At 65.9% G+C, this 112,276-nt stretch carries 105 protein-coding genes, 2 tRNA genes, 1 pseudogene and 1 riboswitch (1 of these 109 cut by a window edge); of the genes and pseudogenes, 59 read left to right on the top strand and 49 right to left on the bottom strand.

Annotation, left to right across the window (positions count from 1 at the left end; translation table 11 throughout):
* Positions 1–744 carry the 5' portion of a galactose oxidase-like domain-containing protein gene (locus WAQ08_RS11505; RefSeq protein WP_422191715.1) on the bottom strand. Its footprint begins 756 nt before the window's first position, so 744 of the gene's 1,500 nt are visible here — the first part of the coding sequence; it begins with the start codon at positions 742–744; its stop codon lies off the left edge, out of view.
* Positions 745–910: 166 nt separating this feature from the next.
* On the opposite strand from WAQ08_RS11505, the gene WAQ08_RS11500 reads away from it, so the two are divergent.
* Together WAQ08_RS11500 and WAQ08_RS11495 are read left to right on the top strand one after the other, a co-directional pair.
* Positions 911–1,552 carry a YbhB/YbcL family Raf kinase inhibitor-like protein gene (locus WAQ08_RS11500; RefSeq protein ID WP_422191714.1) on the top strand — a complete coding sequence of 214 codons (642 nt, stop codon included), beginning with the start codon at positions 911–913 and terminating at the stop codon, positions 1,550–1,552.
* On the top strand, positions 1,552–1,929 hold the full coding sequence (locus WAQ08_RS11495) for a RidA family protein (protein WP_422191713.1): 378 nt from the start codon (positions 1,552–1,554) through the stop codon (positions 1,927–1,929). Before WAQ08_RS11500 ends, WAQ08_RS11495 begins: the two co-directional genes overlap by 1 nt.
* 14 nt (positions 1,930–1,943) lie before the next feature.
* On the opposite strand, the pseudogene WAQ08_RS11490 reads toward WAQ08_RS11495, so the two are convergent.
* From WAQ08_RS11490 to WAQ08_RS11480, 3 genes and pseudogenes are all read right to left on the bottom strand, one after another.
* A pseudogene (locus WAQ08_RS11490) lies at positions 1,944–2,081 on the bottom strand (peroxidase); the annotation flags it as partial.
* Positions 2,074–3,363 carry an O-acetylhomoserine aminocarboxypropyltransferase/cysteine synthase family protein gene (locus WAQ08_RS11485; protein WP_422191712.1) on the bottom strand — a complete coding sequence of 430 codons (1,290 nt, stop codon included), beginning with the start codon at positions 3,361–3,363 and terminating at the stop codon, positions 2,074–2,076. The pseudogene WAQ08_RS11490 and the gene WAQ08_RS11485, both read right to left, overlap by 8 nt.
* Before the next feature lie 133 nt (positions 3,364–3,496).
* Positions 3,497–4,321, bottom strand: coding sequence for a dienelactone hydrolase family protein (locus tag WAQ08_RS11480; RefSeq protein WP_422191711.1), 825 nt, complete (start codon positions 4,319–4,321; stop codon positions 3,497–3,499).
* 159 nt (positions 4,322–4,480) lie between these two features.
* Here WAQ08_RS11480 and WAQ08_RS11475 point away from each other — a divergent pair, with 159 nt between their 5' ends.
* Entirely contained in the window at positions 4,481–5,740 is a 1,260-nt protein-coding gene (locus WAQ08_RS11475) for a cystathionine gamma-synthase family protein (protein WP_422191710.1), read from the top strand.
* Between the two features lie 36 nt (positions 5,741–5,776).
* Here WAQ08_RS11475 and WAQ08_RS11470 read toward each other — a convergent pair whose 3' ends face one another.
* Entirely contained in the window at positions 5,777–6,679 is a 903-nt protein-coding gene (locus WAQ08_RS11470) for an AEC family transporter (RefSeq protein ID WP_422191709.1), read from the bottom strand.
* 176 nt (positions 6,680–6,855) lie between these two features.
* Here WAQ08_RS11470 and WAQ08_RS11465 point away from each other — a divergent pair, with 176 nt between their 5' ends.
* Both WAQ08_RS11465 and xerD read left to right on the top strand, forming a co-directional pair.
* Positions 6,856–7,485: a chalcone isomerase family protein gene (locus WAQ08_RS11465; protein ID WP_422191708.1), complete on the top strand. Its 630-nt coding sequence runs from the start codon at positions 6,856–6,858 to the stop codon at positions 7,483–7,485.
* Positions 7,486–7,492: 7 nt separating this feature from the next.
* Positions 7,493–8,359: a site-specific tyrosine recombinase XerD gene (gene xerD / locus WAQ08_RS11460; RefSeq protein WP_422191707.1), complete on the top strand. Its 867-nt coding sequence runs from the start codon at positions 7,493–7,495 to the stop codon at positions 8,357–8,359.
* Between the two features lie 23 nt (positions 8,360–8,382).
* Here xerD and WAQ08_RS11455 read toward each other — a convergent pair whose 3' ends face one another.
* Both WAQ08_RS11455 and WAQ08_RS11450 read right to left on the bottom strand, forming a co-directional pair.
* Positions 8,383–9,258 (bottom strand): ferritin-like domain-containing protein, encoded by an 876-nt coding sequence (locus tag WAQ08_RS11455; RefSeq protein ID WP_422191706.1) that lies wholly within the window; start codon positions 9,256–9,258, stop codon positions 8,383–8,385.
* A gap of 16 nt (positions 9,259–9,274) precedes the next feature.
* The gene (locus WAQ08_RS11450) at positions 9,275–10,117 is read right to left on the bottom strand and encodes an undecaprenyl-diphosphate phosphatase (RefSeq protein WP_422191705.1); all 843 of its coding nucleotides are present in this window, start codon (positions 10,115–10,117) and stop codon (positions 9,275–9,277) included.
* A gap of 196 nt (positions 10,118–10,313) precedes the next feature.
* Here WAQ08_RS11450 and WAQ08_RS11445 point away from each other — a divergent pair, with 196 nt between their 5' ends.
* The 5 genes from WAQ08_RS11445 to WAQ08_RS11425 are packed head-to-tail and all read left to right on the top strand — an operon-like array spanning position 10,314 to position 14,123.
* On the top strand, positions 10,314–11,888 hold the full coding sequence (locus WAQ08_RS11445) for a protein adenylyltransferase SelO (RefSeq protein ID WP_422191704.1): 1,575 nt from the start codon (positions 10,314–10,316) through the stop codon (positions 11,886–11,888).
* A complete protein-coding gene (gene msrB, locus WAQ08_RS11440; RefSeq protein WP_422191703.1) occupies positions 11,885–12,286 on the top strand; it encodes a peptide-methionine (R)-S-oxide reductase MsrB in 402 nt (133 codons plus the stop codon). Before WAQ08_RS11445 ends, msrB begins: the two co-directional genes overlap by 4 nt.
* Before the next feature lie 34 nt (positions 12,287–12,320).
* Positions 12,321–12,977, top strand: coding sequence for a septation protein A (locus tag WAQ08_RS11435; RefSeq protein WP_422191702.1), 657 nt, complete (start codon positions 12,321–12,323; stop codon positions 12,975–12,977).
* Entirely contained in the window at positions 12,974–13,264 is a 291-nt protein-coding gene (locus WAQ08_RS11430; RefSeq protein WP_422191701.1) for a BolA family protein, read from the top strand. Before WAQ08_RS11435 ends, WAQ08_RS11430 begins: the two co-directional genes overlap by 4 nt.
* Positions 13,265–13,322: 58 nt before the next feature.
* On the top strand, positions 13,323–14,123 hold the full coding sequence (locus WAQ08_RS11425) for a peptidylprolyl isomerase (protein ID WP_422191700.1): 801 nt from the start codon (positions 13,323–13,325) through the stop codon (positions 14,121–14,123).
* A gap of 3 nt (positions 14,124–14,126) precedes the next feature.
* Here WAQ08_RS11425 and WAQ08_RS11420 read toward each other — a convergent pair whose 3' ends face one another.
* Complete coding sequence (locus WAQ08_RS11420) at positions 14,127–17,261, bottom strand: proline dehydrogenase family protein (RefSeq protein WP_422191699.1); 3,135 nt, start codon at positions 17,259–17,261, stop codon at positions 14,127–14,129.
* A gap of 124 nt (positions 17,262–17,385) precedes the next feature.
* Positions 17,386–18,099 carry a tRNA (guanosine(46)-N7)-methyltransferase TrmB gene (trmB, locus tag WAQ08_RS11415; RefSeq protein WP_422191698.1) on the bottom strand — a complete coding sequence of 238 codons (714 nt, stop codon included), beginning with the start codon at positions 18,097–18,099 and terminating at the stop codon, positions 17,386–17,388.
* Positions 18,100–18,364: 265 nt separating this feature from the next.
* Between trmB and WAQ08_RS11410 the strand changes: the two genes are divergently transcribed.
* From WAQ08_RS11410 to WAQ08_RS11400, 3 genes are all read left to right on the top strand, one after another.
* Positions 18,365–19,096, top strand: coding sequence for a hypothetical protein (locus WAQ08_RS11410; RefSeq protein ID WP_422191697.1), 732 nt, complete (start codon positions 18,365–18,367; stop codon positions 19,094–19,096).
* 238 nt (positions 19,097–19,334) lie between these two features.
* Complete coding sequence (locus WAQ08_RS11405) at positions 19,335–20,096, top strand: PEP-CTERM sorting domain-containing protein (RefSeq protein WP_422191696.1); 762 nt, start codon at positions 19,335–19,337, stop codon at positions 20,094–20,096.
* 46 nt (positions 20,097–20,142) lie between these two features.
* Positions 20,143–20,216 (top strand) — tRNA-Gly (locus tag WAQ08_RS11400).
* Positions 20,217–20,296: 80 nt separating this feature from the next.
* Here WAQ08_RS11400 and WAQ08_RS11395 read toward each other — a convergent pair.
* Positions 20,297–21,226 carry an aspartyl/asparaginyl beta-hydroxylase domain-containing protein gene (locus WAQ08_RS11395; RefSeq protein ID WP_422191695.1) on the bottom strand — a complete coding sequence of 310 codons (930 nt, stop codon included), beginning with the start codon at positions 21,224–21,226 and terminating at the stop codon, positions 20,297–20,299.
* A gap of 181 nt (positions 21,227–21,407) precedes the next feature.
* Here WAQ08_RS11395 and alaS point away from each other — a divergent pair, with 181 nt between their 5' ends.
* The 8 genes from alaS (at position 21,408) to dut (ending at position 30,890) form a co-directional block, all read left to right on the top strand.
* Complete coding sequence (gene alaS, locus WAQ08_RS11390; RefSeq protein WP_422191694.1) at positions 21,408–24,035, top strand: alanine--tRNA ligase; 2,628 nt, start codon at positions 21,408–21,410, stop codon at positions 24,033–24,035.
* A gap of 217 nt (positions 24,036–24,252) precedes the next feature.
* Positions 24,253–25,155, top strand: a complete 903-nt coding sequence (locus WAQ08_RS11385; RefSeq protein WP_422191693.1) for a metal-dependent hydrolase — start codon at positions 24,253–24,255, stop codon at positions 25,153–25,155.
* 158 nt (positions 25,156–25,313) lie between these two features.
* Positions 25,314–26,219, top strand: a complete 906-nt coding sequence (locus WAQ08_RS11380) for a metal-dependent hydrolase (RefSeq protein WP_422191692.1) — start codon at positions 25,314–25,316, stop codon at positions 26,217–26,219.
* Between the two features lie 188 nt (positions 26,220–26,407).
* Positions 26,408–27,292, top strand: coding sequence for a metal-dependent hydrolase (locus WAQ08_RS11375; protein WP_422191691.1), 885 nt, complete (start codon positions 26,408–26,410; stop codon positions 27,290–27,292).
* Positions 27,293–27,410: 118 nt separating this feature from the next.
* Positions 27,411–28,475 carry an AraC family transcriptional regulator ligand-binding domain-containing protein gene (locus WAQ08_RS11370; protein ID WP_422191690.1) on the top strand — a complete coding sequence of 355 codons (1,065 nt, stop codon included), beginning with the start codon at positions 27,411–27,413 and terminating at the stop codon, positions 28,473–28,475.
* A 4-nt stretch (positions 28,476–28,479) separates the two neighbouring features.
* Complete coding sequence (locus WAQ08_RS11365; RefSeq protein ID WP_422191689.1) at positions 28,480–29,118, top strand: carbonic anhydrase; 639 nt, start codon at positions 28,480–28,482, stop codon at positions 29,116–29,118.
* A 17-nt stretch (positions 29,119–29,135) separates the two neighbouring features.
* A complete protein-coding gene (gene coaBC / locus WAQ08_RS11360) occupies positions 29,136–30,380 on the top strand; it encodes a bifunctional phosphopantothenoylcysteine decarboxylase/phosphopantothenate--cysteine ligase CoaBC (protein ID WP_422191688.1) in 1,245 nt (414 codons plus the stop codon).
* Between the two features lie 51 nt (positions 30,381–30,431).
* Positions 30,432–30,890 carry a dUTP diphosphatase gene (gene dut, locus WAQ08_RS11355; RefSeq protein ID WP_422191687.1) on the top strand — a complete coding sequence of 153 codons (459 nt, stop codon included), beginning with the start codon at positions 30,432–30,434 and terminating at the stop codon, positions 30,888–30,890.
* A gap of 30 nt (positions 30,891–30,920) precedes the next feature.
* Here dut and WAQ08_RS11350 read toward each other — a convergent pair whose 3' ends face one another.
* Positions 30,921–31,472 (bottom strand): FKBP-type peptidyl-prolyl cis-trans isomerase, encoded by a 552-nt coding sequence (locus WAQ08_RS11350; protein WP_422191686.1) that lies wholly within the window; start codon positions 31,470–31,472, stop codon positions 30,921–30,923.
* A 119-nt stretch (positions 31,473–31,591) separates the two neighbouring features.
* On the opposite strand from WAQ08_RS11350, the gene WAQ08_RS11345 reads away from it, so the two are divergent.
* From WAQ08_RS11345 to WAQ08_RS11335, 3 genes are all read left to right on the top strand, one after another.
* Positions 31,592–32,752, top strand: a complete 1,161-nt coding sequence (locus WAQ08_RS11345; RefSeq protein WP_422191775.1) for a JmjC domain-containing protein — start codon at positions 31,592–31,594, stop codon at positions 32,750–32,752.
* A gap of 43 nt (positions 32,753–32,795) precedes the next feature.
* Positions 32,796–33,314 carry a hypothetical protein gene (locus tag WAQ08_RS11340; RefSeq protein ID WP_422191685.1) on the top strand — a complete coding sequence of 173 codons (519 nt, stop codon included), beginning with the start codon at positions 32,796–32,798 and terminating at the stop codon, positions 33,312–33,314.
* Positions 33,315–33,473: 159 nt separating this feature from the next.
* On the top strand, positions 33,474–33,725 hold the full coding sequence (locus WAQ08_RS11335) for a hypothetical protein (RefSeq protein ID WP_422191684.1): 252 nt from the start codon (positions 33,474–33,476) through the stop codon (positions 33,723–33,725).
* Between the two features lie 203 nt (positions 33,726–33,928).
* Here WAQ08_RS11335 and bamC read toward each other — a convergent pair whose 3' ends face one another.
* From bamC to fliE, 6 genes are all read right to left on the bottom strand, one after another.
* Complete coding sequence (bamC, locus tag WAQ08_RS11330) at positions 33,929–35,083, bottom strand: outer membrane protein assembly factor BamC (protein ID WP_422191683.1); 1,155 nt, start codon at positions 35,081–35,083, stop codon at positions 33,929–33,931.
* Positions 35,084–35,160: 77 nt separating this feature from the next.
* Positions 35,161–36,042 (bottom strand): 4-hydroxy-tetrahydrodipicolinate synthase, encoded by an 882-nt coding sequence (gene dapA / locus WAQ08_RS11325; protein WP_422191682.1) that lies wholly within the window; start codon positions 36,040–36,042, stop codon positions 35,161–35,163.
* Between the two features lie 26 nt (positions 36,043–36,068).
* Entirely contained in the window at positions 36,069–36,881 is an 813-nt protein-coding gene (locus WAQ08_RS11320; protein WP_422191681.1) for an SDR family oxidoreductase, read from the bottom strand.
* Between the two features lie 100 nt (positions 36,882–36,981).
* Positions 36,982–37,113 (bottom strand): hypothetical protein, encoded by a 132-nt coding sequence (locus tag WAQ08_RS11315; protein WP_422191680.1) that lies wholly within the window; start codon positions 37,111–37,113, stop codon positions 36,982–36,984.
* A gap of 37 nt (positions 37,114–37,150) precedes the next feature.
* Complete coding sequence (locus WAQ08_RS11310; RefSeq protein ID WP_422191679.1) at positions 37,151–38,437, bottom strand: MFS transporter; 1,287 nt, start codon at positions 38,435–38,437, stop codon at positions 37,151–37,153.
* 93 nt (positions 38,438–38,530) lie between these two features.
* The gene (gene fliE, locus WAQ08_RS11305) at positions 38,531–38,884 is read right to left on the bottom strand and encodes a flagellar hook-basal body complex protein FliE (protein ID WP_422191678.1); all 354 of its coding nucleotides are present in this window, start codon (positions 38,882–38,884) and stop codon (positions 38,531–38,533) included.
* A 214-nt stretch (positions 38,885–39,098) separates the two neighbouring features.
* On the opposite strand from fliE, the gene fliF reads away from it, so the two are divergent.
* The 13 genes from fliF to fliR all read left to right on the top strand — a co-directional run bounded on the left by fliF (position 39,099) and on the right by fliR (position 50,723).
* Positions 39,099–40,820, top strand: a complete 1,722-nt coding sequence (fliF, locus tag WAQ08_RS11300; protein ID WP_422191677.1) for a flagellar basal-body MS-ring/collar protein FliF — start codon at positions 39,099–39,101, stop codon at positions 40,818–40,820.
* Positions 40,821–40,829: 9 nt separating this feature from the next.
* Complete coding sequence (gene fliG, locus WAQ08_RS11295; RefSeq protein WP_422191676.1) at positions 40,830–41,825, top strand: flagellar motor switch protein FliG; 996 nt, start codon at positions 40,830–40,832, stop codon at positions 41,823–41,825.
* A complete protein-coding gene (locus tag WAQ08_RS11290) occupies positions 41,812–42,762 on the top strand; it encodes a FliH/SctL family protein (RefSeq protein ID WP_422191675.1) in 951 nt (316 codons plus the stop codon). The genes fliG and WAQ08_RS11290 overlap by 14 nt, the downstream gene beginning before the upstream one ends.
* Positions 42,759–44,189: a flagellar protein export ATPase FliI gene (gene fliI, locus WAQ08_RS11285; RefSeq protein WP_422191674.1), complete on the top strand. Its 1,431-nt coding sequence runs from the start codon at positions 42,759–42,761 to the stop codon at positions 44,187–44,189. Before WAQ08_RS11290 ends, fliI begins: the two co-directional genes overlap by 4 nt.
* A 40-nt stretch (positions 44,190–44,229) precedes the next feature.
* Positions 44,230–44,712 carry a flagellar export protein FliJ gene (fliJ, locus tag WAQ08_RS11280; protein WP_422191673.1) on the top strand — a complete coding sequence of 161 codons (483 nt, stop codon included), beginning with the start codon at positions 44,230–44,232 and terminating at the stop codon, positions 44,710–44,712.
* Positions 44,713–44,762: 50 nt separating this feature from the next.
* Positions 44,763–46,199 (top strand): flagellar hook-length control protein FliK, encoded by a 1,437-nt coding sequence (locus WAQ08_RS11275; RefSeq protein WP_422191672.1) that lies wholly within the window; start codon positions 44,763–44,765, stop codon positions 46,197–46,199.
* Between the two features lie 115 nt (positions 46,200–46,314).
* Positions 46,315–46,938: a flagellar basal body-associated FliL family protein gene (locus WAQ08_RS11270; RefSeq protein ID WP_422191671.1), complete on the top strand. Its 624-nt coding sequence runs from the start codon at positions 46,315–46,317 to the stop codon at positions 46,936–46,938.
* A gap of 30 nt (positions 46,939–46,968) precedes the next feature.
* Entirely contained in the window at positions 46,969–47,976 is a 1,008-nt protein-coding gene (gene fliM, locus WAQ08_RS11265; protein WP_422191670.1) for a flagellar motor switch protein FliM, read from the top strand.
* Entirely contained in the window at positions 47,969–48,424 is a 456-nt protein-coding gene (gene fliN, locus WAQ08_RS11260; protein WP_422191669.1) for a flagellar motor switch protein FliN, read from the top strand. The genes fliM and fliN overlap by 8 nt, the downstream gene beginning before the upstream one ends.
* A gap of 16 nt (positions 48,425–48,440) precedes the next feature.
* The gene (locus tag WAQ08_RS11255) at positions 48,441–48,824 is read left to right on the top strand and encodes a FliO/MopB family protein (RefSeq protein ID WP_422191668.1); all 384 of its coding nucleotides are present in this window, start codon (positions 48,441–48,443) and stop codon (positions 48,822–48,824) included.
* A gap of 37 nt (positions 48,825–48,861) precedes the next feature.
* A complete protein-coding gene (gene fliP, locus WAQ08_RS11250) occupies positions 48,862–49,668 on the top strand; it encodes a flagellar type III secretion system pore protein FliP (RefSeq protein ID WP_422191667.1) in 807 nt (268 codons plus the stop codon).
* A 13-nt stretch (positions 49,669–49,681) separates the two neighbouring features.
* On the top strand, positions 49,682–49,951 hold the full coding sequence (gene fliQ / locus WAQ08_RS11245; protein WP_422191666.1) for a flagellar biosynthesis protein FliQ: 270 nt from the start codon (positions 49,682–49,684) through the stop codon (positions 49,949–49,951).
* A gap of 10 nt (positions 49,952–49,961) precedes the next feature.
* Complete coding sequence (gene fliR, locus WAQ08_RS11240) at positions 49,962–50,723, top strand: flagellar biosynthetic protein FliR (protein WP_422191665.1); 762 nt, start codon at positions 49,962–49,964, stop codon at positions 50,721–50,723.
* Positions 50,724–50,824: 101 nt separating this feature from the next.
* Here the strand turns inward: fliR and WAQ08_RS11235 are convergent, their stop codons facing one another.
* Positions 50,825–51,451 carry an FxDxF family PEP-CTERM protein gene (locus WAQ08_RS11235; protein WP_422191664.1) on the bottom strand — a complete coding sequence of 209 codons (627 nt, stop codon included), beginning with the start codon at positions 51,449–51,451 and terminating at the stop codon, positions 50,825–50,827.
* Positions 51,452–51,570: 119 nt separating this feature from the next.
* Between WAQ08_RS11235 and WAQ08_RS11230 the strand changes: the two genes are divergently transcribed.
* Positions 51,571–53,556, top strand: a complete 1,986-nt coding sequence (locus tag WAQ08_RS11230; protein WP_422191663.1) for a DNA topoisomerase IV subunit B — start codon at positions 51,571–51,573, stop codon at positions 53,554–53,556.
* A gap of 122 nt (positions 53,557–53,678) precedes the next feature.
* Positions 53,679–54,128 carry an OsmC family protein gene (locus WAQ08_RS11225; protein ID WP_422191662.1) on the top strand — a complete coding sequence of 150 codons (450 nt, stop codon included), beginning with the start codon at positions 53,679–53,681 and terminating at the stop codon, positions 54,126–54,128.
* 1 nt (position 54,129) lies between these two features.
* Here the strand turns inward: WAQ08_RS11225 and WAQ08_RS11220 are convergent, their stop codons facing one another.
* Both WAQ08_RS11220 and WAQ08_RS11215 read right to left on the bottom strand, forming a co-directional pair.
* The gene (locus WAQ08_RS11220) at positions 54,130–54,252 is read right to left on the bottom strand and encodes a hypothetical protein (RefSeq protein WP_422191661.1); all 123 of its coding nucleotides are present in this window, start codon (positions 54,250–54,252) and stop codon (positions 54,130–54,132) included.
* The gene (locus tag WAQ08_RS11215; protein WP_422191660.1) at positions 54,249–54,944 is read right to left on the bottom strand and encodes a TonB-dependent receptor domain-containing protein; all 696 of its coding nucleotides are present in this window, start codon (positions 54,942–54,944) and stop codon (positions 54,249–54,251) included. The genes WAQ08_RS11220 and WAQ08_RS11215 overlap by 4 nt, the downstream gene beginning before the upstream one ends.
* A gap of 512 nt (positions 54,945–55,456) precedes the next feature.
* On the opposite strand from WAQ08_RS11215, the gene WAQ08_RS11210 reads away from it, so the two are divergent.
* The 3 genes from WAQ08_RS11210 (at position 55,457) to WAQ08_RS11200 (ending at position 59,261) form a co-directional block, all read left to right on the top strand.
* Positions 55,457–55,600: a hypothetical protein gene (locus WAQ08_RS11210; protein ID WP_422191659.1), complete on the top strand. Its 144-nt coding sequence runs from the start codon at positions 55,457–55,459 to the stop codon at positions 55,598–55,600.
* Positions 55,601–55,751: 151 nt separating this feature from the next.
* The gene (parC, locus tag WAQ08_RS11205) at positions 55,752–58,082 is read left to right on the top strand and encodes a DNA topoisomerase IV subunit A (RefSeq protein WP_422191658.1); all 2,331 of its coding nucleotides are present in this window, start codon (positions 55,752–55,754) and stop codon (positions 58,080–58,082) included.
* Between the two features lie 192 nt (positions 58,083–58,274).
* A complete protein-coding gene (locus WAQ08_RS11200; RefSeq protein WP_422191657.1) occupies positions 58,275–59,261 on the top strand; it encodes a hypothetical protein in 987 nt (328 codons plus the stop codon).
* Between the two features lie 6 nt (positions 59,262–59,267).
* Here the strand turns inward: WAQ08_RS11200 and WAQ08_RS11195 are convergent, their stop codons facing one another.
* The 3 genes from WAQ08_RS11195 to WAQ08_RS11185 all read right to left on the bottom strand — a co-directional run bounded on the left by WAQ08_RS11195 (position 59,268) and on the right by WAQ08_RS11185 (position 63,355).
* Positions 59,268–60,734, bottom strand: a complete 1,467-nt coding sequence (locus WAQ08_RS11195; protein WP_422191656.1) for a protein kinase domain-containing protein — start codon at positions 60,732–60,734, stop codon at positions 59,268–59,270.
* Positions 60,724–61,467, bottom strand: coding sequence for a metallophosphoesterase family protein (locus WAQ08_RS11190; protein WP_422191655.1), 744 nt, complete (start codon positions 61,465–61,467; stop codon positions 60,724–60,726). The genes WAQ08_RS11195 and WAQ08_RS11190 overlap by 11 nt, the downstream gene beginning before the upstream one ends.
* A 70-nt stretch (positions 61,468–61,537) precedes the next feature.
* Positions 61,538–63,355, bottom strand: coding sequence for a methyl-accepting chemotaxis protein (locus tag WAQ08_RS11185; protein ID WP_422191654.1), 1,818 nt, complete (start codon positions 63,353–63,355; stop codon positions 61,538–61,540).
* Between the two features lie 72 nt (positions 63,356–63,427).
* Between WAQ08_RS11185 and WAQ08_RS11180 the strand changes: the two genes are divergently transcribed.
* Together WAQ08_RS11180 and WAQ08_RS11175 are read left to right on the top strand one after the other, a co-directional pair.
* Positions 63,428–63,883 carry an H-NS histone family protein gene (locus tag WAQ08_RS11180; RefSeq protein ID WP_422191653.1) on the top strand — a complete coding sequence of 152 codons (456 nt, stop codon included), beginning with the start codon at positions 63,428–63,430 and terminating at the stop codon, positions 63,881–63,883.
* 145 nt (positions 63,884–64,028) lie between these two features.
* A complete protein-coding gene (locus WAQ08_RS11175; protein ID WP_422191652.1) occupies positions 64,029–64,862 on the top strand; it encodes a hypothetical protein in 834 nt (277 codons plus the stop codon).
* 10 nt (positions 64,863–64,872) lie between these two features.
* Here WAQ08_RS11175 and WAQ08_RS11170 read toward each other — a convergent pair whose 3' ends face one another.
* Together WAQ08_RS11170 and WAQ08_RS11165 are read right to left on the bottom strand one after the other, a co-directional pair.
* Entirely contained in the window at positions 64,873–65,235 is a 363-nt protein-coding gene (locus tag WAQ08_RS11170; RefSeq protein ID WP_422191780.1) for a hypothetical protein, read from the bottom strand.
* A 24-nt stretch (positions 65,236–65,259) separates the two neighbouring features.
* Positions 65,260–65,334, bottom strand: a tRNA-Arg gene (locus tag WAQ08_RS11165).
* Positions 65,335–65,488: 154 nt separating this feature from the next.
* On the opposite strand from WAQ08_RS11165, the gene WAQ08_RS11160 reads away from it, so the two are divergent.
* Complete coding sequence (locus tag WAQ08_RS11160; RefSeq protein ID WP_422191651.1) at positions 65,489–65,653, top strand: hypothetical protein; 165 nt, start codon at positions 65,489–65,491, stop codon at positions 65,651–65,653.
* 15 nt (positions 65,654–65,668) lie between these two features.
* Here WAQ08_RS11160 and WAQ08_RS11155 read toward each other — a convergent pair whose 3' ends face one another.
* From WAQ08_RS11155 to ureA, 8 genes are all read right to left on the bottom strand, one after another.
* Entirely contained in the window at positions 65,669–66,811 is a 1,143-nt protein-coding gene (locus tag WAQ08_RS11155; protein ID WP_422191650.1) for a metallophosphoesterase, read from the bottom strand.
* 60 nt (positions 66,812–66,871) lie between these two features.
* Complete coding sequence (gene ureG / locus WAQ08_RS11150; protein ID WP_422191649.1) at positions 66,872–67,522, bottom strand: urease accessory protein UreG; 651 nt, start codon at positions 67,520–67,522, stop codon at positions 66,872–66,874.
* Positions 67,519–68,337, bottom strand: a complete 819-nt coding sequence (locus tag WAQ08_RS11145; RefSeq protein WP_422191648.1) for an urease accessory protein UreF — start codon at positions 68,335–68,337, stop codon at positions 67,519–67,521. Before WAQ08_RS11145 ends, ureG begins: the two co-directional genes overlap by 4 nt.
* A 17-nt stretch (positions 68,338–68,354) precedes the next feature.
* Positions 68,355–69,056, bottom strand: a complete 702-nt coding sequence (gene ureE / locus WAQ08_RS11140) for an urease accessory protein UreE (protein WP_422191647.1) — start codon at positions 69,054–69,056, stop codon at positions 68,355–68,357.
* A 56-nt stretch (positions 69,057–69,112) separates the two neighbouring features.
* Complete coding sequence (gene ureC / locus WAQ08_RS11135) at positions 69,113–70,840, bottom strand: urease subunit alpha (protein ID WP_422191646.1); 1,728 nt, start codon at positions 70,838–70,840, stop codon at positions 69,113–69,115.
* A 48-nt stretch (positions 70,841–70,888) separates the two neighbouring features.
* On the bottom strand, positions 70,889–71,194 hold the full coding sequence (locus WAQ08_RS11130; protein ID WP_422191645.1) for an urease subunit beta: 306 nt from the start codon (positions 71,192–71,194) through the stop codon (positions 70,889–70,891).
* A 21-nt stretch (positions 71,195–71,215) separates the two neighbouring features.
* Positions 71,216–71,884 carry a HupE/UreJ family protein gene (locus WAQ08_RS11125; protein WP_422191644.1) on the bottom strand — a complete coding sequence of 223 codons (669 nt, stop codon included), beginning with the start codon at positions 71,882–71,884 and terminating at the stop codon, positions 71,216–71,218.
* Between the two features lie 104 nt (positions 71,885–71,988).
* Positions 71,989–72,291, bottom strand: coding sequence for an urease subunit gamma (gene ureA, locus WAQ08_RS11120; protein ID WP_422191643.1), 303 nt, complete (start codon positions 72,289–72,291; stop codon positions 71,989–71,991).
* Between the two features lie 72 nt (positions 72,292–72,363).
* Here ureA and WAQ08_RS11115 point away from each other — a divergent pair, with 72 nt between their 5' ends.
* From WAQ08_RS11115 to WAQ08_RS11105, 3 genes are all read left to right on the top strand, one after another.
* Positions 72,364–76,026, top strand: a complete 3,663-nt coding sequence (locus WAQ08_RS11115; protein ID WP_422191642.1) for an ATP-binding protein — start codon at positions 72,364–72,366, stop codon at positions 76,024–76,026.
* Positions 76,027–76,081: 55 nt separating this feature from the next.
* Positions 76,082–77,041, top strand: a complete 960-nt coding sequence (locus WAQ08_RS11110; protein WP_422191641.1) for a response regulator — start codon at positions 76,082–76,084, stop codon at positions 77,039–77,041.
* Positions 77,042–77,110: 69 nt separating this feature from the next.
* Positions 77,111–77,833 (top strand): glycosyltransferase, encoded by a 723-nt coding sequence (locus WAQ08_RS11105; RefSeq protein ID WP_422191640.1) that lies wholly within the window; start codon positions 77,111–77,113, stop codon positions 77,831–77,833.
* A 9-nt stretch (positions 77,834–77,842) separates the two neighbouring features.
* Here WAQ08_RS11105 and WAQ08_RS11100 read toward each other — a convergent pair whose 3' ends face one another.
* The 3 genes from WAQ08_RS11100 to WAQ08_RS11090 are packed head-to-tail and all read right to left on the bottom strand — an operon-like array spanning position 77,843 to position 80,270.
* A complete protein-coding gene (locus tag WAQ08_RS11100) occupies positions 77,843–78,361 on the bottom strand; it encodes an NUDIX domain-containing protein (RefSeq protein WP_422191639.1) in 519 nt (172 codons plus the stop codon).
* A 30-nt stretch (positions 78,362–78,391) separates the two neighbouring features.
* A complete protein-coding gene (locus WAQ08_RS11095; protein ID WP_422191638.1) occupies positions 78,392–79,147 on the bottom strand; it encodes a fused MFS/spermidine synthase in 756 nt (251 codons plus the stop codon).
* 46 nt (positions 79,148–79,193) lie between these two features.
* Positions 79,194–80,270, bottom strand: coding sequence for a DUF1989 domain-containing protein (locus WAQ08_RS11090; protein WP_422191637.1), 1,077 nt, complete (start codon positions 80,268–80,270; stop codon positions 79,194–79,196).
* Between the two features lie 220 nt (positions 80,271–80,490).
* Here WAQ08_RS11090 and WAQ08_RS11085 point away from each other — a divergent pair, with 220 nt between their 5' ends.
* The 7 genes from WAQ08_RS11085 (at position 80,491) to urtE (ending at position 88,273) form a co-directional block, all read left to right on the top strand.
* Positions 80,491–81,237 carry a GntR family transcriptional regulator gene (locus tag WAQ08_RS11085; RefSeq protein WP_422191636.1) on the top strand — a complete coding sequence of 249 codons (747 nt, stop codon included), beginning with the start codon at positions 80,491–80,493 and terminating at the stop codon, positions 81,235–81,237.
* Between the two features lie 51 nt (positions 81,238–81,288).
* Positions 81,289–81,987: a BMP family ABC transporter substrate-binding protein gene (locus tag WAQ08_RS11080; protein ID WP_422191635.1), complete on the top strand. Its 699-nt coding sequence runs from the start codon at positions 81,289–81,291 to the stop codon at positions 81,985–81,987.
* A 178-nt stretch (positions 81,988–82,165) separates the two neighbouring features.
* Positions 82,166–83,440, top strand: coding sequence for an urea ABC transporter substrate-binding protein (urtA, locus tag WAQ08_RS11075; RefSeq protein WP_422191634.1), 1,275 nt, complete (start codon positions 82,166–82,168; stop codon positions 83,438–83,440).
* Between the two features lie 294 nt (positions 83,441–83,734).
* Positions 83,735–85,309 carry an urea ABC transporter permease subunit UrtB gene (gene urtB / locus WAQ08_RS11070; RefSeq protein WP_422191774.1) on the top strand — a complete coding sequence of 525 codons (1,575 nt, stop codon included), beginning with the start codon at positions 83,735–83,737 and terminating at the stop codon, positions 85,307–85,309.
* A gap of 127 nt (positions 85,310–85,436) precedes the next feature.
* Positions 85,437–86,579, top strand: a complete 1,143-nt coding sequence (urtC, locus tag WAQ08_RS11065; RefSeq protein WP_422191633.1) for an urea ABC transporter permease subunit UrtC — start codon at positions 85,437–85,439, stop codon at positions 86,577–86,579.
* On the top strand, positions 86,576–87,472 hold the full coding sequence (gene urtD / locus WAQ08_RS11060) for an urea ABC transporter ATP-binding protein UrtD (RefSeq protein ID WP_422191632.1): 897 nt from the start codon (positions 86,576–86,578) through the stop codon (positions 87,470–87,472). The genes urtC and urtD overlap by 4 nt, the downstream gene beginning before the upstream one ends.
* 96 nt (positions 87,473–87,568) lie before the next feature.
* The gene (gene urtE / locus WAQ08_RS11055) at positions 87,569–88,273 is read left to right on the top strand and encodes an urea ABC transporter ATP-binding subunit UrtE (RefSeq protein ID WP_422191631.1); all 705 of its coding nucleotides are present in this window, start codon (positions 87,569–87,571) and stop codon (positions 88,271–88,273) included.
* 36 nt (positions 88,274–88,309) lie between these two features.
* On the opposite strand, the gene WAQ08_RS11050 is transcribed toward urtE, so the two are convergent.
* Entirely contained in the window at positions 88,310–88,948 is a 639-nt protein-coding gene (locus WAQ08_RS11050) for a lamin tail domain-containing protein (protein ID WP_422191630.1), read from the bottom strand.
* A gap of 45 nt (positions 88,949–88,993) precedes the next feature.
* On the bottom strand, positions 88,994–89,881 hold the full coding sequence (locus WAQ08_RS11045; protein WP_422191629.1) for an SdiA-regulated domain-containing protein: 888 nt from the start codon (positions 89,879–89,881) through the stop codon (positions 88,994–88,996).
* A 202-nt stretch (positions 89,882–90,083) separates the two neighbouring features.
* On the opposite strand from WAQ08_RS11045, the gene WAQ08_RS11040 reads away from it, so the two are divergent.
* The 4 genes from WAQ08_RS11040 (at position 90,084) to WAQ08_RS11025 (ending at position 99,215) form a co-directional block, all read left to right on the top strand.
* On the top strand, positions 90,084–90,437 hold the full coding sequence (locus WAQ08_RS11040) for an FKBP-type peptidyl-prolyl cis-trans isomerase (protein ID WP_422191628.1): 354 nt from the start codon (positions 90,084–90,086) through the stop codon (positions 90,435–90,437).
* Positions 90,438–90,459: 22 nt separating this feature from the next.
* Complete coding sequence (locus WAQ08_RS11035) at positions 90,460–90,891, top strand: DUF1841 family protein (protein WP_422191627.1); 432 nt, start codon at positions 90,460–90,462, stop codon at positions 90,889–90,891.
* Positions 90,892–91,150: 259 nt separating this feature from the next.
* Positions 91,151–96,040 carry an Ig-like domain-containing protein gene (locus tag WAQ08_RS11030; RefSeq protein WP_422191626.1) on the top strand — a complete coding sequence of 1,630 codons (4,890 nt, stop codon included), beginning with the start codon at positions 91,151–91,153 and terminating at the stop codon, positions 96,038–96,040.
* A 283-nt stretch (positions 96,041–96,323) separates the two neighbouring features.
* Positions 96,324–99,215 (top strand): type I secretion C-terminal target domain-containing protein, encoded by a 2,892-nt coding sequence (locus WAQ08_RS11025; RefSeq protein WP_422191625.1) that lies wholly within the window; start codon positions 96,324–96,326, stop codon positions 99,213–99,215.
* 40 nt (positions 99,216–99,255) lie between these two features.
* Here the strand turns inward: WAQ08_RS11025 and WAQ08_RS11020 are convergent, their stop codons facing one another.
* The 11 genes from WAQ08_RS11020 to WAQ08_RS10970 form a co-directional block, all read right to left on the bottom strand.
* Positions 99,256–99,846 carry a GNAT family N-acetyltransferase gene (locus WAQ08_RS11020; protein WP_422191624.1) on the bottom strand — a complete coding sequence of 197 codons (591 nt, stop codon included), beginning with the start codon at positions 99,844–99,846 and terminating at the stop codon, positions 99,256–99,258.
* A 10-nt stretch (positions 99,847–99,856) separates the two neighbouring features.
* On the bottom strand, positions 99,857–100,057 hold the full coding sequence (locus WAQ08_RS11015) for a hypothetical protein (protein ID WP_422191623.1): 201 nt from the start codon (positions 100,055–100,057) through the stop codon (positions 99,857–99,859).
* Between the two features lie 124 nt (positions 100,058–100,181).
* Complete coding sequence (locus tag WAQ08_RS11010) at positions 100,182–100,403, bottom strand: hypothetical protein (RefSeq protein ID WP_422191622.1); 222 nt, start codon at positions 100,401–100,403, stop codon at positions 100,182–100,184.
* A 39-nt stretch (positions 100,404–100,442) separates the two neighbouring features.
* Complete coding sequence (locus tag WAQ08_RS11005; protein WP_422191621.1) at positions 100,443–101,288, bottom strand: PaaX family transcriptional regulator C-terminal domain-containing protein; 846 nt, start codon at positions 101,286–101,288, stop codon at positions 100,443–100,445.
* A 190-nt stretch (positions 101,289–101,478) separates the two neighbouring features.
* A complete protein-coding gene (gene uca / locus WAQ08_RS11000; protein ID WP_422191620.1) occupies positions 101,479–105,240 on the bottom strand; it encodes an urea carboxylase in 3,762 nt (1,253 codons plus the stop codon).
* 108 nt (positions 105,241–105,348) lie between these two features.
* On the bottom strand, positions 105,349–106,038 hold the full coding sequence (locus WAQ08_RS10995) for an urea amidolyase associated protein UAAP2 (protein ID WP_422191619.1): 690 nt from the start codon (positions 106,036–106,038) through the stop codon (positions 105,349–105,351).
* Positions 106,039–106,053: 15 nt separating this feature from the next.
* The gene (locus WAQ08_RS10990) at positions 106,054–106,758 is read right to left on the bottom strand and encodes an urea amidolyase associated protein UAAP1 (RefSeq protein WP_422191773.1); all 705 of its coding nucleotides are present in this window, start codon (positions 106,756–106,758) and stop codon (positions 106,054–106,056) included.
* A gap of 132 nt (positions 106,759–106,890) precedes the next feature.
* The gene (locus tag WAQ08_RS10985; protein ID WP_422191618.1) at positions 106,891–107,748 is read right to left on the bottom strand and encodes an ABC transporter ATP-binding protein; all 858 of its coding nucleotides are present in this window, start codon (positions 107,746–107,748) and stop codon (positions 106,891–106,893) included.
* A gap of 20 nt (positions 107,749–107,768) precedes the next feature.
* Positions 107,769–108,653 (bottom strand): ABC transporter permease, encoded by an 885-nt coding sequence (locus WAQ08_RS10980; RefSeq protein ID WP_422191617.1) that lies wholly within the window; start codon positions 108,651–108,653, stop codon positions 107,769–107,771.
* 77 nt (positions 108,654–108,730) lie between these two features.
* Positions 108,731–109,681, bottom strand: coding sequence for an ABC transporter substrate-binding protein (locus WAQ08_RS10975; protein ID WP_422191616.1), 951 nt, complete (start codon positions 109,679–109,681; stop codon positions 108,731–108,733).
* 204 nt (positions 109,682–109,885) lie between these two features.
* Positions 109,886–110,017, bottom strand: a riboswitch (guanidine-I (ykkC/yxkD leader).
* A gap of 139 nt (positions 110,018–110,156) precedes the next feature.
* Positions 110,157–112,025 (bottom strand): M24 family metallopeptidase, encoded by a 1,869-nt coding sequence (locus tag WAQ08_RS10970; RefSeq protein ID WP_422191772.1) that lies wholly within the window; start codon positions 112,023–112,025, stop codon positions 110,157–110,159.
* Between the last annotated feature and the right edge of the window lie 251 nt (positions 112,026–112,276).

Below are 112,276 nucleotides of genomic sequence, written 5' to 3'. Positions count from 1 at the left end.
GATTGACCCATTGCCCGTGGGATCCATGTAGTAGGTGCCGCCCCAGATGGTGGTCACGAAGACACGGCTGTTGGGCGCCTGCCAGGCCAGCGGGTAGCTCCAGTTGCGGCTGCCGTAGGCATCGTCGCTGGTGGCGCCTTCCAGGCTGCGCCAGCCCTGGCCTTCGGTGTAGAGCTCGGGCGTGGGCACCGACAGCTCGTTGATGGAGGCGCGGCCGCCCAGTACCAGGATCTGACCGCTGGACAGGGTGAGCACGGTGGGGTACCAGCGCAGGTCACGCATGGGCTGCGGTGCCTGGTACAGGGCCGAGCTGCGGTAGTCGAACAGGTTGACGTCGTTGACGGAGTAGTTGCGCACGCCGTTGACCGTTTTGTCGCCGCCGGTGAGCAGCACCGCGCCACTGGACGGCACGATGACCTGGGCGCTGCAGAAGGTGTCGGTGCCGGTGGTGTTGGGCAGCACCAGGTGAGCGTTGCTGCCCGTGCCGAGTTTGGGATCCCAGACGTCGTAGATGAACTGGCCGGTCTGGTTGCCCTTGGCATCGGTGCCGTAGCTGAGCAGGCGGCCATCGGGCAGCAGCACCACATGGATGGGGATGAGCGGCCAGTTCACCACCGGCCCCATCGAACCTTTGGTGTAGGCATCCCAGGGCGCGGCTTGCGCGCTGGAGAGCGTGGACAGCGCCATGGCTGACGCCAGGCCCAGGCCGATGACGGCCGAGCGTGTGTTGGTATGCAGGCTCACTGAATCCCCCTGTATGTGTTTGTTTCTTGTGTATCCGTGCGCGAGCAGCCTAGAGGGGGGATACTTTGGGGTCAACCCTTGATCGCGGGGGCTTCACGAGATGCACCCGCGCCGCGTTTGTTTGGGTTCAGGCATGAGCTGAACCCCATGTATTTGGAGACCACCGATGAAACTGTCGAGCCAGAGTTTTGCCGATGGCGGCGTGATCCCGGGCGAGTTCGCCTTTGCCGTGATCGATCCGAAATCGCACGTGAGCCTGTCGTCCAACCGCAACCCGCACCTGGCGTGGGCGGAGGTGCCCGAGGGCACGAAGTCCTTCGCCGTGATCGCGCACGACCCCGATGTGCCCAGCAAGGGCGATGACGTGAACCAGGAAGGGCGCGAAGTGCCCTCCAGCCTGCCGCGGGTGGACTTCTTCCATTGGGTGGTGATCGACCTGCCGGGCGACACACGCGAGATCGCCGTGGGCAGCCATTCGCACAACGTGACACCCAAGGGCAAGGCCGGCCCACAGGCACCCGGTGGCAAGCCCTGGCGCCATGGCATCAACGACTACACCGGCTGGTTCGCGGGTGACCACGACATGGAGGGCGACTACTACGGCTATGACGGCCCGTGCCCCCCGTGGAACGACAGCATCGTGCACCGCTATGTGTTCACGGTGTATGCGCTGGACGTGGAGCGCCTGGACGTGGGCGGTGTGATCACCGGCGCGGCCGTGCGCGCGGCGCTGGAAGGCCACGTGCTGGCCAGCGATCAGATCACCGGCACCTACGCGCTCAACCCGCGTCTGAAGGGGCAGGGGTGATGAGCGGTGGTATCGAGCATGGGGTGCAGCGCCTGCACGTGGGCAAGCGCCTGAGCGAGGCAGCCATTGCCGGTGGCACGGTCTACCTGGCCGGCCAGGTGCCCGAGAACGAGCCCGACGCCGACATCGAAGGCCAGACCGGCGAGGTGCTGGGCCACATCGATCGGCTGCTGGGTGAAGCCGGCAGCAGCAAGCAGCACTTGTTGAGCGTGCAGATCTACCTGAAGGACATCAGCGAGATCGGCCGCATGAACGCGGTGTGGGATGCCTGGGTGGCGCCGGGCCACACACCACCGCGTGCGACGGTGCAGGCGGCCCTGGCCGACCCGCGCTGGCGCATCGAGGTGGTGGTGGTTGCGCGTCAGGCTGGGGCCTGATCGTTCCTGCCGCCTCAGCGATTGGGCTGGGGCGTCAAGCGCAGGTAGGGCGTCACGGCCGTGTAGCCCTTCGGGAACTTCTGCTTGATCACTTCCGGATCCTGCAGCGAAGGCACGATCACCACGTCATCGCCATCCTTCCAGTCAGGCGGCTTGCGCCAGGGCCTGGTCCAGATCGGCCAGCAGGTCGTCGATGTGCTCGATGCCCACCGACAGGCGCACGGTGTCTTCCGTCACACCCGTTTTGGCCAGCTCTTCCGGCGAGAGCTGGCGGTGCGTGGTCGAGGCCGGGTGCGTGGCCAGCGAGCGCACGTCGCCGATGTTGACCAGGCGGGTGAAGAGCTGCAGCGCGTCCAGGAAGCGCGCGCCGCCCTCGCGGCCACCCGGAACGCCGAAGGTCAGGATGCCCGAGGCCTTGCCCGACAGGTACTTGCGCACCAGCGGGTTCTCCGGGTGATCCTCCAGGCCGGCGTAGTTGACCCACTTCACCTTGGGATGCTGCTTGAGCGTCTGTGCGATCTTGAGCGTGTTGTCGCTGATGCGGTCCATGCGCAGGGCCAGCGTCTCCACGCCCTGCAGGATCAGGAAAGCGTTGAAGGGCGAGATGGCCGCGCCGGTGTTGCGCAGCGGGACGACGCGGGCGCGCCCGATGTAGGCGGCCGGGCCCAGGGCTTCGGTGTAGACCACGCCGTGGTAGCTGACGTCGGGCTCGTTGAGGCGCTTGAAGCGCTGCTTGTGCTGCGCCCACGGGAACTTGCCCGAATCGACGATGGCCCCGCCGATGCTGGTGCCGTGGCCGCCGAGGTACTTGGTCAGCGAGTGCACGACGATGTCTGCGCCGTGCTCGATCGGCCGGCTCAGGTAGGGCGAAGGCACGGTGTTGTCCACGATCAGCGGGATGCCGTTGCGGTGGGCGATCTCGGCGATCTTGGCGATGTCGGTGATGTTGCCCGAGGGGTTGCCCAGCGATTCGACGAATATGGCCTTGGTGTGCTCGTCGATCAGCGGCTCGAAGCTGTCGGGGTTGCGGTGGTCGGCGAAGCGCGTGGTGATGCCGAACTGCGGCAGCGTGTGCGCGAACAGGTTGTAGGTGCCGCCGTAGAGCGCGGTGGACGACACGATGTTGTCGCCCGCCTCGGCAATCGTCAGGATCGAGTAGGTGACGGCAGCCTGGCCCGAGGCCAGGGCCAGTGCGCCCACGCCGCCTTCGAGCGCGGCGATGCGCTGCTCCAGCACGTCCTGTGTGGGGTTCATGATGCGGGTGTAGATGTTGCCCGGCACCTTGAGGTCGAAGAGGTCGGCGCCATGCTGCGCGCTGTCGAAGGCGTAGGCCGCCGTCTGGTAGATGGGCACGGCCACGGCGCGCGTGGTGGGTTCCGGCGAATAGCCGGCGTGCACGGACAGGGTTTCGAACTTCCAGTCGGGTTTGCTCATGGAGCGCCTCTCTTCGTTGGGTGTAGCGGGTTGGGCGCCCAGCTTAGAGGGGATGCGTTGTTCGCAAAAGCGCAGAAACCTCAGGTTTCAATGCGGAAACCGCATAAGTTGATGCGGATCAGGGCGGGCAACGTCAGGGCTTCACGCCGTGCCGGTGGAGCCACGCCAGCAGCCTCTCCCAGCCGTCACGTGCCTCGGCAGGGCGGTAGCTGGGGCGGTAATCCGCGAAGAAGGCATGAGGCGCGTCGGGGTAGACGTGGATCTCCGAGCCCTGGCCGGCGCTGGCCAGTGCGGCCTGCATGCGCTCGACCGTGTCCAGCGGGATGCCGGTGTCCTGGCCACCGTACAGGCCCAGCACCGGGGCCTTGAGTTCGGCGGCCACGTCGGCGGGCTGGCGCGGGGTGATGTCGGACGTCTTGCCCTCCAGGCGGCCATACCAGGCGACACCGGCCTGCACGCGAGGCTGGTGGGCGGTGTACAGCCAGGTGATGCGCCCGCCCCAGCAGAATCCGGTGATGCCGATGGGGCGCGTGTTGCCGGCCGGATGGTGCTCGTCCGCCCAGGCCAGGGTGGCGTCCAGGTCTGCCAGCACCTGGGTGTCCGGCGTCTTGTAGACGAAGTTCTGCATCAGTTCATCGATGCTGCCGGCTTGGGTGGGGTCGCCCAGGCGGAAGTACAGCGCGGGCGCAATGGCCAGGTAGCCCAGTTGCGCAAAGCGGCGCACCACGTCTGCGATGTGTTCATGCACGCCGAAGATCTCCTGTACGACGATGACCAGCGGGTGGGGCCCCGGCGTGGCGGGTGCGGCGCGGTAGGCGGGCATCACGCCACCTGGTGCCGGGATCTCGATCAGCCCGGCGAGCAAGCCGTCGGCAGAGGTATGGATGGGCTCAAGGGGGCCAGGTGCTGCGGCTTGCGCATAGTGGCCGGAGGGCGAGGGCTTGCTGGGCTGGGACATGTCGGCGCGTGGATGTTCGGGGTGAAGGCTTGGGCAGCGCAGGGCATTGTGGTGCAATGACAAAGACCGAGTGGCCAGGGCAGGGACCTGGCCTGTCTGGCCCATTTGGCCTATCAGGCCACGGCCTTGAGCCCTTGAGAACATTCGCACCGTCACACCATGAGCAGCCCCCACGATCCCGATCACGCTGAATCGAGCCTGAGCACCTGGCTCCACGCCGAGCGCCGCGCCGGCAATGAACACGCCTCCGTGCACAAGCCGCTGCACCCTTCAGCGACCTTCGCGTTCAAGAACGCGCGGGATCTGGTGGCTGTGTTCCAGGGCGCGCAGCCGGGCTTTGTCTACGCCCGCCAGGGCAACCCCACCACGGGGGCGCTCGAAGCACGCCTGACTGCGCTGGAAGGTGGCAAGGGCACGGCCTGCTTCACCACGGGCATGTCGACCATTTCGGCCACCTTGCTGACACTGCTGCGCGCGGGCGACCACATCGTCAGCAGCCAGTTCCTGTTCGGCAACACCAGCAGCCTGCTGCAGACACTGCAGGGGCTGGGGGTATCGGTCAGCTTCGTCGATGCCACACAGGCTTCGGCGGTGGAGGCCGCACTGCGGCCCGAAACGCGCATGGTGTTCGTGGAGACCATCGCCAACCCGCGCACCCAGGTGGCGGATCTGGCCGGCATCGGTGAGCTGTGTGCGCAAAAGGGCCTGGTCTATGTGGTCGACAGCACCATGACCACGCCAGTGCTGCTGCGCGCGCGTGAAGTGGGCGCTTCGCTGGTGGTGCATTCGCTCAGCAAGGGCATCGGCGGGCATGGTCATGCGCTGGGCGGCTCGGTCACCGACACGGGGCTGTTCGACTGGTCACGCTACCCCAACATTGCGGAGCCCTACCGCAAGGGCGATCCGGCCAACTGGGGGCTGCAGCAGATCCGCAAGAAGGGCCTGCGCGACATGGGTTTCACCCTGCGTGCGGAGGATGCCCACCGCATCGCCATCGGTGCCGAGACCATGACCCTGCGCGTGAAGCAGGCCAGTGCCAATGCGCTGGCGCTGGCGCAGTGGCTCTCCAGCCAGCCGCAGGTGGCGCAGGTCTACTACCCCGGTCTGCCGACCCACGCGCAGCATGAGCGCGCAGCCGGCCTGTTCACGGGGGGCTATGGCCCTTTGATGAGCTTCGAACTGCGGCCTGGTGCCGATGTGTTCACCTTCCTGGACGCGCTGCGGCTGGTGATCCTGTCCAGCCATCTGGCTGACAACCGCACTCTGGCCATCCCCGTGGCGCAGACCATCTTCTGGGAGGCGGGGGCAGAGCGTCGCGCCGCCATGGGCATCGCCGATGGCCTGATCCGCCTGTCCGTCGGCATCGAGGATGTGGCCGATCTGCAGGCCGATCTGGCGCAGGCGCTGGCCACGATCTGACGCTGGGCAGAAGGTTGCGCGGCCGCAGGCGCAGTCTCAGCGGAACCAGCCCAGCGCCGCCACCCACAGCGGCACGCTGGCCATGCCCAGCAAGGTGGACACGGTGATCAGCCCGGCCACGAAGGGCCCGTTGCCGCCCATGCGCACCGCCAGCACATAGCCGCTGGAGGCCGTGGGCAAGGCGGCAAAGGCCACCAGCAGCGTGTGCTCGGGCAGGGACAGGCCCAGCCAGTGTCCTAAGGGCAAGGCCAGTACTGGCAATGCCGCATGGCGGATCACCAGCAGGGCGGTGGCCAGGCCGGGCGCTGCGGTCAGCCCGGTCAGGCGCAGTCCGGCGCCCACGGCCAGCAGGCCCAGTGGCAGCGCGGCCTGCCCGATGCGGTGCACGCTTTCCTGGAACCACCAGGGCAGTGGCAGGCCGATCAGCTTCACGGTCAGGCCCGCCACGGTGCCGATGATCAGCGGGTTGCTGATCAACTCCCTCCACAGGCTGTGGCCGCCATGGCGCGCCAGCGACCACACCGCGCCCACATTGCACAGCGGCACGCACAGGGCAATCAGCACCGCTGTCCAGGCCACGCCGGGCGTCCCCGCCAGGCGCTCGGCCAGCGCCAGGGCGATGTAGCTGTTGAAGCGAAAAGCCACCTGGGCGCCACTGGCGTGCAGGAGGGGGTTCACGCCGGGCCAGGCGCGCAAGGCCGTGGCCATCGCAATGCCGGCCAGGCAGATGATCAGCCCACCACCGGCCAGCGAGGCCGCATCGGCCGGGTGCAGCGGGCTGCGCACGATCGACGAGAACAGCAAGGTCGGGAACAGCATCCAGTACACCAGGCGCTCCACCGCATCCCAGATGGGGCGCTTGAAGGCCGTATAGCGGCACAGGATGAAGCCCGTCATGATCAGGATGAAATCGGGCAGCAACAGAATCGGGTCCAGCATGGGGCGCAAGCCTAACCGCCCCTGAGGCGCTTGCTGCGGGCAAACCCTGGCTTGTTGGTGGCGAAGTTGCCCCAACCGTTGGAAAATCGCGCTGCGGCCGAGGCGAATACCGGCCGCGTGGGCGTTTGTCCGATTTTGAAAGGTGATGCCTTGTGTGGAACACGACGCGGATCGTGATGAGGGGGCTGACCGCCGGCAGGCCCTGGTGTGTGGCGGCGTTGATGGCGCTGGTGTCCGGCATGGTGGGTGTCTGCGAGGCGCCTGGTGCTGGTCAAGCGCAGGCTGCCCGCCTGGAAGGGCAGCATTTCGAGGACACCGTGGTCGTGGGCGACCGCACCCTGCAACTCAACGGGCTGGGGCTGCGTGGCGTGGCCTGGATCAAGGCCTTCGTGGCCGGTCTGTATGTGGCCGCGCCGTCCCGTGATCCGGGGCAACTGATGGCCATGCAGGGCCCCAAGCGCCTGCGCCTGAAGCTGATGCTGGAGGCGCCCAGCAAGGAGCTCTCCAAGGCCATCTCCAAGGGCGTGCGGCGCAATGAATCGCCCGCAGTGCAATCGCAACTGAGCGAGCGCATGGCCCTGTTCGTGGGCCTGGTCGATGGGCTGGGCACCTTGAAACAGGGCGATGCGCTGGACCTGGATTTCGTGCCCGGCGTGGGCGCCCAGTTGCTGCGCAACGGCAAGCCGGTGGGGGCACCCGTGGAAGGTGAGGACTTCTTCCGCGCCATCCTGAAAATCTTCATTGGCGACAGGCCGGTGGACCAACGGCTCAAGGAAGGCATGCTGCGTGGTCGATCCGCACCTTGACCGTTTCATGGATGCACTCTGGCTGGAAGACGGCCTGAGCGCCAACACGCTGGCCGCCTATCGACGTGATCTGCAGGCCCTGGCTGACTGGATGGTGCGGCATGCTGACGGGCGCACCCTGGTGCAGGCGCGTGAACCTGATCTGATGGGCTATGTGACGGCCCGGCATGCGGGCTCCAAGCCCAGCTCGGCTGGCCGGCGCCTGAGCGTGTTCCGGCGCTTCTACCGCTGGGCCCTGCGCGAGCATCTGGCCTCGACCGACCCGACGCTCAAGCTCGATCCGCCGCGCCAGCGCCTGCGCACACCGGCCACGCTGACGGAATCCCAGGTGGATGGCTTGTTGAAGGCGCCCGCCGTGGACGAGCCCCTGGGCCTGCGTGACCGCGCGATGCTGGAGCTGATGTACGCCAGCGGCCTGCGTGTGAGCGAACTGGTTGATCTCAAGGCCGTGCATGTGTCGCTGAACGATGGCGTGGTGCGCGTGACCGGCAAAGGCAGTAAAGAGCGCCTGGTGCCGTTTGGCCAGGAGGCCGGCGACTGGCTTCAGCGCTATGCCGAAGAGGCGCGCGCCGCCATCCTTGGCGGACAGGTCAGCGATGCGCTGTTCGTGACCGCACGCGGTGGTTCCATGACACGCCAGATGTTCTGGAAGCTGATCCGCAAGTACAGCATCGTGGCCGGCATCACGCAGCACCTGTCACCGCACACGCTGCGCCATGCTTTCGCGACCCATTTGCTCAATCATGGGGCGGACCTGCGCGTGGTGCAGATGCTGCTGGGCCATGCGGACATTTCCACCACGCAGATCTACACGCACGTGGCGCGTGAACGGCTCAAGCAATTGCATCAGGCGCACCACCCACGCGGTGGCTGAGCCATCTGGCGGGCCACGTTCCGTCAGTGGTCTTCGCCAAGAAGAAAACGCATTTCGGCGTCGGTGAAACCGGCTTTCAGCCGGGCCTCCATGTTGTAAGGGGGCTTGAGTCGTGGCGCCTCATAGCGGGTCACCAGTTCAGGGTAGACAAGCACCGGATCCAGCCCGCGCTGCCGACACAGATGGTGGAACCACCGGTTGCCGATGGCCACGTGGCCGACCTCGTCGCGCAGGATGATGTTCAGGATGCCGACCGCAGCCTCATCGCCGGCCTTGCGCAGCTTGGCCTGGATGGGTGGTGTGGCATCTAGCCCGCGCGCCTCCAGGGTGCGGGGCACCAGCGCCATGCGCGCCAGGATGTCGTGGGCGGTGCGTTCGCACATGGCCCACAGGCCGTTGTGCGCATCGAAATCACCGTAGTCATGCCCAAGGCCTTGCAGGTGTTCACGCAACAGGGTGAAGTGCAGGGCCTCCTCGGCCGCCACTTTCAGCCAGTCCGTGTAGAAGTCGGCCGGCATGTCATCGAAGCGCCACACGGCATCCAGTGCCAGGTTGATGGCATTGAACTCGATGTGGCAGATCGCGTGCAGCAAGGCTGCGCGGCCTTCAAGCGTGAAGGGTGAGCGCGTGGGCACGTCCTTGGCGGGCACGAGGGATGGCTTCAACGGACGGCCGGGCAGGGCAGCCCGCTGCGATGCGCTGAGCGGCAGGCATCCTTCGCCGCCGCCTTCGACCGCCCAGGATGGGTAGGCCAGCGCCTGGGCCTGCAGCGCTCGTGCGGCATCAGCCTTGACGGCAGGCTCGGGCTGCAGCAGCGCGTCGAGCGCCTGCTGCCGCAGTGACAAGGCGGGTGCAGCCGTATCGCCAGGGCTCAAGCGGTCATTCCATGGGGCGGTCATCCCGCCATTGTCGCGCTCACTCCGACCAGTTCACCAGCCCGAAGTGCCAGGTGGCCAGCACGATCACACCGAACACGATGCGGTACCAGGCGAAGGGCACAAAATCATGACTGGACACATAGCGCAGCAGCCAGCGTACACACACCCAGGCCGACAGGAATGCGAAGATCAGGCCCACCAGGAACAGCGGCAGATCGGCCATCGACAGCAGGTGCCTTTCTTTGTACAGGCTGTAGGCGCCCGCGCCCATCAGGGTGGGAATGCCCAGGAAGAAGCTGAAATCAGTTGCCGCCTTGCGTGACAGGCCCCACACCATGCCGCCGATGATGCTGGCGCCGGAGCGGCTGGTGCCCGGCACCAGGGCCAGGCACTGCAGCAGGCCGACCATCAGCGCATCGCGCGCGCTCATGTCGTCCACCGTGGCCACGCGGGGGGTGGCACGCGCAGCGGGGCGGCGTTCGGCCCACAGGATGATGAAGCCGCCGATGATGAAGGTGGTGGCCACCACCTGCGGCGTGAACAGGTTCTCCTTGATGGCCTTGCCCAGCAGCAGGCCCATCACCACCGCCGGCAGGAAGCCCACGGCCACGTTGAGCGCGAAGCGCTGCGCGCGTGGCTCGCTGCCGATGCCGCGGGCCGTGTCCACCAGCCGCTGCCAGTACACCAGCACAACCGCGAAGATGGCGCCGGTCTGGATCGCGATGTCGAAGACCTTGGCCTTGTCGGCACCGGCATCCTGGCCGAAGCCCATCAGGGTGCCGGCCAGGATCAGGTGCCCTGTGCTCGAGATGGGAAGGAATTCGGTCAGGCCCTCCACGATGCCCATCAGGGCGGCCTTGATCAACAGCACGGTATCCACGTTGTATTTGTCCAGTCTGGCGTCATATGGGGCAATGCGAGCATCTTACCCATGGGTTCTGACACCTCCGCCCGCCGGAACGCGGGGGCAAGGCCTCGGGCGCCGCAGGGCGGTCCGGGCTGTGTCAGCATGCTGGGTGCGATCTCGCCTGCCCGCGCTCTGACGCCGGTTTCACAGTCTGGTTCCCTGGATACCCATGTCTCTACCCCCCCTTGATGCGTGGCTCAACCGTTATGCGGTGCTGAGCCAGCGCCTGTCCGATTCCGATCTGCGTGTGCCTCTGGGTACCGAGCAGCAGGGACAGCCCCTGCCTGATCCGCAATGGGTGGACACCAGCGACAGTGCCGCGCGGGAGTTGGGCTGGCCCGAAGACTGGTGGCAGACCTGGCCCCAGGCGCTCGAAGTGTTCACGGGCAACGCCGTGTGGTCGGGCATGCGCCCCATGTCCACCGTCTACAGCGGGCACCAGTTCGGTGTGTGGGCCGGCCAGTTGGGTGATGGCCGCGCCTTGCTCCTGGGCGAGATCGACACGCCCGCGGGCCCGCGCGAGCTCCAGCTCAAGGGCGCTGGCATGACGCCGTACTCGCGCCGGGGCGATGGCCGTGCCGTGCTGCGTTCATCGATCCGCGAGTTTTTGTGCAGCGAGGCCATGCACGCGCTGGGCATTCCCACCAGCCGGGCCTTGTGCCTGACCGCTTCACCGCACCCCGTCTACCGCGAAACGCCCGAAACGGCTGCCGTGGTCACGCGCGTGGCGCCCAGCTTCATCCGCTTCGGGCATTTCGAGCACTTCGCCCACAGCGGGCAGCCAGGCCATGTGCAGGCCCTGGCCGAACTGGTCGATTTCGTCATCGATCACCACCTGCCGGATCTGGCTCACCTGCCGCGCGCCAGCGAGCAGCCGGCCGAACGTGCTGTCGCCTTGCTGCGCCACGCGGCCCTCACCACTGCCGACCTGATGGCGCAGTGGCAGGCCGTGGGCTTCTGCCATGGCGTGATGAACACCGACAACATGTCCATCCTGGGGCTGACGATCGATTACGGCCCCTACGGCTTCCTCGACGGCTTCGATCCGGACCACATCTGCAACCACTCGGACCATTCCGGGCGCTACCGCTGGCGCCAGCAGCCCGATGTGGGCTTCTGGAACGTGGGTGCCCTGGCCCAGGCCCTGGCTGCCCTGGTGCCGGATGCGGCGGAGCAGGGCAGCGACGGGCAGGAGCGCATCCTGGATGCGCTCAAAGCCTATGAAGCGCGCTACGCCGAGCAGATGACCGCCCGCTGGCGCGCCAAGCTGGGCCTGCTGGGGGCTCAATCCCAAGACATCTCGCTGATCCAGGACTGGCTGTCGCTGATGGCCCGCCAGCGCGTGGATTTCAGCATCACCTTCCGCCGCCTGGGCGCCTGGCGCGCCGACCTGCCAATCGATGCGCCCGAGAATGCCCCGGTGCGCGACCTGTTCCTGGACCGCGCTGCCTTCGACGCCTGGGCGGGGCGCTACAACGAACGTCTGGCCACCGATGGCGCGCAGGCCAGCCCGGAGATACGCGCCGCCCGCCGCGCCCGCATGGACGCCGTCAACCCCTGGGTGGTGCTGCGGAACCATCTGGCCGAGGGCGCCATCCAAGCCGCGCAGGCCGGCGACTTCAGCGAGGTGCGCCGCCTGCACCGCGTGCTGCTGAACCCCTTCACCGAGCAGCCCGAGCACCATCGGGATGCCGATTTCCCGCCCGAATGGGCCAACGCCATCGAGGTTTCCTGTTCATCATGAGCAACGACTACAAGGTCAAGAAGACCGACGCCCAGTGGCGCGAGCAACTGGACCCCATGCAGTACCAGGTCACGCGGCACGCGGCTACCGAGCATGCCTTCACCGGCAAGTACTGGGACCACGACGCCGACGGCATCTACCGCTGCGTCTGCTGCGGCGCGCCGCTGTTCGACTCGGGCACGAAGTTCGATTCCGGCTGCGGCTGGCCCAGCTATTTCGAACCCATCCGTGGTGAGATCATCGAACGCGTGGAGGACCGCAGCCACGGCATGATCCGTGTGGAAGTGCGCTGCCAGGATTGCGGTGCGCACCTGGGCCACGTCTTCCCGGATGGGCCCGAGCCCACGGGCGAGCGCTTCTGCATCAACTCCGCCGCGATAGACTTCAAGCCTCGCTGATTCCTTCCACGCGCCGCGTGCCACGCCCGACACCATGAAACTGCTGCTGGATTTCCTTCCCATCATCCTGTTCTTCGCCGTCTTCAAGTGGGGCGACGGGAACAAGGAACTGGCCGGCCAGTGGCTGACCCAGCACCTGGGCTTCATGGTGGCGGGGGGCGTCGTTGGCGCCAAGGAGGCGCCCATGCTGCTGGCCACCGTGGCCGTGGCCGCCATCTCCGTGCTGCAGATCGTGATCATGAAGCTGCTGCGCAAGAAGATCGACACGATGCTGTGGGTCAGCCTGGTCACCGTGCTGGGCCTGGGCGCGCTCACCATCTACTTCCACAGCCCGACCTTCATCATGTGGAAGCCCACGGTGATCTACTGGGCGATGGGCGGCGGCCTGCTGGTCAGCGACATCATCATGAAGCGCTACGTGCTGCGCAAGATGATGAGCGCCTCTGATCTCGAATTGCCCGAGGCCATTTGGCGCAACCTGAGTTGGGCCTGGGTGCTGTTCTTCGTGGGCATGGGCGTGCTGAACCTGTACGTGGCCTACAACTTCTCCGAGAGTACCTGGGTGAACTTCAAGATGTGGGGCGGCATCGGCCTGATGCTGGTGTTCACGCTGGCGCAAGGCGTGTACCTGGCCCGCCACATGCCGCCGGCTCAGAAGGACAGCAAGGCGGACGCCGGGGTGTCGCAGTGAGCGGCGCAACAGAGGGTGGGGCAACCTCGGGTGGCGTGACGGCCGCCCTGGTCGAATCCACCCTGCGTGAGGCCTTGGCGCTCGAATCCATCGAGGTCACCGACGACAGCCACCTGCACGCCGGCCATGCCGGCGCCCGCGAAGGACGCCATTTTTCGGTGCATCTGCGCGGCCGCTGCTTCAACGGATTGACACACGTTCAGCGTCACCGCCTTGTGTATGATGCCCTGCGCAATGTGATCCCCCAGGGGATTCACGCCCTGGCGATCAAGGCCGAGGCCCTGTAAGCCGCCCCAGAACAAACACTGCGACATGGTGTCGCGACCCAAAGGAAGCCCTGTGCTGATGAACACCTCCCGTATCGCCAAGATTGCGGCCGCTGCCGCTCTGGTTGTGGCCGCGCCCGCGGTGCTGGCCCAGAACATCGCCATCGTCAATGGCAAGCCCGTGCCCAAGGCCCGTTTGGACGCCATGATGGCCCAGTTGGCCAAGCAAGGCCAGGCGCCGTCGCCCGAGGTCGAGCAGAAGGTCAAGGATCAGCTCGTGCTGCGCGAGATCTACGCGCAAGAAGCCGAGAAGCAAGGCATCGCCGCCACCAAGGAATACCGCGAGCAGATGGAGTTCGCCCGCCAGTCGGTGCTGATCCAGACGCTGTTTTCGAACTACGAGAAGAAGAACCCCTCGACCGAGGCCGAAGCCCGCGCCGAGTACGACAAGATCAAGGCCGCCAACGGCGACAAGGAATACCGCGCCCGCCACATCCTGGTCGAGACGGAAGACCAGGCCAAGGCCCTGATCGAGCAGCTCAAGAAGGGCGCCAGCTTCGAAGACCTGGCCAAGAAGAACTCCAAGGATCCGGGCTCTGCCGAAAATGGTGGTGATTTGGACTGGGCCGCCCCCGGCAACTACGTGCCCGAGTTCTCCGACGCCATGACCAAGCTGCAAAAGGGCCAGTACACGCAGACGCCCGTGAAGTCGCAGTTCGGCTTCCACATCATCAAGCTGGAAGACCAGCGTGCCACGCAGTTCCCGTCCTTCGACGAAGTGAAGGCGCAGATCATCCAGCGTGACTCCCAGGCCAAGATCGCCAAGTACCGCGAGGACTTGAAGGACAAGGCCAAGACCGACTACAAGTTCAGCGAGTAATCGCTAGCGAATCGTCGGATTCGTCATCAACGCGGCGTTGCCTCCGGCAGCCGCCGTGTTGATGCACACCACCTGCTCCGTGGCGAAACGGGGCAGGTACAGTGGCCCGCCCGCCTTGGGGCCGGTGCCGCTCAGGCCTTGCCCGCCAAAGGGCTGAGAGCCCACCACCGCGCCTGTCATGCCGCGGTTCACATAGACATTGCCAACGCGCACGCGCCGGGCCACATGCTCGACGCGGGCATCGATGCGCGTGTGCACGCCCAAGGTCAAGCCGAAGCCCGTGGCGTTGATGCGGTCGATCAGTGCATCGAGCGAATCGGCCTCGCAGCCAGGGCCCCAACGCACCACGTGCAGGATGGGCCCGAAGTGCTCGTCGGTCAGCATGTCCACGCGTGGAATGGACCATGCCGAGGGCACGACAAAAGGCTGAGTCACGTCCTGGTCCGCATCGGGTGATGCTGCCTGGCCGATCAGCCGCACGCCGCTGTCGCGCAGGCTGGCCAGCGAAGCCAGGTGGGTGGTGTGGGCCTCCAGCCGTCGCCGGGCGCGCTCGTCGATCACAGGCCCCACATCCGTGGTCCAGTCGCGTGGCGCACCGACCACCAGTGTGCGAAGCGCACCTTCCAGCATGGCCTCGAATGCATCGGCCAGGGCCGTGTGCACGCAGAGCAGTCGAAGGGCGGAGCACCGTTGTCCTGCGCTGGCGAAGGCGCTGCCCAGGACCGTGTCGAGCAATTGCTCGGGCAAGGCGGTGCTGTCGGCGATCAGGGCATTGAGCCCGCCGGTTTCGGCGATGAGCGGCACGATGGGTTGAGCACGTTCCATGGCACGGTGGCTGAGGATCTGCTGCAGCCGCAGACCCGTGCGCACAGACCCCGTGAAGGCCACGCCGGCGCAGGCTGGATGCTTGACCAACGCCTCGCCCACGCTGGCACCGCTGCCGCACAGGCAGGCCAGCACCGCGCTGGGCACGCCCTCCTGCAGCAACAGGTCGGTGAAGCGACGGGCAATGCGGGGCGTCTGCTCGGCCGGTTTGGCCGCCACCGCGTTGCCCATCACCAGGGCGGCCATCGCCTGGCCAGCAAAGATGGCCAGCGGGAAATTCCATGGCGCAATGCAGACCCAGACGCCGCGGGGGCGCAGGCGCCATTGGTTGTGCTCGCCCGTAGGCCCAGGCAGGTCACGTGGCTGCAGCCATTCGCGCGCTTGCTGGGCATAGTAGCGCGCGAAGTCGATGGTCTCGCGCACCTCTGCGACGGCATCTGCCCATGTCTTGCCGCCTTCGGCGACCAGGTCGGCTGCCCAACTGTCGAAGTCATGCTCCAGTGCGTTGGCTGTGCGCTCAAGGATCTCGCATCGGGCGGTGCCCAACTGCTCCCAGTCGGGCACGCCGGTAGGCAGGCGTGACATGGCCTGTTCGGCTTCTTCGGGTGTCGATTCGACATGGTCTGCAGCAAGGCGGATGTGCGCGGCGGGCAAGGCGTTGCTCAAGGTGATGCGATGCGGTGCGTGGTGCACGTCCAGCCCCTTGCTGTTGGCCCGAGCCGCGCCGAAAAGCCGGTGCGGCAGGGCCACGGCAGGTTGGTGCCCTTCGTCTCCAGCCCCCATGGCAGCCTGTGCGAGTGGCGATGCCAGCAACTCGGTCATGGGCACGGTGTGGTCTGCCAACTGGTGCACGAAAGAGGTGTTCGCGCCATTCTCGAGCAAGCGCCTCACCAGGTAGGCCAGCAGTTCGCGGTGCGAGCCCACGGGGGCGTAGATGCACAGGTCCATCGAGGGCTGGCTGGCCATGATTTCGCGCCAGGTGGCTTCTCCCATGCCTTGCAGCCTTTGCCATTGCAATGCATGCGTCTGCACGTTCAGTCGCTGGGCCAACTGCATCACAGCGGCCACCGTGGCGGCATTGTGGGTGGCGAACTGGGGTCGCACGTGTGGGTGACAGGTCAGCAGTTGATGGGCGCAGGCCAGGTAGCTGAGGTCCGTGTGCGCCTTGTGTGTGTAGACAGTAAAGCCCGGCAGGCCGAGCTCTTGTGCACGTTTGAGTTCGGCATCCCAGTAGGCGCCCTTGACCAGCCTGATGGTCAGGGGGCGGCCATGTTGGCGGGCCAGACGGGCTACCTCGTCGATAACATGCAAGGCGCGGTGCTGGTAGGCCTGCACGGCCAGGCCGAGGCCGTGCCAGTTGCCGATCTGGTCAACATTTTTCAGCCGCTCCAGCAGTGTCTCCAGCACATCCAGTTGCAACTCGAGCCGCCAGGATTCTTCGGCATCCAATGTCAGTTGCAGTCCGGCCTGGGCGGCCTGCGTGGCCAGTTCGGTCAATCGGGGCAGCAGGTGCGCCATCACGGATGGCGTGTGCAGCACATCGAACCGTGGGTGGAGCGCTGACAGCTTGATGGACAAGCCATCGGGCCGTTGCGTGTCGAGAGCGTGCGAGCTCAAGGGCGCTCTCGCATGGGCAGCGAGTTGCGACAACGCACCTTGATAGGCCTTGAAATAGCGTTCGGCATCCTCCCATGTGCGTGCGCCTTCCCCCAGCATGTCGAAGCTGAAGCGCAGGCGGCGGGACGGATCGGAAGCTGGCCGTTGATGCTGTGCGCGAGCCATGGCTTCTTCGATGTCCTGGCCGAGCACAAACTGTTGGCCCAGCAACTGCACGGCCCGGGCTGTGGCCGCGACGACCGTGGGCGCCCCCAGGCGTTGCAGCCATCCGCGAGGGCCTTGGTCCACTGGTGGGAGCAGGGCCTGACCCAGAGCCAGCACACGGTGTGTGAGGGCGCCAGCCAAACTGTGGTCGTTCGCGCCGCGGAGGTCGTTGCGAGCCCAGCCGGCCCGCCCTTTGAGTTGGTCGGACGTGAGCGCCAGAGCCGTGTCCGCATCGGGCACCCGCAACAGGGCTTCGGCCAGTCGCATCAGGCCCAGCCCTTCCTGGCTGCTCAGCGGAAACTCATGGAGCAGAGATTCGAGCGCCCAGGGCGGCCCAGGGTGCTTGCGCGCGGCCTGTGCCCAGGGCTCGCAACAGGCCCGCACGGCGCTCCAGTCCAGAAGGCCTGACAGACGGTCGGTCAGGCTTGCCACCGCCTTGGCTTCATCGCGCCAGGGCGGTGGCAGGCGTTCGCCGGGTGGCACTGAGCTCACGGGTGACAGACTCCTCACGCAAGGTCATGCAGATCATGCAAGGGATGCCGTGAGCGTAGCGGGATCCGTGCCGGACGTCCATGACGGATGTCCGGCAAAACCGGTGGATGTCAGTCGTGCGGTGTCAGCGCTTGCGGAACACCAGATCCCAAACGCCGTGGCCCAGGCGCAGGCCGCGGTTCTCGAACTTGGTGAGTGGGCGGTAGCTGGGCTTTGCCGCGTAGGTGTCGGTCGTGTTGCTCAATTGCGGCTCTGCTGACAGAACCTCCAGCATCTGTTGGGCGTAGGGCTCCCAGTCGGTCGCGCAATGCAGGTAGCCGCCGGGCGCCAGGCGTGATGCCAGCAGGGCGATGAGGGGGGGTTGAACGAGGCGACGCTTGTGATGACGCTTCTTGTGCCAGGGATCCGGGAAGAAGATGTGAACGCCCGACAGCGTGGCAGGCTGGATCATGTTTTCCAGCACTTCGACCGCGTCGTGGCGAATGATCCGCACATTGCTGAGCCCCTGCTCGCCGATGCGCTTGAGGTAGGCCCCCACACCTGGCTCATGCACTTCGCAGCCGATGAAGTCGCTGTCAGGCAACGTGGCGGCGATCTGTGCCGAGGCTTCTCCCATGCCGAACCCGATTTCCAGCACGACGGGCGCGGTGCGTCCGAACGTGGCGGGGAAATCCATGGCCGCCTGTGTGTAGGGCAGCAGGAAGCGAGGCCCCAGATCCGCCAGGGCGCGGTTCTGGCCTTCGGTGGTGCGGCCGGCACGCATCACATAGCTGCGGATGGTGCGCGGGTGGGCAGGGCTTGCCGGGTCTTCCGATGTGTCCGGGGAGTTTTCTTGCATGGTGGGAACTTCGAGGGCGTGTGGCTGGCCGTCCGGGCAATCAGCGGCACGGTGGCGGATTGTCATCCAATCTGGACGAAAAACCACGGGCTAGGGTTGCGCCTGATATTGCCCCCTCATTCGCGGGGGCGACAAAAGTCACGAACCGCCCCCCCGTTCAATGGGTTACGGGCAAACGCCTAATGCGGTGAGACAGATCGGGCAGGCATGATGAGGGCGTCGTTAGATAACACCCATTCAAGACTTTCTTCAACGGAGTAACACCATGATCCCTTCTTTCAAGAGCGCTGTGGTTGGTTCGGTTCTGGCAACTGGTCTGGCGTTCAGTGGTGCCGCTTCGGCAGGCATTACCCTGGACACCTCTCCTCTGAAGGCTGATGCCGTGCTGCAACTGGGCAACATTGCCTACAACGTGTCCTCGGCTGCCTACATCGAATTCGGCGCACTGGCCAATACGACCAAGCTGGCGGACGGCCAGGAGTGGAGCGAAACGCTGCAGAAGAACGTGCCGGTTCCGCGCTACAACATGCCCGTGACCAAGGCCACCGTCTCCATTGGCTGGGACCTGAAGATCACCGCCAACAGCGGTCAATCGTCGCGCTCTGCCCTGCAACTGAAGCGTGGCTATGTCAATGTGGTGCTGGCCAACTTCTCCATCGATTTCGACAAGGAAATCGTGTACGCCGACGTGTTCACCGACGGCAAGCTGACCAAGACCAAGGCCACCATTTATGATTTCGACGTAGTCGAGCCGCAAAAGATCAGCTTCAAGAACCTGGTGCTGAACCAGAGCGTGAAGATCGGCAAGCTCAAGCTCACGCAAGAAGCACAAGATCTGCTGGGTAACGGCCTGTACATCGAAGACATCCTGCGTCCTCAACTGGCCGCTCTGGACTTCGGCACGATCAGCGTCCTGGTGACCTCTTACAAGCGTTCGCCCAAGGCCAATGCCACGCCGTTCACGGCTGCTGACATCCCTGCCAGCCCCGCTCCCTGATTCGCGCGCGCTGCAAGGTAATTCCTGAAAGTGGACCCGCCGGCGAAAGCCGGCGGGTTTTTTGTTTTCCGGTCTCTTTTGACAGAGAGGGCATTCAAGAATCAGCGCGGAAAAGTGTGCGCAGTTTTCCCGATAAGCGCCTCTGGAGGCATGGCACGGCCCCTGTGAGTAACCAAAAGTATGACCATCACAGGCATCATTCATCCATCCAATCATTTAGCGGGAAATGGTGATGCACATGCAGTTGTTCAACCGTGGGGGGCTGACCCTTGTCGCCGCCTTGGGGTTTGGTGTGAGCACCAGCGCTTCGGCGCTTTCGCTGGACACGACTTACCTCCAGGCCAATTCGACCTTGCAGTTTTCGGCGTCTGCCTATAACGCGACGAACCTGCTGGACATATCTTTCAGCACGATGGGCAATGCCTATCAGAGCGGCAGTGTGACCACGGGGAACACCAGTGTTCCTACGTTCGTCCTGCCCGTGACCAATGCCGATGTGTCCATTGGCTGGAATCTGAAGATTTCTCCCAACTCGGGTGAAGCCATCGGGTCTGGCTTGTTGCTCACGCGTGGTTATGCACAGTTGGGGCTGGCCAACTTTGCCATCGACTACACCACAGACAAGGTCTATGCCGATGTGATGTGGGGCGGCAAGAGCACCAACATGGCGGTCTACTCGTTCACGGAGCAAACGGACCTGAAGATCGGGTTGAATGGCCTGGCCCTGACCATGAACCAGACGTTGGGCAACCTCAAACTGACGGGGCAAGCGGTTGATACCTTTGCATCCGTTCTGGGTGTCGATGATCTTTTCAAGGGCGTCATGTCGGGGCTCAACTTCGGCACAATCACCATCGACATCAAGACGGCATTGCGCAAGCCCATCTCGGACAACCCGCTGACAGCCGCGTCCATGGTGCCTGAAACATCAACCTATGTGATGATGGCCATGGGCCTGGCGGGCATCGCGGTCCTGCGGCGCAGCAAGCGCGCCGCCTGATCGCAAAAGGGCGTGATCGTTTTGCCGATACAATGACTTCGCTTTGGCGGGCGTCGTTCAATGGCAGGACCTGAGCTTCCCAAGCTCAAGACGTGGGTTCGATTCCCATCGCCCGCTCCAGCAATGCCTTCATGAAAAAAAGCTCCTCTTGAGGAGCTTTTTTGTTTTGTGGCGCGCCCCTGGTCGGGCTTATCGGTGCCTCAGAAGAACAGCGCCCACACCAGCAGCCCGATCAGGGCCCACTTGCCCACGTAGTACGTGGTGCGACTGCGGGCCTTCAGCGCCTTGCCCTTCAGCCGGATCTGGTAGGCGTGGTAGAAGAACTTGTTGAGCCCGCCGATCGGTTCGCCTTCCACGTTCTGCGTGGCCGAGGCCTTCATCACCAGTGTCGCGAACACCTTGTTGATCCAGCGCACCACCGGCGTGTAGACCGGCCGTTCGATGTCGGCGAACAGGATGATGCGGGGGTGGTCCGTGGTGTTCTCGGCGTAGTGGATGTAGGTCTCGTCGAACATCACCACCTCGCCGTCCTTCCAGTGATAGCGCTCGCCGTCCACGTCGATGAAGCAGCGCGGATCGTTGGGCGTGATCAGGCCCAGGTGGTAGCGCAGCGAGCCGGCATACGGGTCGCGGTGCCTGACTAGGGTGGCGCCCGGCGGCAGCGAGGCGAACATGGCGGCCTTCACGCCCGGGATCTGGCGCAGCAGGGCCACCGTCTTGGGACACATCTGCTGGGCAGAGGGTAGGTCGTCGCCATACCACTTCAAGTAGAAGCGCTTCCAGCCCGTGCGGAAAAACGAGTTGAAGCCGATGTCGGTGTAGCCGTCGGCGGCTTTGATGTTGCCTTTGCCATCCAACTGCAGGGCTTCTTCGCGCATCACCTGCCAGTTTTCCTGGAGGATCTTCAGCTCAGGGAAATCCCTGGGGTCCAAGTAGGCTTTGGAGCCCACCTTGGAGAACAGCACCATCAGCGAGTTGAATGGGGCGATCAGCACCGTGAAATCGGTGAGGGCGCGGGCCACGCCGAAGCGCACCTTGCCGCGGAAATGCGCGTGCAGGGCGGCGGCGATGAACACGATCAAGACCCAGTGGCGGGTTTCGAGCGGCCAGAAGTAGTGCGTGAAGTCCATGATTTGAACGCAGGCGAAGCAACCGCATATTGTCGCGCAAACCCCCGTGCGACAGGGCGCAAGGCTGAATGCGGACTTGGGCAGGGCCCCTCAAATCTATAATCAGAGGTTCCGCCCCCAAGGCCCGCAGCCCCGCATTTGCCGATGCGGCCTGCGCCCACGCTTTTAGAAAGCCGCCCGAATGAAAGCCGCAGAGATCCGCAAGACCTTCCTGGAGTTCTTCCAGTCCAAGGGCCACACCATCGTGGCGTCCAGCCCTGTGGTGCCGGGCGACGACCCCACGCTGCTGTTCACCAACGCGGGCATGAACCAGTTCAAGGACGTGTTCCTGGGTTTCGACAAGCGCCCCTACACGCGCGCCACCACCTCTCAGAAGTGCATCCGTGCGGGCGGCAAGCACAACGATCTGGACAACGTGGGCTACACCGCGCGGCACCACACCTTCTTCGAGATGCTGGGCAACTTCAGCTTCGGGGATTACTTCAAGCACGATGCCATTCAGTACGCCTGGGAACTGCTGACCACGCAGTTCAAGCTGCCCAAGGAAAAGCTCTGGGTCACCGTCTACTCCGAGGACGACGAGGCCTATGAGATCTGGAACAAGGTGGTGGGCGTGCCCGCCGAGCGCATCGTGCGCATCGGTGACAACAAGGGCGGCCGCTACATGTCCGACAACTTCTGGATGATGGGCGACACCGGTCCCTGCGGCCCCTGCACCGAGATCTTCTACGACCACGGCCCTGACGTGGCCGGCGGCCCCCCGGGCAGCCCCGACGAAGACGGTGACCGCTACATCGAGATCTGGAACAACGTCTTCATGCAGTTCAACCGCACAGAAGACGGCGTGATGCACAAGCTGCCCAAGCCCAGTGTCGACACCGGCATGGGTCTGGAGCGCATCACCACGGTGCTGCAGGGCAAGCACAGCAACTACGAGATCGACCTGTTCCAGAACCTGCTGGCCGCGGCCCTCGCCGCCGTGTCGGCCTCGGGTGGCGACGGTTTCGACCCGGGCAGCCCTTCGCTGAAGGTCATCGCCGACCACATCCGTGCCTGCTCGTTCACGGTGGCCGATGGCGTCATCCCCAGCAACGAAGGCCGCGGCTACGTGCTGCGCCGCATCACCCGCCGCGCCATCCGCCACGGCTACAAGCTGGGCGCGCGCACCCCCTTCTTCCACAAGCTCGTGGCGGCCTTGGCCGCTGAGATGGGCGATGCCTACCCCGAACTGCGCCAGCAGGAAAAGCGCATCACCGAGGTGCTCAAGACTGAGGAGGAGCGCTTCTTCCAGACCATCGCCAACGGCATGGAGATCCTGGACGGTGCGTTGGCCACCGGCGTGAAGCAACTCGATGGCGAAACCGCCTTCAAGCTGCACGACACCTACGGCTTCCCCGTGGACCTGACCGCCGACGTCTGCCGTGAGCGCGACGTCACCGTGGACCAGGCTGGTTTCGATGCTGCGATGAAACTGCAGCGTGAGCGTGCGCGTGAAAAGGGCAAGTTCAAGATGGCCGCCGGCCTGGAATACAGCGGTGCGCCCACCGTGTTCCATGGCTACGACCACCTCACGCAAGAAGGCGCGAAGGTCACCGCCGTCTACGTCGATGGCGCCTCCGTGGCCCAGGCCAATGCCGGTGACGACGCCGTGATCGTGCTGGACAACACGCCGTTCTACGCCGAATCCGGTGGCCAGGCGGGTGACAGCGGCGAGCTGCGCAATGCCACCAGCCGCGTGCTGATCGAAGACACGCAGAAGATCCAGGCTGATGTGTTCGGCCACCACGGCCGCATCGTCGAAGGCAGCATCAAGGTGGGTGATACCGTCACCGCCAAGGTCGATGCCGACCTGCGCGCCAAGACCATCCGCAACCACAGCGCTACCCACCTGATGCACCTGGCTCTGCGCAAGGTGCTGGGCGACCACGTGCAGCAAAAGGGCTCGCAGGTCACGGCCGAGCGCACGCGCTTCGACTTCGCGCACAACGCGCCCCTCACCGAAGAAGAGATTCGCGAGGTCGAGGCACTGGTCAACGCCGAGATCCTGGCCAACGATGACACCAGCGCCCAGGTGATGGACCTGGAATCCGCCCAGAAGAGCGGCGCCATGATGCTGTTCGGCGAAAAGTATGGCGACGAGGTCCGCGTGCTGAGCATCGGCACCTCGAAGGAGCTGTGCGGTGGCACCCACGTCAAGCGCACCGGCGACATCGGCCAGTTCAAGATCGTGGCCGAAGGCGGCGTGGCCGCTGGTGTGCGCCGCGTCGAGGCCGTGACCGGCGCCAACGCCCTGAGCTACACCCAGAACCTGGAAGGCACCGTCAAGGGCCTGGCCGCGTTGCTCAAGGCTGCGCCCGCCGAGGTACCGGCCCGCGTGGCCGCCGCGCAGGACCAGATCCGTGCGCTGGAAAAGGAAATCGCCGCCCTCAAGGGCAGGCTGGCTTCCAGTCAGGGTGATGAACTGCTGTCCAAGGCGGTGGATGTGAAGGGCCTCAAGGTACTGGCTGCCACGCTGGAAGGCGCCGATGCCAAGACACTGCGCGAGACCATGGACAAGCTCAAGGACAAGCTCAAGACGGCGGCCATCGTGCTGGCGGCGGTCGAGGGCGGCAAGGTGCAGATCGCTGCCGGCGTGACGGCGGACAGCATTGGCAAGGTCAAGGCCGGCGAACTGGTCAACTTCGTGGCCCAGCAAGTGGGCGGCAAGGGCGGCGGCAAGCCCGACATGGCCATGGCCGGCGGCACCGATGCCTCGGGCCTGCCCAAGGCGCTGGACAGCGTGCAGGCCTGGGTGGCCGGACGCCTCTGAGCTGCCTCACACGCACCGTCCAGTCAAAGGCTCCTTCGGGAGCCTTTTTCGTGCCTGACGCAGCAATGCATGTGCGTTAGTTGAAGAACCAAGGGTTTGTGCTGGTCATTTAATGTCAGCGCCGATTCCCTCATGTCACTCTGTATCCTGTCGTTTCGGGAAAGCCCCACCTAAAGTTGGGTCATCGTGGTTCCGAAGAACCACAGAGGAGATGACGATGAGCAGCAGTTCGAACACCCCCTCCATCGGCGTGCACCCCATCGTGCCGCGCGAAAAACTCCAGTTCAATCTGGACGATCCCAGCATTCCCAAGCACTGGGTGGGCGGCGACGCCTTCCAGAGCCGCTTCTGGGATGCCCTGTCGCTGACCTTCCCACCCGGCGAGAAGTACTTCATGAACTGCGTGCGCGATTTCCGCGACCAGATCGCCGACCCCAAGCTGCTGCAGGACATCAAGGACTTCAACCGCCAGGAAGCCCAGCACAGCATGGTGCACCGCCAGGACAACGAGCGCCTGCGCCGCCAGGGGGTCGATGTCGACAAGCACACCGCCTATGTCGACGACATGCTCAACAAGGGCTTCCGCGCCAAGTACAGCAAGGGCTATAACCTGGCCATCACCTCGGCGCTGGAGCACTTCACGTCCATCATCGCGCACAGCCTGTTCGACAAGCGCGACATCATGAAGGAAGCCCACCCCAATGTGCGCGCCATGTACTCGTGGCACGCCATCGAGGAGGTGGAACACAAGGCCGTGGCTTACGACGTGATGGTCGACTACGCCAAGGTGGGCTACTTCAAGCGCACCATCGCGCTGGTGCACGCCACCTACCTGTTCCCCAAGATCATCTACACGATCGGCCAGCAACTGCTGGCCCATGATGGCTACTCGAAGTGGGAGCGGATCAAGCTGTTCGGTGGCGGTCTGTGGTGGCTGCTCAAGCCCGGCGGCATGCTGGCGCCCATGCTCAAGCACTACTGGACGTACTACAAGCCCGGCTACCACCCCTGGCAGGAAACCGAGCAGCCCGGCTACGAGCAGTGGCTGGCCGCCTTCAATGCCAGCGGCGATCCGGTCAAGGCCAGCGAAGAAACGCGCGTGGCGATGGCGCTGGTCTGAGCCCCTTGCTCACCGATGCACAAAGGCCCTTCGGGGCCTTTTTAATTACTGCATTTGTCGGCGCCGATTCCTACCTGTCATCTCGCATCCTGTGAGGCGGGCTGTAGCCTGCCTACAGTGCGGTCATCGTGTTCCGAGGTTCCGCAGAGGAGATGACGATGACAACACAAAATACGAATGCCTCATCGCCCGCCGTGCACCCCATCGTGCCGCGCGAGAAGCTCCAGTTCAATCTGGACGATCCCAGCATCCCCAAGTACTGGATGGGCGGTGACGCCTTCCAAAGCCGTTTCTGGGATGCGCTGTCGCTGATCTTCCCGCCGGGCGAGAAGTACTTCATGAATTGCGTACGCGATTTCCGCGACCAGATCGCCGACCCCAAGCTGCTGCAGGACATCAAGGACTTCAACCGCCAGGAAGCCCAGCACAGCATGGTGCACCGCCAGGACAACGATCGCCTGCGCCGCCAGGGCGTCGATGTCGACAGGCTTACGGGCTACGTCGACAAACTGCTCAACAAGGAATACCGTAGCAAGTACAGCAAGGGCTACAACCTGGCCGCTACCTCGGCGCTGGAGCACTTCACGTCCATCATCGCGCACAGCCTGTTCGACAAGCGCGACGTGATGAAGGAAGCGCACCCCAATGTGCGCGCCATGTACTCGTGGCACGCCATCGAGGAGGTCGAGCACAAGGGCGTGGCCTACGACGTGATGGAGGACTACGCCAAAGTGGGCTACCTCAAGCGCGTGTGGGCCCTGGTGCATGCCAGCCTGATGTTCCCGCAGACCATCTTTGTGATCCAGCGTCAGCTGTTCATCCACGACGGCTTCAGCTTCTGGCAGCGCATGAACCTGATGCGCAAGGGCCTGTGGTGGCTGTTCAAGCCGGGCGGCCTGCTGCAGCCCATGCTCAAGCACTACTGGACGTACTACAAGCCCGGCTACCATCCCTGGCAGGAGACTGAGCAGCCCGGCTATGACCACTGGCTTGCGGCCTTCAACGCCAGCGGCGATCCGATCAAGGCCAGCGAGCAGACGCGCGCCGCCATGGCGCTGGCCTGACGGCCCCCGAATACGTTTTCTCCACGCATCACAGGCCCTTCGGGGCCTTTTTTGATGCAATTTGCGGGAAAACTCTGAATGCGGTCTGTCGCTCGTGCATCCCTGCTGTCACCCCGAATCCTGTGACGCGGTCGGGACTTTTTCTACAGTCAGGCCATCGTCAAACAAAAGTACCGAAGAGACATCCCATGGCAACACCTGAGCAGCATCCGATCGTGCCGCGTGAGCGTCTGAACTTCCATCTGGATGCACCGGACATCCCGAAGTACTGGTTTGGCGGCGATCCCTACAAGACGCGCCTTTTCGATGCCCTGTCGCTGATCTTCCCGCCGGGCGAGCGTTTCTTCATGACCTGCGTGCGCGACTACCGCGACCGCATCTCCGACCCCAAGCTGCTGGACGAGATCAAGGGCTTCAACCGCCAGGAAGCCCAGCACAGCATGGTGCACAACCAGTACAACGACCGCCTGCGCGCCCAGGGCATCGACGTCGACAGCATGATGAGGTGGCTCGAAGACCTGCTCTTCGTGAAGTACCGCGGCTCGCGCAGCCGTGAATACACGCTGGCCATCACCTGCGCGCTGGAGCACTTCACCTCCATCGGCGCCCACAGCCTGTTCGACAAGCGCGACGTGCTGCGCGACGCCGACCACCGCGTGCGCGCCATGTACTCCTGGCACGCCATCGAAGAGGTCGAGCACAAGGGCGTGGCCTACGACGTGATGCAGGACTACGCCAAGGTGAGCTATTTCACCCGCGTGCTGGCCATGCTGGAGACCACCATCATCTTCCCGGTGGTGATCCAGCGCTTCCTCAACCAATTGCTCGAGGCCGATGGCTTCTCGTGGTGGGAGCGTCGCAAGATGATCATCAAGGGCACCCTGTGGGCGATGGGCCCGCGCGGCCTGCTGACGCCCCTGATCAAACCCTATTTCCCGTACTACGGCCGCAAGTTCCACCCCTGGCAGGAAGAAGACCAGCCCGGCTACGAGCAGTGGCTGGCTGCCTTCAATCAAAACCGCGACCCGATCGAGGCCAGCGAACTGATGCGCACGGCCATGGGCGTCCGGTGACATCTGTTGGGTGTTTGACGGATTCCGTCAAGTGCCGGCGTGTTGACATTTCCCGGCGCGTGGTCGCGTTAGTTGGTTAGACTTCGGCACACCCCGCCCGGGTGTGCCGATTTCTTTTATGCGTATTCCCATCCCCAACGCCATGCTCGAGGCCCTGGGCATCAAGCCCATACCGCTGTTCATGCTCTCGAGCTGGATCAAGGCGGCGGCCAAGTGCGGCTTCAATGTCCAGCCCCTGTTCAAGGAGGCGGGCTTCAAGATCGACCTGATCCGGCTGGAAGACGCCCGGGTCTCGCCACTGCAGCTGATCTCCGTGCTGGAGCAGTGCGTGGCCATGTCGCCCAACAAATACTTCCCGCTGGTGCTGGGCGACAGCTTTGCCTTCGAATCCCTGCCGGAGTTCGAAACCCTGCTGACCACCAGCGCCACCCTGCGTGATGCGCTGGGCGTGGCCGACCTGGCGCGCCGCGTGGTGCTGCCCTGGATCAAGATCGAGCTGGTGGAGGAGGGCGATGTCGCCCGCGTGGTCATCAGCTTCGACGTGCCCGTGCCCAATGTGGACAGCTTCGGCCTGCCGCTGCACCTGGTGTCCCAGGGCATCCTGGCCAGCGTGCGCAAGTTCGGCCGCAACCTGCAGGGCAGCGAGGACGGCTTCATCGGCGTCGAGCTCAAGGGCCCGGCGCCCGAGGGCTACGCGGATGAGATCCGCAAGTATTTCAACGTGCCCGTGTCCTTCAACCAGGCGCACGATGCGCTGGTGTTCGAGCGCCGCATTCTCGATACACCGCTGGAAGGCGCCTTCCCGGCCCTGCACGAGCAGGCCCATTTCCTGGCCGAGCAGCGCCTGGGCAAGGAAGTGCGCCGCCAGGGCGTGGCCGCCGAGATCGAGGATCTGATCTCCCGCGAGCCCGACCTGCTGGCGCTGGGCATCGAGGACATGGCCGAGCGCCTGAACCTGCACGCTCGCACCCTGCAGCGCCGCTTGAAGGACGAGGGCGACAGCTACCTGCACGTGCAGGCCCGCATGCGCCACCGCCTGGCCTGCCAGTGGCTCAAGCAGGGCAGTGTGTCCATCGACGACATCAGCGCCCGCCTGGGTTTTTCCGACCGCCGAGCCTTCACGGCCGCCTTCAAGCGCTGGGAGGGCACCACGCCCAAGGCCTGGCGCGAGCAACAGAACTGATTCCATGCTGACAGCACAAGAAGCCCTGGACCGCCTGCGCGAGGGCAACCAACGTTTCGTGGCCAGCCTCAAGGGCAATGAGCCGCTGCCGGCCAAGCGCTTCGAGCTTTCCCAGTCACAGGAGCCGATCGCCATCATCCTGGGCTGCTCCGATTCGCGCGTGCCCGCCGAGATCGTGTTCGACCAGGGCCTGGGCGATCTGTTCGTGATCCGCGTGGCCGGCAACGTGGTGGCTCCCTCGCAGGTGGGCAGCGTCGAGTTCGCCGCCTCGCGTTTCGGTACCCGCCTGGTGGTGGTGCTGGGCCATTCGCGCTGCGGCGCGATCCTGGCCACCATTGAAGAACTGCAGCGCCCGGCCGAGAACCAGTCCCGCAACCTGGCCGCCATTGTGGACCGCGTACGCCCCTCCGTCGAGGGGCTGATGAACACCGAGCTGCGCCATGACCTGGACGCCCTGGTGCACCAGGCGGTGCGCAGCAACGTCGGTGTGTCGGTGGACCACCTGCGCCATGGCTCGCCCATCCTGGAGCAGCTGATCCAGGACGATGGCCTGCTGGTCGTCGGCGCCGAGTATTCGCTGGAAACCGGCGAGGTCGAGTTCTTCGATCTGGGCAGTGGCCGCAGCTGCTGCCATCACCCCTGATTGGCCAGAGCGCACCCATGTCTGAACGCCAAGCTGAACGCCAAGATCTGCAAGGCCGGCGCATCGTGCTGGGCCTGTCCGGTGGCATCGCCTGCTACAAGTCGGCCGAACTGGTCCGCCTGCTCACGCGCCACGGCGCCGACGTGCGGGTGGTGATGACGCCGGCCGCCGAGTCCTTCATCACCGCTGTCACCATGCAGGCCTTGTCGGGCCACCCCGTGGTGACCAGCCAGTGGGACACGCGCGAGCCCAACAACATGCCCCACATCAACCTGGGGCGCTGGGCCGAGGCCATCGTGATCGCACCGGCCAGTGCCGACCTGATGGCGCAACTGGTACAGGGCCGCTCCGACGAACTGCTCAGCCTGCTGTGCCTGGCTCGCCCGCGTGAAACCTGCGCGCTGCTGGTGGCCCCCGCGATGAACCGCGAGATGTGGTCGCACCCGGCCACGCAGCGCAACGTGGCGCAGCTTCGTCTGGATGGCACCCGCATTCTGGGCCCCGATGCGGGCGATCAGGCCTGCGGCGAGGTGGGCGATGGCCGCATGCTCGAAGCCGAAGAGCTGCTTGACGAGCTGATCGCGCACTTCCAGCCCAAGGTGCTGGCTGGGCGCAGCCTGCTGATCACCGCCGGCCCCACGTTCGAGCCGATCGACCCGGTGCGTGGCATCACCAACCATTCCAGCGGCAAGATGGGCTTCGCGATGGCACGCGCTGCCGCCGAGATGGGCGCCCAGGTCACCCTGGTGGCTGGGCCCGTGCACCTGCCCACCCCGCGGGGCGTGGCGCGCGTCAACGTGACCACGGCCCAGCAGATGCACGACGTGGTGCTGCCTCAGGCGGCCAGCCATGAGGTGTTCATCGCCACCGCGGCCGTGGCCGACTGGCGCCCGGCCACGCTCAACGCGCACAAGATCAAGAAGGACGGCAAGAAGGCCGCGCCCACCTTCGAGCTCACCGAGAACCCTGACATCCTGGCTGCCGTGGCCGGCCTGCCGCAGCCGCCTTACTGCGTGGGCTTTGCCGCCGAGAGCGAGAACCTGCTGGAGCACGCCCGCGCCAAGCTGGTGCGCAAGAAGCTGCCCCTGATCGTGGGCAACATGGGCCCCGCGACCTTCGGCCGTGACGACAACAGCCTGTTGGTGGTCGATGCCGACAGCCACCGCTCGCTGCCGGCCGATGGCAGCACCGCTGACAAGCGCACCCTGGCGCGCGAGCTGATGCACGACATCGCCGCCCGCCTGCGCGCCGCCGGCCGCTGAAGCCGCCTGCCTGCGCACCTCATCCATCACCTTGCCTGACCGAACCTCTCGATGAGCACCGTATCCGTCGACCTGAAGATCCTGGACCCGCGCATGGCCGAGGTCCTGCCCGCCTATGCCACGCCCGGCAGCGCAGGCCTGGACCTGCGCGCCTGCCTGGACCAGCCCCTGGTGCTGCAGCCCGGCCAGGCCGAGCTGATCCCCACGGGGCTGTCGCTGCACCTGGGCGATCCCAACCTGGCGGCCATGATCCTGCCGCGCTCCGGCTTGGGCCACAAGAGCGGCATCGTGCTGGGCAACCTGGTCGGCCTGATCGATTCGGATTACCAGGGCCCACTGATGGTGAGCTGCTGGAACCGCGGCAGTGCCGCCTTCACGATCCAGCCCATGGAGCGCATCGCGCAACTGGTGATCGTGCCCGTGGTGCAGGCCCGCTTCAACGTGGTCAGCGAGTTCGGTGCGGGCACCGAGCGCGGGCAGGGCGGCTTCGGCTCCACCGGCAAGGCCTGATCACCCGGATCAGGCCACGGGCCGCGCGGCTCAGTGCAGCGTGGCGCCCGGGGGGATGTCCTCGTCCGCCGCGCCACCTTCGCTGCCTTCCGGCGCGAAGCTGAAGATGGACTGGGCCACCGAGCCCTGCTCGATCTCGTCTTCCGTGGCTTCGCGCACGTCGATCACCTTGAGCGACAGATTCAGCGCGATGCCGGCCAGCGGGTGGTTGCCGTCCATCACCACGTGGGTGTCGTACACCTCGGTGACGGTGTAGATCGCGTCCTTGGGCATGTCCGGCGTCTGACTGCCTTCTGGCGGGCCGTCGAACTGCATGCCTTCTTCGACCGCCTCGTGGAAGATCTCGCGCGGCTCGAAGAACACCAGCTCACTGTGGTAGTCACCGAAGGCGTGCTCGGGCTCCAGGTGCAGGGCGGCTTCGAAGCCCGTGGATTGGCCCATCAGGGCCTCTTCGACCTTGCTGAGCAGGTCGTCACCGCCGAAGAAGAATTCCATCGGCTCGTTCAATTCATCGATGAGCTCGCCTTGGGCGTCTTCGAGACGCCAGGTCAGGCTCACCACGCAGGGGTTGCGAATGTCCATGCCCCGAATCATCTCACGCCGCACAATGGCGCCCTATGAACCGCCCAAAGACCCTGACTGAAAAAACCAAGGCCCCGCGTGCTGCCCGCCAGCCTGAGAGCGCCGCGCTGAGCACGCCCATGCCCCTGCTGGGCGGCCTGTCGCCTGAAACCTTCATGCGCCGCCACTGGCAGAAGAAGCCGCTGCTGATCCGCCAGGCCGTGCCCGGCGTGAAGCCGCCGCTGGACCGTGCGGCGTTGTTCGCGCTGGCCGGGCAGGAGGACGTCGAATCGCGCCTGATCGTCCATGAGCAGGGGGGGGCGGCCCAACCCGCCAAGGCGCGTGGCAAGGCCAAGGCCGGCGCACCCGTGGCCAATTGGCGCCTGGCGCACGGCCCGCTGGCGCGCCGCGCGCTGCCACCGCTCACGCAGCCCGCCTGGACGCTGCTGGTGCAGGGCCTGGACCTGCACGTGCCGGCGGCGCACGAACTGCTCACGCGCTTTCGCTTCGTGCCCGAGGCCCGGCTCGACGACCTGATGATCTCCTATGCCACCGAAGGCGGTGGCGTGGGGCCGCACTACGATTCGTACGACGTGTTCCTGCTGCAGGTGCATGGCCAGCGCCGTTGGCGCATTGGCCGCCTCAAGGACGACAGCCTGCTGCCCGACGTGCCGCTCAAGATCCTCAGCCACTTCGAGGCCGAGGAGGAGTGGGTGCTGGAGCCGGGCGACATGCTCTACCTGCCGCCGCGCTGGGCCCATGATGGCATCGCCGAAGGTGGCGAGTGCATGACCTGCTCCATCGGTTTCCGGGCGCCCGATGCGCAAGGCCTGGCGGCCGAGCTGCTGGTACGCGTGGCCGAGAACCTCGACGACAGCACCCGCCAGCTTTACAAGGATCCGGCGCAGCCTGCCACCACCGAGCCGGGGCGCATGCCCGCGGACCTGCAGGCCTTTGCGCTCGAGGCCGTCACGCGTGCCCTGCGCGATCCGCAGCAGCTGCATGCCGCCCTGGGCGAGATCCTGACCGAGCCCAAGCCCAAGGTGTGGTTCCAACTGGGCGATCCCTTGCCTGACGGTGTGGGCGTGGTGCTCGACCCTCGCACGCGCATGATGTACGACGACAAGCACCTCTTTGCCAACGGCGAATCCTGGCGCGCTGCCGGGGCCGATGCGCGCCTCTTGCGCCGTCTGGCCGATGCCCGTAGGCTCAGTGCACACGATGTCGCCAGCGCGAGCCCCGAGGCCCGCGAGTTGCTCGACCAGTGGTCGGAAGACGGCTGGCTGCATCCGGCGCCATGAGCCCATAAGCCGATAAGCCCGATCAACACTGAGGAAACCCGCCATGAATGCCCCCTGGTCCGATCCCGCGCACGACAGTGGCCGCCTCGACGGTTGGGGGGCTTGGTCCGATGCCGTGCGCGCCTTGCTGGCCGAAGCGGCTGCGCAACCGGGCGCGCTGCTGATGTTCGATGCCGACTACAGCCAGTGGCCGCTGGGCGAGAAGGCCTGCGTGGAAGCGCTGGAGCAGTGGGCGCTGGGCGGGCGCCATCTGCATTGCACGATGCTGGCGGCCGATTGGGGCCATGTTCCCAAGCAGCACCCGCGTTGGTTGCGCTGGCGCACCACCTGGGCCCATAAACTCAGTTGCAAGGTATTGCCTGAGGACGAAGCCTCCGCGCTGCAAAGCCTGAGGCCGATGCTGGTGCTGGAAGGCAAACTGGGTATCTCGCTGCTCGATGCCGAGCACGGAACCGGTTTGTGGAGCCGTCTGCCGAGCACTTTGCGCGAATGGTGGCAAGCCGGTGATGTGATTTCGCAACGGTCCATTGATGCTATGCCGGCAACGACATTGGGTTTATAGGGAGTAGCCCGAAGCAGCATATAATCGCGGTTTGAATGCGGCGCATCTCATTGGTGCGCTACATCCAAACAACTGCTGTCTCATATTCTTGGGGCCAGTGGTTCCAAGCACAGTTCCAATCGCTTTCCGGTTTTTGACACACCTTTTGAGGACACAAGCATGAAAAAGTCGCTCCTGCTGGCTTCGCTGATCGCCGCCATGGCTCTGGCCGCTTGCGGCAAGAAGGAAGAAGCTGCCGCTGACGCCGCTGCTTCCGCCGTTTCCGAAGCCGCTTCGTCGGCTGTTGAGGCTGCTTCCGCTGCCACCGACGCCGCTTCCGCTGCCGTCGACACCGCCGCTTCCGCTGCTTCCGACGCCGCTTCGGCTGCCGTGGACGCCGCTGCTGCCGCTGCCAGCGCTGCTTCGAACTGATCTCTGTTCTCAGGGAATCAAAAAGCCGCTCATTGAGCGGCTTTTTTGCGCCTGTATGTTTTAGAAGTTTGGCGGCATCTGCGTCAGCTTGAAATCAACGCTACAAGCCGTAAACAAAAAGCCCGGCATGCCCGGGCTTTTTGTTTCCACTAATCCCTCAATTCGTGGGGGATCGAATATCTGGCATCACCCGATCATCGGGATCATTCCAAATTCGTGGACAACTGCTTGGCCACATCCTTGGCGCCATCGGTATTGATGGCCTTGCCATCGCTGCCCAGCACTGTCACGGAGGCCGCATCACCCTGGCTGGCCACCTTCAGGCGGTAACGGGTGAGGGTGTCGGTGGCAGGCTTGCTGCTGAACCAGCCGCTCATTCGGCTGAACAGGCCGGGTTTTTCCTCGGGCTTGGTGGAGGCTAGGCGAACGTCGTAGACGCCGGCGCTGCGGTCGCGGTCTTCGACCGTGAAGCCGCCGCGGTCCAGGGCCAGGCCCACACGGCGCCAGGCTTGGTCGAAGTTGCCGCTGAAGCCCACGGACAGGCCGTCGGTGCTCAGGCGGGTGCGCGGTGCGGTGATGGCTGCTGCACTGCCCTGATCGGCCGTGAGCGTGGCCTTGGCGGCTTCCTTGGGCGTGCCCAGCTTGACCATCAGGCGCGAGAGCATCTCGGCTTCCAGCGCGGGGTCTGAGGGGCGGGCCTTCCAGGTGGTCTGTTCCTTGCGGCCGTCGGTGTAGATCTCGATCAGGCCATGGTGACCGATGTAGATTTCCGAGCCCTTGGCGGTGCGCTCGATGCGGGTGCGGAACTGGTCGCGCTCGCCCGTGTCGTACAGGTTGTCGATGATCTTGCCGACCAGGTTGCGCAGGCCATCTTGCTGCAGCTTGGCGCGGTTCTCGGACCAGTTGGTTTCAAGCAGGCCGGCCTGGGGCTGGTCGGTGGTCAGCTCGAAGCCGTTCTCGGTCCAGAAATCACGCACCAGGTTGTAGACCTGCTCGGGCGGCTGGTCCACGGTCAGCCAGCGCACCTGGCCATCACGCTGCAGGGTCACGCCACGGACGGTGCCGGGCGCCACGGCGGGAGCGGCTGTCGCGCCGGGGTTCTGGGCCAGCTGTTGTTGCTGGGTGAAGTTGTTGGCCGACACCGTGCCCGGCGAGGCCAGGGCGTAGCGCGCCTGGCCGCTGAGCTGGGTCAGGTCAGGCGGCACTTCCAGGTTCACGGCCTTGGCGCCGGTACTGCGGTAGTCCACCTTGTCGTTGCTCAGTGCATTGCTCACCGTAGAGCAGCCGGTGGCCAGCGCGGACAGCACGCAGGCGGATGCCACCAGGGTCTGGCGGGCGGAGATGTGTTGGATCGGCATGGTGACTATGGACGGACCGTGAGGGGCCGGGGTTGGGGCCGGTGGGCCGGGAGGAAAATGGTGGGTGGCAGACTGGATCAGAGCGCGCCGCTTTCGCGCAACGCACCCTCGACCACGGCCTGTGCGGCAGGGCTGAGCTGTGTGAGCGGCAGACGCAGTGCGCCGCCGGCCTTGCCCATGCGGGCCAGGGCCCACTTGACAGGGATCGGGTTCGGCTCGGTGAACAGGTGCTTGTGCAGCGGCAGCAGTTGCATGTGCAGCTCGACCGCGCGCTTGGCATCGCCGGCGATGGCGGCCTTGCACAGCTCGTGCATGGCCTTGGGCGCCACGTTGGCGGTGACGCTGACGTTGCCATGGCCGCCCAGCAGCATCAGGGCCACGGCGGTGGGGTCATCGCCCGAGTAGATGTGAAAGCCCTTGGGGGCTTGCTTGATCAGCCAGGCGGCGCGTTCGAGGTTGCCGGTGGCTTCCTTGATGCCGATCACGCCGGGCACATGGGCCAGGCGCAGGGCGGTCTCGGGCGTCATGTCGGCCACGGTGCGGCCGGGCACGTTGTAGAGCATCTGGGGGATGCCCACGGCCTCGGCGATGGCCTTGAAGTGCTGGTAGATGCCTTCTTGGGTCGGCTTGTTGTAGTAGGGCACGACCTGCAGGGTGCAGTCGGCGCCGACCTTCTTGGCGAACTCGCTGAGCTCGATGGCCTCGCGGGTGGAGTTGGCACCGGCGCCAGCCATGATGGGCACGCGGCCAGCCGACTGCTCGACCGCCACGCGGATGATCTCGCAGTGCTCGTCGACGGAGACGGTGGGCGATTCGCCCGTGGTGCCGACCACGCCGATGCAATCCGTGCCTTCGGCGATGTGCCAGTCGATCAGGCGGCGCAGGGCGTCATAGTCCACGCTGCCGTCGTCGTGCATCGGGGTGATGAGCGCAACAATACTGCCAAGAATCGGTTTCATGTTTGTGTCCTGAGAATCTGAAGATTCTAATGGGGCCGAACGTCGTTTTTCAGGGCGGCCAGGGCCATGCGGTCCACCAGAGCGGGGGCGAGCAGCTTCATCCAGCGCCCAAGCTTGCCTTTGGCGCTCATCACGATGTCGCGCTGGCGGCGTGCCATGCCGTCCAGGATCAGGCGCGAGCAGGTCGCCACGCTCATGGCGCCGCGCTCGTCCAGGCCGCTTTTGCCCGCGGCTTTGCCCTGGGCGTTGAACCCGCGGTAGCGGATCTCGGTGGCCACCACGCCCGGGTAGGCGATGGTCACGCCCACGCCATGGGGCGCCATCTCCACACGTAAAGCTTCGAAAAAGCCCGTCATGGCGAACTTGGTGGCGCTGTAGGCTGTGCGCCCTGGCACACCCACTAGGCCGGCCAGGCTGGAGACGGCCACCACCAGGCCGCGGGTGGCCTTGAGGTGGGGCAGGGCGGCATGGGTGCACCAGGCGCTGCCCCACAGGTTGATGCGCATCAGGTGCTCGTACCAGGCCATGTCCTGCACTTCATCCAGGAGGGCGTGGGCCGACATGCCGGCGTTGTTCACCAGCGCGTCGATGCGGCCATAGCGGGCCACGGTGTCGGCGATCAGGCCTTTGCAGTCATCCTGCTGGCCGACGTCGGTGGGCCGCACGAAGACGTGGGCGCCGTAGGCCTCGCAGGCCTTGGCGACCTCGGCCAGCTTGTCCTGGCTGCGGGCGGCCAGCACCAGGGCTGCGGTGGCGCCATCGCGCGCGGCGATCTGGCGGGCCAGTTCGGCGCCGATGCCGTCGGAGGCGCCGGTGATGATGGTGACGTGTTGTGCCATGGTGGTTTGAGTGCGGCGGGGTGCCGATGCGGCCTGGACGCAGCCTGGGTTGCGCAACGAGTTCTGTGGGTGTCCTGCTGCGAGCAAGGTCGCAGCAGTGTCAGCCCGGCATGCAGGTGGCCAGCCAGGTGGACAGGTCCACCAGCAGGCCGGGCTGAAAGTACCACGTGAACACGCCGGCCAGTATCAGCACGAGCACGAGTCTGGCGGCGATGCGTTGCGCGGTGCTCATGGCATGCGATGCATCGGGTGGCGTTGGGTTGTGACGATCAGGCGCTGGCGGTGCCCAGGCGCCCCTTGGGCGGCTGGTGCTCGCGTACCGGCAGGTTGAGCACGGCGGCCGTCACGCCCAGGGCGATGGCGATCCACCAGACCACCTGGTAGCTGCCCGTCAGGTCATAGAGGTGCCCGGCCAGCCACACGCCGCAGAACGAGCCCAGTTGGTGCGAGAGGAAGACCACGGCGCCCAGCATCGACAGGTGCCGAACCCCCAGCATCTGCGCCACGATGGCGTTGGTGGGCGGCACGGTCGACAGCCACAGCACGCCCATCGTGGCGGCGAAGATGCCCACGCTCAACGCCGTGGGCGGTGCGGCGATGAAGCACAGCATGGCGACGGCCCGCAGCGCATAGATGCCTGACAGCAGGTAGGGCTTAGACCAGCGCTGTCCCAGCCAGCCGATGCCGTAGGTGCCGAAGATGTTGAACAGGCCAATGAGGGCCAGGCCGGTGGTGGCTACGTGGCCGGGCAGGGCGTGGTCCTTGAGGTAGCTGGGCAGGTGCACACCGATGAAGGCGAGCTGGAAGCCGCACACGAAGTACCCGGCGGTGAGCAACTGGTAGCTGGGATGGCTCAGCGCCTCGCGCAGGGCGGCCAGGGCCGATGTGGGGCCGTGCGGGTCGGGGCCGGAAGGCAGCGCGCCGGTGGCTGGCGCGGCGTGGGCGGGCGCCGGTCGGTCTGCCCGCAATCCCCAACCCAGGGGCAAGATCAGCAGGGCGGTCAGTGCCAGGACCCACAGGGCCGGCTGCCAGCCGATGCCGGCGATCAGCGAGCTCGACAGCGGGATCATCAGGAACTGCCCGAAGGAGCCAGCCGCGGCGGTGATGCCCATGGCCCAGGAGCGCTGCTGTGCGCTGACGTGACGCCCGATCACGCCGTACACCACCGCATAGGTGCTGCAGGCCTGCGCGCAGCCGATCAGGATGCCGGTGCTGAGGGTGAACAGGGTGAGGTTGGCGCTGCTGGCCATGCCCCACAGGCCTGCGGCATAGAGCAGGGCGCCCAGCCACAACGGGGCGGTGGCGCCTTTGCGGTCAGCCCACCAGCCCACCAGCGGGCCGGCCAGGCCCCACACCAGGTTCTGGATGGCCAGCGCGAAGGAGTAGGACTCGCGGCTCCAGCCGCGCTCCATGCAGATGGGCTGCAGCCACAGCCCGAAGCCATGGCGGATGCCCATCGACAGGGTGACGACCATGGCGCCGCAGACCAGCAGTTGCCACAAGGGCAGGATGGGAGACAGGGGCGCATCAGCCTGCGCCGGGGTGGGGTGGCTCAAGGGGGCTCCGTCAGGACGGCGGTCTGACCCGTGTTTCCGGACGTGCGCCGACGAGCGTGGGGTTGAAATGGTTCTGGGTGCCGTGCGCCGGTATCAGACCTGCATGTTCATGATATCGGTATACGCCTGAACCAGCTTGTTGCGCACCTGAACGGCCGACTGGAAGCCCAACTGCGCCTTCTGCATGGCGATCATGGTCTCTTCCAGGCTGACGGTGGGGTTGTCGAACTGCACCTCGCGCTGCATCGACGAGGCTTGGTTCTGCGCCTGGCTCACGCCCTTGAGCGCGCTGGAGAACGCGGTCTGGAAGCTGGGCGCCTCGACCTTGGCACCTGCATTGCCTGCCGCATCCAGCCGGGTCTTGGCCTGCACCCGCTGTGCCACGTCGGCCATGCCGGCGCGGGACGCGGCCTGGGCGAAATCGAAAGGCTTAAGTTTCAGGTCCATGGTGCCGATACCGCTGAAGACGACAAGGTGTGATGGATCTCACCACGATTGGCATCCTAGCCGGGTAGACCCGTGTCCGATGGTGCGAAGTGGTCCCCATTTGACTGGCTGTTCCCGGCACTTTTTACCGCGGGCTTCCCAATAATGGGCCCCGTACTTGAAGGGTTTGCGGCATCGTGTGATCTCGATGCGCGGCCCTCGCGCAGATCAGCTCATGGATGTCACCGTCGCTCAAGCTCAGAACCTGACGTCGCCAGCCCCCGGCTCGGCGAGCGAAACGCCGCCCCTGGGGTTCGTGCAGCGTGTCCAGGCCCTGCCCATGCAGCGCAAGCTGATGCTGGGTGGTGGCATCGCGGCGCTGCTGGCCATCTTCGTGGCCATGATGATGTGGAGCAACCAGGCCGAGTACCGCGTGCTGTACAACAACCTGTCCGACAAGGACGGTGGGGCCATCCTGGCCCAGTTGCAGCAGATGAACGTGCCCTACAAGTACACGGACGGCGGCGCGGCCATCATGGTGCCCGCCGACAAGGTGCATGACGTGCGCCTGAAACTGGCCTCGGCCGGCCTGCCCAAGGGCTCGGTGGCGGGCTACGAGTTGATGGAAACCCAGCGCTTCGGCGTGACGCAGTTCCAGGAGCGGCTGAACTTCCAGCGTGGTCTGGAGGGCGAGCTGACCCGTTCTATCCAGACCCTGTCGGGCGTCGAATCCGCCCGCGTGCACCTGGCCCTGCCCAACCAGAACGGATTTTTCCGTGATCAGCAAAAGCCGTCGGCCTCGGTGATCCTGAGCATGTACGCTGGCCGCACCCTAGACAAGGGCCAGGTGGCTGGCATCGTGCACCTGGTGTCTTCCAGCGTGCCGGAGATGTCGACCAAGTCGGTCAGCGTGGTGGACCAGAGCGGCACCCTGCTGTCGGGCCAGGCCGAGGGCAGTGGTCCTGACCAGGCCGGGCTGGACGCCAAGCAACTGCAATATGTGCATCAGATGGAAACCGGCTATACGCAGCGCATCCGCGATCTGCTGGAGCCGGTGGTCGGCAAGGACAATCTGCGCGCCCAGGTGACGGCCGACCTGGACTTTGCACAGGTTGAATCCACCGCCGAAGAGTTCAAGCCCAACCAGACCCCGACCACGGCCGCCGTGCGCAGCCAGCAGACCAGCGAGCAGATGAATGGCGCGGGTGGTTCGAACGCCCAGCCCACCGGTGTGCCGGGCGCGATGAGCAACCAGCCGCCTACGCCGGCAACCGCGCCGATCAATGGCGCATCGCAGCCGCTGCAGGGCACCCAGGCCAACGGCGCGGGTGGTGCCGGTGGCTCCAGCCGCCGCGATGCCGTGACCAACTACGAGGTCGACAAGACGGTGCGTGTGACGCGCAATGCCTCGGGCACGGTCAAGCGCCTGAACGCCGCCGTGGTGATCAACCACATCACCAAGACGGATGCCAAGGGCAAGACCACCACCACCCCGCTGAGCCAGGAGGAGCTGGACAAGCTCACCGCCCTGGTCAAGGAAGGCATCGGCTTCAACGAGCAGCGCGGCGATTCGGTCAAGCTGATCACCGCGCCGTTCCAGCAGGTGAAAGAAGAGACCGCCGATACGCCGTTCTGGAAGGATCCGAGCACACAGGAGTGGATGCGCTCGCTGCTGGTGCCCGCTGCCATGACAGTGCTGGCCCTGATCGTGGTGTTCGGTGCGATTCGCCCTGCCATCAACGCGGCCAAGCCCCCCAAGGCTGAAAGCAAGTCCAGACTCAACGCTGTGGTGGATGACGAGCAGCAGTTGCCTGGGTTTGAAACGGCCAGTGAAGTGCTGCCGGCCCTCGAGTCGCCTGGCGGCTCTGACCGCCGCCTCGAAGCCGCGCGCCAGTTGGCCAAGGACAACCCCGTCGCGATGGCTGGCATCGTGCGCGCCTGGGTGAACAAGGAATAACGCCGCATCATGGACGAGCAAGGACTAGAAGACGCCGCCATCCTGCTGATGTCCCTCGGCGAGGACGAAGCCGCCGAGGTGTTCAAGCAGCTCGAGCCCAAGGAAGTGCAAAGCCTGGGCGAGACCATCGCGCGCCTGAAGACCGTGTCCCGTGAGCGCGTGGACACGGTGTTGAACCGGTTCGCGCAGGAAGCCGCCGAAGTCGGCTCGCTGGTGTCCGACACCGACGAATACGTGAAGGCTGTATTGCGCCGCGCGCTGGGTGAAGAGAAGGCCAACCTGCTGATCGACCGCATCATCCAGACCAGCGATGTGGCCGGCATCGAAAGCCTGAAGTGGATGGATCCGGGCTCGGTGGCCGAACTGCTGCGCAACGAGCACCCGCAGATCGTGGCCGCCATCCTGGTCCACCTGGATCCGGACCTGGCCTCGGGGGCGCTCAAGTACTTCAGTGACCGCCATCGCAACGAGGTGATGATCCGCATCGCCACGCTCGATGGCATCCAGCCCGCCGCTCTGCGTGACCTGAACGAGGTGATGTCGCGCGTGCTGGCAGGCGGCACGCAGGTGCGTCGCCAGTCGCTGGGCGGCGTCAAGCCCGCGGCTGAGATCATCAACCTGATGGGCTCCGCCGTGGAGACCTCGGTGCTGGACTACATCCGCGAGGCCGATGGCGACCTGGCCCAGAAGATCATGGACAACATGTTCGTGTTCGACGATCTGGCCAAGCTGGACGACAAGGGCTTCCAGGCCCTGCTCAAGGAAGTGCAGACCGAATCGCTCATCATCGCGCTCAAGGGTGCTTCGCCGGAGATCCGCGACAAGGTGTTCCGCAACATGTCCAGCCGTGCCGCCGAAACGTTGCGCGAAGACCTGGATTCGCGCGGCCCGGTCAAGCTCTCCGAGGTCGAAGGCGAGCAGAAGGAAATGCTGAAGATCGTCCGCCGTCTGGCCGACGAAGGTCAGATCGTGCTGGCGGGCGGAGGCGACGATGAGTACGTCTGACAAGGCGCAGCCGCCTGCCGGTGGCGCCGCGCCCGGCACGCCCAACAGCTACACGCGCTTCATCCCGCGCGAAGAGTTGCGGGGCTTTTCCGCCTGGGCGCCGGAGAATCTCGAAGACCCCAATGTGGTCAAGTCCGCGCCCGGGCAATCGCCAGCAGGTGGGGGCGTGCACAAGGCGCCGTTCGCTGTGCGGGCTGGCGTGGCTGGCGCACAGGGCCATGGGCCTGCTCGCGCGCAGGCACCGGGCCCAGCGGGTGCCCACGTCGGCGGCGTGCCCGATGGTCAGCCCGGATCGACCCATCCGGCCAGCGCGGCCAAGGCCGTCGAGCCCGAGCCGCCGCCGGTGGATGTGGAGGCTGTGGCGCGTGATGCGCGCCAGGCCGGTTACCAGGATGGTTACCGCGATGGCCTGGCTGCCCTGGAGAGCTACAAGCAGACCCAGGCGGCTCAGATGGCCGCCTTCATGAGCGACCAGGTGGGTGCGCTCGTGAACGACCTGCATGGCCGTCTCGAATCATTGGAGCAGCAGCTTTCTGGCCGCATCGCCGGCGTGGCGTTGGAGCTGGCCCGCCAGGTGGTGCGCAGCGAAATCTCGCTGCGCCCCGAACTGGTGTTGACCGTGGCCGAGGACGCGATGAGCACCCTGCTGAGCACGGCCCGCCAGGTGGTGCTGCGCCTGAACCCGGAAGACCACGCACTGGCCCAAGGCGCGCTGGAAGAACAGATGAAATCGCGTGGCGCTCGTCTGGTGGCCGATCCCCATGTGAGCCAGGGCGGCTGCATCGTCGAATCGGACATCGCCGTGGTGGACGCCAGCGTGGAAGCGCGCTGGCACAAGGTCGCCGCTGCGATGGGCGTCAACACCGATTGGCATGGCCGCATCACGCCCGAGGCCACGCAGGCCCAGTGGGCCGATGACATGGAGGGCGCATCATGAACATGCCCCTGCAGAGCCGGCGCGATGTCGCCATGGACAAGTGGAACCGCTTCCTGGAAGACCTCGATGCCTGTGCGGCAGCCCCTCAGCAACTGGAGAATCAGGGCAAGCTGGTGCGCGTGGCCGGGCTGGTGCTCGAAGCCGCGGGCCTGCGCCTGCCGGTGGGCGCTGTGTGCGAGATCCATTCCGAGATGCGCATGGAGGCCACCCCTGTGCTGGCCGAGGTCGTGGGCTTTGCCGGCGACCGCGCCTACCTGATGCCCACGGCCGAAGTGCATGGCCTGGCCAGCGGCGCCCGCGTGGTGCCACGCGCCTTGCCGATCAACCCGCCGCTGCTGGGCCGCCCCAGCCACCCCTGGCGCCGCAGCGAAGACCGCACCCGCCACCTGCCCATCGGCAGCGGCCTGCTGGGCCGTGTCGTCGATGCACAGGGTGAGCCGCTGGACAAGCGCGGCCCGCTCACGCACGTGCGCAGTGAACCCCTGGTGCGCCGCGCCATCAACGCGATGGAGCGCGACCCGGTGCGCCTGCCGCTGGACACGGGCGTGCGTGCCATCAACTCCATGCTCACCGTGGGCCGTGGCCAGCGGATCGGCCTGTTCGCCGGCTCCGGCGTGGGCAAGAGCGTGCTGCTGGGCATGATGGCCCGCTACACCCAGGCCGATGTCATCGTGGTGGGCCTGATCGGTGAGCGGGGCCGTGAAGTCAAGGAGTTCATCGAAGACATCCTGGGCGAGGAAGGCCTGGCCCGCTCCGTGGTGGTGGCCGCGCCGGCCGATGCACCGCCGCTGACCCGCATGCAGGGCGCAGCCTACGCCACCGCCGTGGCCGAGCACTTTCGCGATGAAGGCCTGCACGTGCTGCTGCTGATGGACTCCCTCACGCGGTACGCCATGGCACAGCGCGAAATCGCGCTGGCCATCGGTGAGCCACCTGCGACCAAAGGTTACCCGCCGTCATGTTTTGCCAAGCTGCCGCAACTGGTGGAGCGCAGCGGCAACGGCCTCAATGGCCATGGTTCCATCACGGCGTTTTACACGGTGCTCTCGGAAGGGGATGATCAGCAGGATCCCATCGCCGATGCGGCCCGCGCGATTCTTGATGGCCACATCGTGCTCTCACGCGAACTGGCGGAGTCAGGCCACTTCCCGGCCATCGACATCGAGCGTTCCGCATCGCGGGTGATGCACAACGTGGCCACGCACGAGCACATCGATTCGTCGCGCCGCTTCCGCCAGCTGTGGTCGCGCTACAGCAAGGCGCGCGACCTGATCCAGCTGGGCGCCTACACGCCCGGCGGTGATCCGGAGCTGGACCTGGCGGTCAGAGTCCATCCCCACATGGTGGGCATGCTTCAACAAGACATGCATACACCCGCTACTTTGACCGACAGTGTGGGGCAGTTGCGTGCCATCGTACAGGGGTGAAGAAAAGCCTTTGGCAGACCCAAGCTGACTGGAGCCCATCGTGAATCCCTCGCAACCACTGATCACTCTGCTGGAGCAGGCCGAAGAGGCCCGTGACGCGGCGCTGGCGCAGTTCGAGGTCAGCCGCAAGGCTCATGAAGGCTCCCGCCAGCAACTGCAATCCCTGCAGGATTTCCGCGACCAGTACCAGACGCGCTGGCAGACCCAGTTCCGTCAGGCTGGCGGCATGGAAATCATGCGCTGCTACCAGGATTTCATGGCCCGTCTGGGCGATGCGGTCAATGACCAGCACCGCCGCTGTGAGCAATTCAGCCAGGCCATGGAGCGTTGCCGCACCGAGCTGATCGAGCGCGAGCGCAAGGTCGCTGCCGTGACGCAACTGCTGCAGCGCCGTGAAAAAGAACAGGCCCAGCGCGAGATGCGCCGTGAGCAGAAGGCCACCGATGAGCTGGCCGCACGCCTGATGGCGTCGGCACCCGGCCCGCTGTCCGCGAAGGGCAACCTGCCGCCGTCCTCTCATTGATGCGACTTGACGCCACGTCGATCGCTCACACTACATAAGCGAGAACACCGATGAGCACGAGCTTCCAGAACCTGCCGTCCCTGCTGAACAAGCCTGGCACGCAGTCCCAGGGCGCTGCCTCTGGTGTGGGCGGCGCGACCTTGGCCGATGTGCTGGGCAAAGGGCAGGGCAATGACAGCCAGACCTTTGCTAAGCTGATGTCGCAGTACCAGACGCCACAGGCCAGCGCGCAAGCCAGCCTGCCCATGGCAGCAGCGAACCAGCAGGCCAATCTGGCCGCCAACCAGGCCCTGCGTGCCAAGGCGGCAGTCCACAACACGACGCAGCTGCAGCCCAAGCCGCCCCAGTCCGCACCCAAGCCAGCGCAGAACGAATCGCAGGCTTCTGCTTCGCAGCAGGCCGCCAAGCAGGCGCAGAAGAACAACCAGGCCAAGACGGCCCAGGATCAGCGCGCCAAGGCCAAGCAGGCCGATGACACCGACAAGGCCGAGGCCCGCGTGGACAAGACCGGCAAGGCCGATAGAACGCAAGCCAAGGGTGATGCGAAGGAGCAGGGCGCCGACGAGGTCAAGTTCTCCACTGCGCAGGGGGAGGGTGCTGCCCAGGTGCGTGAACTGCAGCCCCCGGCGGGTGTGTCGTCCGACCCGGCCGCGATGATGGCCTGGCTGTCCACCCTGTCGCAGGGTGGTGAGGCCGCTCAGGGCCTCGATGCCGATGGTGCCTTGACGGATGGCGCCGCCACTGCCGCTGGCACTGCCCAGGCTCCCGATCTGCAAGGCGCCGCCGGTGGCAAGGGCGCGTCCCTGCCCACCGCGACTGCAGCGCTCACGACCCAACTGCTGGGCCAGCAATCCGGCAAGGTCGATCCCAAGGCCCTGGTGAGCGAAAGCCAGGGCGCCGTGGCGGCCTTGGCCGCTCAGGACAAGGCCTCGCCACTTGATTTCAACGCCTTGATGGCGCGCGAGATGTCTCGCCCGGCCGGCCCTTCGGGTGCGGTGGCCACCCACGCCAGCGCCACCCTGCCTACCCCGGTCGACAGCCCGGACTTCAAGCAGGCCCTGGCCGAGCGCGTGGGCATGTGGGTGGCGGGCACGCCGGCCAATGGCCAGATGACGGCCGAGCTGCGCCTGAACCCCGAAGACATGGGCCCTGTGCACATCCGCATCGTGATGGACGGCCAGAACGCCCAGGTGGATTTCGCTGCCGCTCACGCCGAGACACGCCAGGCCCTGGAAGCCAGCCTGCCGGCCCTGTCCTCCGCGCTGGAGGATGCCGGGCTCAGCCTGGCTGGCGGCGGCGTGTCCGACCAGAGCGCCAGCCAATCCTGGGCTCAGCAGCAACAAGGGCAGGGCGATGGCCAGGCGCGCAGCATGGCCTGGAGCGGCCGCGGCCTGGTCGCCGAGCAGGCGGGTGTGGACGCGCAGGCCTCCCTGCAGCCCGTTCCCCGTCCGGCGGCCCGCCCGGGCGGGCTGGATCTGTACGCCTGACCTGCGGGTCCTGGGTGTCCGGGGGAATCAACCGGCATTAAGGGCGGCTTATTCGCACATTGCAAAAAGCTCCGCCTCGAATAATCGAGGCACAGACTGAAACGGAGATTCATGCATGGCTGCCGCACCCGCCCCCGCCGCTGATGCCGCCCCCAAGGGCGGTGGCGCGAAGAAACTGATCATCATCATCGTGGCCCTGGTGGCTTTGGTGGTGGTCGGTGGTGGCGCCGCGGCCGTGCTGCTGATGAAGAAGAGTGCCCACGCCGAGGCCGGCGATGGCGACGAAGAGCACGATGCCGCTGCCGAGAAGGCCAAGCCCAAGGAGCACAAGGCTGCCGATGGCAAGCCGCCCACCTTCGTGCCGCTGGACCCTTTCACCGTCAACCTGGCCGACAAGGATGCGGACCGCTACGCGCAGGTCGGCATCAACCTGCAGGTGGACGACCCCAAGATGGCCGACGAGATCAAGAACTACATGCCGGCCATCCGCAACGGCATCTTGCTGATCCTGTCGCACAAGAGCAGCGAAGACCTGCTCAGCACCGAAGGCAAGCAGAAGCTGGCCGAAGAGATCCGCCGCGAGACCGCCCGCTCCATGGGCTACGAGGTGCCCGATCCTGACGAGGACGAAGGCGAGGGCGACGAAGACGCTCCCAAGAAGAAAAAGAAGAAGAAAAAGGCCGCCGAGCCCTACAACCCCATCGTGCATGTGCACTATTCCAACTTCATCGTGCAGTGACACGGCAGGCGCGCAGTAGAGTGAGTCGCCATGAACCAGCAAATCCTCTCGCAAGATGAAGTCGATGCCCTGCTGCAAGGCATCACGGGCGAAAGCCAGAAGCTGGAGCAAGATGATGCTCCAACCGAAGGCATCCGCGACTACAACCTGGCCAGCCAGGAGCGGATCGTTCGCGGGCGCATGCCCACGATGGAGATCATCAACGAGCGGTTTGCGCGCAACATCCGTATCGGTCTGTTCAACCTGATCCGCCGTTCGCCCGAAGTGTCGGTCGGTGGCATCAAGGTGCAGAAGTACAGCGCCTTCCTGCGCGAGATCGTCGTCCCCACCAACTTCAACATCATGGCCGTGCGCCCGCTGCGCGGCTCGGGCCTGGTGGTGTGCGACCCGACCCTGGTCTTCGCCGTGATCGACGCCCTGTTCGGCGGCGCCGGCAAGTTCCACACCCGCATCGAGGGCCGTGATTTTTCGGCCACCGAGCAGCGCATCATCCAGCGTTTGATCGAGGTCATCACGGCCGAGTACGCTCGCGCCTGGAAGGGCATCTACCCGGTCGAGCTGGATTACCAGCGCTCGGAGATGCAGCCCCAGTTCGCCAACATCGCCACGCCCAGTGAGATCGTGGTGTGCACCTCGTTCACGCTGGAGATCGGCGAGACCAGCGGCACCATCCACTTCTGCATCCCGTACTCCACGCTGGAGCCGATCCGCGACATCCTGTATTCGTCCATCCAGGGCGATTCGGCCGAGCCTGACCGCCGCTGGGTCAAGCTGCTTCAGCAGCAGATCCAGTCCGCCGAGGTCGAGGTGGTGGCCGAGCTGGCCAAGGCACCAGCCACCGTCGAACAACTGCTGTCCTTCAAGCCGGGCGACTTCATCGAGCTGGACCTCAACCAGCTGCTGGAAGCCAAGGTGGACGGCGTGCCCATCTTCGAGTGCTACTACGGCACCTCCAACGGCAAGTACGCCTTGAGGGTCGAGAAGCTGCTCACCAACAACACCGCCGGCATGGGCTGGCTGGGAGACAAGAATGTCTGATAGCGCCGCCGAATTTCCGCCCGATTCCAAAGGCGACGAGCAGGACGCGATGGCCGCGGAATGGGAAGCGGCGCTGGCTCAGCAGACGTCCAGCCCAGCCACCGAGGTGGCGGATCCGGCGCCTCAGGTGACGCCGGCCACCTTCGCGAATTTCTCGCCCGCGCCCTCCAACCCGGCGGGCAACGACCTGAACATGATCCTGGACATCCCCGTGCAGCTCACGGTGGAACTGGGCCGCACGCGCATCCCCATCAAGAACATCCTGCAACTGGCGCAGGGCTCGGTGGTGGAACTGGATGCGATGGCCGGTGAGCCCATGGACGTGCTGGTCAACGGCTTCCTGATCGCCCAGGGTGAAGTGGTGGTGGTCAACGACAAGTTCGGCATCCGCCTGACCGACATCGTGACGCCGTCCGAGCGCATGCGCCGCCTCAGCAAAGGCAACTGAACCTGAGGTAGATCCGATGCAATCGACGGCGTTGATGGTGTTCTGGCTGCTGATCGTGCTGGCGCTGATTCCGGTGTCGCTGTGGCTGCTCAAGCGCTCCGGCGTGGCCGGGCTGCAGGGCACGGGCAGTGCGGCCGTGCTGGCCCCCGTGGCGCAGATCAGCCTGGGCAATGGCCAGCGCGTGGTCACCGTGGAGGTGAACAGCGGCGAGCAGCGTACCTGGCTGGTGCTGGGCGTGACTGGTCAGCAGATCAACACCCTGCACACCATGGAAGCCCCTGCCGAGCGCCCTGATGGCGCGCAGGTGCGCCCAGTGCCGCCTTTCGCGCAGTTGCTGCGCCGCGTGACCGAACGCCAGCCGGGCAGCACGCCTGCCGGCCCGCAAGACCCCCGTGCCTGAAGGCGCGTGCGCCCCAGACACATTCCAGAGCCCCCCCATGTCGATATCGGCACCTCTGCGCTTGAACTCAAATCCCACGGCATGGCGGCGCTTCGGCCTGCTGCTGGCGCTGACCTTGCTGCCCGCTGCCGTCTGGGCCCAGGCCGGTGGCCAGATCACACCGGCGCCGGCCGGCGGCCTGCCGCTGCTGGTGGGGCAGGGCGCCTCGGGCAACAGCTACTCGGTGCCCATCCAGACGCTGCTGTTCTTCACGGCGCTCAGTTTTATGCCCGCCGCCGTGCTGATGATGACGGGCTTCACACGCATCGTGATCGTGCTGAGCCTGACCCGCCAGGCCCTGGGCGCGCAGACGGCGCCGCCCAACCAGGTCATCATCGGCCTGTCGCTGTTCCTGACCCTGTTCGTGATGGGCCCCACCATCGACAAGGTCTACACCGAGGCCTACCAGCCCTTCGCGGCCAACCAGATCAGCTTCAACGAGGCGCTGGACCGTGGTCAAGGCCCCTTCCGCGAGTTCATGGGCAAGCAGACGCGCCAATCCGATCTGCAGTTGTTCTCCAACCTCGCCAAGTACGAGGGCGAGATCACGCCGCAGGCCGTGCCTTTCCGCGTGCTGGTGCCGGCCTTCGTCACCAGCGAGCTCAAGTCGGCCTTCCAGATCGCCTTCCTCATCTTCATCCCCTTCCTGGTTATCGACATGGTGGTCGCCAGCGTGCTGATGAGCCTGGGCATGATGATGCTGTCGCCGGTGATGGTGGCCTTGCCCTTCAAGCTGATGCTCTTCGTGCTGGCCGATGGCTGGAACCTGCTGCTGGGTTCGCTGGCCGCCAGCTTCGCCACCTGATTCGCGTACATCCATGGATCCGCAACAAGTCCTCACCATCGGCCGCGATGGCCTGCTGACCCTGCTGATGGTCTGCGCCCCGATCCTGCTGGTCGTGCTGGGCGTGGGCCTGGTGATCAGCATCCTGCAGGCCGCCACGCAGATCCAGGAGCAGACCCTATCCTTCGTGCCTAAGCTGGTGGCTGCCTTTGCGATGATGGGGCTGGCCGGTCCCTGGATGGTCAGCACGCTGGTGGATTTCATCCGCACCACGCTGCAGTCCATCCCGGGCGTGGTGGGCTGACGCCGCAGCCATGGTCACCTTCAGCGAGGCTCAGGTCATGGCGTGGATATCGCCGTGGATCTGGCCGTTCTTCCGCGTGCTGGGCCTGTTCACGGCCGCGCCGGTGTTCTCGATGCGCACGGTGCCACGGCGCGTGCGCGTGGGCCTGGCGATCCTGATCGTGTTGTGCGCTCAGCCCTCGCTGCCCGAGATGCCGGTGATCCCGCTGGATTCGCCCATCGCGCTGATGGTGGTGATCCAGCAGTTGCTGATCGGCGTGACCATCGGCTTCGCGGCCCGTGTGATTTTCGCGGCCATCGAGTTCGCCGGTGAAATCATCGGCCTGCAGATGGGCCTGAACTTCGCAGCCTTCTTCGACCCGATGTCGGGCTCGCAGGCCACGGCAGTGAGCCGCTTCTACGGCACGATCGCCGCGTGGCTGTTCGTGGTGATGAACGGGCATCTGCTGCTGACCACGGCCGTGGTGGGCAGCTTCAATGTGTTCCCGATCGCGCCCGAGCCGCTGGCCTTTATCCGTACGCTGCAGCCGCAGGTGTGGGGGGCGGAGATCTTCAAGCTGGGGCTGTGGGTGTCGCTGCCCATCGTGGCCATGCTCACCCTGGTCAACATGGTGATGGGCCTGATCGCCCGCGTGGCGCCGCAGATGAACATCTTCTCGGTGGGCTTCCCGCTGACCATCGGCGTGGGCATCACCGGGCTGTGGCTGACCTTGCCGATGATGCAGGTGCCGTTCACGGCGGCGCTGGAGCGCATGCTGGGGTATTTCCAGTGATGCCGTTGAGGCGCCTGCCTTTTGATCGCCACAATGACAAACGGGCCCTTTGGGGCCCGTTTTGCTTGGCGCGCATCGGTCTGATGCCGGCGCTCTGACGATCAAGCCTGCGCGGGCTTGGCGCGCCGGCGAGCCGCCAGCCCCATAACAGCCATGCCAGCCGCCAGCAAAAGTGTGCTGCTGGGTTCAGGCACCGGCGAAGGGATGTTGAACTTGGCGATGTAGGCGCCACCACCGCCGAAGATGCCGCTGAGCACACCACCGGCAATGCCGGACACGGTGGCCGTGTAGCTGCCGGCCTGCAGGGTGTCGCTCCAGAACAGGGACTTGGCCGGGTCATAGCCAGCGGCCTTGAGCGTCAGGGCGTAGGCCGCGGTGGCGGGGTCGCCGTACAGGTCGATGCCCAGTTGGGCGGCCGTCTTGCCGGTGCCCACCAGGGTGTTGTTGCTGTCGTACAGCTTGAACTGCACGGCGTTGGTGCCCACCCACAGGGCCGACAGGTCGGCGGGTGTGAACGGGAACACCCAGATGTAGGCATCGGTGGTGCCCGCCACGCTGAAGTTGAAGGTGTCGAGGAAGTCGCCCACGCCGTGGATGATCGGCTCCGTCTTGTAGAAGGGGTCTGCCGTGGGCGTGGTCACCGTGTAGTCGGCGGCCAGTGCGCTGGCGCTCAAGGCCAGGGCGCCGACACCGGCCAGCAGGGGGCGCATGAGCTGAGGCAGGGGCATGGTGGTACTCCGAGTATTTGTTGGTACGACAAGGATGTAACTAACAACGTTAAATTAGCACATCCGTAAAAACCTGTAATCCCTGAGAAGCTGGGGGCATGTCCCTACAATCCCCGCCCATGGCCACGAAACCCCAGTCCGCCCCCAACGCCGGCTACGGCGAATCCTCCATCCGCGTCCTCAAGGGCCTGGAGCCCGTCAAGCAGCGCCCGGGCATGTACACCCGCACGGACAACCCGCTGCACATCATTCAGGAAGTGATCGACAACGCTGCCGACGAGGCCCTGGCCGGTTTCGGCAAGCGCATCGGCGTCACCTTGCACACCGACGGATCGATCAGCGTCGAAGACGAAGGCCGCGGCATTCCCTTCGGCATCCACCCCGAAGAGGGCGTGCCCGTGGTCGAGATCGTCTTCACCCGCCTGCACGCGGGCGGCAAGTTCGACAAGGGATCGGGCGGCGCGTACAGCTTCTCCGGCGGCCTGCACGGCGTGGGTGTGAGCGTGACCAACGCGCTGTCCACGCGCCTGCAGGTGACGGTGTGGCGTGACAAGCAGGTGGCGCAGTTGGCCTTCGGTGGCGGCGATGTGATCGAGCCTGTCAGCGTGCGCCCGGCCGCCAGCGGCGACCGCAAGAACGGCACGGCCGTGCGCGCCTGGCCCGACGCCAAGTATTTCGAGAGCGCCGAGCTGCCCAAGGGCGAGCTGGTGCACATGCTTCGCAGCAAGGCCGTGCTGATGCCGGGCGTGACCATCACGCTCACGCACGAAAAGACCAGTGAGACGCAGACCTGGCTCTACAAGGGCGGCCTGCGTGACTACCTGACCCAGACGCTCAACGCTGACCCGGTGATCCCGCTGTTCGAGGGCGAGCAGTACGCTAGCGGCAGCGAGACCGAGAACTTCGCCGAAGGCGAGGGCGCCGCCTGGTGCGTGGCCTTCACCGAAGAGGGCGCGCCCATGCGCGAGAGCTACGTCAACCTGATCCCCACGGTGGCCGGCGGCACCCATGAGTCGGGCCTGAAGGACGGCCTGTTCCAGGCGGTCAAGGGCTTCATCGAGATGCATGCGCTCAGCCCCAAGGGCGTCAAGCTGATGCCCGATGACGTGTTCAGCCGCGCCAGCTTCGTGCTGAGCGCCAAGGTGCTCGATCCGCAGTTCCAGGGCCAGACCAAGGAGCGCCTGAACAGCCGCGATGCGCTGCGCCTGGTCAGCACCTATGTGAAGCCATCGCTCGAACTCTGGCTCAACCAGCACGTGGACCACGGCAAGAAGCTGGCCGAGCTGGTGATCAAGCAGGCCCAGGCGCGCCAGCGTGCCGGCCAGAAGGTCGAGAAGAAGAAGGGCTCCGGCGTGGCCGTGCTGCCCGGTAAGCTGACTGATTGCGAAAGCCGCGACACCAGCCTGAACGAAGTCTTCCTTGTGGAGGGTGATTCGGCGGGCGGCAGCGCCAAGATGGGCCGCGACAAGGAGACGCAGGCCATTCTGCCGCTGCGCGGCAAGGTGCTCAACGCCTGGGAGGTCGAGCGCGATCTGCTGTTCAAGAACAACGAGATCCACGACATCTCGGTGGCCATCGGTGTGGACCCGCACGGCCCGAACGATTCACCGGACCTGTCCGGCCTGCGCTACGGCAAGGTCTGCATCCTGTCGGACGCCGACGTCGATGGTTCGCACATCCAGGTGCTGCTGCTCACGTTGTTCTTCCGACACTTCCCCAAGCTGATCGAGGCTGGCCACATCTACGTGGCACGCCCGCCGTTGTACCGCGTTGATGCCCCTGCGCGCGGCAGGAAGCCCGCCGCCAAGATTTACGCGCTGGACGATGGCGAACTGCATGCCATCCTGGACAAGCTGCGCAAGGAAGGCTGCCGCGAAGGCGCCTGGAGCATCGGCCGCTTCAAGGGCCTGGGCGAGATGAACGCCGAGCAGTTGTGGGACACCACGCTCAACCCCGAGACGCGCCGCCTGCTGCCGGTGGCCTATGGCGAGCCCGGCTTCGAATCGACCGAAGGCTCGTTCAACAAACTGATGGGCAAGGGCGAAGCGGCCGCGCGTCGTGAGCTGATGGAACTGCACGGCGACGCCGTCGAGATCGACATCTGAGCGAGCCTTTGCAGATGTACCGTGCCACGTAGGCCCCTGCCTACAGCACGGCGCGTGCTGCGCTGATGTCGGCTGTTGGGGGCGAGGCCTACAGTGGGTTCTCGTCCATCCAGGAGCCCATCATGATCCACAAGTCAGCCAGCGTGCATTGGGAAGGCAAGGGCAAGGCCGGTCAGGGTTTGATCTCGACCGAGACCGGCGCCTTGCAAGACCATCCTTACGGTTTCGGGTCACGCTTCGAGGACGACCGCAAAGGCAGCAACCCCGAAGAGTTGCTGGCCGCTGCCCATGCGTCGTGCTTCACGATGGCCTTCTCGTTCGCCTGCGCGGCCAAGGGCTTCGAGACCACGAAGGCAGACACGGTGGCCACCGTCCACCTGGACAAGGTGGGTGATGGCTACCGCATCGACCGCATCGACCTGGAACTGCGTGCGCAGGTGCCAGGGATGGATGCCCAGATCTTCCAGCAACTGGCGGTGCAGGCCAAGAACACCTGCCCCTTGTCACGTGCGCTGGCCTCGGTGCCCCGCATCACCCTGATCGCCAGCCTGCTGGCCGACGAAGAGGCGTGATTCAGTAGAAGTCGTAGCGCACCGTTGCGCCCACGGTGCGCGGCTCGCCGGCCGTGCCCACGTAGGTGCTGTTGCCCGCGCTGGTCAGGCCCAGGAAGTAGCGCTTGTCGAAGGCGTTCTTCACCCACAGCGACACATCCCAACTCGACTTCTCGCCCTGGGGGATGCGCCAACCTGCGCCCAGGTTGAACAGGCCGTAGGACGGGATCTTCGAGTAGATGAGGTTTTGATGTCGCCATAGCTGTCGTCACGCCAGGCATAGTTGGTCGTCACGCGCTGTTCGATGCCGCTGTCCAGGAAGTGGCGGTACTGGGCGCCCACGTTGAAGACCCACTTGGGTGCGCCGTTGACCTGGTTGCCCTTGAGGCTCTGTGAGCCACGGCCATAGGCCACGCCGTCGAACGCTTCGAAGCGTGCCGGGCCGGTGCCCGAGTCAAAGCGCGCCAGCGTGTAGGCGCCATTGAAGTTCAGCGTCAGATTGCTGGTGGCCCGGGCCTTGATGTCGAACTCGAAGCCCTTGCTGGTCACATCACCCACATTGGTCAGCACGCCCAGGTCGATGTTGTTGGCCTTTTCCGGATCGACCGTGATGGCCTGCGTGCCGAAGGCCGAACCGGCCGAGGCCACGCTTTCGTCCGTGCGCTTGAGTTCGCCCGAATCCCAGGCCCGGAAGACGGGCAGGGCCGAGAAGGGCGAGGCATTGGCCAGGTCGTTCTGGACCACGCGGCCCTTCTTGTCTTCCGTGGTGTAGCGCAGGCCGCCCGTCAGGTCGAACAGCGGCGTCACATGCCAAGTGGCCTGGCCACGGCCTGACACGACATTGTTGTTGGGATAGGAGCCGCGCCGATAGCGCAAGGATGCTGGGGCCGGTGGTGTAGCTGTTGTCGCTGCTGGTCTGCTGGTGGTAGTAGTAGCCACCGACCACGTAGTCATAGGCGCCGCCGGTAGCCGTCGTCATGCGTGTCGTAGGCGGACACGCGGAAGGCCACCGTGTCGCTGAGCGGGCCAGGTGTTTGAGCGGTTTGAGCTGCGTGGCCTGGGCCGGATCGACGTCGGGGTGGCGCCAGGCGCCGATGTGGTGGCCGACGCCCTGGAGGAAGGCCCCCAGGTGCATCTGACGGGGTGCTTGGGACATGTGGATCGCTGCGAAGATTTAAGTAAACGGTATCGTTCGCTTGCGATGGCGATCGCTACACACTGACACAACGAACTTTTGCTGATACCGATATCCGCGCTTTGAATATTCGAGCGTGGCCCATGTCGTGCCATTGGCCCCAGAACCCCTGCCACAAGAACCCACGATCACACCCCATGCCTGACGCCACGCCGTGAACCTGTGCATGCTGGGCCAGTACTACCTGCTGTGCGATGCCCGGGATGCGATCCCGCCGCCGCGCACGCGGGCGCGCATCGTCCGCTCGGCCGTGGACATGTTCGCTGGCGCCTACTTGGTGGATGGCAAGGGCGCTTGAACGGACGAAAAACGGTATGCGTGAGGGGCAGCGCTCACAGCAGGCAAAATACGCCAGCCCCGGAAAGGGCCCCCAGGCGGCATGGCCGCCGCCCCCCGTGGGGGTGAGGAAACTTGGGGCGGCCCGGCGTTTCCTCATGAGCCGACGATAAATGTCCGAACAAACCACGCTTGAATTCACCCAGCCGCCCAGCGATGGCGGCGACTCCCTGACGCTGTCCCACTACGCCGAGCGCGCCTACCTGGAGTACGCGCTAAGCGTGGTCAAGGGCCGCGCGCTGCCCGATGTGTGCGACGGCCAGAAGCCCGTGCAGCGCCGCATCCTGTATGCGATGGACCGCATGGGCTTGGGCTTCTCGGGCAATACCGGGGCCAAGCCGGTCAAGAGCGCCCGAGTGGTTGGCGATGTGCTCGGCAAGTACCACCCGCACGGTGACACGGCCGCCTACGACGCCATGGTACGCATGGCGCAGGATTTTGCGCTGCGCTACCCGCTGATCGACGGCCAGGGCAACTTCGGCAGCCGCGATGGCGATGGTGCTGCGGCCATGCGTTATACCGAGGCCCGCCTGGCCCCCATCGCCCGCCTGCTGCTCGACGAGATCGACATGGGCACGGTCGATTTCATCCCCAACTACGATGGTTCGTACGAAGAGCCGAAGCAGTTGCCCGCGCGCCTGCCGTTCGTGCTGCTCAATGGTGCCAGTGGCATCGCCGTGGGCCTGGCCACCGAGATCCCCAGCCACAACCTGCGCGAGGTGGCCGCAGCCGCCGTGGCGCTGATCAAGAACGACAAGCTGCCCGACGAAGAGCTGTACAGCCTGGTCCAGGGCCCCGATTTCCCGGGCGGCGGCCAGATCATCTCCAGCCCGCAAGATATTCAAGATGCCTACTGCACCGGCCGCGGCAGCCTGAAGGTGCGTGCCCGCTGGAAGATCGAGGATCTGGCCCGTGGCCAGTGGCAACTGGTGGTGACCGAACTGCCGCATGGCACCAGCAGCCAGAAGGTGCTCGAAGAGATCGAGGAGCTGACCAACCCCAAGATCAAGACGGGCAAGAAGGCCCTCACGGCCGACCAGACGCAGCTTAAGACCACGATGCTGTCCGTGCTCGACACGGTGCGCGACGAATCCAGCAAGGACGCCGCCGTGCGCCTGGTGTTCGAGCCCAAGACGCGCACCATCAGCCAGCAGGAACTGATCACCACCTTGCTGGCCCACACCAGCCTGGAAAGCTCGGCCTCGGTCAACATGACCATGGTCGGCGCCGACGGCAAGCCCACGCAGAAGGGCCTGCGCCAGATCCTGCTGGAGTGGACGGGCTTCCGCCTGGAGACGGTCACTCGGCGCACGCGTCACCGCCTGGACCAGGTGCTCGACCGCATCCACATCCTTGAAGGCCGGCAGTTGGTGCTGCTCAACATCGACGAGGTGATCCGCATCATCCGCGAAAGTGACGAGCCCAAGGCCGCGCTGATCGAGCGATTCAAGCTGAGTGATCGCCAGGCCGACGACATCCTCGACATCCGCCTGCGCCAACTGGCCCGCCTGGAGGCGATCAAGATCGAGCAGCAACTGGCCGAGCTGCGCACCGAGCAGGGTAAGCTCGAAGAGATTCTGAACAGTCCGGCCGCGCTCAAGCGCACCGTGGTGAAAGAGATCGAGCTTGACGCCAAGCAGTACGGTGACGAGCGTCGCACTCTGATCCAGGCCGAGAAGCGCGCCGTGGCCGAGGTGAAGGTGATCGACGAGCCCGTGACGGTGGTGATCAGCCTCAAGGGCTGGGTGCGCGCGCGCACTGGCCATGGCCATGACCCGGCCAGCTTCGCCTTCAAGGCGGGCGATGGCCTGTACGGTACGTTCGAATGCCGCACCGTCGATCCGATGATCGTGGTGGGCAGCAACGGCCGCGTCTACAGCGTGCCCGTGAGCAGCCTGCCCGGCGCGCGTGGCGATGGCCAGCCCATCACCACGATGATCGAACTCGAATCCGGCACGCAGCCGCTGCACTACCTGGCCGGCAACCCCGAGCAGGTGCTGCTGCTGGCCAACACGGCAGGCTTCGGCCTGCTGGCCAAGCTGGGCGATCTGGTCACGCGCCAGAAGGGAGGCAAGGGCTTCCTCACGCTGGATGAAGGCTGCATCGTGCTGGCCCCTGTGCTGGTGCAGGCCAAGGACACCCAGGTGGCTTGCCTCTCGCAGGATGGGCGCCTGCTGGTGTTCGGTCTGGACGAGCTCAAGCTGCAGTCCAATGGCGGCCGGGGCCTCACCCTGATGGAGGTCGATCAGGCCAAGTCACCGCTGGTGTCCGTGGCCACGGTGCACAACGGCGTGCGCGTGATCGGTTCCGGCCGAGGCGGCAAGCCCAAGGAAGAAGATGTGCGCAACAGCGCCTACACCGGCCACATCGGCAAGCGCGCCCGCAAGGGCAAGGCGGTCGATGGGCTGCAGAAGGTGATGCGCGTGGTGCCGATCTCCGGCTGATTTTGGCGCGGCCCGCCGGTGCCCGCATCTTGTTCTCCCTGGATCTAGGGGGCCAGTTGGGGTCTGTTCAGGCTGGGCGGGCCCGCCTGCCCCCTTTTCAGATGCTGTGATCGTTTCCGTCGTTGCCATAGCATGAAGTGGTCATAGACCCATCAAGGCAAGGCAGCCATGAACGAAGCAGAATACAGGGGCATGAGCCAGGTCGTTGCGCCTGTGATCAATGCAGAGGCGGAATTACGCAACCTCAAGAACCGCGCATCCTCGGCCTGCAAGGAGCTTGAGCAGATCATCAAGCTGCAGACCAAGCAGCAACAGAAGGATGCGCCGCAGTACCTGAAGGCGTTTGCAGAAGTCAAGCTGCTGGACAAGGCCTTGCCCACGGCACTCAGTGCCGCCGCTGCTGTGCTCAAGCTGGCATCTGACAAGAACAAGGCCATGGCCTTGTCGGTGGCCGATGCCAAGAAGACGCTTCTGACCACGGCCAAACCCTTGCACGTGGCCTATGAGTTGGGCGTTAGTGCCAGAACAGCATGGGAGCAGGCCAAGAGGGCGGCGAGGCCCGAGGGCTACAAGCCTCCCACGTTCGTGGTGGCGACAGCCAACTACTGCGAGTCGTATGAGCACTACATCAACGAATTCAAGATCGGCCTGGGCAAGTGGTCTGTTCAGCCCAATGCCGGCATGAACGATGTGGAGTACAAGGGCGCCATTGAAGTGGTCTCGCCGGTGATCAATGCGGAAGCGCAGCTGGCCAATCTCAAGAACCGTGTGGCATCGGGATGCAAGGAGCTTGAGCAGATCGTCAAGCTGCAGACCAAGCAGCAGCAGAAGGATGCGCCGCAGTACCTGAAGGCACTGGCGGAAATGAAGCAGCTGGACAAGACGCTGCCCGCCGCGGCCAATGCGGCCACTGCATTGCTCAAGCTGGTGGCCGACAAGAAGAGCTTCATGAAGTTCGGCGTGGCCGACGCCAAGAAGGAATTCATGAGCATGGCCAAGCCCTTGCTGGCAACCCATGCGTCCAGTGTCAGCGCGAGGTCGGCCTGGGATCAGGCCAGGAAAGCTGAACGGCCAACCGGGTACAAGCCCCCGACATTCATCGTGGCGAGTGCCAACTACTGCGAGCAGTATGAGCACTACATCAACGAATTCAAGGGGTCGCTGGGCAAATGGCGATGATGGGTTTCAGGCCCTGACCACGGTGACCGAGCACTGCGCCTCGGCCACCACCTGGGCGCTCACACTGCCCAGGTAGCGCCTCAAGCTGGAGGTGCCTCGCGCGCCCATCACGATGTGGTCCACCTGGTTCTTGGTGGCGAACTCGACGATGGCTGCAGCGGTGTCGGGCGATTCGAGCACGTGGAAGGTCAGGTGCCGGTCGTCCATCTCCAGCGCCTGCTGCAGCGGCCGCGCCCAGTGGCGGATGGCCACCAGTTGCTTCATGTGCAGGCTGTGGCCTTCGTCGTCCGTGAGCTTGTCCATGCCCACGCGGTTGATCTTCATGACGCTGACGCAGGCCAGGCGCGCGCCGGGTTCGATCATCAGGATGCGGCGTACCGTGGCCAGCAGCTTGGCGTCCAGCGCAGGCGTCGAGTTGCGCACCCCGATGGCCACCATGATGATCGGGCTGCGTTCGAGTTGCTTGGCCACGGAGGTTTCCGCGGCGGGCTCATGGCCCACGGCCTTGAACCAGCGGCCCAGCTTGCTCAGGGTGCCGGCGGTGCGTGCTTTCTCGGCGCGTGCGGTCAGGGGGATCTGTGCGGGGTTCTGCAGGTCCAGCGCCAGTTGGGCCGCGCTCTGGTAGCGCTGCTCGGGGTCGACCTCCAGGCAGCGCAGCACCACCTCCTGGAACCAGGCGGGCAGGGCGGGGGCCAGCACGCGGGGCGGGATGGGCTCGGTGTACAGGCGCTTGCGCAGCCCCGACACGCTGGTGGGCTGGCCGAAGGGGCGCTCGCCCGTGGCCAGGTGGTACATCAGCACGCCCAAGGCGAACAGGTCGCTGCGCGGGTCGTTGCGCACGAACTGCACCTGCTCGGGCGACATGTAGGGCCCGGTGCCCATGGGCAGCTCGAACTCTTCTTCCAGCAGGTCGGGCAACTGGTCGTGGCGCGACAGGCCGAAATCCACCAGCACAGCCTCGCCTGATTCGCGGAACATGATGTTGCTGGGCTTGATGTCCAGGTGCACCACGTGCTGGGCGTGCACGGCATGCAGGGCCTGGGCCACGCGCGCCCCGATGCGCGCCACCTCGTCGACCGGCAGCGGGGCCCGGTCGAAGCGTGGCTTGAGCGTGTCGCCGGCGATGTGCTCCATCACGATGTACGGCTGGCGCGTGAAATCACCCCGTGCGATGTAGCGCGGCACGTGTGGCCCGCTCAGGCGGGGCATGATCATCTGCTCCACCTCGAAGCCGACGATGGTGGCCGGATCCTCGCCGCCCTTGAAGCGCGGCACCTTCATGATCAGTGGCAGTCCGATCTCGGTCGCTGGCGTTGCGCCCACGCGGCGCACGGCCCACAAGGTGGCCATGCCGCCCTGGTGCAGGCGCTCCACCAGTTCAAAATCATCCAGCCGCTGGCCGGGCTCCAGGCGCAGGCGGGGGCCTGTTGATTCGGTGGGCTCCACGGGCTGCACAGGGGGCTCAGCGGCCATGGTGCAGGCGCTGCGCCATCATCTCGGGCAGGCCAGCCTGGGTGATGCGCTGGGCGGCACCTTCGTGGTCGTAGGGCACGCGCTGGAAGGTCAGGGTGTCCTGCTCGTCGTCATAGAGCGCGTAGCAGGCGGCCGGGTTGCCATCACGCGGCTGGCCCACCGAGCCAGGGATGGCCAGCCAGCGCCGTGCGCGCGACAGGGGGATGGCCACGCCAGGCACGGGCTCGAACTCCCCAGCCTTGCCGGTGCCCGAGAGGTGGTACAGGCGCGGCTCATGCATGTGCCCGCAGAACACCAGGTGGGCATCGGTGGCGTACAGGCTGCGCATGGCTTCCATGCGGCCATGGATGTAGCCCCACTCGGCGGGGGCGTGGGCATTGGCGTGGGCGGCCAGACAGTCGCCGAAGGTGGCTGTCAGCGGCAGGCCGGCCAGGAAGGCGCGCTGTTCGGCATCAAGCTGTTGGCGTGTCCAGGCCAGGCTGGCCTGCACATGCCCGTGCATGCCTTCGTGCGCGCCGACCACGGCCGCGTCATCGTGGTTGCCGCGCACGGCCACGGCGCCTTCGGCCACACGCTGTTGAACGAAGCCCAGCACCCAGCTGGGGTCGGCGCCGTAATCGACGTAGTCACCCAGCAGCACCAGGCGGTCGAAGCCTTCCGACTGGGCATGCTCCCAGACTGCCTCCGTGGCTTGGCGGTTGGCGTGCAGGTCCGAGAGCAGGGCGAACTTCATGGCAGGAACACGAGCGGCGAGATCCGCCAGTGTAGGCATGCTCGGGCATGCCTTCCATCCGGGGTTCCCGTCAGATGGGCTCCCACCCGCTTTCGGTCACCGGCTGAGGCGTGCGGTTCAGGTTGGCTTTGGCGGACGCGTGCGTCATCGCCGGCTGCCCATGGTGCGCCGTCAAGGCCTTGGGTTGTGGTGCGCGGGCGCGGCTGCTCACCGGCGCGGGCGTCAAGGTCGGGGCCTCTGCATGGGCGGTGGGCGCGCTCTGCTTGGCCTGGCGGCGCAGGCTCACGGCATCGGGCATGCCGCTCTGCTGACCGGCCTCCAGGCGGAACACCTGCACGGTGGACGACACCACCTGCGCACGGCCGGCCAATGCCATGGACGAGGCGGCGATCTGCTCGACGGCCGCGGCGTTTTGCTGCGTGATGGTGTCCAGCTGCGCGATGGCGCTGTTGATCTGCGAGATGCCCGTGAGCTGTTCGTTGGCACCGTGGCTGATCACATCCACCAGCGAGCCCACCTGTTCGACCGATTTCAGCGCCTCGGCCATCGTGGTCTTGGCGGTCTCGGTCAGGCGGCTGCCGGCACTGATCTTCTCGGCCGAATCGGTGATCAACTGCTTGACCTCCTTGGCGGCCGTGGCCGTGCGCTGGGCCAGGGCGCGCACCTCCGAGGCCACCACCGCAAAGCCCCGGCCCTGCTCGCCAGCGCGCGCAGCTTCGACCGCGGCGTTCAGCGCCAGGATGTTGGTCTGGAAGGCGATGCTGTCGATCACCTGGATGATCTCGTTGATGCGGCGCGAAGAGTCCTCGATGGCGCTCATCATCTGCGTCACGTCGTCCACGGCGGCGCTGCTGCGTTGCGTGACGGCGGTCGTTTCGTGCGCCAGCGAGGCAGCCTTCCTGGCCGTGTCGGAGGTGGTGCGCACGGTGCCCGTGATCTGCTCCATGGAGGCAGCAGTCTGCTGCAGGTTGCTGGCCTGCATCTCGGTGCGAGCCGACAGATCCTGGTTCCCAGAGGCGATCTCTTCAGTGGCCACCATCATCTGGTTGACCTCGTTGCGGGCATCGCGCACGATGGAGCGCAGGTTCACATTGAGCTGGTTGAGCGACTGGGCCAGTTTGCCGACCAGATCCTTGCGGTCGGATTCGATGTCGGATGTGAGGTCGCCGGCGGCCATGCGGTTGGCGCGCACCAGCAGCCCTTCGAGCGGCTTGAGCGTGAGCGCGCGGATCAGCAGGCTGGCGCCGATGCCCAGCCCGGCCATCACCACGGCGCCCAGCAGCAACTCCAGCACGTTCAATTTATTGAGGCCGCCTGCGGACACCACACCCGCGCCGTAGGCCACCACAGCCGTGACCAGGCTGATCAGCATCATCTGCCCAACCAGGCCCAGGCGGGCGCTGTTCTGCAGCTTGCCCAACGCATCGGCCCTGATCAAGTGGCCGCCGTCCAAACGGTGCAGGATGTGACCTCTTTCTTTTTCGGCGCGCATGGTGGCGTAAAGCTGCTCTGCCGCCTGCACATCGGCGCGGGCCGGCAGCGTGCGCACCGACATGTAGCCCATCGGCCGGTCGTTCTCCATCAGCGGCGTGACATTGGCCTTGACCCAGTAGAAGCTGCCATCCTTGCGGCGGTTCTTGACCATGGCCGACCAGGGCTGGCCGGAAGCGATGGTGACCCACATGTCGCGGAAGGCTTCTTCCGGCATGTCAGGATGGCGGATCATGTTGTGGGGCTGGCCCAGCAACTCGTCGCGGGTGTAGCCGCTGACCTGGATGAACGCCGGGTTGCAGTAATTGATGCGACCTTTGAGATCCGTGGTCGACACCAGTGTTTCACCTGGCGGGAAAGGATACTCGTGCTGGGACACGGGCAAATTGACGCGCATAGGGCCTCCTGAACATCACTTGAAAGATGCGCAGGGCTTACTGCGGTGCCGTCCCTGCTACGGCGATGCCCTTTGGAAAAGGCATTCGTGGAAGATAGGTCTTCCGGACAAACGTATTGTGTGCTGAATTGCCATTTAATGGTGGCAATTTCAGAGATTCAAAACCCGGTTCACTGTCAGGGTTTCAAGCTCGGCCACAATGCTAGGGTGGTTGCACGGCAACTTCAATCAAAATCGCACACCAACGTGAAGACCCCAGAACAAGAAGCGGCGTTGCGCTCCATTCGCAAGTTGATTGAGTTTTGGCGCATTTCCCCCGACGAGCTTGAATTCGACGCATCGAGCATGCCGTCGGAATTCCCCGAGATCGCCATCCTCCCTCCCAAATACCGGCACCCCGTGTCGGGTGATACCTGGGACGGCCAGGGCTCCCAGCCGCAATGGCTGCGTGAAGCCCTGACGCGGGGTGGTTATACCGTCGATGAACTGCGCCATGCTCCGCCCGATGACCACGGGCTGGAACACTGAGCGTTCAAGCGCGTCGCTGCGCACCCATCAAACCCCTGACCTGGGGTTTTACAAGTTGACACACCCCGCCACGCATCGGGGTGGGTTGAAATACGTTTTTTTGACAGCGTAGTCGCCCCTCGCATGGCCGGGGCATTCCCGCCTTATGCGTGACAAGAACGACCGTTCGATTTTGGCGTGGTGGACCATCCTGGGTTTGGGCCTGGGCTTGATCGTCCTGTCGGCATTGCTGTGGGTATCCCAGGGCAGCCCGGATGCACGCCATCGGGCACTGGAGCGGGATCTGGAGCGTCTGGCGCCCGTGGTTGAAAACCTCAGCGCAGGGCGCGAGCCGGATGCCCGCATGCTCGAAGAGGTCAGCGACAGCGCCCTGGCGCCCTTGCTGCAAGCCTTGATCGATGCATCCCGCCAGCGGCGGCAGGCCTTGCTGACCTACCAGACGCAGATCGAAGCCGTGGGGCTGGGCGAGGGCCTGCAGCCATCGACCCTGGTGGTGCCGGCGGGCCGCCACAGCGTGCGCCAGAAACTCACGCAGTTGAACACCGCGCTGGACGATCTGGCCCGGCAGGATCAGTTGATCCAGAGCCGTCTGGACGAGGCCCTGGGCCAGTGGCTGCAGCAGGTCCCGGGTTGGGACGATGAAGAGCGCCGCAAGACCTTGCTCGCCACCTCGGCCGACACCACCCAGACCATGACGGCCTTCTTCGAGGTGGAGCGGGGCATCGTGCGCCAGGTGGAGGCCCTGCTGACCCACCTGGACAAAGTGGGCAAGGGCGTGGCGCTGGAAAACGGGGCGCAGCAAGAACTGGTGTTCTCCAAGGCCGCAGACCTGAACTACTACCGCGCGGCCTTGCTGGCGCTGGGCGATCTGGGCCGCCGTGAGCAGCAGTTGCTGGCGCAGGCGCAGCAGTCAGCTGGGCAGCACGCGCGCCTGGTGGGGCATTGGCTGACGGCATCGTCGGTGCATGCGTCGCGCTGATCAGTGCTCATCATCCAATGCTGGAAACAAAGCCTTCTTGATGATGGCATGCACGCCCAAATTGCCATCGACCACCTGTGTGATGCCGAAGTCCACCCCCACTGACAGCAATGACGTGCAGCGCAACGAGATTTTCGGCAGCAAGGCTGCGCTGGAAGATCTGCTGGGCGCCGAGGTGCCGGATTTCTGCTATCCCTGCGGCCTCTGCGACCAGCGCTCCCGCGATCTGGTCGAAGAGGCCGGCTACCGCACCGGGCTGACCTGCATCCGTGGCGCGGCCAACACCTCGCACAACCCGTTTGATCTCACGCGCAAGGCCATTTCCTACGGCGACAACTTGATCGGCTTCATGTGGAAGGTGCACATGAAGCATGAGCGCAAGGGCAGAAGCAGGGGGTGGCGGCCCCGACAGGAATCGAACCTGTACTTGACCCTTAGGAGGGGTCCGTGATATCCATTTCACCACGGAGCCGGCACGGCCGTGATTGTGCCTCAGGTTTGTGCCCCGGGCTCCGAGGGGTACCGCGTTGGCGCAAGGCCGTGCTTGCTGATTAGAAGGGCCGTTAACCCCCTAAGACACCCCAAAGGGGGTTCCCGTCGGCCCTCATCGTCCGGACAATGACGGCATGTTCCGTTCATCCCGAGTCCATCTGCTGCTGCTGACCCTGGTCCTGAGCTCCCTGGCCGCCGTGCTGCTCTGGGGGATCCTTCAGCTCGCGCCGGACGACGCCATGATGGCCACGCCCACCAGCCCGGCCGTGGCCAGCCTCAGCCACGTGCTGCATCGCTGACAGGCTCAGCCGGGTTCAGCGCTTGGCGGGCACCAACCTCACGTGGGTGATCTCCGAGGGCGCCCCAAATCGCTTGGGCGGCCCCCAATAGCCGGTGCCCCGGCTCACATAGATCCACAAGCTCTGCAGCCGGTGCAAGCCGGCGGTGTAGGGCTGCTGCAGCGGCACGAACAGGTTCCAAGGCCAGAACTGGCCGCCGTGCGTGTGGCCTGACAACTGAAGATCGAAGCCAGCCTGGGCGGCCTGTGACGCACTGCGGGGCTGGTGCGCCAGCAGCACCTTCACGGCCGCGTGCCCGGGGGCATTGGCCAGGGCCTTCACGGGGTCGCTCTGGTGGCTGGGGTCGAAATGGTGGGCGGTGTAGTCCGCCACGCCGGCCAGCACCATGGCGTGGCCCTCGCGCTCGATCACCACATGCTCGTTGAGCAACACGGCGATGTCCAGCCGGCGCAGCTCCTGGATCCAGGCGTGGGCGCCGGAGTAGTACTCGTGGTTGCCTGTCACGAAATAGGTGCCGTGCTTGGAGCTGAGCGTTCCCAGGGGCGCCACATGCTCGGCCAGCTCGCGCACGCTGCCATCGACCAGATCGCCCGTGATGGCGACCACATCGGCCTGCAACCCGTTGACGCGCTCGACGATGGCCTGCAGGTAACCGTGCCGGATGGTCGTACCCACGTGGATGTCGCTGATCTGGGCGATGGTGAAGCCGCGCAGGGCCTCGGGCAGGTCGTTGATGGGCACATCCACCTGCACCACCGACGCTGTGCGGCGCGCGTTCAGGAAGCCCAGCAGGCTGGCCAGGGCTGCCAGCAGCGGCACGGTCTGGGCCGAGGTGGCCAGGAAGGCGGTGGAGGGCTGCGCCTGCGGCCAGATCAAGGCCAGGCCATGCGCAGCAGCCAGCAGCAGATCGCGCCCCAGGGTGAGCACGAACAGGGATGAGAACAGCCCCATGAAGAGCAGCCCGGTCCATGACACCCAGACCTTGGCCCGCGAGCCCCGCATGCGAAAGGCGATCAGCGACAGCGGCACCAGCATGGCGGATGCCAGCAGCACGGCCGCCAGGCTCCAGGCGCCCCATAGCGGCAGTAGCGGCCCCAGACGCCAGCCCACATAGGCGTGAACGGCGGCGGACAGCGCGAAGAGAAAACTCAGGCTCATGAGGGCACCAGGTGGAGGTGGTGCCGCTTCATTTCAAGGGCCGCGGCTTGTCAAAGCGCCTCAGGCCGCCTTGAGCATGCCCTTGGTCTCGATGAAGCCGATCACCTCGCTCAGACCATCGCGCGTCTTCAGGTTGGTCATCGCGAAGGGGCGGGTGGGGCGCATGCGCAGCGTGTCGGACTTCATGATGTCGAGGTTGGCGCCCACGTGCGGGGCCAGGTCCGTCTTGTTGATGACGAACAGGTCGCTCTTGGTGATGCCGGGGCCGCCTTTGCGCGGAATCTTCTCGCCGGCGGCCACGTCGATCACGTAGATGGTCAGGTCGCTCAGCTCGGGGCTGAAGGTGGCGGCCAGGTTGTCGCCGCCCGATTCGATGAAGACGATGTCGGCGTTGGGGTACTTGGCCAGCATGCGGTCGACGGCCTCCAGGTTGATGGAGGCGTCTTCGCGGATGGCGGTGTGCGGGCAGCCGCCCGTCTCCACGCCCATGATGCGGTCCGGGTCGAGCGCGCCGGCCACGGTCAGCAGGCGCTGGTCTTCCTTGGTGTAGATGTCGTTGGTGATGACGACCAGGTCGTACTGCTCGCGCATGGTCTTGCAGAGCATTTCGAGCAGGGTGGTCTTGCCGGAGCCGACGGGGCCGCCCACGCCCACGCGCAGGGGCGGGAGCTTCTTGGTGCGGTTGGCGATGTTGTGCAGGTTGCTGCTCATGATCTGAAGAGGCGTGAGTACTGGGTTTCGTGCTGGCTGCTCAGGATGGCCAGCATGGGGGTGAAGGCCTGGCGCTCGCCGTCGCCCAGCGCCATGGCGTGATTGATGGCGGCGGGGATGGTGTCGATCAGGGATTGCAGGATGCGCTGGCCGGCGCTCTGGCCCAGGGGCACGGCCTTGATCGCGGCCTGAGCCATGTTCTCGGCCCAGCCGAAGGTGAAGCTGACCAGGGCTTCGCGCACGGTGGCAGGCTGCGCAGGCGCGCCTTTAGGCAGGCATTGCGCCACGGCCAGCCCGAAGGCGACGGGCCAGGTGGGGGCGGGGGGCAGGGCGGCGCAGGCGCTCAGGCGTGGATCGGTCGCGGCCGCCGATGCCGTGGTGGCCGATGCGTTGGTGGTGCTGCCGAGCGGCTGCGGCGGTGTGCCATCCATCCGGCGGTTGCGCAGCCACTCCACCAGCGAGCGGCCCATCTGCTCGGCCTGCAGGCGCAGCTCGGATGTTTCGCGGGTGTGCAGCACCCAGTCGTTCAGTTCGGTGATGCGGGCGATGTCACCGCGCTGCCAGGCGGGCACGGCGCGGGCCAGCACGGCCAGGTCGGCGCGGGCCAGGCTGAGCAGCAGTTGATCACGCAGCCAGGCGCTGGCGCTGGCTTCGTTGCTCACCAGGCCCTGGTCGATGGCGGCCTCCAGCCCTTCGGAGTAGCTGAAGCCGCCAACCGGCAGGGCGGGCGAGGCCAGCCACATCAGCTGCAGGCGGGTGGCGTCGGTCACCGGCGGGGCGGTGCGGCGCTGGCGGTGGGTAAGGACGCGGGGCATGGGGCTGAAAGGCGCGATCAGTGATCGTGGCCGCAGCCCGGGCCGTGCTTGTGGCCGTGGTCGTGCTTGTGATCGTGCGTGTGACCATGATCGCCATGCGTGCCGTGGTCATGGCTGTGGTCGTGGCCATGGTTGCAACCGGGGCCGTGCACGTGCGGTGCGGGGGCGGACGTCACCGCGATGCCGATGGGTTTGCCGCGGGTGGGTGCAGGGCTGGCCTTGGGGGCGTGATCGTGATCGTGCGAATGCCCATGACCATGCCCACCCGTCGCATAGGCGCCGCCCTCGGGCTCGAACGCGGCCTGCGCCTCGTTCACGATCAGGTGCATGGCGCGCAGCATGTCGGCCAGCACGTGGTCGGGCTCGATCTTCAGGTGATCGGGCTTGAGCTCGATCTGCACGTGGCGGTTGCCCAGGTGGTAGGCGGCGCGCACCAGGTCGAAGGGGCTGCCGTGCTCGCTGCAGGGCGTGATCACCAGAACGGGCTGGGGCGCAGCGATCACGCGGACCATGGAGCCGTCTTCGGCCACCAGCACGTCACCGCCACGCACCAGCGTGCCGCGCGGCAGGAAGATGCCCAGCGTGCGGCCGGTGCTGTCGGTGGCGTCGAAGCGGCTCTTCTGGCGCACGTCCCAGTCCAGCTCGACGGTGGCGGCGCGCTTGAGCAGCACGGCGGCCAGGCCCTGGCCTTGGGGGAGGATCTTGTTGACGGTCAGCATGGCGGTCGGGCGGGGCGGCTGCCCCGTGATAGTCGGGAATCAGCCGCCAGTGTCGGTCAAAACAGGAAGTAGCGTTGCGCCATGGGCAGTTCGGTGGCCGGCTCGCAGGTGAGCAACTGGCCGTCGGCGCGCACGTGGTAGGTCTGCGCGTCGATTTCCATTTTGGGCAGGTAGTTGTTGTGGATCATGTCCCGCTTGGTGACGCTGCGGCAGCCACGCACGGCCGACACCTGCTTCTTCAGGCCATGCATCTGCGGCACGCCGGCCTGGATGCCCGCCTGGCTCAGGAAGGTGAGCGAGCCCTTGGCCGTGGCGCCACCGAAAGCGCCAAACATCGGGCGGTAGTGCACCGGTTGCGGTGTGGGGATCGACGCGTTCGGATCGCCCATGGCGGCCGAGGCGATGAAGCCGCCCTTGATCACGATGCTGGGCTTGATGCCGAAGAAGGCCGGGCGCCAGATCACCAGGTCGGCCCACTTGCCCTCTTCGACGCTGCCCACTTCGTGCGCCACGCCGTGCGCCAGCGCGGGGTTGATCGTGTACTTGGCCACGTAGCGCTTGACGCGGCCGTTGTCGTGGCGATCAGGGTCACCGGCCAGCTTGCCGCGCTGGGCCTTCATCTTGTGGGCGGTCTGCCAGGTGCGCAGGATGACCTCGCCCACGCGGCCCATGGCCTGTGAGTCGGAGCTGAACATGCTGATGGCGCCCAGGTCGTGCAGCACGTCCTCGGCGGCGATGGTCTCGCGGCGGATGCGGCTTTCGGCGAAGGCCAGGTCCTCGGCGATGGACGCGTCCAGGTGGTGGCACACCATCAGCATGTCGAGGTGCTCGTCGGCCGTGTTGACCGTGTAGGGCATCGTCGGGTTGGTGGACGAGGGCAGGAAGTTGGCCTCGCCGACCACACGCATGATGTCCGGCGCGTGGCCGCCACCGGCGCCTTCGGTGTGGAAGGCGCACAGGGTGCGGCCCTTGGTGGCGCCCATGGTGTCTTCGACGAAGCCCGATTCATTGAGCGTGTCGGAGTGGATGGCCACCTGGGTGTCGGTCTCTTCGGCCACGCTCAGGCAGCAGTCGATGGCCGAGGGCGTGGTGCCCCAGTCTTCGTGCAGCTTCAGGCCGATCACGCCGGCGTCGATCTGCTGGCGCAGGGCTTCGGGCTGGCTGGCGTTGCCCTTGCCCAAAAAGCCCAGGTTCATCGGGAAGGCCTCTGCGGCCATCAGCATGCGGGCGATGTTCTCGGGGCCCGAGGTGCAGGTGGTGGCGAAGGTGCCCGTGGCGGGGCCCGTGCCGCCGCCGATCATCGTGGTCACGCCGCTGTTGAGGGCCTCGTCGATCTGCTGCGGGCAGATGAAGTGGATGTGCGAATCGATGCCGCCGGCCGTGACGATCATGCCTTCGGCCGCGATGATCTCGGTACCCGGGCCGATGACGATGTCCACGCCGGGCTGTACGTCAGGGTTGCCGGCCTTGCCGATCTTGAAGATGCGGCTGCCCTTGAGGCCGATGTCAGCCTTGACGATGCCCCAGTGGTCGATGATGAGGGCGTTGGTCAGCACGCAGTCGACGGCGTCCATGGCGCCGGGGCCGTTGGGCACCTGGCTCTGGCCCATGCCGTCGCGGATGGTTTTGCCGCCGCCGAACTTCACTTCTTCGCCATAGCCTCCGGCCTGCAGGGTGAAGTCCTTCTCGACCTCGATGATGAGGTTGGTGTCGGCCAGGCGCAGGCGGTCGCCCACGGTGGGGCCGAACATCTCGGCGTAGGCCCGTCGCTGGATCGTTGCCATCTTGTGGGGTGTCCTTCTTGTGTCTTGTCAGGCGTCAGGCGAGTTGGGTCAGAGCTTGCCCTGGACCAGGCCACGGAAGCCGTGGACGACGCGCTCGCCGGCGTAGTCGGCCAGCTCGACGGTGCGCTGCTGGCCGGGCTCGAAGCGCACGGCCGTGCCCGAGGCGATGTTCAGGCGCATGCCGCGCGAGGCCTCGCGGTCGAAGCCCAGGGCGGCATTGGTTTCGAAGAAGTGGTAGTGCGAGCCGACCTGGATGGGGCGGTCGCCGGTGTTGTCCACCACCAGGGTGATGGTGCGGCGGCCGGGGTTGAGGTCGTGGTCCGGGCCGTCGGTGAGCAGTTCGCCGGGGATCATGGGGTGGCTCCTGCGGTGGGGTCAGAACACGGAGGCGATGGCGGGTGTCAGCAAGGTGGTGCCGAAGACGGCCACGACCAGACCGGCAGCGCGCGGGGCCCAGCGGCCGGTGGCAGCCGGCCCCTGGTCTCGCAGCAGCAGGCCCAGGGCGATGCCGGCAGCGTGCAGGGCGGCTGTGGACAGCACCATGCCCGCCAGCGCTGCCGCCGCATGGCCGCCAGCCAGTTCGGCGCCGTGCGCCAGGCCATGGAACAGGGCGAACACCGCCACCAGCGCGCCGCCAGCCAGCGGGGGCAGGGCGGTGCGGGTGCAGACCAGCAGGCCCATCACCAGCAGCGAGGCGGCGATCATGGGCTCGATGCCGGGCAGGCTCAGGCCGCCCAATCCCAGCAAGGCGCCGATCAGCAAAGTGACGGCGAAGGCGGCGGGCGCAGTCCATACCGAGCGGGCGTTGCTGTTGCTGTTGCGCTTGTCGGTAGTCAATGCGCTCCACAGGCCCACGCTGACCATGGCGGCCAGATGGTCCAGGCCCGTCAGCGGATGCAGGGCGCCCTGCAAGAAGCTGGTGGCGGCATCGGCCCCATGGGCGTGGCCGAGATCGCCCGTGTGGGCCAGCACGGCGGTGGAGGCCAGGCCGAGGGCGGTGGCCGAAGTGGCCATGATGGTGCGTCGGATCGATGTCTTGCGCATGGTTGGGGTTCCGAAAGGGGTGTCTGAATTCAACAAGGCGGGAGGCTGCGCCAGCATTGGAATTGAATGCACTTGATTGGTGCAATTTGTCCGCGCAATCTCGGTCATGCAATTGGTTGGTGCACGGTCACCAATTTGGTGCCATCCGGGAAGGTGGCCTCGATCTGGATGTCGGGGATCATTTCGGCCACGCCGTCCATCACCTCGTCGCGGGTGAGCACGGTCTTGCCATCGCTCATCAGGGCGGCCACGCTCTTGCCGTCGCGGGCGCCTTCCATGATGGCGGCGCTGATCAGCGCCACGGCCTCCGGGTAGTTGAGCTTCAGGCCGCGGGCCTTGCGGCGCTCGGCCAGCAGCGCGGCTGTGAAGATCAGCAGCTTGTCTTTTTCGCGTGGGGTCAGATCCATTGGATGTTCTCTGTGCGGCCATGGGCGCGGCGGCATCGAATTTGCGTTGATGGCGCGGCTCGAATCCCCATCATGCAAGACCCAGACCAAAACCGTCCAGAGGCGGCTCACCCTTTGCGATCAGGCGCCACCGGCCCCGTTGACGACCAGCTTGGCGGACAAGCCCTGCAGCGCGTGGTCAAGGTACGCCGGGACTACAACAGCTGGGTGGCCAGCGAGACGCTGGAGGATTACGCCCTGCGTTTCACCCCGCGTTCGGCCCGTCGCTGGAGCAGCATGCGGGTGGCCAACACGGCCTTCGGTGCGGCCTCCTTCCTGGTGCTGGAGGCGGTGGGGGCGGCCCTGCTGGTGGAGCATGGCTTCATCAACGCCTTCTGGGCCATCCTGGCCACGGGCCTGATCATCCTGCTGGCAGGCTGGCCCATCAGTGTCTATGCGGCCCGCCATGGGGTGGACATGGACCTGCTGACCCGTGGTGCCGGTTTTGGCTACATCGGCTCCACGATCACCTCGCTGATCTACGCATCCTTCACCTTCATCTTCTTCGCCCTGGAGGCGGCGGTGATGGCCTATGCGCTGGAACTGGCCTTCGACATCCCGCCAGCCTGGGGCTACCTGATCTGTGCGGTGGTGGTGATACCGCTGGTCACCTACGGCGTGACGATGATCAGCCGCCTGCAGGTGCTCACGCAGCCGCTGTGGCTGGCCATGCTGATCCTGCCCTACATCTATGTGTTCCATGAGCACCCGGGCATCCTGCAGGACCTGGCCGCGTACGGCGGCACCAGTGGTCAGCCCGCCACCTTCAACCTGCTGGCCTTCGGCTCGGCCATGACGGTGGGCATCGCCCTGATCACGCAGATGGGCGAGCAGGCCGATTACCTGCGCTTCATGCCCGAGCCCGCCAAGGGTCGTCGCGGACGGTGGACCTGGCTGGCCGGGGTGTTCATCGGTGGGCCGGGCTGGGTGATTCCAGGCGTGCTCAAGATGCTGGGCGGCGCCTTGCTGGCCTACTTGGCCATCAGCTTTTCGGTACCGGTGGAGCGGGCGCTCGATCCGAACCAGATGTACCTGATCGCCTACGAGAAGGTGTTCCCCAACCTGGGCTGGGCGGTGGCGGCCACGGCGCTGTTCGTGGTGGTGTCCCAGCTCAAGATCAACGTGACCAATGCCTATGCAGGGTCGCTGGCGTGGTCCAACTTCTTTGCACGGGTCACGCATAGCCACCCGGGGCGCGTGGTGTGGATGGTGTTCAACACCCTGATCGCCTTGCTGCTGATGGAGCTCAACGTGTTCCAGGCCATGGGCAAGGTGCTGGGGCTGTACTCCAACATCGCCATCGCCTGGATGATGGCCGTGGTGGCCGACCTGGTCATCAACAAGCCCATGGGCTGGTCGCCGCCGGGCATCGAGTTCAAGCGCGCCTACCTGTACGACATCAACCCGGTGGGGGTGGGCGCGATGGGCGCGGCGTCCTTCCTGTCGGTGCTGGCGCACCTGGGCTGGCTGGGCGACACGGCGCAGGCGTTTTCCGCGCTGATCGCTCTGGTGACGGCGCTGGTCGTGTCACCGCTGATTGCCTGGGCCACCAAGGGCCGCTACTACCTGGCGCGCGCACCGCATGACCAGGCCATGGGGCCGCTGACGGGGTGGGCGCCGTCCGAGCCGCCGCCCGTGGCTGCCGAGGCGCAGGGGCGCCCGCTCAGCAAGGTCATCCGCCTGCGGGCGCTGTACCGCTGCACCGTGTGCGAGCGCGAGTACGAATCGGACGACATGGCCACCTGCCCGGCCTACCAGGGCTTCATCTGCTCGCTGTGCTGCTCGCTGGATGCGCGCTGCCAGGATCTGTGCAAACCCCAGGCGCGCTGGTCGGTGCAATGGCGCGCCGTGGGCGAGAAGCTGCTGCCGGCGGCCGTGTGGCGCCGGCTGGACACGGAACTTGGCCACTTCCTGTTGCTGATGGCCGTGATCACGCCCATGCTGGCGCTGCTGTTCGGGCTGATCTTCCAGCATGAGCTGCGGGCCCTGGCGGGCGACAACCCCTTGCTGGGCAGCACACTGGCCGACACTTTGCGCAGTGGCTTCGTCAAGGCCTTTGCGGCCTTGCTGCTGGTTTCCGGCGTGGTGGGTTGGTGGTTGGTGCTGGCGCACAAGAGCCGCAAGGTGGCGCAGGAGGAATCCAACCGTCAGACCCACCTGCTGGTGCGCGAGATCGAACTGCACCGCCAGACCGACGAAAAGCTGCAGCAGGCCAAGCAGAGCGCCGAACAGGCCAACCAGGCCAAGAGCCGCTACATCTCCACCATCAGCCACGAACTGCGCACGCCGCTCAACGGCATCCTGGGCTATGCCCAACTGCTGGACGAGGATCAGCGTCTGCCCGAGCACGTGAAGCACGCGGTGGGTGTGATCAAGCGCGGGGGCGATCATTTGCTCTCGCTGGTGGAAGGCACGCTGGACATTGCCCGCATCGAAAGTGGCAAGCTCACGCTGGACCTCAAGCCTGTGCGCCTTGACGAATTGCTGCGGCAAATCACCGGCCTGATCGAGCACGAGGCCCGTGCCAAGCACCTGCGCTTCGTGGCCGACATCGATCCAGCCTTGCCCGAGGCCGTGCGCGCCGACGAGCGCCGCGTGCGCCAGATCCTGATCAATGTGCTGGGCAATGCCGTGAAGTTCACGACCACGGGTCAGGTGACTTTCAAGGTGCGCTATGCCCGCGAGATCGCGCAGGTAGACATCACCGACACCGGCCCGGGCATTGCGCAGGTGGAGCTGGACAAGATATTCGAGCCCTTCGCGCGTGGTTCATCCGCAGCGGGCAACGCGGCCAGCGGCACGGGCCTGGGCCTGACGATCAGCAAGATGCTGACCGACCTGATGGGCGGCGAGATGAGCGTGAGCAGTACGCCGGGGCAGGGCACGACCTTTCGCATCCGCCTGTTCCTGCCGCAGATACGCATGGCGGGCGAGCGCCTGGCGGTGGCGCCACGTGGCCAGCGCACGGGCTATGTGGGCGAGCGCCGCCACATCTGGGTGGTGGACAACGAAGAGGCCGACCGCGGCCTGTTGGTGCGCATCCTGGAGCCGCTGGGCTTCGAGGTGACGCCGTTTGCATCGGGCGTGGATTGCCTGGCCGACCTGCGCGTGTGTCCCCCGGCGCAGCAGCCGCACGCGGTGTTCATGGACCTGGCCATGCCGGGGCTGGATGGTTGGGCCACCTTGCGGGCCATCCGCGCCGAGGGCCTGAGCGAGGCCCCGGCCGCCATCGTGTCGGCCAACGCCTTCGACAAGGCGCTGGAGAACGACGTAGGCATTGCGCCGGAGGATTTCATCGTCAAGCCGGTGCGGGTGGCGGAGTTGCTGGACTGGCTGGGGCGCAGGCTGTCGCTGCAGTGGATCGAGACGGAGCGCGCGTCCAGTGTCGATGCGGCGTTGCCATCGGTATCAGCCGGCCAGGCGGGTGACGACGCACCGCAAGCCCAGCCATCGGCCGATGTGCTGCGCACGCTGGAGGACCAGGTCCACGCCGGCTACATCCGTGGCGTGCACAAGGTGCTGGACCAGATCGCGGCGGCCGAACCGCAATGCGAGCCCTTCGTGCAGCGCCTGCGCGCCATGGCCAAGCAGTTCCAGCTCGACGCCATGGCCGAGGTGTTGCACGAGGCGCTGGCCAGGCGAGAGGGCGAACCCGCAGCCGGCGTGCCGCCTGTGCAGGCACAATCCGGGTTCTGACGAGCTCGTTGCCGGGTTCGTGACACGTTCCGCCACACCGCCGCCACCCTCCACCATGTTCGACCGCCTCGACCGCAGCCGCACCGATGTGGTGCTCATCGTCGACGATGTGCCGGACAACCTGTCGCTGCTGCACGATGCGCTGGACGAAGAAGGCTACACCGTGCTGGTTGCCACCCATGGCGAGGCCGCCCTGCAGCGTGCCACGCAGGCTGTGCCCGACATCATCCTGCTCGACGCGCTGATGCCGGGCATGGACGGCTTCGAGGTGGCGCGCCGCCTGAAGGCCACGCCCGAGACCAGCCACATCCCCATCGTTTTCATGACGGGCCTGAGCGAGACGGAGCACGTGGTGGCCGCCTTCCAGGCCGGCGGTGTGGACTACGTGGTCAAGCCCATCCGCCCGCGCGAGGTGCTGGCGCGCATCGAGGCGCACATGCAGAGCGCCCGCCAGGCGCGGCAGGCCCGCAATGCGCTTGATGCCTTCGGCCACGCTTCGCTCACGGTGCGCGTGAGCGATGGCCGCGTGCTGTGGCAGACGCCGCTGGCGCGCAAGCTGTTGCAAAGTTATTTCGACACGCCCGAATCCGTGGCGCCGGCCGAGCTGGCCGACTGGCTGCAGCAGGTGGCGCCCAAGCCCGGCCCTGACGGCTCGCTGCCGCCCCCGATCACGCCCGCGCCCACCTGGGCCGTGAACCAGGCCGGCCGCCGCCTGAGCTTCGCGCTTCACGAGCCCACCGGCGACGACGAGTGGCTGCTGGTGATGCAGGAAAGCTCGGACCAGGCTGCCATCGACGCACTCACGCAGGAGTTCAAGCTCACCGCCCGCGAAGGCGAGGTGCTGTACTGGGTGGTGCGCGGCAAGACCAACCGCGACATCGGCGACATCCTGGGCAGCAGCCCGGCCACGGTCAAGAAGCAGTTGGAGCACGTGTTCGCCAAGCTGGGTGTGGAGACGCGCACCGCCGCTGCTGGCCTGGCCATGAGCCGGGTGGCGCAGCTCAAGATGCGCTGACACCCTGGTGCGTTGGCGCCGCGTCATCAGGCACTACAGTGCAGCATCGCCACGCTGACCGCACTGCGCATGCCGACCACGCCTGACATCTCCATTGCCATACCGGCCCACAACGAAGAACGCTACATCGGCCGCTGCATCGAGAGTGTGTTCCTGTCCGCGCAGCGCGCGCAGGTGAACGCCGAGGTCGTCGTGGCCTTGAACCGCTGCACCGACAGCACGCAGGCCATCGCCGAATCGCTGGGCGCCCGCTGCGTGGACGAGGAGCGCAAGTGCATCGCCGCCGTGCGCAACGCTGCGGTTCGCGGCGGAACAGCCAAGGCCTTGGCCACCCTGGATGCCGACAGCTGGATGCAGCCCCACACCATGGCCGCGCTGATCCGCCATGTGCACGACGACCGCTACGTCGGTGGTGGCGCCACCATCTGGCCGGAGCGCTGGTCCGCCGGCATCGTGACCACGGGTTTCATGGTGCTGCCCTACGTGATCGGCAAGGGCATCTCGGCGGGCATGTTCTGGTGCCAGCGCGATGCATTCGAGGCGATCGGTGGCTTCGATGAGCGGCTGATCAGCGTAGAGGACGTGGATTTTGCGGTGCGCCTGAGGGTCCTCGGCAAGGCGCGAGGCCAGCGCTTCGGCACGCTCTGGCGCGGCGGCATCATCACCTCGTGCCGCAAGTTCGACCACTTCGGTGATTGGTACCTGGTGCGCAACCCGGGCCTGATCCGGCGGATCTTCACCGGGCACGATCGAAAGGCTGCCGATCTTTACTACTACGACGTGGAGCGTTGAGCCCGTCCCTCAGGCCCTGGGTGCATCCAGGGGTTGGGGATCGTGCCCCTGACTCAGCAGCCAGTCACGCAAAGCCAGGCCGGTGGCGACCGGCCAGTAGCGCGCCCGGGCTGGCTCGATGCGCTTGTAGTCGGCCAGTTCGTCGCCCAGCACGATGGTGCCGTCAGCCGGCACGTGGTAGGCGATGATGATCTGGTTCATGCGCTCGAAGCGGTAGTGGCCGATGAAGTTCACGCCCGTGGCCTGCAGGTTCAGCTCTTCCTCCACCTCGCGGGCCACGGCTTCTTCGGGGCTGAGGTCGGTCTTCTCCAGGAAGCCGGTGATCAGCGCGTAGAACGGGGCTGCCCAGGCCTTGTTGCGCGCCAGGATGATGTGGCCTTCGTGCTCGACCACGGCAGCCACCACCGGCGTCGGGTTGTCCCAGTGGGTGTAGCCGCAGACATCATCCGGGCAGGCGTGCCGTGTCACGCCCAGGTCCAGCTTGGGCTGCAGCGGTTTGGCGCATTGGGGGCAGTAGGTGAAGGCCATCGTGTTTCCTCGGCGTGACTCGTGTGCGGCTCAGCGTGGGGGTGGCCGCCTCATCTTGATCAGCGCGCCTTGCACCCGGGTGGAGCAGGCGGCCAGGGTGTCCTGGTGCACGGTGGGCAGGCCCGACCAGCATGCCTCGAATCCTGCCAGAGCCTGGCTGAGCGTGGTGTGAGCGCCCGCGAAGGCGATCTCGTTGCCGCCTTCGGTCGATTCGATGGTGATGAGGCCGCCGTCGAAGGCCTGGTCCAGGCGCTTGAGGATCTGGCGCGTCGCATCGGTGTCGGCCTGCACGTTGGCGACCAGCAGGCCCTGTGGTGTCAAGGCCTTGCGGCAATGCGCGTAAAAGCGCTTTGAGCACAGTGCTTCGGGCAGGCCTTCGCCCGTGAAGCCGTCCACCAGGATCAGGTCGTAGGCCTGCGGCGGCTGGGCCACGAACTGGGCGCCATCGTCACACACGATGCGCAGACGCTCGCCGTCGTGCGGGATGTGGAACTCGTCGCGCAGTTCGATCACACCCGGGTTGATCTCCACGGCGGTCAGGTCGGCCTCGGGCACATGCCGGTGCAGGTACTTGAGCATGGAGCCGCCGCCCAGGCCGATCATCAGCACGCTGCGCGGCGCTGGGCCTAGCAGCAGGAAGCCCATCATCGAGCGGGTGTAGTCCAGCACCAACTCGTCGGGCGCCTCCAGCCGCATGCAGCTCTGGATCAGCGAGGTCTCGAAACTCAGCGAGACGGTCTGCCGGTTGGCGTGCAGGCGGGGTGTTTCTCGGGTGGTGTCGTTCACGGCGCCGTCAGTCTAACGGCGTCGTGGCATCCGCGCCTTAAGCGCCTTAACCGAGGTGCTTCTTCTCCCACCAGTTGAACAGCACATCGCGCAGGGCTGCGCCCAGGTCGTCGCCGTAGTAGCTGTCCAGGCCCAGGCCTTTCAGTGTGCCGAGCGCCTGCGCGTCCAGCGGCACGGGCACGGCGGTGTCCACCAGCGGCACGTTGGTGAAGCTGGGCACGTAGGCCGTGTCACGCGCCAGGGCTCGATCGGCCTTGATGTCCTTGAGCTTGAAATCGGCCGGCGTGCGCTGCGTGGCGTAGCTGCGCAGCGGCGGCACCAGGGCCATGTCCACCTCGCTGGCACGCCACACGGTGAGCTTGACCGGCTTGAGCGAGAAGTTGCTGGTGCGCATGATGTCTGCGCCGCACACGTTGGGCACGGTCAGCACGTCCATCAGGGCCAGCAGATCCACGTAGTCTCCTGCGCGGGAGTGCTGACGCTTGATGTGCCCGCGCCCGCCGTGCACTTCGGTGCACATGAACAGGTTGAACGAGTCGTGCACGTCGTCCGGCGTCAGGCCGTACTCGCGCTGGGCCTCGGCCTGGATGTCGTGACAGTTGGTGTGCGCATCGAAGCCATACGCCGATTCGTACAGGTTGGCGCTGCAGCGCGGGAACATCACGTCGTTGCAGCGCACCGTGTCGGCCAGCAGGTACATCATCGCGCGCTCGCGCGGCGGCGCGGACCACAGGAAGTGCCCGGTGGTGGGCAGCAGCCCATGCACGGTGCGCGTGCGGCCGGTGTGCATGAACTCCTTGTAGTCGTGCAGGTTGAAGCAGTTGAAGTCCACGCACTGGCCGCCTTCAACCTGCTCGATGCGCAGCACGTGGCCGGCGGGCACCTCCAGCGCCTTGCCGGTGCCGGGCTGCATCACGTGTTCCAGCACCAGGGTTCGCTCGTCGCTCAGGTCGCTCAGGTCCGGCGCGGGCGGGGCAGGGCGCTGGGGCGCAGGCAGGTGCTGCTCGGCCAGGGCCTTGAGGACCAGCGCGGCCCGGCTCTGGGCCTGCTCCTGCGCGACGGCGCGGTCCAGCAAGGCCAGTTGCTGCTGGTTGAGGTGGAGGGTGATGTCGGTGGTAGCCATGGCGGAGTGCTTGGTTGATTGGATACAAGATCAATATTTCTTGTATACGCAATCAACAAAAGCAAGCCATGTGCCGCGCGTTAATGGTGCGCTTAAAGGGTATTTCACCCTGAAAAGCCCCATGAAGAGGCAAAAAAACCTGGCATCCGTCTTGCGTCAATGTGTATACATGATTGCAATCGCACGTATGCGTGATTCACGTGCACCAAGGTGAAGACAGATGCCGACGTTCAACAAGTCCGAAGTGGTCTACCAGGCCATCCGCCGCGCGATCATCGAGCAGGCGCTCGTCCCCGGCACCAAGCTGCCCGAGGATCCTTTGGGTCAGCAGTTCCAGGTCAGCCGCACGCTGGTGCGCGCCGCGCTGGCGCGCCTGGCTTCCGAAGGGCTGGTGGATGTCGGGCAGAAGCGCTCGGCCGCCGTGGCCCACCCCAGCCTGGAGGAGGCGCGCGCCATCTTCGAGGTGCGCCGATGCCTGGAGAACGAAGTGGTGCGCCTGGTGATCGCGCGCTGGCGCCCCGAAATGGGCGCGCAGCTCGAAGGCCATGTGCGCCAGGAAGAGCAGGCTGCCAAGGCCGGGCAGGTGATGGCCTCCAGCCGCCTGGCCGGCGAGTTCCATAACCTGCTGGCCGGCATGACGGGCAACCCCGTGCTGGAGCGCTACCTGTCCGAACTGGTCACGCGCTGCTCGCTGATCCTGGCCGTGTACGGCCGCCCGCACTCGTCGGACTGTTCCATCGGCGAGCACCGTGACCTGATCGAGGCCCTGCGCCGTGGCGATGCGACCCAGGCGCAGCACCTGATGGGGCGCCACCTCGAAGCCATCGAGACCCGCGCGCTGCTGCCGGATGTGATCCGCAGCGAGCAGGATCTGGCCTCCATCCTGGCCCGTTACGCCGAAGCCGTGACGGCGCCGCAGGCGGCCCGTGCTCTCAAGCCTGCCCCGCGCAAGGCTCGGCGCGGCTGAATTCTTTCCCCCTTGTTCCCGAACCACCCACCGCCCCACCGGAGTTGCACCATGGGTTTCGAAAGCATGAACCGTCGCCGATTTCTCACCGTGTCCGCCGCTGCGGCAGGCGCCAGCCTGGGCAGTGGCTTGTTGCCCCAGGCTGCATGGGCCAAGCCCATCTCCATCGTGCTGCGCAACATCAACGCCTTCACCATGGGCGTGCGCAAGGTCAACCCGCAGGCCACGGTGCAGTTGATCTTCACGGGCGACTGGTCCATGCCCGTGCGCGAGGCCGAGGCCACGAACTCGCTGATCGCCAGCCGCTGCGACGTGATTGCCTGCCACGTCGATTCGCCCAAGGTGGTGATCGAGGCGGCCGAGAAGCAGGGCGTCAAGACGCTCGGCCACAACGCCTCGCAGGCCTCTTTGGCGCCCAAGGGCTTCATCACGGGTGCCGAGAACAAGTGGGAGACGGTCTACAAGACCTTCGCCGCCGACATCGGCCAGGGCAAGAAGCTGCCCAACCAGTTCTTCGGCGGCTACGACAAGGACATGGTCACCAGCACGCCGTTCGGGGCGGGGGCCACGGACAAGGCGCGCAACGCCGCGCTGGCGGCCATCGCCGATCTCAAGGCAGGCAAGCCCATCTACGCCGGGCCGGTCTCGGGCAACACGGGCAAGGTCGTCATCGACAAGGCGCTGGGCAACTACGACCCGGTCCTGGACCGCATGAACTTCCTGGTCGAAGGCGTGATCGGCTCGGTCTGACGCCCCTGGACGGGCGCTGGGAGGACACCGATACGCCATGTGGCGTATTCCGCTCCTGCGGGGCGGTGGGCACACTGAACGCATCCGATCGACAAGGCCTGCAGGGCAAGCCGGTCAGATCGGGTGACAAGCACACATCCCACTGCTATCCATCACCGCTTCAAAGGAGCGTCCTCTCATGACCATTTCCCGTCGCAGCGCCGTCCAATCGCTGTCCGCCGTCGCCCTGGGCGTGGCTGGCCTCGCATTCAGCACCATGGCGCAAGCCGCCGACACCATCAAGGTCGGCGTGCTGCACTCGCTGTCGGGCACCATGGCCATCTCCGAAACGGTCCTGAAGGACACCGTGCTGATGGCCATCGACGAGATCAACGCCAAGGGCGGCCTGCTGGGCAAGAAGCTCGAGCCCGTGGTGGTGGACCCGGCCTCCAACTGGCCCCTGTTCGCTGAAAAGGCCAAGCAACTGCTGACGCAGGACAAGGTCGCTGTGACCTTCGGCTGCTGGACCTCGGTGTCGCGCAAGTCGGTGCTGCCGGTCTACAAGGAAAACAACGGGCTGCTGTTCTACCCCGTGCAGTACGAGGGTGAAGAGCTCGAAAAGAACGTGTTCTACACGGGCGCCGCGCCCAACCAGCAAGCCATCCCCGCGGTTGAGTACCTGATGAGCAAGGACGGCGGTTCGGCCAAGCGCTTCGTGCTGCTGGGCACCGACTACGTGTACCCCCGCACCACCAACAAGATCCTGCGCGCCTTCCTGAAGTCCAAGGGCGTGGCCGATGCCGACATCATGGAGGAGTACACCCCCTTCGGTCACTCGGATTACCAGACCATCATCGCCAAGATCAAGAAGTTCTCGTCCGAAGGCAAGAAGACGGCCGTGGTCTCCACCATCAACGGTGACTCCAACGTGCCCTTCTACAAGGAACTGGGCAACCAGGGCTTGAAGGCCAAGGACGTGCCCGTGGTCGCCTTCTCCGTGGGTGAAGAAGAACTGCGTGGCGTGGACACCAAGCCCCTGGTCGGCCACCTGGCCGCCTGGAACTACTTCATGAGCATCAAGAACCCGACCAACGCCGAGTTCATCAAGAAGTGGACGGCTTACGCCAAGGCCAAGAACATCGCTGGCCACAAGGACAAGCCCCTGACCAACGACCCGATGGAGGCCACCTACATCGGCATCAACATGTGGGCGCAGGCCGTCAAGAAGGCCGGCACCACCGACACCGACAAGGTGATCGCGGCCATGGCCGGCCAGACCTTCCCGGCCCCGGGCGGCTTCATGTCCAAGATGGACGAGAAGAACCACCACCTGCACAAGCCCGTGTTCATCGGTGAAGTCAAGGCCGACGGCCAGTTCAAGGTGGTCTGGAAGACTCCGGGCCCGGTCAAGGCCCAACCCTGGAGCCCCTTCATTGCCGGCAACGACAAGAAGAAGGACCAGCCGGAAAACTGAGGCCCCCAGGCGGCTATGCCGCCGCCCCCCGAGGGGGATGAGGAACTTGGGACGGCCCGGCGTTCCTCATGATCTCTCCCCGTTGATCTCGCCCCGGAAAGCGAGCGAGTGCCCGTCCTCGTGCGGGACTGAGCTGGGCTTGAATGGCCCTGCCCAGGCCCAGACGGGCTGAACCTTGAAGCAGAGCGGTTCGCCCCTTGGGGGTTCCCCAGGGGGCGTCTTTTTTTCCGCCGCAGATCACAAGACAGGAATGACCCTGTGAAAACAGATGTACTGAGCATCACCGCACGCTCGCTGCTGGCCGCTGTTGCGCTGGCAGGCGGGCTGTTCTGGCAAGGTGCCGCGCACGCGCTCACGGCTGAACAAGCCTATGCCGTGTCCGCTGGCGAGAACGACGACCGCATCGCCGCCCTGCAGAAACTGCAGGCCCAGGGCGAAGACCCGGCCCTGGCCGCGCTGCTTGAAGCCCTGATGGCCGACAGCGTGAAGGTGGCTGGCAACAAGGCCTACATCGTCGATGGCGAAGAAGCCAAGGACGCCGCCACCGGCCAGGTGGTGCCACTGCCCGCCGATGCGGAAGACGTGGTCAATAACACCCGCATGAGCGGTGAGATCGAGGCTGCGCTGGCCGCCGGCAAGCTGTCTTCGCCTGATGCCTCGGTGCGCGAGGAAGCCATCGATTCGCTGGCCAGTGCCGCAGATGAATCCAAGCTGCCGGTGATTGACAAGGCCTTGGCTGCTGAAACCAATGCCAAGCTCAAGGCGCGCCTGACCGCCGTGCGCGCGAAAGCCTTGCTGTCCGCGAACGATCCGGCCCGCCGGATCGAGGCTGCCGAGGCTCTGGCCTCGCTGGGCAACCCGGAAGCCCGCGCCACGCTGATGGAACGCATGGCCGATGGCGGCGAGACCGACCCCAAAGTGCAGAGCGCTCTGCGTACGGCATTGGACAGCGTCAACACCAAGCTCGCCTGGGGCGAGCGCGCCGGCGTGGTCTTCACCGGCATCAGCCTGGGCAGCATCTTGCTGCTGGCCGCGCTGGGCCTGGCCATCACCTACGGGCTGATGGGCGTGATCAACATGGCCCACGGCGAGCTGATGATGATCGGCGCCTACGCCACCTACGTGGTGCAGAACGTGTTCCGCCAGTACTTCCCGGGTGCCTTTGACTGGTACATCCTGATGGCCATTCCGATGGCCTTCCTGGCCTCGGCGCTGGTGGGCGCGGTGCTGGAGCGCAGCGTGTTCCGCTTCCTTTACGGCCGCCCGCTGGAAACACTGCTGGCATCGTGGGGCATCAGCCTGGTGCTGATGCAGGCCGTGCGCAGCCTGTTTGGCGCGCAGAACGTGCAGGTCGAAAACCCCGGCTGGCTCTCTGGCGGCTACGACATCCTCAGCAACCTCACGCTGCCCTACAACCGCCTGGCCATCATCGTGTTCGCCGGCCTGGTGCTGCTGGGCATGACGCTGCTGATCGCCAAGACGCGCATGGGGCTGTTCGTGCGCAGCGTGACGCAGAACCGCCCGATGGCCTCGTGCATGGGCGTGAACACGGCCCGCGTGGACACCATGGCCTTCTCGCTGGGCGCAGGCATCGCCGGCCTGGCCGGTTGTGCGCTCTCGCAGATCGGCAACGTGGGCCCCGACCTCGGCCAGAACTACATCGTGGACTCGTTCATGGTGGTGGTGCTGGGCGGCGTGGGCCAGATCGCGGGCACCGTGTATGCGGCGCTGGGCTTGGGGCTGGTCAACAAGTTCCTGGAAGGCTGGACCGGCGCCGTGCTGGCCAAGATCTTCGTGCTGGTCATCGTCGTCGTCTTCATCCAGAAGCGTCCGCAAGGTCTCTTCGCGATGAAGGGCCGGGAAGCATGACCCACCCCCTACACGCTTCGCGTGCCCCCTCAAGGGGGCGCAGCCGAAGGACCGGCGGAGCCGGATCCTTGGCTGCCTGCTTGATCCTGACTGATGCATGCGATGGGTTGTTCCTGAGGTTCCAACGATGACAACAATGACTTCTCCGAGCCTGACGCTGGCGGTGCCGACCGTGCCCAACAGCGCGCTGGGCCCCAAGGGCTGGACGGCCGTGATCGCCGCGGTGATCACTGTGGTGGTGCTGGCGCCCGTGCTGAACCTGCTGGTGCCCGAGGGCAGCGTGTTCCATCTGTCCGACTACGCGCTGTCGCTGATCGCCAAGATCATGTGCTACGCCATCTGCGCGCTGGCCATGGACCTGATCTGGGGCTACACCGGCATCCTGTCGCTGGGCCACGGCCTGTTCTTCGCCTTGGGCGGCTATGCCATGGGCATGTACCTGATGCGCCAGATCGGCCGCGACGGCAGCTACAAGAGCGATCTGCCTGATTTCATGGTCTTCCTGGACTGGAAGGAGGTGCCCTGGCACTGGACCTTCTCTGAATCCTTCATCGCGCAGATGATCCTGGTGGTGCTGGTGCCGGGCCTGCTGGCCTTCATCTTCGGCTTCTTTGCCTTCCGTTCGCGCATCAAGGGCGTGTACTTCTCGATCATCACGCAGGCGATGACGTTTGCCGCCATGCTGCTCTTCTTCCGCAATGAGACGGGCTTCGGCGGCAACAACGGCTTCACCGACTTCAAGCGCATCTTGGGCATCACCATCGCGCAGCCGTCTACCCGCATGGCGCTGTTCGTGATCACGGGCCTCACGCTGATCGGTTTCTACCTGATGGCGCGCTGGCTGGTGAACACCAAGTTCGGCCGCGTGCTGCAGGCCATCCGCGATGCGGAGAACCGCGTCATGTTCTGCGGCTACAACCCGCTGGCCTACAAGCTGGCCATCTGGACGCTGTCGGCCATGATGTGCGGCATCGCCGGGGCCCTGTACGTGCCGCAGGTGGGCATCATCAACCCGAGCGAGATGTCGCCAGCCGCGGGCATCGAGATGGCGATCTGGGCGGCGGTGGGGGGGCGCGCCACGCTGATCGGCCCGATCATCGGCGCCTTTTTCGTCAACGGGGCCAAGAGCTGGTTCACCGTGGCCTTCCCGGAGTTCTGGCTGTACTTCCTGGGCCTGCTGTTCATCCTGGTCACGCTGTTCCTGCCGCAGGGCATCGTGGGCGGCGTCAAGAAGCTCCTCAACAAGAACAAGGCCGAGGTGAAGGCATGACCCCCGATCTGATGGAAGAAGGCACGGTCACGCTGAACCGCGCCAAAGGTGCCCCTACCAACGCTGGTGAATCCGGTGGGCGAGAAGCTGCCTACGGCCGCGTGGTCGAGCCTGGCCAGCTGGACGTGGCCCACGGCACGATCCTGTACCTGGACGACATCTCGGTGAGCTTCGATGGCTTCAAGGCCTTGAACAAGCTCAGCCTGAACATCGCCGTGGGCGAGATGCGCTGCATCATCGGCCCCAACGGTGCGGGCAAGACCACGATGATGGACGTGATCACCGGCAAGACCCGGCCCGATGTGGGCAAGGCCTTCTTCGGCTCCACCATCGATCTACTCTCGATGCGCGAGAACGAGATCGCGCAGGTGGGCATCGGCCGCAAGTTCCAGAAGCCCACGGTGTTCGAGCAGCTCAGCGTGTTCGAGAACCTGGAGCTGGCGCTCAAGGCTGATCGCCGTGCGCTGTCGTCGGTGTTCTTCAAGCTGGACAGTGCGCAGATGGACCGCATCGCCGAGATGCTCAAGCTGATCCACCTCAAGGATGATGCCCAGCGCACGGCCGGCCTGCTGTCGCACGGCCAGAAGCAGTGGCTGGAGATCGGCATGCTGCTGATGCAGGATCCGAAGCTGCTGCTGCTGGACGAGCCCGTGGCCGGCATGACCGATGAGGAGACCGAACGCACCGCCGAGTTGTTCCTCTCGCTCGAAGGCGCGCACTCGCTGGTCGTCGTCGAGCACGACATGAAGTTCATCAACGAGTTGACCACACGCGGCGCCACCGCCGACAAGAAGAAGGTGACCGTGCTGCACGAAGGCTCGGTGCTGGCCGAAGGCACGCTGGCGCAAGTGCAGGCCAACGACAAGGTCGTTGAGGTCTACCTGGGGCGATGAGGCCCCCAGCTTGCCGCTGCGCGGCTTCGCGGCCCCCGAGGGGCAACGCCTGCCTTGGGGCGGCCCTGCGGCAGGCGGACACGCTAAGGAATGAAGATGCTTAACGTTGAACAAGTCAACCAATACTACGGCGGCTCGCACATCCTGCGCGGCCTGGGTTTTGAAGCCAAGGTGGGCGAGGTCACTGTCGTCCTGGGCCGCAACGGCGTGGGCAAGACCACGCTGCTCAAGAGCCTGATGGGCCTGGTGCCGATCAAGTCGGGCGCGATCAAGCTCGATGGCCAGACCATCGACAAGCTCAAGCCCTACGAGCGAGTGCGCCTGGGCGTGGGCTATGTACCGCAGGGCCGCGAGATCTTCGGGCGCCTCACGGTGGCCGAGAACCTGCAGATGGGCCTGGCCAGCAAGCCGGGCAGCACGCCGTTCCCGGAGCAGCTCTTCGATCTGTTCCCGGTGCTCAAGCAGATGATGCACCGCCGGGGCGGCGATCTGTCGGGCGGGCAGCAGCAGCAACTGGCCATCGCGCGTGCGCTGGCGGCCGGCCCCAAGCTGCTGATCCTCGATGAGCCCACCGAAGGCATCCAGCCCAGCATCATCAAGGACATCGGCCGCGCCATCCGCAAGCTGGCCGATGAGGGCCTGAACGGACAGAAGATGGCCGTGGTGCTGGTCGAGCAGTTCTACGATTTCGCCGCAGAACTGGCCGACCAGTACCTGGTGATGGAGCGTGGCGAGATCATCCAGCGCGGCCGTGGCGTCGACATGGAAGCCGAAGGCGTGCGCCAGCGCATGTCGATCTGACGCAGCACCTCAAACCACGCTGGATGAAGGCAGGCCTCAGCCGCGACGGCGGCGGGCCATTGCGCCGACCACGCACAGGCCGGCCACCATCATCGCGTAGGTCTGGGGCTCGGGCACGGCCGGCGCGAACGAGGTCTGGCCGGGGCTGCCGATGGTGCCGACCACCGAGCGCCACGAACCTTCCACATCGCCCACCGACGACAGCACCCACAGACTCACGTTGTTGGCGCCCAGGGCGGCCAGGCTGGTGGCGTGGCCGCTGACATCCGATGTCTGCAGCGTCTTGCCGAAGGTCAGGCGGTCCACCAGCGTGGTGCCGTTGTACAGATTGACCTCGTCGCCGTTGCCCAGGTTGTTGGTGTAGTTGCCCAGCACCTTGACGCTGAGGCTCAGGCCCCAGTCGGCGCGGAACACGTCGGCCTCGGTCTCTGTGATGATGACCGATTCGCCCGCGGCCACGGTGCCCAGGCCGGCCAGCGAGAACACGCCCGCGATGCGCGAATCGTCATCGTAGCTCCAGTTGCTGAAATCGACGGCGGTGGTGCCGATGTTGGTGAACTCGATGAACTCGCCGACGCCGCCCTTGTACATCCACTCGGTGATGGCGACTTGCGCCTGAGCGGCGGTGGAGGCGATGGCGGCGGCCGCGATGGCGGCGATCTTGATGAACTTCATGGACAACATCCTGTTGGGTTTGACGGTTGGAACAATGGGAGGGCTTCAGGCGCGGCGACGGCGGGCGGCGACGGCGCCGAGCACGGCCAGGCCGCTGAACATCAGGGCGTAGGTCTCGGGCTCGGGCACCGGGGTGGCGCTGAACACGTAGATGTTGGGCGTCTCGTCGGTCAGGTAGATCGTGCCGTCGGCGGTGATGGTCACGCCCTCGGCCGTGTCGGAGATCGCGCTGAAATCGAAACTGCTGACGACCACGCCGGCGCGGGTCACTTCCAGCAGGCTGCGCGATTCCTGGCTGATGATCAGCAGGTTGCCGGCGTAGCTGGTGCCCACGAAGCCGCTGAGTGTCTGCACGTCCGACAAATCGGCCACCCCCAGGTTGGGCGTGAACAGGCCGCCCACGGTGTGCGTGCTGTTGCTGAAGTCGATGCTGCCCAGGCCGACGAACTGCGGGCCCTTTTCCTTCACGGTCACGAACTGGCCGCTGGCGCGGTCGTACGAGATGCCTTCCAGGCCCACGTTGCCCACGGTGGCGCCCAGCGAGACGGTGGCCAGCGCGCCGCGCGAGGCCGTGCCGCCGGCCTGGTAGGTCAGCTTGTAGACGTCTTGAATGCGCTCTTCGCCGACCACGAACTGGCCGTTGCCGATGTAGGTCAGCGCTTCGGTGTCATCGAAACCGCTCAGGCGCATGCTGCTCACCACGGTGCCGGTGCGCGTCACTTCGGTGATGTAGTCGCCTTCGTCGCCGACCACGTAGAGGTGGTCGTTGTCCCAGTTCCAGGTGATGGTCGACGACTCGGACGCGGTGGATGTGGGCAGGGCGAAGGTCTGCGTGAGGCTGTAGCGTGACAGATCGAGGCCGGCGGCGCTCGCACCCAGCGGCGCGCAGGCGGCCAGCAGCAGGGCGGCAGCGGAACGGATGGAAAAGGACATCGGGTACTCCAGCGAGGCTTTGAGGCGTTGGATTGCGTGTGACCATCTCCGCTGCGAAGATGGAGCCGGCGCACTTTATGAAACGAAGATTGCAATTCAGTGACGCAAGGGCATCGCCGGCCCTTCACCCCCAGGGATGGGTGGTCCAGTTAGACTCGGGCCTCTTTTTCATCCCTCCGACACACTCTTTTTAGGAGCCGCCATGCCCGCGACCACCACCCCCTCCGGCCTGCAATACGAAGACACTGTCGTGGGCAGCGGCGACGAAGCCCAGGCTGGCGCCTACGTGTCCGTGCACTACACCGGCTGGCTGTTCGACAACGGCACCAAGGGCGCCAAGTTCGATTCCAGCAAGGACCGCAACGACCCCTTCGAGTTTCCCCTGGGCGCCGGCCACGTCATCCGCGGCTGGGACGAAGGCGTGCAAGGCATGAAGGTCGGCGGCACCCGCGTGCTGACGATCCCCGCCGAACTGGGCTACGGTGCCCGCGGCGCCGGCGGCGTGATCCCGCCCAACGCCACGCTGCTGTTCGAAGTGGAACTGCTGGCCGTCTGAGGCTGGGTCAGGGGGATCCGGCATGTTCGCGCCGAGCCAGGAAGAAGTACGGCGGTTTTTTTGCGGCGCCTGGGCCAAGCACCAGGCGGTGCAGCCGCTCACGCCGCTGGAGGCGCTGGCCGTCGACTGGATCACTCAGCATCCCGAATACCACGGGGATCTTTCTGACGTGGAGGTGGCCATCGCCGCCCAGTTCAAGGTGGAGGAGGGGCGCACCAACCCCTTCCTGCACCTGTCGATGCACCTCTCGATCACCGAGCAGACCAGCATCGACCAACCCCGCGGCATCAAGGCCGCGGTGGAGCGCCTAGCGCATCGACGCGCTTCGCTGCATGAGGCCCATCATGAGGTGATGGAGTCCCTGGGCCAGATGGTCTGGGCCTCGCAGCGCTCCGGCATGCCGTTTGACGGCGAGGCGTACATCGCCGATATCCTGGCGCGCGCCAGCCGTTGATTTCACATTGTGGTTTTCAAGGCGGCTGCCCCGCATTCGGGTGGTCGGGTGCTCTGCTGCGCGCTTGTCCTCATTCCCCTTGATTTGTCCAATTTGAGCATTCGTGATGTGACATCGATCACAAATTGCCGGTGCCTTATGGGGTGGCAAACGGCGTTGAGGTGTGATGCATTCCACCTGATCAGGTGGAAAAGAGGTGTTTGGGCGTCGTTGCGTGGGGTTACATTCATGGTCAATCACGTCACAGACAGGATCTGCCATGCCCATTCTTTCCAAGTCGCCTTCCGGTGTCGTCACTGGCCTCTGGGGCTCTGCATTCGTGAAGCTGCCCAATGGCAAGCTCAAGCCGCTGCAGATGGGCGATCAGGTCAAGCCGGGTGAGCAGATCATCACCACGCAGGACGGCATCGTTCAGATCACCAACCCCAAGGGCAAGGTGGCCGAGGTCAAGCCGGTGGCGCCTGTCACGGATCTCGACCGTGACATCGCTGCGCTGGAAAGCGGTGAAGAAGCAACCGCCGCCGGCCTGACCGGTGGTGGCGAAGGCGGGCTCACGCCGGGCCTGCGCGTGGACCGCGTCAGCGAATCGGTCACGCAGCTGTCCTTCCAGTTCGGTACCGAGCGCCCGGCGCCTGAGATTCCGGTCGGTGTGACGCAGCCGCTGTTCTTCACGGCCGTGAACAACCCGCCTGTGGTGACTGATACGCCGGGCAACCCGGGCGGCCCGGGCAGCTCGTTCGATCCTGTGACGGGCAACTACACCGTGACCACGCCGGAAGACACGCCGGTCAGTGGCCAAGTCAAGGCGACTGATGCCGACGGTGACACGCTCAGCTTCGTCAAGGGCAGCGACCCGACCAATGGCACCGTCACGGTCAACCCGGACGGCACCTGGACCTACACCCCGGGCAAGGACTACAACGGCAACGACAGCTTCACCGTGCTGATCGATGATGGTCACGGCGGCAAGGCCACCTCGACCGTCAACATTGGTGTCACGCCGGTCAATGACGCGCCTGTGGCCGTGGACGACAGCATCTCCACGCCCGAAGACCGCCCGGTGATCATCGACGTGCTCAAGAACGACAAGGACGTTGATGGCGACAAGCTGACGGTCACCAAGATCGACGGCAAGGACATCGTGCCCGGCGGTTCTGTGGACCTGCCAGGCAAGGGCACGGTCACCCTGAACACCGACGGCACGCTGACCTTCACCCCGGCGCCCAACTACAACGGCGACGCCAGCTTCACCTACACAGTCAAGGACCCCAGCGGCGCCACCGACGATGCCCGCGTGACGCTGACGGTCGACCCGCTGAGCGACACGCCGGTGGCCGTGGCCGATGAAGCCGCCACGCCGGAAGACACCCCCAAGGTGATCGACCTGCTGGCCAACGACACAGACGCCGATGGCGACAAGCTGACGATCACGCACATCAACGGCCAGCCCATCGCGGTGGGCGGCTCGGTGGAGCTGCCCGGCAAGGGCACGGTCACGCTCAATGCCGACGGCAAGGTGACCTTCACCCCGGCGCCGAACTACCACGGCGATGCCAGCTTCAAGTACACCGTGACCGACGGCGAGACCCCGGTCGAAGTCGACGTGAAGGTGACGGTGACGCCGGTCAACGACGCGCCGGTGGCCGTCAACGACAACGTGTCGACCGAGGAAGACAAGCCCATCGAAGTGCAGGTGCGCAACAACGACACCGATGCCGATATGGCGACCGACGGCGATGTGCTGACGGTGACCGCGGTGACGCAAGGGGCCAATGGCACGGTGGTGATCAACCCGCAGACCGGCAACCCCGTGTACACGCCCAAGCTGGACTTCGTGGGCACGGACAGCTTTACCTACACCATCAAGGACCCGAGTGGCGCGACCAGCACGGCCACCGTCACGGTGACCGTGGGTGGCGTCAATGACGCCCCCGTGGCGCAGGACGACGTGGGCCAGATTGGCCAGAACGCCGTGCTGACCGTGAGCGCCGCCAACGGCGTGATCCTGAGCGGCGCCAACCCGGCCGGCCGCGACAGCGACATCGACGGCGACAGCCTGACCGTCACCGCCGTGTCCTTCAACGGCACACCGGGCACCGTGGGCACCGCCCTGCAGGGCCAGTACGGCACGCTGGTGCTGCGCGCCGATGGCTCCTACACCTACACCCCCAACGACACGGCCAAGGCCCTGGACGATGGCGAGACCGGCCGCGACGTGTTCACCTACACCGTCAAGGACGGTGGCGGCCTGGCCGACACGGCCACGCTGACGGTGACGGTGACCGGCGCCAACGACGCCCCGGTGGCCGTGGCCGACAACGCCACCACGCCTGAAGACACCACCGTGGTGGTGCGCGTGCTGGACAACGACAAGGACATCGACGGTGACACGCTCACGATCACCAAGATCGGCAATCAGGATGTCACGGCTGGCAGCACGGTCACGCTGACCGGTGCCGGTGGTGCGGAGATCGCCAAGATCACGGTCAACGCCGACGGCACGCTGACGGTGGATCCGGCGGCCAACTACAACGGCCAAGTGAGCTTCCAGTACACCATCAGCGACGGCAAGGGCGGCACGGACACGGCCACGGTGCGCATGAACGTCACGCCGGTGAACGATCCGCCGGAAGTGACGGACACCCCGGCCAACCCGGGCGGTCCGGGCAGCTCGTTCGACCCGGTCACGGGCAACTACAGCTACACGACGCCGGAAGACACGCCGGTGAGCGGTCAGGTCAAGGCCACCGACAAGGATGGCGACGCGCTGACCTTCACGAAGGGCAGCGACCCGACCAATGGCACCGTCACGGTCAACCCGGACGGCACCTGGACGTACACGCCCAAGCCCGACTACAACGGCAGCGACAGCTTCACCGTGCTGATCGATGATGGTCACGGCGGCAAGGCCACCTCGACCGTCAACATTGGTGTCACGCCGGTCAATGACGCGCCTGTGCTGACCGCGCAGACCGCTGCCGTGTCGGAAGAAGGTCTGGCTGGCGGCCTGGTCGACAACGCCGGCTCGCCTTCGGACACCACCAACTCGGCCACCGTGTCGGGCTCCATCCAGGCCATCGACCCGGATGGCACCGCCCCCACCAACTGGACGCTGGAAGCGCCGACCACGGCCCTGACCTCGGGCGGCGTGGCCGTGAGCTGGACCGGCAACGGCACCCAGACCCTGACCGCCACCGCGGGCGGTGTCACCGTGGGCACGCTCACCATCGACAACAACGGTGGCTACACCTTCACGCTGAAGGCGCCGCTGGATCACCCGATCGCCAATGCCGAAGACGTGCTGCCGCTGAACTTCACCGTGCGTGCCAGCGACGGCCAGCTTTCGGGCTCGACCACGCTGACCATCAACGTGGAAGACGACGCGCCGAGCAACGCCGTGTCGCAGAGCCGTGACACGTCCGTGATCGACACCAACATCATGGTGATCCTGGACATGTCCACGTCCATGAACACCACCGACGGTGTCAACGGCACGACCCGCCTGGCCAGCGCCATCGCGTCCATCAACGCGCTGCTCGACAAGTACGACGCGCTGGGTGATGCGCGCGTGCGCCTGGTCACCTTCGGCACCAACGCCGAGGCCCGTGGCGATGTGTGGACGACCGTGGCCGAGGCCCGCACCATCCTGGCTGGGCTGGGCACGATTGCCCCGACCAACCAGGGTACCAACTATGACGAGGCCCTGGGCGATGCCATCACGGCCTTCTCCAGCGCTGGCAAGCTGGCTTCCGGCCAGAACGTGTCGTACTTCATCTCTGACGGGGCGCCCACCTACGGTTCGGGCACCACCAGCCAACTCACGCCCGCAGGCCAGAGCCCTGGCACGCCTGCCACCAACGGCTCGGGCAACACCCAGACGGGCAGCGACGACACGGGCATCCAGGCCGCAGAGGAAGCTCTGTGGAAGAACTTCCTGGTGGCCAATCAGATCGACAGCTTCGCGCTGGGCGTGGGTGGCGTGACGGCCGCCCAGCGTACCTATCTCGATCCGATCGCCTATGACGGGCGTGCCGTGGCCGAGCGCAATGGCGTGATCGTGAGCGCCTTCTCGCAGCTCGATGGCGTGCTGGCCAGCACGGTGCCTGCCTCGGTCAGTGGCAACCTGCTGTCGGGCAGCTTCCTGGCTGCGGGCGGCAGCCAGGGCGCGGATGCGCCGGGCTACGTCAAGTCACTCACGGTCAATGGCGTCACCTACACCTACGATCCAGCCAACGGCGGCTCGATCACGGTCACGGGTGGCACCAGTGCCGGCGTGTTCGACACCACCACCGACACCCTGACCATCACCACCAAGCTGGCCGATGGTTCGGTGGGCGGCAAGTTCATCGTCGACATGGATGGTGGCGACTACCGCTACGAGGTGCCTCCCGCCGTGCCGGCTGCCGGTGCCAACGAGGTGCTCGGCTTCGTGATCAGCGACCGCGATGGCGACACCACGGGCTCGACCTTGACCGTGAACGTCAGCAAGCCGGTGATCACCAACGGCACCAGCGGTGCGGACACGCTGACGGGTGGCTCGGGCATCGACTTCATCACTGGTGGCGATGGCAATGACACCATCAACGGCGGTGCCGGCGACGACAAGCTGTACGGCAACAACGGCGACGACATCATCAACGGTGGTGCCGGCAACGATGTGCTGCACGGTGGATCTGGCAACGACACGCTCAATGGCGGCGAAGGCAACGACCTGTTGATCGGCGGTGCGGGCAACGACGTGCTGACCGGCGGCCTGGGAACGGACGTGTTCCAGTGGACGCTGGCCGATCCGGGTACCAGCGCGGCCACGCGTGCGGTCGATACCGTCAAGGACTTCAACGTGGCTGCGGCTTCGGCCGGTGGCGATGTGCTGGATCTGCGTGATCTGCTCACCGGTGAGAACACCACCGGCGGTGCGGGCAACCTGCAGAACTACCTTGACTTCGACACCTCCGGCAGCAACACGGTGATCCGCATCAGCCCGACGGGTGCGTTCAGCAACGGCAACTACACCGCGGCGAACGATCACCAGCAGATCGTGCTGGAGGGGGTGAACATCCGCACCGGCCTGGGGCTGGCGGCCAACGCCACCGATGCCCAGATCATCACCAAGCTGATCCAGGACGGCAAGCTGCTGGTGGACAACTGATCCGCAGCTTCTTGCCCTTCGAAAGCCCGCTTCGGCGGGCTTTTTCATGTTGTGAACAAAATGCATCGCTGCCCTGCATGTCGGGGGCAGCCCTGATCAAGCGTGCGGGGGGGCATGCATACCGTGCCGTGGCGTGCATTCGATCACGCTTTGGCGCCTACCCTTATCCGGAAAACTGCGCATCACGGTGTGATTTGCCGCACTCCGGAGTGCGGTTTTGGTTTGTTTTGGCGCAAAAGGTGGGGTTACATTTCACGCAGTTGTATTACCTGCAGGAGATGTCATGCCACTGCTCGCGAAATCCCAATCCGGAACCGTGACCGCCTTGTGGGGACAGGCCTTCATCGAGATGCCCGATGGCAGCTTCAGGCCGCTGAAAGTAGGTGACAAGGTCGAATGGGCCGACCAGATTCTGACCTCCCAGGATGGCATCGTGCAGATCATGCGGCCGGACGGGCAGGTCGCCAGCCTGCAGGCCGAACCCACCAACATCGACCGCGAGATCGCCGGGCTGGAAGACGGCGAGCTGGATTTCGCCACGGCCGCCGGCCTGACCGGTGGCGGGGAGGGCGGGTTGACCCCGGGCTTGCGCGTTGACCGGGTCAGCGAGTCGGTGAGCCCGCTGGCGTTCACATATGACACCGCCCTGGCAACGCCGGGCATCCCCCTGGGCGGGGTGGAGCAGCCTTTCCTGGCCGATGCGCTGGTCGTGCCAGCGGCGCCCGTGCTCGACCTGGACGCCAATGACTCCAGTGGCGCGGTCGGCAGAGGCTTTCAGACCAGCTATACCGAGAAGCAGGCTCCAGTGCGGCTGGCCGATGTCGATGTCAGCATCACGGATGCCGACAGCACGGTGCTGCAGGGGGCTACCATCACCCTGACCAACGCCCAGGCCGGCGATGTCCTGAGTGTGCTGGGGGCGCTGCCGGCCGGCATCACGGCCTCGGTCAATGGGAGCGTGATCACCCTGACGGGCGAAGCCAGCCTGGCGGCCTACCAGGCCGCCTTGCGCGAGGTCGGCTTTTCCAGCACCAGCAGCAACCCGTCCACCGTGGACCGTACCGTGGAGATCACGGTGACCGATGGCGGCCTGCTCAGCAACACCGCCGTGACGACGATCGAGGTCATCGAAGTGAACGATGCGCCGACCGTCACGGCCACGTCGGGCACGGTGTCTGAAGAAGGCCTGCCGGGCGGGGTGACCGATCCCAACGCGCCTTATCCGGAATCGGCCGTGCTGCAGGGCCGCATCAACGTGTCTGATCCTGATGGCGACGCCACCATGATCACCGTGACCGGGCCTTCCGGCATCATCGCGGCCAATGGCAGCGAGGTGGTCTGGGCCAGCGATGGCAATGGCGGGTTGGTGGGCACGGCGGGTTCAAGCACGGTGGCTACCCTGAGCGTGGATGCCGATGGCAACTACACCTTCGAGCTGCTGGCGCCACTGCGCCACCCGGCCCCGGGTGAGGATTCGCTCGATCTGGTCTTTGGCGTCGGCGTGAGCGATGGCCGTGGCGGCACGGGCTCGACCTCGTTCACGGTGGCGGTGCTCGATGACAGCCCCAACACGCTGCTACCCGTCGCGGACACGGTCCAGGTGCTCGACACCAATGTGCTGATCGTGCTGGACGTGTCTGGCTCCATGAACAACCAGAGCGGCATCGGCACCCTGAGCAGCCTGCAGGCCGCCATCCAGTCCATCAATGCCTTGCTCGACCAGTACGATCAGTTCGGCAATGTGGCTGTGCGCGTGGTGACCTTCTCCGACACGACGCAGGCCCTGGGCACGAGCTGGGTGAGCATCACGGATGCGAAGGACTTGCTGGCCAACATCTTCGCCATCGGCAGCACCAACTACGACTACGGCCTGTCAGCCGCGCAGGATGCCTTCGGCAGCGACGGCAAGATCGTGGGCGCGCAGAACGTGTCCTACTTCCTGTCCGATGGTGATCCGACCTTGTCCAGCACCAACCCCAAGGGCATCGCTTTCGGCGGCAACAACGACGGCAATGTGACCAACCCCGAACTGGGCGATGGCATCGATGCGGACGAAGAGGCAGCCTGGCAGGCGTTCCTCAACGCCCACAGCATCACCTCCTATGTGATCGGGCTGGGCACGAGCGTCAACCAGAGCAATCTGAATCCTATTGCTTACGACGGGCAGTCGTCCTCGAACCTGGATGCCTCGGTGGTCACCGATCTGAGCCAGCTCGACAAGGTGCTCTCGGGCACCGTGAAGCAGACCACCACGGGCTCTCTGGCCGAGGGGCAATTGCTCGGTGCGGATGGGTTCGGCCATGTTGCCAGCATCACGATCGACGGTGTCGTCCACACCTACGATGCGGCCAACCCGGTGTTGTCCGTCACCACGGCCCTGGGGCAGCAGTTCACCGTGAACTTCGACACCGGTGTCTACACCTACACGGTGCATGCGCCCGTGAGTGCCAGTGCCACGGAAGTGTTCCGCTTCAGCCTGGCCGACAAGGACGGCGATGTGGCCTTGTCGACGACCCTGACCATCGATGTGCAGCGTACGGTGGTGCTGGAAGGCTCGACAGCGGCAGACGATCTGTCGGGTAGCAACACGGATGCCAACCTCATCCTGGGCCATGCTGGCAACGACACGATCGTCGGCGGCATCGGGGGGGACCAGCTGTACGGCAATGAGGGCGATGATGTGCTGCAGGGCCTGGGCGGCAATGACCTGCTGCACGGTGGCCCGGGCAATGATGTGCTGGTGGGCGGCGCAGGCAACGACACCCTGATCGGCGGTGAGGGCTCCGATGTGTTCCGTTGGAGCCTGGCCGATGCAGGCAGTGCTCCGACCAGCCGAGCAGTTGACACCCTCAAGGATTTCGATGTCGCAGCACCTGCGGCGGGCGGTGACGTGCTGGATCTGCGTGACCTGCTGCAGGGCGAGAACACCACGGGCGGCGTCGGCAACCTGGCCAACTACCTCGATTTCGAGACCAGCGGTTCCGGCACGGTCATCCGCGTGAGCCCCACGGGCAGTTTCGCCAACGGTACCTATGCCTCCGGTGCGGATCACCAGCAGATCGTGCTGGAGGGCGTGAACCTGCGCAGTGGCCTGGGCCTGGATGCCAACGCGACGGGTGCGCAGATCATCGGCAAGCTGCTGGAAAGCGGCAAGCTGCTGGTGGACAACGCTTGAGTGTGGTGGGTGAGGCTGGGTCTGGCCCGGCCTTGCTCGCTCAGGCAGTGATGGCCAGGCGGGCCTGCAGGCGCTGCTTCGCGCCCGGCCATTCGGCATCGATGATGCTGAAGCGCACGGAGTTGCGGATGAAGCCATCGGGCATGATGCGCTCGTGGCGCAGGATGCCCTCCTGCTGGGCGCCCAGGCGAAGGATCGCGGCGCGCGACACGGCATTGCGCTCATCGGTCTGCAATTGCACGCGCACGCAGCCCATGGCTTCGAAGGCCTGGCCCAGCATCAGCAGCTTGGCCTCGGTGTTGGCAAAGCTGCGCTGCCAGGAGCGCGCCAGCCAGGTGTGTCCGATCTCCAGCTTTCTGTTGGCCGCATCGACCTTCCAGAAACGGGAGGAGCCGATGACCTGGCCTGTTTCACGCAAGGTGGTCACGAAGGGCATCACGTGGCCTTGCCGTTCGCCCTCCAGCGCCTTGGCAATGTAGCCCTCGACCGTCTGTTCTGAGGGCACCACCGTGAAGGGCAGGTTCCACAGCTCGCCGTCACTGGCGGCCAGCACGAGCGCTTGCGCATCGCTGGACCGCAAGGGGCGCATCACGATCCGCTGCCCGGTCAATGTCGGGGTTTGCGTGTTCATGCGCCCATGCTCACGAGCGGTCGCGCTTGAGGCGTTGCTGCCTGAGCAGCCCAATGGTGATCAGGATCAGCCCGCACACCAGTTCCGACAGGCCGACCAAGGTGAAGGTGAGCGAATCGTTGTAGTAGCCGATGGCCACCGCCGGAATACCGGCAGCGAGCAGCACGATGCCGATGATCCAGAACATGTGGGCTTGTTTCGGGGCATCCATGGGGCGTTCAGCGTGCAGGCGAGTGATCAATCCTGCATCCTATCGCAGCCGTGCAGGCCACGGTGACAAGGGTCAAGGCGGCCGGCGCCAGCGCATGGCTCCGGCCATTGCCAGGTGACGGTACTCAGGAAGTGGACGCGATGGTCAGCATCTTGGTCTTGATCTCTTCACTGCAGTTGCTTGCGTGGCTGGCAAGCTCCTTCTTCAGCCCTGCGGCGCTGTTGCCGACCAGTTCATCGTAAGTGGGCTCCTTGCCGTTGGCATCAGGCACCCGCGAGCAGAAGCTCTCGGCAACCACGGTCTTGCTGCTGGTGTCGATGATTCGAGCCTTGGCGCTGTAGATCACGCGGTGGGCGGCTGCGGGTGTTCTTTTGCCGCAGCGGGATCAGTGCGCGCGTTTGGCCGGCGGCGTGGCTTCTTCACCAAGACTGGCGTTGACGCGTCCCCCATTGGAGAGATGGGCCAGCAGCTTCTGCCAGATCACGTGGCCGGCGCGGTCATAGGCTTGCACGGCCTCATGGAAGGCGCGGCGTTCGGCCACGTTGACCAGTGGCTCGGGCAGCAGGGGGTCGAACACCAGTTGGCGGATGGCCTCGTTGCCCAGCAGGTAGCACTCGCGGGCGGCCACTTCGGTGTCGAGCTGGTCGGCATGGGCCATCCAGGCCTGGAGCTTCTGGCGGGTGGCCTGGTAGCTGGCCGTGAGGGCCTTGCCGTCCCAGAGCTGGCGAGCGGCCTTTTCGCGAGCCGGGTCCAGATCATGGGCAGAGAATACTGGCGCCGTGGGGTCCAGGCCCAGCTTGTAGAGGCGCTCACGCGCCGCCGGGGCATGGCCCCCCAGGTTGTCGGGGCGCAGGTAGAGCGTGGGCTCCAGCTCACGGAAGCCCGCCATGGTCAGCGAGCGCTCGCGCGCGCGCAGGGCGGGTCGATCACTGCGGCCCAGGGCACCCGTGCTCACCATCAGCCAGCGGCCATCCCATTCACAGGTGCGGTCTTCGAGCGTGCGCCAGCGCGACACGTCGCTGGCCAGGGGAGCAGCCTGCGGGCCCAGGCGGTAGCTGCCGCGCCCAGCGGCTTCCACCAGGCCGGCAGCGGCCAGGCGTACCAGGGCCACCCGTACGCTGTTTTCTCGGATGCCGAACAGGGCGCATGCCCCAACGGCTTCCCGTGAGGACAGCGGGCCGTCGGCGGCCATCAGCAGGTTCAGGATGAGGTGTTTGGGGTTCGGATCCATGAGCAGTCGGAGGCCGTAAGGCGCGAGGGCGGGTTGACGCGGCGTCATTTTGCGTCAACGGCCACCTTCGATCATGTCCGAAAGTATGCCCTTAATGGAGGGCGTTCCGAGCGACTGTCTCATCCGTGCGAAGGGCCCTGACTTGTGCGGATCACACGCAGGCCGTCTTTGATGCCTGGATGGCGCGTAATCAGGCTGCCAGTACGACCACATCCTGCCCGGCGGTGACACCGCTGCCTTCCTTGCAGCGCACGCTCAGCACGGTGCCCTTGGTGGGCGCCGTGACGGGGAACTCCATCTTCATGGACTCGACCACAGCCAGGGTCTGGCCTTCGTCGACCGTGTCGCCCTCGGCCACCAGCACCTTCCAGACGCTGCCGGGCACGGGGCTGCCGATGGCGGTGGCGCCTTCGGGCAGGGCAGTGTCGTTGGGCGGCGGGGCCACCTCCAGCTCGCTCAGGCTGCCGTCCTGGCCGGAGGCTTTCCAGCGATCACGTTCGGCGTCGAAGGCGGCCTGCTGGCCTTGCTTGAACGATTCGATCCCTGCTGCTTCACGTTGCAGGAACGCTCGGTATTCGCGCAGGCTGAATGTGCCTGGCTCGATGCGCAGCTTGAGGCGCCCGGCGGGGAAGTCGCGGCGCATCTGCAGCAGTTCTTCTTCGCCGACGGGGTAGAAGCGAATCTGGTCGAAGAAGCGCAGCAGCCAGGGCTTGCCGGCTTCGAAGTCGGTGGCGCCGTGGCGCTCGTCGCGCCAGCGGTTCCACATCTGCACGGTGCGGCCGACGAACTGGTAGCCGCCGGGGCCTTCCATGCCGTAGACGCACAGGTAGGCGCCGCCGATGCCCACGGCGTTCTCGGGCGTCCAGGTGCGGGCGGGGTTGTACTTGGTGGTGACCAGGCGGTGGCGAGGGTCCAGCGGGGTGGCCACGGGCGCGCCCAGGTAGACGTCGCCCAGGCCCATCACCAAGTAGCTGGCGTCGAAGAGGATGCGCTTGACATCCTCGATGCCGTCCAGGCCGTTGATGCGGCGGATGAACTCGATGTTGCTGGGGCACCAGGGCGCGTCGGCGCGCACCGACTGCATGTACTTCTCGATGGCCAGGCGCGTGGCGCTGTCGTCCCACGACAAGGGCAGCCACACGGTGCGGGTGGGCACGGTGAGGTCGTCCAGGCTGGGCATCGAGGCTTCGGCCTGGTCGATGGCCTTGAGCAGTTGTGCGCGGGGCAGGCGTGCCGGATCGAAGTGGATCTGCAGGGAGCGGATGCCCGGGGTCATGTCGACGATGCCATCGAACTGGCCTTGCTGACGTCGCTCGTTCAGCGCTGTCATCAGCGCGTGCACGTGGAAGCGCAGCGTGAGGTCCAGCACCAGGGGGCCGTATTCGATCAGCAGGTAGCGATCGCCGGCCTGGCGGATGCAGCGGGCGGGCCGGTCGGTGGTGTCGTTGGCCGGGCGCTGGTCGAGGATGGCGGAGAGGGTGGTGGTGACGTCTTCGGCAGGGATGCCAGAAGGCAATTGCGACAAATTGCTTGCGGGGGCAAGATTTGAACCTACGCCTTGCGCGGAGGCCACCAAAGCATCTTGCGCACGTTGCAAGGCCTCAGCCTGCGCATGCGTCAACGCGATGAAGCGCAGCGTGTCACCCGCCTTGAGCTGCCCAAGCTTCCAGCGCTCGGCGGCCACCACCACGGCCGGGCACACGAAGCCGCCCAGGCTGGGGCCGTCCGGGCCCAGGATCACGGGCATGTCGCCGGTGAAGTCGATGGCGCCGATGGCGTAGGCGTTGTCGTGGATGTTCGAGGGGTGCAGGCCGGCCTCGCCGCCGTCGGTGCGGGCCCATTGCGGCTTGGGGCCGATCAGGCGCACGCCGGTGCGGCTGCTGTTGTAGTGCACCTGGTAATCGGTCCCGAAAAAGGTGGCGATGTCTTCGGGGGTGAAGAAATCGGGGGCGCCGTGCGGGCCGTAGAGGACGCCGATGGTCCAGTGACGGGCGAAGGGGCTGGTGGTGGGCGTGGTGCTTGTTGCGCTGGCCGGTTGGGTGTTTGATGCCGCACCGGAGTCGTTTGCCTCAGAGCCGTTGCGCGCCGCGAAGCCCGCAGGCGCGCCTTCCGTGGCCACGAAGGCATGCAGCATGTCACCCGTGCGCAGCGTGCGGCCTGCATGACCACCGAACTGCCCCAGTGTGAAGGTGCTGCGGCTGCCCAGGTAGGTGGGCACGTCCAGGCCGCCCTGTACGGCCAGGTAGGTGCGCGCGCCGCCTTCGCTCAGCGGCACGGGGCCGAGCTTGAGCGTGCTGCCCGCAGGCAGGCGCAGCGGGCGGTTGAAGGCCTGCGCGAAGGGCAGCGGCTTGCCATCGAGCGTGATGGCCATGGGCGCGCCGCACAGGGCGATCACCAGTTCGCTGTGCAGCTTCAGGGTGGGGCCGGCCACTGTGCATTCCAGGCCGGCGGCGCCTTGCGGGTTGCCGACCAGGGTGTTGGCCAGGCGCAGGTGCAGATCGTCCATGGGGCCGGAGGGCGGCACGCCCACGTCCCAGTGGCCGGTGCGGCCGGGCCAGTCCTGCACCGTGGTCTGCACGCCGCCGTCCAGTACCTCCAGCGCACGCGGGTGCCAGGCGAAGCCGCCCAGCGTGCTGGTGACGATGCGGCCTTGTGCGAACACCTCCGAGCCGCTCACGGCGCGCAGGTAGCGCAGGTTGGTTTCGATGCCGGCCAGGCGTGTGGCGTCCAGCGCCTCGCGCAGCTTGCGCACCGCCTGCGCGCGCGTGTCGGCCGTGACGATCAGCTTGGCGATCATCGGGTCGTAGTAGGGCGGCACGTCGCTGCCGGTGTCCACCCAGCCGTCCACGCGCACGCCTTCGGGGAAGGCTACTTCGGTGAGTACGCCCGCGCTGGGCTGGAAGTTGCGGGCCGGGTCTTCGGCGTACAGGCGCACCTGGATGGAGGCGCCCTTGGGCGCGGGGGCATACAAGGACCATTGGTCACCGCGTGCCAGTCGCACCATCCACTCGACCAGGTCCACGCCGGTCACCTGCTCGGTCACGCCGTGCTCCACCTGCAGGCGCGTGTTGACCTCCAGGAAGTAGAAGGCGCCGGTGTCGGCGTCCAGCACGTATTCCACGGTGCCGGCGGAGCGGTAGTTCACAGCCTGGCCCAGCCGCTTGGCCGTGTCCAGCAGGGCGGTGCGCGTGTCGGCTGACAGGTGCGGCGCGGGCGTTTCCTCGATCACCTTCTGGTTGCGGCGCTGGGCCGAGCAGTCGCGCTCACCCAGAGCGACGACGGTGCCTTGGCCATCGCCGAAGAGCTGCACCTCGATGTGGCGGGCGCGCTCGACGAACTTCTCCAGGAACAGGCCGGCATCCTTGAAGTTGGATCGGGCCAGGCGTTCCACCGCTTCATAGGCCGCATCCAGCTCGGCCTCGTTGCGCACCAGGCGCATGCCGATGCCGCCGCCGCCGGCCGTGCTCTTGAGCATCACGGGGTAGCCGATGCGCAGGGCTTCTTCTCGCGCGTGGGCCGCGTCCTTCAGCAGGCCGCTGCCGGGGAGCAGCGGCACCTGGTGCTGTTCGGCCAGCGCGCGTGCGGTGTGCTTCAGGCCGAAGGCCCGCATCTGATCGGGCGTGGGGCCGATGAAGGCGATGCCCGCGTCTTCGCAGGCCTGGGCGAAGGCGGGGTTCTCCGAGAGGAAGCCGTAGCCGGGGTGGATGGCGCCGGCGCCGGTCTCGCGTGCAGCGGCCAGGATGCGGTCGACATCGAGATAGCTCTGCGCGGCGGGCGCGGGGCCGATGCACACGCTGGCGTCGGCCAGGGCCACGTGGCGCGCGTCGGCGTCGGCCTCGGAGTAGACGGCCACGGCCTTGAGCCCCATCTTGCGCAGCGTGCGGATGATGCGGCAGGCGATGGCGCCACGATTGGCGATCAGGACGGTGTCGAAACGGGCGGGGGAGCTCATGGGGCGGGCGCCTTCGTCGGCATGGCAGGTCGTCCTGCCGGTGGTGAGGCGTCACGGCGGGTCGTCCCGCCGGGGCTGCGCGGGCAGCCGGTCAGGTGCGCGGAGGGCTCAGGCAGGATCCCACAGCAGGAAGCGCGCGGGCGTCGGGTTGTAGGCGTTGCAGGGGTTGTTGAGCTGAGGGCAGTTGGACACCAGCATCAGGATGTCCATCTCGGCGCGCAGCTCCACGTACTTGCCAGGGCCCGAGACGCCATCGGCAAACGTCAGCTGCCCGTCTTCGGTCACAGGCACGTTCATGAAGAAGTTGACGTTGGGCACCAGGTCGCGCTTGCCCAGGCCGATGTCGGCGTGCTGCAGGGCAATCAGGTAGTTGTCACGGCAGCTGTGCATGAACTTCTTCTGCAGGGCGTAGCGCACGGTGTTGCTCTCGGCCGCGCAGGCGCCGCCCAGGGTGTCGTGTCGGCCGCAGGTATCAGCCACGATGGTCAGCATCGGGCGGCCTTCGCTGCTGGTCAGCACCGAGCCAGTGGTCAGGTAGATGCCGCCCTGCGCCAGCATGGTGTCGGTGGCGCTGTAGTGCTCGGCCGGGTCGTTGGCGTTGTAGAAGATCACGTCGACGGCCTGGTTGCCTTCGAGATCGACGATGCGCAGGGTCTGGCCCTTGTCGATGCGCAGCAGGTAGGGCTCGCCGGAGGGCAGGAAGTGGTCGAGCACGGCCTTGCTGGCGTCCAAGGGGCTTTCCTGGATGCGGATGGCGCTGGCGCTTGGTTGCAGGCCTGGATCGGTCATGGCATTCATGGCGGGTCCTTGTGGTCAGAGGTACTGCATGTCGGCGTTGTGGATGGCGCGGGCGCATTCGGGGCGGAAGGCGCGGTTGAAATCGTCCTTGGGCGCGGGGCCGGATGTCCAGGCGGCCAGGCCGATCTTTTTCGGCGCATAGATGGGCGACGGGTCCAGCGGATGCGGCGAGGTGGAGAAAGCGATCAGCGTGTCCATGTCGAAGCGCAGCTCGACCATGCCGCCAACTGGCGTGTGCCCGGGCGCGAACTGGAAGCGGCCCTCGGCATCTACCGACACCTTGCTGAAGAAGTTCACCGGCGCGATCAGGTCGCGCCGCGCCAGTCCGTACTTGCCGATCTCGATCAGCAGGCCGTCTTTTCCGCTGCGGTGCATGGCGTTGCGGTGGGTGTGAAAGGTCTTCGCATCGCCGGTGTACTTGGCGTGCATGCGCTCGGCATCGAGCAGCGCGCCGAGCGGGTCGTGCCAGCCGATGGTGTCCTCGGTGATGCTGGCGAGGGAGCGGCCCATGTCGCTCATCAGGGTGTGGCCGCGCGTGAGGTGGGCCGTGTGCTGCGCCTTGAGCGAATCGGGCATGTTGTAGCGCTCGAGCTTTTCGCGGGCGTGGTAGAGCACCATGCTCAGGTTGGCGCCGGCTTCCAGGGCGACCATGCGCAGGCGGCTGCCGCGCGGCATCACGTAGGACCAGTGGCCGCCTCCGGGCACGATTTCGGACCACATCACGCGGTTTTCTGGCAGCTCGGGGGCGAAGCGTTTCCAGAGCGTGGGCGTATCCACAGGGCTGGTGACGGGCGGGTTGTCGGGGATTTCTGTGAAGTGTTCCATCGTGGTTCTTTCTTGATGCCGCAGGGCTCACTCGATGGCGCCCGTGGCCACGCCTTCCACCGAGCGGTTGAGCTTGTCGAGCAGGTCCAGGTCGGTCTTCATGCCGGAGGTGTCACGGATGCGGTCCAGCAACTGGCGCTTGAGCTGCAGGAACTCGGGCGAGAGCTTCATGTCGCGGTGGCGCTCGGGCGGCAGCGGTACGTTGACGATGCTGTCGATGCGGCCGGGGCGCGGCGCCATCAGCACGACGCGGTCGCCCAGGTAGATGGCCTCGTCCACGTCGTGCGTGACGAAGACGATGGTGGTGCGCTCCAGCTTGTGCACATGCTTGATCAGGTCGTGCATCACCTCGCGGGTCTGCGCGTCGAGGGCGCCGAAGGGCTCGTCCATCAGCAGGATGGGCGGACGGCTCATCAGCGCACGTGCAATCGCCACGCGCTGCTGCATGCCGCCGGACAGCGCCGCCGGGTAGGACTTGGCCACATGCGTCAGGCCCATCAGGCGCAGCAGTGCATCGGCGCGGCCTGCGGCATCTTCTACATCTGCGCTGGTGCGGTCTTGCGTGTGTGTCTTGAGTTGGCGGCAAAACTTGATGTTGTCCAGCACCGTGAGCCAGGGGTAGAGGCTGTAGTGCTGGAACACCATCGCGCGGTCAGGCCCCGGTGCGGTGATGGGGTTGCCGGCCACGCTCACGCTGCCCTGGCTGTAGCTTTCCAGCCCGGCGATGGTGCGCAGCAGGGTGGATTTGCCGCAGCCCGATGCGCCGACGAAGGTCACGAACTCGTTGGGGCCGATGTTGAGCGATACGTCGCGCAGCGCGGGCGCGGTGGCGCCTGGGTAGTACTTCCAGACGTGGTCGCAGTGGATGCCGAGGGCTTGGGTCATGGCGGGCTCCTCAATGCGGCTCAGCGCGTGTGCATGTAGGGGAAGGCCTTGCGGTGCGCCAGGCGGAAGAGCTGGTCGATCACCAGCCCGATCAGGCCGATGATCAAGATGCCCGCGAAGATCTTGTCGGTCTGCAGAAAGCGCTGTGCCTTCAGGATGGCGTAGCCCAGCCCCGAGTTGGCGGCCACCAGCTCCGCCACGACCAGGTAGGTCCAGGCGCAGCCCATGTTCACGCGCAGGGTGTCCAGCAGTGCAGGCTTGGCCGAGGGCAGGATCACCTTCTCGACGATCTCCCAGCGCGTGGCGCCCATGGTCTGCGCGGCCTCGATCTGCGCCATGGGCACGCGACGCGTGTCCTCGGCCACCATCAGCACCATCGGGAAGAAGGTGCCGATGAAGATGATGGCCACCTTGGCTCCCTCGTCGATGCCCACCCACACCATGACCAGCGGCACGAAGGCCACGGCCGGCATGTAGCGGATGAAGTCCATCATCGGCTCCAGCAGCGCCTGCACCACACGCCATGAGCCGATCAGGAGGCCCAGCGGCAGCGCGATCAGCGAGGCCAGCGCCCAGCCGACCACCACGCGCATCGTGCTGATGCCGATGTCGCCCAGCAGGCCGTCGGCCCACCACACCTGCACGCGCTCGATCACCTTGGCCGGGCCGGGTAGGAACACGGGCTCGACCCGGCCGCTGGCCACCGCCAGGATCCACAGCACGATGGGGGCAAGCAGGCCCACAGCCGCCAGGCTCCAGTACACGCTGGCGGGGATGCCCTGGCGCAGCGCAAACAGTGGGGTGGGCGCCACCGCAGGCGCTGGATCGGCCGGGTACTCGGGCACGGCGATGCTGTTGGCATTGGCCGCCAGCGGCAGTGCGATGGAGGGAGGTGATTTGGACATGGTCAGGCTCCTGTCTCAGAGCAGCATGGGATGCGACAGCGGGCGCGCCTGGGCGCCAAGCCCAGGCGGCAAAGGCCTTACTTCAGCGCCTCGGCCAGCAGCGATGCGTCCACACCCTTGGCCGCATCGGGCTTGCCGTCGATCAGCTTGTGCTCCAGCAGGAAGCTGGAGATGGTCGGTGCCACGCCCACGAGGGATTGCGGGCCCTTGCCGTCCAGCGCCGTCTTGTTGGCGGCTGCGTCGAAGAACTTGGTTCCTGGCAGGAACACCTTGTACTCATCGGGCTTGAGACTCACGACCTTGCTCATGATCTGAGCTGCTTCATCAGGCTTGTCGGCGATGAACTTCACCGTGTCGAACCAGGCCTTGATCATGCCGACCAGTTCTTTGCGCTTGGCCTTGATGGCCTTGTCCTGTGCCACCAGCAGGTCGGGGATCAGGCCGGGCATGTCCTTGGAGGTGAACAGGGCCTTGCCCTTGCCACTTTGCTCGATGGTGTGGATCCAGGGGTTCCAGACCACGGCGGCGTCCACGCGGCCGGCCATGAAGGCGGCGGCGGCATCACCGGCCGACAGGTTCACGATCTTCACGTCGGCGGGTTTCATGCCGTTCTTGGCCAGCGCCGTGGCCAGCACGAAGTGCGACACGCTGAACTCTTCGAGCGCGACGCTCTTGCCCTTCAGGTCCTTGATCGACTTGATCTTGGGCGAGGCCACCACGGCGTCGTTGCCGGCGGAGTTGTCGTTGACCAGGATGGTCTTGAGCGGCAGGCCCTTGGCGAGTGGGCCCATGGTGTCGGACCAGGTCTGCGAGTTGGCATCGAGCTGGCCGGATGACAGGGCGGCGATGGAATCGGTGTAGTTGGCGAACCAGACGAGCTTGACGTCGGCGCCGTGCTTCTTGAAGAAGCCCTTTTGCTCAGCGACGTACCAGGCAACCCAGCCGGGCCAGTCGGAGACGCCGACCTTCACTTCGGCCGATGCTGGCAGCGGTGCTGCAAGCGCCATGGCGGCGGCGACCGCGGCCATGGCGCCGAGCACTTTGCCTTTCAGTGTCTTCAATGAAGAGGACACCGAGGGCCTTGCAAGTGGTGGCAGTGCTTGTGCTGCTGCTTTGTGCTGGGCCGAGATGGTGGCGTGAGACGTGCTCGGCACGGGGTGGAAATCGACACGACGCATGTAAGGGCTCCTGGGCTGGGGTGGACGCGCGAGAGGACACTTCTGTCGAAGCGAACCTCCCGGGCTTTTGTCCCGCCGTGGAGCCTGCGTCGGTGAATGGCCGACCCGGGCCGGCAGCTCTCGGACCAGACACTTCATCACCGGTACTGCTTGGTGATGGAAGCCGGAACCCTAGCCACCATTTCGAAGAAACGACTGCGACATCGTTCCTCTCGGGGCAAGATGTATGCAAGGTCGGTGCCAGGTGTTTGGAGCCTGTTTTGCGATGTTGTGGTGCGGCCGCGCACAGGCCGTGCGCCACCAGGGTGCGCCGGGGGCCTTGGTGTCAGATCGGCTTGGTGCGCTCCTGCAGCCAGGCCAACGTGTCACCGCTGACCAAGGGGCTCAGGCGGCGCAGCACCTCGGCGTGGTAATCATTGAGCCACTGGATCTCGTCGACGCGCATCAGGGCCAGGTCCACGCAGCGCGTGTCGATGGGGCACAGACTCAGCGTCTCGAACGCCAGGTAGTGGCCGTGCTCGGGCGTGCCGGGCTCGGCATCGGGCACCGCAGGCGGAACGGGCACGTTCAGCACCAGGTTCTCGATGCGGATGCCCCATTGGCCCGGGCGGTAAAGCCCCGGTTCGATCGACGTGATCATGCCGGCCTGCATCGCCATGTTGGCATCGGGCACCGCCTTGGAGATGGACTGCGGCCCTTCGTGCACGTTCAGGAAGTAGCCCACGCCGTGACCCGTGCCGTGGCCGAAGTCCAGCCCCTCGGCCCACAGCGGCGCGCGGGCGATGGCGTCTAGCATCGGTGCCAGCGTGCCGCGCGGGAAGCGCGTGCGCGACAGCCCCAGCGCGCCCTTGAGCACCAGGGTGTAATCGCGCTTTTGCTGCGCGCTGGGCGTGCCGATGGCCCACACGCGGGTGATGTCGGTGGTGCCGCCCAGGTACTGCGCGCCGGAGTCGATCAGCAGCAGGCCTTCGGCCGTCAGGCCTTCGGGGGTGCTGAGCACGGCGTAGGCCTCGGGCGTGGCGCGGTAGTGGGGCAGGGCGCCGTTGGCGTTGAAGCCGGCGATCGTCGGGAAGCTCAGCGAAATGAACTCGGGCTGCTTCTCGCGCTCGGCCGTCAGGCGCTCGTCGATGGTCAGCTCGCTGATGTGCTCGCGGCCCAGTGCCTGGTCGAACCAGGCGTAGAAGGCGCACATGGCGGCGCCATCACGCTCCATGGCCTGGCGGATGAAGCGGGCCTCGTCCGGCGTCTTGCGGGATTTGGCCAGGGTGCTGGGGTTGATCGATTCGATCACGCGCACACCCTCGGGCACGGCTTCGCGCAGGCCCCAGGTCACGCGCTTGGGGTCGAGCAGCAGCACACTGCCAGCGGGCAGGGCGGCCAGCGCATCCAGCGCCAGGCCGTAGGTCTGTATCTGCACACCATCCTGGGTCAGGCGATCACGCAGCTCGGCATTGACCTTGCCGTCGGCCACGAACAGCGTGGCGCTGTCCAGACCCAGCAGCAGATGGCCGAGGAAGACGGGGTTGTAGTCCACATCGGCGCCGCGCAGGTTCAGCGCCCAGGCCAGGTCGTCCAGCGTGGCGATCCAGTGGTGCGTGGCGCCCTTGTCGGCCAGGGCCTTGCGCAGCAGGGCCAACTTGTCGGCGCGGCTGGTGGCGGCGTGCGGGGGCTGGTGCTCGAACACAGCGGCATCCGGCAGGCCGGGGCGCCCGGGCCACACGGCATCCAGCACATCCAGGTCGGTACGCAGTTGCCAGCCTTCGGCCTTCAGTGCATCGTGCAGGGCCTGTGTCTGGGCCAGGCCCATCACGTGGCCGTCCACGGCCAGGGCGAGTGGGCCGTCGGCCAGGACGCCCAAGGCCAGATCCTGGAGCCAGGCCACATAAGCCGGCGTGGCCGGTCCATCGAGCTTGACCAGGTCCACACCGGTGCCAGCCAGCTCAGACTCGGCCTGCTCCCAGTAGCGGCTGTCGGTGAACAGCGCGGCCTTGCCCTGGGCCACCAGCAGGGTGCCGGACGAACCGGTGAAGCCGCTCAGCCAGGCGCGCCCCTGCCAGCGCTCGGGCAGATACTCGGACAGGTGCGGATCGCTGCTGGGCACCAGCACCGCCTGCACTTGGCGGGCGGCCAGCGCACCGCGCACGGCGCTCAGGCGGGAGGGGATGTCAGCCGGGGCGGCCAGGGCGGAAGGGATGGGGGCGGTCGTGGTCACGATGGCAAACGGGCGCAGACAGTCGGCGGGCGGATCGGAGCGCTGTCGCTCATCGGAAGGGCATCCAATGCATGACAGGCCATGGCCAATCCTGCCACGGAACGGGCCGCCCGTGCGTCTCGGGTGTTTCCGGCGGTTGCGGCGGGTGTCTGTTCGAAATCAGGCCGCGTTGGATGTGCCGCCCTTGGCCGCAGATGCCGCCTCGCCGGCCGCAGGCGCAGGCGCGCTCGCGG

This window comes from Aquabacterium sp., from assembly GCF_049274795.1.
Taxonomy (GTDB): domain Bacteria; phylum Pseudomonadota; class Gammaproteobacteria; order Burkholderiales; family Burkholderiaceae_C; genus Aquabacterium.
This window is presented reverse-complemented; position numbering and strand designations above follow the sequence as displayed.

Coding starts and splice junctions, on each gene's coding strand:
- WAQ08_RS11040 (WP_422191628.1), top strand. CDS start 90,084: ATGCCCGCGACCACCACCCCCTCCGGCCTGCAATACGAAGACACTGTC.
- WAQ08_RS10995 (WP_422191619.1), bottom strand. CDS start 106,038: ATGAATGCCATGACCGATCCAGGCCTGCAACCAAGCGCCAGCGCCATC.
- WAQ08_RS11230 (WP_422191663.1), top strand. CDS start 51,571: ATGGCCACGAAACCCCAGTCCGCCCCCAACGCCGGCTACGGCGAATCC.
- WAQ08_RS11105 (WP_422191640.1), top strand. CDS start 77,111: ATGCCGACCACGCCTGACATCTCCATTGCCATACCGGCCCACAACGAA.
- urtC (WP_422191633.1), top strand. CDS start 85,437: ATGACAACAATGACTTCTCCGAGCCTGACGCTGGCGGTGCCGACCGTG.
- WAQ08_RS11380 (WP_422191692.1), top strand. CDS start 25,314: ATGACAACACAAAATACGAATGCCTCATCGCCCGCCGTGCACCCCATC.
- WAQ08_RS11455 (WP_422191706.1), bottom strand. CDS start 9,258: ATGACCGCCCCATGGAATGACCGCTTGAGCCCTGGCGATACGGCTGCA.
- WAQ08_RS11470 (WP_422191709.1), bottom strand. CDS start 6,679: ATGCTGGACCCGATTCTGTTGCTGCCCGATTTCATCCTGATCATGACG.
- bamC (WP_422191683.1), bottom strand. CDS start 35,083: ATGCCGATCCAACACATCTCCGCCCGCCAGACCCTGGTGGCATCCGCC.
- WAQ08_RS11155 (WP_422191650.1), bottom strand. CDS start 66,811: ATGAGCCTGAGTTTTCTCTTCGCGCTGTCCGCCGCCGTTCACGCCTAT.
- fliQ (WP_422191666.1), top strand. CDS start 49,682: ATGGATCCGCAACAAGTCCTCACCATCGGCCGCGATGGCCTGCTGACC.
- WAQ08_RS11185 (WP_422191654.1), bottom strand. CDS start 63,355: ATGCGCGTCAATTTGCCCGTGTCCCAGCACGAGTATCCTTTCCCGCCA.
- fliN (WP_422191669.1), top strand. CDS start 47,969: ATGTCTGATAGCGCCGCCGAATTTCCGCCCGATTCCAAAGGCGACGAG.
- WAQ08_RS11050 (WP_422191630.1), bottom strand. CDS start 88,948: ATGAAGTTCATCAAGATCGCCGCCATCGCGGCCGCCGCCATCGCCTCC.
- WAQ08_RS11495 (WP_422191713.1), top strand. CDS start 1,552: ATGAGCGGTGGTATCGAGCATGGGGTGCAGCGCCTGCACGTGGGCAAG.
- WAQ08_RS11195 (WP_422191656.1), bottom strand. CDS start 60,734: ATGGCCGCTGAGCCCCCTGTGCAGCCCGTGGAGCCCACCGAATCAACA.
- WAQ08_RS11335 (WP_422191684.1), top strand. CDS start 33,474: ATGAAAAAGTCGCTCCTGCTGGCTTCGCTGATCGCCGCCATGGCTCTG.
- WAQ08_RS10980 (WP_422191617.1), bottom strand. CDS start 108,653: ATGTCCAAATCACCTCCCTCCATCGCACTGCCGCTGGCGGCCAATGCC.
- ureA (WP_422191643.1), bottom strand. CDS start 72,291: ATGGATCTGACCCCACGCGAAAAAGACAAGCTGCTGATCTTCACAGCC.
- WAQ08_RS11190 (WP_422191655.1), bottom strand. CDS start 61,467: ATGAAGTTCGCCCTGCTCTCGGACCTGCACGCCAACCGCCAAGCCACG.
- trmB (WP_422191698.1), bottom strand. CDS start 18,099: ATGCAAGAAAACTCCCCGGACACATCGGAAGACCCGGCAAGCCCTGCC.
- WAQ08_RS11370 (WP_422191690.1), top strand. CDS start 27,411: ATGCGTATTCCCATCCCCAACGCCATGCTCGAGGCCCTGGGCATCAAG.
- WAQ08_RS11045 (WP_422191629.1), bottom strand. CDS start 89,881: ATGTCCTTTTCCATCCGTTCCGCTGCCGCCCTGCTGCTGGCCGCCTGC.
- WAQ08_RS11125 (WP_422191644.1), bottom strand. CDS start 71,884: ATGCGCAAGACATCGATCCGACGCACCATCATGGCCACTTCGGCCACC.
- WAQ08_RS11025 (WP_422191625.1), top strand. CDS start 96,324: ATGCCACTGCTCGCGAAATCCCAATCCGGAACCGTGACCGCCTTGTGG.
- WAQ08_RS11090 (WP_422191637.1), bottom strand. CDS start 80,270: ATGGCTACCACCGACATCACCCTCCACCTCAACCAGCAGCAACTGGCC.
- WAQ08_RS11100 (WP_422191639.1), bottom strand. CDS start 78,361: ATGGCCTTCACCTACTGCCCCCAATGCGCCAAACCGCTGCAGCCCAAG.
- urtE (WP_422191631.1), top strand. CDS start 87,569: ATGCTTAACGTTGAACAAGTCAACCAATACTACGGCGGCTCGCACATC.
- WAQ08_RS10985 (WP_422191618.1), bottom strand. CDS start 107,748: ATGACCCAAGCCCTCGGCATCCACTGCGACCACGTCTGGAAGTACTAC.
- msrB (WP_422191703.1), top strand. CDS start 11,885: ATGAGCAACGACTACAAGGTCAAGAAGACCGACGCCCAGTGGCGCGAG.
- WAQ08_RS11020 (WP_422191624.1), bottom strand. CDS start 99,846: ATGAACACGCAAACCCCGACATTGACCGGGCAGCGGATCGTGATGCGC.
- WAQ08_RS11035 (WP_422191627.1), top strand. CDS start 90,460: ATGTTCGCGCCGAGCCAGGAAGAAGTACGGCGGTTTTTTTGCGGCGCC.
- WAQ08_RS11175 (WP_422191652.1), top strand. CDS start 64,029: ATGCGTGACAAGAACGACCGTTCGATTTTGGCGTGGTGGACCATCCTG.
- dut (WP_422191687.1), top strand. CDS start 30,432: ATGAGCACCGTATCCGTCGACCTGAAGATCCTGGACCCGCGCATGGCC.
- fliP (WP_422191667.1), top strand. CDS start 48,862: ATGTCGATATCGGCACCTCTGCGCTTGAACTCAAATCCCACGGCATGG.
- alaS (WP_422191694.1), top strand. CDS start 21,408: ATGAAAGCCGCAGAGATCCGCAAGACCTTCCTGGAGTTCTTCCAGTCC.
- WAQ08_RS11235 (WP_422191664.1), bottom strand. CDS start 51,451: ATGCCCCTGCCTCAGCTCATGCGCCCCCTGCTGGCCGGTGTCGGCGCC.
- coaBC (WP_422191688.1), top strand. CDS start 29,136: ATGTCTGAACGCCAAGCTGAACGCCAAGATCTGCAAGGCCGGCGCATC.
- WAQ08_RS11170 (WP_422191780.1), bottom strand. CDS start 65,235: ATGCTTCATGTGCACCTTCCACATGAAGCCGATCAAGTTGTCGCCGTA.
- fliG (WP_422191676.1), top strand. CDS start 40,830: ATGGACGAGCAAGGACTAGAAGACGCCGCCATCCTGCTGATGTCCCTC.
- WAQ08_RS11395 (WP_422191695.1), bottom strand. CDS start 21,226: ATGGACTTCACGCACTACTTCTGGCCGCTCGAAACCCGCCACTGGGTC.
- WAQ08_RS11275 (WP_422191672.1), top strand. CDS start 44,763: ATGAGCACGAGCTTCCAGAACCTGCCGTCCCTGCTGAACAAGCCTGGC.
- WAQ08_RS11145 (WP_422191648.1), bottom strand. CDS start 68,337: ATGCCCCGCGTCCTTACCCACCGCCAGCGCCGCACCGCCCCGCCGGTG.
- WAQ08_RS11475 (WP_422191710.1), top strand. CDS start 4,481: ATGAGCAGCCCCCACGATCCCGATCACGCTGAATCGAGCCTGAGCACC.
- WAQ08_RS11200 (WP_422191657.1), top strand. CDS start 58,275: ATGAGCCAGGTCGTTGCGCCTGTGATCAATGCAGAGGCGGAATTACGC.
- WAQ08_RS11375 (WP_422191691.1), top strand. CDS start 26,408: ATGGCAACACCTGAGCAGCATCCGATCGTGCCGCGTGAGCGTCTGAAC.
- WAQ08_RS11405 (WP_422191696.1), top strand. CDS start 19,335: ATGCAGTTGTTCAACCGTGGGGGGCTGACCCTTGTCGCCGCCTTGGGG.
- WAQ08_RS11255 (WP_422191668.1), top strand. CDS start 48,441: ATGCAATCGACGGCGTTGATGGTGTTCTGGCTGCTGATCGTGCTGGCG.
- WAQ08_RS11030 (WP_422191626.1), top strand. CDS start 91,151: ATGCCCATTCTTTCCAAGTCGCCTTCCGGTGTCGTCACTGGCCTCTGG.
- WAQ08_RS11005 (WP_422191621.1), bottom strand. CDS start 101,288: ATGGATCCGAACCCCAAACACCTCATCCTGAACCTGCTGATGGCCGCC.
- WAQ08_RS11410 (WP_422191697.1), top strand. CDS start 18,365: ATGATCCCTTCTTTCAAGAGCGCTGTGGTTGGTTCGGTTCTGGCAACT.
- ureE (WP_422191647.1), bottom strand. CDS start 69,056: ATGCTGACCGTCAACAAGATCCTCCCCCAAGGCCAGGGCCTGGCCGCC.
- WAQ08_RS11110 (WP_422191641.1), top strand. CDS start 76,082: ATGTTCGACCGCCTCGACCGCAGCCGCACCGATGTGGTGCTCATCGTC.
- WAQ08_RS11015 (WP_422191623.1), bottom strand. CDS start 100,057: ATGGATGCCCCGAAACAAGCCCACATGTTCTGGATCATCGGCATCGTG.
- WAQ08_RS11350 (WP_422191686.1), bottom strand. CDS start 31,472: ATGGACATTCGCAACCCCTGCGTGGTGAGCCTGACCTGGCGTCTCGAA.
- WAQ08_RS11160 (WP_422191651.1), top strand. CDS start 65,489: ATGTTCCGTTCATCCCGAGTCCATCTGCTGCTGCTGACCCTGGTCCTG.
- dapA (WP_422191682.1), bottom strand. CDS start 36,042: ATGAAACCGATTCTTGGCAGTATTGTTGCGCTCATCACCCCGATGCAC.
- uca (WP_422191620.1), bottom strand. CDS start 105,240: ATGAGCTCCCCCGCCCGTTTCGACACCGTCCTGATCGCCAATCGTGGC.
- ureC (WP_422191646.1), bottom strand. CDS start 70,840: ATGGCAACGATCCAGCGACGGGCCTACGCCGAGATGTTCGGCCCCACC.
- WAQ08_RS11435 (WP_422191702.1), top strand. CDS start 12,321: ATGAAACTGCTGCTGGATTTCCTTCCCATCATCCTGTTCTTCGCCGTC.
- WAQ08_RS11340 (WP_422191685.1), top strand. CDS start 32,796: ATGAATGCCCCCTGGTCCGATCCCGCGCACGACAGTGGCCGCCTCGAC.
- WAQ08_RS11315 (WP_422191680.1), bottom strand. CDS start 37,113: ATGAGCACCGCGCAACGCATCGCCGCCAGACTCGTGCTCGTGCTGATA.
- WAQ08_RS11085 (WP_422191636.1), top strand. CDS start 80,491: ATGCCGACGTTCAACAAGTCCGAAGTGGTCTACCAGGCCATCCGCCGC.
- WAQ08_RS11385 (WP_422191693.1), top strand. CDS start 24,253: ATGAGCAGCAGTTCGAACACCCCCTCCATCGGCGTGCACCCCATCGTG.
- xerD (WP_422191707.1), top strand. CDS start 7,493: ATGGATGCACTCTGGCTGGAAGACGGCCTGAGCGCCAACACGCTGGCC.
- urtD (WP_422191632.1), top strand. CDS start 86,576: ATGACCCCCGATCTGATGGAAGAAGGCACGGTCACGCTGAACCGCGCC.
- WAQ08_RS11080 (WP_422191635.1), top strand. CDS start 81,289: ATGGGTTTCGAAAGCATGAACCGTCGCCGATTTCTCACCGTGTCCGCC.
- ureG (WP_422191649.1), bottom strand. CDS start 67,522: ATGAGCAGCAACCTGCACAACATCGCCAACCGCACCAAGAAGCTCCCG.
- parC (WP_422191658.1), top strand. CDS start 55,752: ATGTCCGAACAAACCACGCTTGAATTCACCCAGCCGCCCAGCGATGGC.
- fliM (WP_422191670.1), top strand. CDS start 46,969: ATGAACCAGCAAATCCTCTCGCAAGATGAAGTCGATGCCCTGCTGCAA.
- WAQ08_RS11290 (WP_422191675.1), top strand. CDS start 41,812: ATGAGTACGTCTGACAAGGCGCAGCCGCCTGCCGGTGGCGCCGCGCCC.
- fliF (WP_422191677.1), top strand. CDS start 39,099: ATGGATGTCACCGTCGCTCAAGCTCAGAACCTGACGTCGCCAGCCCCC.
- WAQ08_RS11115 (WP_422191642.1), top strand. CDS start 72,364: ATGCAAGACCCAGACCAAAACCGTCCAGAGGCGGCTCACCCTTTGCGA.
- WAQ08_RS11480 (WP_422191711.1), bottom strand. CDS start 4,321: ATGTCCCAGCCCAGCAAGCCCTCGCCCTCCGGCCACTATGCGCAAGCC.
- WAQ08_RS11270 (WP_422191671.1), top strand. CDS start 46,315: ATGGCTGCCGCACCCGCCCCCGCCGCTGATGCCGCCCCCAAGGGCGGT.
- fliR (WP_422191665.1), top strand. CDS start 49,962: ATGGTCACCTTCAGCGAGGCTCAGGTCATGGCGTGGATATCGCCGTGG.
- WAQ08_RS11225 (WP_422191662.1), top strand. CDS start 53,679: ATGATCCACAAGTCAGCCAGCGTGCATTGGGAAGGCAAGGGCAAGGCC.
- WAQ08_RS11500 (WP_422191714.1), top strand. CDS start 911: ATGAAACTGTCGAGCCAGAGTTTTGCCGATGGCGGCGTGATCCCGGGC.
- WAQ08_RS10975 (WP_422191616.1), bottom strand. CDS start 109,681: ATGGCCGCGGTCGCCGCCGCCATGGCGCTTGCAGCACCGCTGCCAGCA.
- WAQ08_RS11365 (WP_422191689.1), top strand. CDS start 28,480: ATGCTGACAGCACAAGAAGCCCTGGACCGCCTGCGCGAGGGCAACCAA.
- fliI (WP_422191674.1), top strand. CDS start 42,759: ATGAACATGCCCCTGCAGAGCCGGCGCGATGTCGCCATGGACAAGTGG.
- WAQ08_RS11345 (WP_422191775.1), top strand. CDS start 31,592: ATGCCCCTGCTGGGCGGCCTGTCGCCTGAAACCTTCATGCGCCGCCAC.
- urtA (WP_422191634.1), top strand. CDS start 82,166: ATGACCATTTCCCGTCGCAGCGCCGTCCAATCGCTGTCCGCCGTCGCC.
- fliE (WP_422191678.1), bottom strand. CDS start 38,884: ATGGACCTGAAACTTAAGCCTTTCGATTTCGCCCAGGCCGCGTCCCGC.
- WAQ08_RS11130 (WP_422191645.1), bottom strand. CDS start 71,194: ATGATCCCCGGCGAACTGCTCACCGACGGCCCGGACCACGACCTCAAC.
- WAQ08_RS11320 (WP_422191681.1), bottom strand. CDS start 36,881: ATGGCACAACACGTCACCATCATCACCGGCGCCTCCGACGGCATCGGC.
- WAQ08_RS11465 (WP_422191708.1), top strand. CDS start 6,856: ATGAGGGGGCTGACCGCCGGCAGGCCCTGGTGTGTGGCGGCGTTGATG.
- WAQ08_RS11425 (WP_422191700.1), top strand. CDS start 13,323: ATGAACACCTCCCGTATCGCCAAGATTGCGGCCGCTGCCGCTCTGGTT.
- WAQ08_RS11485 (WP_422191712.1), bottom strand. CDS start 3,363: ATGAGCAAACCCGACTGGAAGTTCGAAACCCTGTCCGTGCACGCCGGC.
- WAQ08_RS10990 (WP_422191773.1), bottom strand. CDS start 106,758: ATGTGGTCCGAAATCGTGCCCGGAGGCGGCCACTGGTCCTACGTGATG.
- WAQ08_RS11445 (WP_422191704.1), top strand. CDS start 10,314: ATGTCTCTACCCCCCCTTGATGCGTGGCTCAACCGTTATGCGGTGCTG.